97 protein-coding genes, 1 other RNA gene and 17 pseudogenes (1 of these 115 cut by a window edge) are annotated in these 115,343 nt (G+C 37.0%); 36 read left to right on the top strand and 79 right to left on the bottom strand.

Going from position 1 to position 115,343, the window contains the following annotated elements:
* Nucleotides 1-84: 84 nt before the first annotated feature.
* The 6 genes and pseudogenes from H3Z85_19945 to H3Z85_19970 all read right to left on the bottom strand — a co-directional run bounded on the left by H3Z85_19945 (nucleotide 85) and on the right by H3Z85_19970 (nucleotide 6,295).
* Nucleotides 85-1,338 (bottom strand): aminotransferase class I/II-fold pyridoxal phosphate-dependent enzyme, encoded by a 1,254-nt coding sequence (locus H3Z85_19945; protein ID QPQ51511.1) that lies wholly within the window; start codon nucleotides 1,336-1,338, stop codon nucleotides 85-87.
* Nucleotides 1,339-1,575: 237 nt separating this feature from the next.
* The gene (locus H3Z85_19950; GenBank protein ID QPQ51512.1) at nucleotides 1,576-3,291 is read right to left on the bottom strand and encodes a phospho-sugar mutase; all 1,716 of its coding nucleotides are present in this window, start codon (nucleotides 3,289-3,291) and stop codon (nucleotides 1,576-1,578) included.
* Between the two features lie 59 nt (nucleotides 3,292-3,350).
* Nucleotides 3,351-4,052 (bottom strand): DUF2807 domain-containing protein, encoded by a 702-nt coding sequence (locus H3Z85_19955; protein ID QPQ51513.1) that lies wholly within the window; start codon nucleotides 4,050-4,052, stop codon nucleotides 3,351-3,353.
* Between the two features lie 281 nt (nucleotides 4,053-4,333).
* The gene (locus tag H3Z85_19960; GenBank protein QPQ51514.1) at nucleotides 4,334-4,726 is read right to left on the bottom strand and encodes a hypothetical protein; all 393 of its coding nucleotides are present in this window, start codon (nucleotides 4,724-4,726) and stop codon (nucleotides 4,334-4,336) included.
* Nucleotides 4,726-5,676 (bottom strand): glycosyltransferase family 2 protein, encoded by a 951-nt coding sequence (locus H3Z85_19965; protein QPQ51515.1) that lies wholly within the window; start codon nucleotides 5,674-5,676, stop codon nucleotides 4,726-4,728. Before H3Z85_19965 ends, H3Z85_19960 begins: the two co-directional genes overlap by 1 nt.
* Nucleotides 5,677-5,693: 17 nt before the next feature.
* Nucleotides 5,694-6,295 (bottom strand): annotated as a pseudogene (locus H3Z85_19970) (DUF4199 domain-containing protein).
* A 131-nt stretch (nucleotides 6,296-6,426) separates the two neighbouring features.
* On the opposite strand from H3Z85_19970, the gene ffs reads away from it, so the two are divergent.
* Nucleotides 6,427-6,524: signal recognition particle sRNA small type (gene ffs / locus H3Z85_19975), an RNA gene on the top strand.
* A gap of 116 nt (nucleotides 6,525-6,640) precedes the next feature.
* Here the strand turns inward: ffs and H3Z85_19980 are convergent.
* The 6 genes and pseudogenes from H3Z85_19980 to gyrA form a co-directional block, all read right to left on the bottom strand.
* Complete coding sequence (locus H3Z85_19980) at nucleotides 6,641-7,327, bottom strand: metal-dependent hydrolase (GenBank protein QPQ51516.1); 687 nt, start codon at nucleotides 7,325-7,327, stop codon at nucleotides 6,641-6,643.
* A 138-nt stretch (nucleotides 7,328-7,465) separates the two neighbouring features.
* Entirely contained in the window at nucleotides 7,466-7,912 is a 447-nt protein-coding gene (locus tag H3Z85_19985) for an SRPBCC family protein (protein QPQ51517.1), read from the bottom strand.
* 18 nt (nucleotides 7,913-7,930) lie between these two features.
* Nucleotides 7,931-8,860 (bottom strand): 1,4-dihydroxy-2-naphthoate octaprenyltransferase, encoded by a 930-nt coding sequence (menA, locus tag H3Z85_19990; GenBank protein QPQ51518.1) that lies wholly within the window; start codon nucleotides 8,858-8,860, stop codon nucleotides 7,931-7,933.
* Nucleotides 8,861-8,932: 72 nt separating this feature from the next.
* A pseudogene (locus tag H3Z85_19995) lies at nucleotides 8,933-9,768 on the bottom strand (1,4-dihydroxy-2-naphthoyl-CoA synthase).
* 136 nt (nucleotides 9,769-9,904) lie between these two features.
* Entirely contained in the window at nucleotides 9,905-10,930 is a 1,026-nt protein-coding gene (locus H3Z85_20000) for a hypothetical protein (GenBank protein ID QPQ51519.1), read from the bottom strand.
* 29 nt (nucleotides 10,931-10,959) lie between these two features.
* Nucleotides 10,960-13,560 (bottom strand): DNA gyrase subunit A, encoded by a 2,601-nt coding sequence (gyrA, locus tag H3Z85_20005; GenBank protein QPQ51520.1) that lies wholly within the window; start codon nucleotides 13,558-13,560, stop codon nucleotides 10,960-10,962.
* Nucleotides 13,561-13,708: 148 nt separating this feature from the next.
* Here gyrA and H3Z85_20010 point away from each other — a divergent pair, with 148 nt between their 5' ends.
* The gene (locus H3Z85_20010) at nucleotides 13,709-14,023 is read left to right on the top strand and encodes a DUF4286 family protein (GenBank protein ID QPQ51521.1); all 315 of its coding nucleotides are present in this window, start codon (nucleotides 13,709-13,711) and stop codon (nucleotides 14,021-14,023) included.
* Between the two features lie 39 nt (nucleotides 14,024-14,062).
* Here H3Z85_20010 and H3Z85_20015 read toward each other — a convergent pair whose 3' ends face one another.
* The 4 genes and pseudogenes from H3Z85_20015 to H3Z85_20030 form a co-directional block, all read right to left on the bottom strand.
* Complete coding sequence (locus tag H3Z85_20015) at nucleotides 14,063-14,278, bottom strand: hypothetical protein (protein QPQ51522.1); 216 nt, start codon at nucleotides 14,276-14,278, stop codon at nucleotides 14,063-14,065.
* A gap of 80 nt (nucleotides 14,279-14,358) precedes the next feature.
* Nucleotides 14,359-14,554 (bottom strand): annotated as a pseudogene (locus H3Z85_20020) (quinol oxidase subunit 4).
* A gap of 113 nt (nucleotides 14,555-14,667) precedes the next feature.
* Entirely contained in the window at nucleotides 14,668-15,159 is a 492-nt protein-coding gene (locus tag H3Z85_20025; protein QPQ51523.1) for an N-acetyltransferase family protein, read from the bottom strand.
* Between the two features lie 5 nt (nucleotides 15,160-15,164).
* On the bottom strand, nucleotides 15,165-15,677 hold the full coding sequence (locus H3Z85_20030) for a DUF421 domain-containing protein (GenBank protein ID QPQ51524.1): 513 nt from the start codon (nucleotides 15,675-15,677) through the stop codon (nucleotides 15,165-15,167).
* A gap of 189 nt (nucleotides 15,678-15,866) precedes the next feature.
* On the opposite strand from H3Z85_20030, the gene H3Z85_20035 reads away from it, so the two are divergent.
* Nucleotides 15,867-16,415 (top strand): DUF3828 domain-containing protein, encoded by a 549-nt coding sequence (locus H3Z85_20035; GenBank protein QPQ51525.1) that lies wholly within the window; start codon nucleotides 15,867-15,869, stop codon nucleotides 16,413-16,415.
* A gap of 344 nt (nucleotides 16,416-16,759) precedes the next feature.
* Here H3Z85_20035 and H3Z85_20040 read toward each other — a convergent pair whose 3' ends face one another.
* From H3Z85_20040 to H3Z85_20070, 7 genes and pseudogenes are all read right to left on the bottom strand, one after another.
* Nucleotides 16,760-17,164 (bottom strand): hypothetical protein, encoded by a 405-nt coding sequence (locus H3Z85_20040; protein QPQ51526.1) that lies wholly within the window; start codon nucleotides 17,162-17,164, stop codon nucleotides 16,760-16,762.
* A 235-nt stretch (nucleotides 17,165-17,399) separates the two neighbouring features.
* A pseudogene (uvrA, locus tag H3Z85_20045) lies at nucleotides 17,400-20,230 on the bottom strand (excinuclease ABC subunit UvrA).
* Nucleotides 20,231-20,461: 231 nt separating this feature from the next.
* The gene (locus H3Z85_20050; protein ID QPQ51527.1) at nucleotides 20,462-20,986 is read right to left on the bottom strand and encodes a DUF3829 domain-containing protein; all 525 of its coding nucleotides are present in this window, start codon (nucleotides 20,984-20,986) and stop codon (nucleotides 20,462-20,464) included.
* A gap of 17 nt (nucleotides 20,987-21,003) precedes the next feature.
* The gene (locus H3Z85_20055; GenBank protein QPQ51528.1) at nucleotides 21,004-21,390 is read right to left on the bottom strand and encodes a hypothetical protein; all 387 of its coding nucleotides are present in this window, start codon (nucleotides 21,388-21,390) and stop codon (nucleotides 21,004-21,006) included.
* 23 nt (nucleotides 21,391-21,413) lie between these two features.
* On the bottom strand, nucleotides 21,414-23,297 hold the full coding sequence (locus H3Z85_20060) for a type VI secretion system baseplate subunit TssF (GenBank protein QPQ51529.1): 1,884 nt from the start codon (nucleotides 23,295-23,297) through the stop codon (nucleotides 21,414-21,416).
* Nucleotides 23,298-23,319: 22 nt separating this feature from the next.
* On the bottom strand, nucleotides 23,320-23,760 hold the full coding sequence (locus tag H3Z85_20065) for a GPW/gp25 family protein (GenBank protein QPQ51530.1): 441 nt from the start codon (nucleotides 23,758-23,760) through the stop codon (nucleotides 23,320-23,322).
* Nucleotides 23,761-23,920: 160 nt separating this feature from the next.
* Nucleotides 23,921-25,338: pseudogene (locus tag H3Z85_20070) on the bottom strand (amino acid permease).
* A gap of 142 nt (nucleotides 25,339-25,480) precedes the next feature.
* Between H3Z85_20070 and H3Z85_20075 the strand changes: the two are divergent.
* Nucleotides 25,481-25,980: pseudogene (locus H3Z85_20075) on the top strand (DUF4920 domain-containing protein).
* Between the two features lie 235 nt (nucleotides 25,981-26,215).
* Here the strand turns inward: H3Z85_20075 and H3Z85_20080 are convergent.
* Nucleotides 26,216-27,325 (bottom strand): peptidase M14, encoded by a 1,110-nt coding sequence (locus tag H3Z85_20080; protein QPQ51531.1) that lies wholly within the window; start codon nucleotides 27,323-27,325, stop codon nucleotides 26,216-26,218.
* Nucleotides 27,326-28,284: 959 nt separating this feature from the next.
* Here H3Z85_20080 and H3Z85_20085 point away from each other — a divergent pair.
* Nucleotides 28,285-28,821, top strand: coding sequence for a helix-turn-helix transcriptional regulator (locus tag H3Z85_20085; GenBank protein QPQ51532.1), 537 nt, complete (start codon nucleotides 28,285-28,287; stop codon nucleotides 28,819-28,821).
* A 533-nt stretch (nucleotides 28,822-29,354) separates the two neighbouring features.
* On the opposite strand, the gene H3Z85_20090 is transcribed toward H3Z85_20085, so the two are convergent.
* The 29 genes and pseudogenes from H3Z85_20090 to H3Z85_20230 form a co-directional block, all read right to left on the bottom strand.
* On the bottom strand, nucleotides 29,355-30,524 hold the full coding sequence (locus H3Z85_20090; GenBank protein QPQ51533.1) for a proline dehydrogenase family protein: 1,170 nt from the start codon (nucleotides 30,522-30,524) through the stop codon (nucleotides 29,355-29,357).
* A 63-nt stretch (nucleotides 30,525-30,587) separates the two neighbouring features.
* On the bottom strand, nucleotides 30,588-31,517 hold the full coding sequence (locus H3Z85_20095) for a UbiA family prenyltransferase (GenBank protein QPQ51534.1): 930 nt from the start codon (nucleotides 31,515-31,517) through the stop codon (nucleotides 30,588-30,590).
* Between the two features lie 11 nt (nucleotides 31,518-31,528).
* Nucleotides 31,529-32,454, bottom strand: a pseudogene (locus H3Z85_20100) (mevalonate kinase).
* Between the two features lie 298 nt (nucleotides 32,455-32,752).
* Nucleotides 32,753-34,244 (bottom strand): annotated as a pseudogene (locus tag H3Z85_20105) (MFS transporter).
* A 106-nt stretch (nucleotides 34,245-34,350) separates the two neighbouring features.
* A complete protein-coding gene (locus tag H3Z85_20110; GenBank protein QPQ51535.1) occupies nucleotides 34,351-35,529 on the bottom strand; it encodes an acetyl-CoA C-acyltransferase in 1,179 nt (392 codons plus the stop codon).
* A gap of 62 nt (nucleotides 35,530-35,591) precedes the next feature.
* Nucleotides 35,592-36,002 carry a hypothetical protein gene (locus tag H3Z85_20115; protein ID QPQ51536.1) on the bottom strand — a complete coding sequence of 137 codons (411 nt, stop codon included), beginning with the start codon at nucleotides 36,000-36,002 and terminating at the stop codon, nucleotides 35,592-35,594.
* Between the two features lie 2 nt (nucleotides 36,003-36,004).
* Complete coding sequence (locus H3Z85_20120; protein QPQ51537.1) at nucleotides 36,005-36,409, bottom strand: hypothetical protein; 405 nt, start codon at nucleotides 36,407-36,409, stop codon at nucleotides 36,005-36,007.
* Between the two features lie 293 nt (nucleotides 36,410-36,702).
* The gene (locus H3Z85_20125; GenBank protein ID QPQ51538.1) at nucleotides 36,703-38,085 is read right to left on the bottom strand and encodes a nucleoside permease; all 1,383 of its coding nucleotides are present in this window, start codon (nucleotides 38,083-38,085) and stop codon (nucleotides 36,703-36,705) included.
* A gap of 22 nt (nucleotides 38,086-38,107) precedes the next feature.
* On the bottom strand, nucleotides 38,108-38,707 hold the full coding sequence (locus H3Z85_20130; GenBank protein QPQ51539.1) for a bifunctional nuclease family protein: 600 nt from the start codon (nucleotides 38,705-38,707) through the stop codon (nucleotides 38,108-38,110).
* A 180-nt stretch (nucleotides 38,708-38,887) separates the two neighbouring features.
* A complete protein-coding gene (locus H3Z85_20135) occupies nucleotides 38,888-39,835 on the bottom strand; it encodes an electron transfer flavoprotein subunit alpha/FixB family protein (protein QPQ51540.1) in 948 nt (315 codons plus the stop codon).
* A 42-nt stretch (nucleotides 39,836-39,877) separates the two neighbouring features.
* Nucleotides 39,878-40,624, bottom strand: coding sequence for an electron transfer flavoprotein subunit beta/FixA family protein (locus H3Z85_20140; protein ID QPQ51541.1), 747 nt, complete (start codon nucleotides 40,622-40,624; stop codon nucleotides 39,878-39,880).
* Nucleotides 40,625-40,821: 197 nt separating this feature from the next.
* Nucleotides 40,822-41,529 carry an SDR family oxidoreductase gene (locus H3Z85_20145; GenBank protein ID QPQ51542.1) on the bottom strand — a complete coding sequence of 236 codons (708 nt, stop codon included), beginning with the start codon at nucleotides 41,527-41,529 and terminating at the stop codon, nucleotides 40,822-40,824.
* A gap of 359 nt (nucleotides 41,530-41,888) precedes the next feature.
* Complete coding sequence (locus tag H3Z85_20150; protein QPQ51543.1) at nucleotides 41,889-42,806, bottom strand: T9SS type A sorting domain-containing protein; 918 nt, start codon at nucleotides 42,804-42,806, stop codon at nucleotides 41,889-41,891.
* A gap of 296 nt (nucleotides 42,807-43,102) precedes the next feature.
* Nucleotides 43,103-44,482, bottom strand: coding sequence for a dipeptidase (locus H3Z85_20155; protein QPQ51544.1), 1,380 nt, complete (start codon nucleotides 44,480-44,482; stop codon nucleotides 43,103-43,105).
* Nucleotides 44,483-44,650: 168 nt separating this feature from the next.
* Nucleotides 44,651-44,931 (bottom strand): annotated as a pseudogene (locus H3Z85_20160) (hypothetical protein).
* A 129-nt stretch (nucleotides 44,932-45,060) separates the two neighbouring features.
* Nucleotides 45,061-46,217, bottom strand: a pseudogene (locus H3Z85_20165) (RsmD family RNA methyltransferase).
* A gap of 337 nt (nucleotides 46,218-46,554) precedes the next feature.
* Complete coding sequence (locus H3Z85_20170; GenBank protein QPQ51545.1) at nucleotides 46,555-46,995, bottom strand: damage-inducible protein DinB; 441 nt, start codon at nucleotides 46,993-46,995, stop codon at nucleotides 46,555-46,557.
* Complete coding sequence (locus H3Z85_20175) at nucleotides 46,995-48,155, bottom strand: methylmalonyl-CoA mutase (protein ID QPQ51546.1); 1,161 nt, start codon at nucleotides 48,153-48,155, stop codon at nucleotides 46,995-46,997. The genes H3Z85_20170 and H3Z85_20175 overlap by 1 nt, the downstream gene beginning before the upstream one ends.
* 100 nt (nucleotides 48,156-48,255) lie before the next feature.
* The gene (locus tag H3Z85_20180; GenBank protein QPQ51547.1) at nucleotides 48,256-48,612 is read right to left on the bottom strand and encodes a septum formation initiator family protein; all 357 of its coding nucleotides are present in this window, start codon (nucleotides 48,610-48,612) and stop codon (nucleotides 48,256-48,258) included.
* Between the two features lie 3 nt (nucleotides 48,613-48,615).
* Complete coding sequence (udk, locus tag H3Z85_20185; GenBank protein QPQ51548.1) at nucleotides 48,616-49,230, bottom strand: uridine kinase; 615 nt, start codon at nucleotides 49,228-49,230, stop codon at nucleotides 48,616-48,618.
* 494 nt (nucleotides 49,231-49,724) lie between these two features.
* Entirely contained in the window at nucleotides 49,725-50,030 is a 306-nt protein-coding gene (locus H3Z85_20190) for an ATP-dependent Clp protease adaptor ClpS (protein ID QPQ51549.1), read from the bottom strand.
* A 12-nt stretch (nucleotides 50,031-50,042) separates the two neighbouring features.
* On the bottom strand, nucleotides 50,043-51,401 hold the full coding sequence (locus H3Z85_20195; GenBank protein ID QPQ51550.1) for an HlyC/CorC family transporter: 1,359 nt from the start codon (nucleotides 51,399-51,401) through the stop codon (nucleotides 50,043-50,045).
* Between the two features lie 270 nt (nucleotides 51,402-51,671).
* Nucleotides 51,672-52,535, bottom strand: coding sequence for an ATP synthase F1 subunit gamma (gene atpG, locus H3Z85_20200; protein QPQ51551.1), 864 nt, complete (start codon nucleotides 52,533-52,535; stop codon nucleotides 51,672-51,674).
* A gap of 77 nt (nucleotides 52,536-52,612) precedes the next feature.
* Nucleotides 52,613-54,190, bottom strand: a complete 1,578-nt coding sequence (locus tag H3Z85_20205) for a F0F1 ATP synthase subunit alpha (protein QPQ51552.1) — start codon at nucleotides 54,188-54,190, stop codon at nucleotides 52,613-52,615.
* 16 nt (nucleotides 54,191-54,206) lie between these two features.
* Nucleotides 54,207-54,746 (bottom strand): ATP synthase F1 subunit delta, encoded by a 540-nt coding sequence (atpH, locus tag H3Z85_20210; protein QPQ51553.1) that lies wholly within the window; start codon nucleotides 54,744-54,746, stop codon nucleotides 54,207-54,209.
* A gap of 2 nt (nucleotides 54,747-54,748) precedes the next feature.
* A complete protein-coding gene (locus H3Z85_20215; protein ID QPQ51554.1) occupies nucleotides 54,749-55,246 on the bottom strand; it encodes a F0F1 ATP synthase subunit B in 498 nt (165 codons plus the stop codon).
* A gap of 83 nt (nucleotides 55,247-55,329) precedes the next feature.
* Nucleotides 55,330-55,524, bottom strand: a complete 195-nt coding sequence (atpE, locus tag H3Z85_20220) for an ATP synthase F0 subunit C (GenBank protein ID QPQ51555.1) — start codon at nucleotides 55,522-55,524, stop codon at nucleotides 55,330-55,332.
* 49 nt (nucleotides 55,525-55,573) lie between these two features.
* A complete protein-coding gene (gene atpB / locus H3Z85_20225) occupies nucleotides 55,574-56,671 on the bottom strand; it encodes a F0F1 ATP synthase subunit A (protein ID QPQ51556.1) in 1,098 nt (365 codons plus the stop codon).
* 59 nt (nucleotides 56,672-56,730) lie between these two features.
* Nucleotides 56,731-57,102: a hypothetical protein gene (locus tag H3Z85_20230; GenBank protein ID QPQ51557.1), complete on the bottom strand. Its 372-nt coding sequence runs from the start codon at nucleotides 57,100-57,102 to the stop codon at nucleotides 56,731-56,733.
* A 262-nt stretch (nucleotides 57,103-57,364) separates the two neighbouring features.
* Here H3Z85_20230 and H3Z85_20235 point away from each other — a divergent pair, with 262 nt between their 5' ends.
* Complete coding sequence (locus tag H3Z85_20235; GenBank protein QPQ51558.1) at nucleotides 57,365-58,108, top strand: hypothetical protein; 744 nt, start codon at nucleotides 57,365-57,367, stop codon at nucleotides 58,106-58,108.
* Nucleotides 58,109-58,191: 83 nt separating this feature from the next.
* Complete coding sequence (gene ffh / locus H3Z85_20240) at nucleotides 58,192-59,553, top strand: signal recognition particle protein (protein QPQ51559.1); 1,362 nt, start codon at nucleotides 58,192-58,194, stop codon at nucleotides 59,551-59,553.
* A gap of 83 nt (nucleotides 59,554-59,636) precedes the next feature.
* On the opposite strand, the gene H3Z85_20245 is transcribed toward ffh, so the two are convergent.
* The 5 genes from H3Z85_20245 to H3Z85_20265 form a co-directional block, all read right to left on the bottom strand.
* On the bottom strand, nucleotides 59,637-60,281 hold the full coding sequence (locus H3Z85_20245) for an outer membrane beta-barrel protein (GenBank protein QPQ51560.1): 645 nt from the start codon (nucleotides 60,279-60,281) through the stop codon (nucleotides 59,637-59,639).
* Nucleotides 60,282-60,357: 76 nt separating this feature from the next.
* Nucleotides 60,358-61,014 (bottom strand): outer membrane beta-barrel protein, encoded by a 657-nt coding sequence (locus H3Z85_20250; GenBank protein QPQ51561.1) that lies wholly within the window; start codon nucleotides 61,012-61,014, stop codon nucleotides 60,358-60,360.
* Nucleotides 61,015-61,769: 755 nt separating this feature from the next.
* Complete coding sequence (locus H3Z85_20255) at nucleotides 61,770-62,267, bottom strand: hypothetical protein (protein QPQ51562.1); 498 nt, start codon at nucleotides 62,265-62,267, stop codon at nucleotides 61,770-61,772.
* 138 nt (nucleotides 62,268-62,405) lie between these two features.
* Nucleotides 62,406-63,068 carry a PorT family protein gene (locus H3Z85_20260; GenBank protein QPQ51563.1) on the bottom strand — a complete coding sequence of 221 codons (663 nt, stop codon included), beginning with the start codon at nucleotides 63,066-63,068 and terminating at the stop codon, nucleotides 62,406-62,408.
* A 113-nt stretch (nucleotides 63,069-63,181) separates the two neighbouring features.
* The gene (locus tag H3Z85_20265) at nucleotides 63,182-64,144 is read right to left on the bottom strand and encodes a PhoH family protein (protein ID QPQ51564.1); all 963 of its coding nucleotides are present in this window, start codon (nucleotides 64,142-64,144) and stop codon (nucleotides 63,182-63,184) included.
* A 134-nt stretch (nucleotides 64,145-64,278) separates the two neighbouring features.
* Here H3Z85_20265 and H3Z85_20270 point away from each other — a divergent pair, with 134 nt between their 5' ends.
* From H3Z85_20270 to H3Z85_20290, 5 genes and pseudogenes are all read left to right on the top strand, one after another.
* Nucleotides 64,279-65,106 (top strand): SAM-dependent chlorinase/fluorinase, encoded by an 828-nt coding sequence (locus H3Z85_20270; GenBank protein ID QPQ51565.1) that lies wholly within the window; start codon nucleotides 64,279-64,281, stop codon nucleotides 65,104-65,106.
* A 63-nt stretch (nucleotides 65,107-65,169) separates the two neighbouring features.
* Nucleotides 65,170-66,476: pseudogene (locus H3Z85_20275) on the top strand (2-oxo acid dehydrogenase subunit E2).
* Between the two features lie 55 nt (nucleotides 66,477-66,531).
* Entirely contained in the window at nucleotides 66,532-66,723 is a 192-nt protein-coding gene (locus H3Z85_20280; GenBank protein QPQ51566.1) for a hypothetical protein, read from the top strand.
* Complete coding sequence (locus tag H3Z85_20285; protein ID QPQ51567.1) at nucleotides 66,720-67,067, top strand: hypothetical protein; 348 nt, start codon at nucleotides 66,720-66,722, stop codon at nucleotides 67,065-67,067. The genes H3Z85_20280 and H3Z85_20285 overlap by 4 nt, the downstream gene beginning before the upstream one ends.
* Before the next feature lie 103 nt (nucleotides 67,068-67,170).
* Complete coding sequence (locus tag H3Z85_20290; protein QPQ51568.1) at nucleotides 67,171-68,523, top strand: chloride channel protein; 1,353 nt, start codon at nucleotides 67,171-67,173, stop codon at nucleotides 68,521-68,523.
* A 4-nt stretch (nucleotides 68,524-68,527) separates the two neighbouring features.
* Here the strand turns inward: H3Z85_20290 and H3Z85_20295 are convergent, their stop codons facing one another.
* On the bottom strand, nucleotides 68,528-69,127 hold the full coding sequence (locus tag H3Z85_20295) for a hypothetical protein (protein QPQ51569.1): 600 nt from the start codon (nucleotides 69,125-69,127) through the stop codon (nucleotides 68,528-68,530).
* A gap of 310 nt (nucleotides 69,128-69,437) precedes the next feature.
* Here H3Z85_20295 and H3Z85_20300 point away from each other — a divergent pair, with 310 nt between their 5' ends.
* From H3Z85_20300 to H3Z85_20310, 3 genes and pseudogenes are all read left to right on the top strand, one after another.
* Nucleotides 69,438-69,779 carry a 30S ribosomal protein S6 gene (locus H3Z85_20300; protein ID QPQ51570.1) on the top strand — a complete coding sequence of 114 codons (342 nt, stop codon included), beginning with the start codon at nucleotides 69,438-69,440 and terminating at the stop codon, nucleotides 69,777-69,779.
* A gap of 33 nt (nucleotides 69,780-69,812) precedes the next feature.
* Nucleotides 69,813-70,115 (top strand): 30S ribosomal protein S18, encoded by a 303-nt coding sequence (locus H3Z85_20305; GenBank protein QPQ51571.1) that lies wholly within the window; start codon nucleotides 69,813-69,815, stop codon nucleotides 70,113-70,115.
* 193 nt (nucleotides 70,116-70,308) lie between these two features.
* Nucleotides 70,309-70,794 (top strand): annotated as a pseudogene (locus tag H3Z85_20310) (50S ribosomal protein L9).
* 200 nt (nucleotides 70,795-70,994) lie between these two features.
* On the opposite strand, the pseudogene H3Z85_20315 reads toward H3Z85_20310, so the two are convergent.
* A pseudogene (locus H3Z85_20315) lies at nucleotides 70,995-71,797 on the bottom strand (helix-turn-helix transcriptional regulator).
* A gap of 214 nt (nucleotides 71,798-72,011) precedes the next feature.
* Between H3Z85_20315 and H3Z85_20320 the strand changes: the two are divergent.
* From H3Z85_20320 to H3Z85_20335, 4 genes and pseudogenes are all read left to right on the top strand, one after another.
* Nucleotides 72,012-73,268: a TolC family protein gene (locus H3Z85_20320; GenBank protein QPQ51572.1), complete on the top strand. Its 1,257-nt coding sequence runs from the start codon at nucleotides 72,012-72,014 to the stop codon at nucleotides 73,266-73,268.
* Between the two features lie 5 nt (nucleotides 73,269-73,273).
* Nucleotides 73,274-74,321, top strand: a pseudogene (locus H3Z85_20325) (HlyD family secretion protein).
* 374 nt (nucleotides 74,322-74,695) lie between these two features.
* Nucleotides 74,696-76,258: a hypothetical protein gene (locus H3Z85_20330; protein QPQ51573.1), complete on the top strand. Its 1,563-nt coding sequence runs from the start codon at nucleotides 74,696-74,698 to the stop codon at nucleotides 76,256-76,258.
* A gap of 197 nt (nucleotides 76,259-76,455) precedes the next feature.
* A complete protein-coding gene (locus tag H3Z85_20335) occupies nucleotides 76,456-77,823 on the top strand; it encodes an aldehyde dehydrogenase (protein ID QPQ51574.1) in 1,368 nt (455 codons plus the stop codon).
* A 43-nt stretch (nucleotides 77,824-77,866) separates the two neighbouring features.
* On the opposite strand, the gene H3Z85_20340 is transcribed toward H3Z85_20335, so the two are convergent.
* Complete coding sequence (locus H3Z85_20340; protein QPQ51575.1) at nucleotides 77,867-78,436, bottom strand: thioredoxin family protein; 570 nt, start codon at nucleotides 78,434-78,436, stop codon at nucleotides 77,867-77,869.
* 80 nt (nucleotides 78,437-78,516) lie between these two features.
* Between H3Z85_20340 and H3Z85_20345 the strand changes: the two genes are divergently transcribed.
* The 3 genes and pseudogenes from H3Z85_20345 to H3Z85_20355 all read left to right on the top strand — a co-directional run bounded on the left by H3Z85_20345 (nucleotide 78,517) and on the right by H3Z85_20355 (nucleotide 81,024).
* Entirely contained in the window at nucleotides 78,517-79,401 is an 885-nt protein-coding gene (locus H3Z85_20345) for a lysophospholipid acyltransferase family protein (GenBank protein ID QPQ51576.1), read from the top strand.
* Nucleotides 79,402-79,410: 9 nt separating this feature from the next.
* Nucleotides 79,411-80,387, top strand: a pseudogene (locus H3Z85_20350) (glycosyltransferase family 2 protein).
* 82 nt (nucleotides 80,388-80,469) lie between these two features.
* A complete protein-coding gene (locus H3Z85_20355; protein ID QPQ51577.1) occupies nucleotides 80,470-81,024 on the top strand; it encodes a 3'-5' exonuclease in 555 nt (184 codons plus the stop codon).
* A gap of 58 nt (nucleotides 81,025-81,082) precedes the next feature.
* On the opposite strand, the gene apaG is transcribed toward H3Z85_20355, so the two are convergent.
* The 8 genes and pseudogenes from apaG to glgB form a co-directional block, all read right to left on the bottom strand.
* Nucleotides 81,083-81,472 carry a Co2+/Mg2+ efflux protein ApaG gene (gene apaG / locus H3Z85_20360; protein ID QPQ51578.1) on the bottom strand — a complete coding sequence of 130 codons (390 nt, stop codon included), beginning with the start codon at nucleotides 81,470-81,472 and terminating at the stop codon, nucleotides 81,083-81,085.
* 80 nt (nucleotides 81,473-81,552) lie between these two features.
* Nucleotides 81,553-82,809 (bottom strand): 2-oxoglutarate dehydrogenase complex dihydrolipoyllysine-residue succinyltransferase, encoded by a 1,257-nt coding sequence (gene odhB / locus H3Z85_20365; protein QPQ51579.1) that lies wholly within the window; start codon nucleotides 82,807-82,809, stop codon nucleotides 81,553-81,555.
* Nucleotides 82,810-82,848: 39 nt separating this feature from the next.
* Nucleotides 82,849-85,662 (bottom strand): 2-oxoglutarate dehydrogenase E1 component, encoded by a 2,814-nt coding sequence (locus H3Z85_20370; GenBank protein ID QPQ51580.1) that lies wholly within the window; start codon nucleotides 85,660-85,662, stop codon nucleotides 82,849-82,851.
* A 125-nt stretch (nucleotides 85,663-85,787) separates the two neighbouring features.
* Nucleotides 85,788-86,827 (bottom strand): annotated as a pseudogene (locus H3Z85_20375) (SRPBCC family protein).
* A 245-nt stretch (nucleotides 86,828-87,072) separates the two neighbouring features.
* On the bottom strand, nucleotides 87,073-88,341 hold the full coding sequence (locus H3Z85_20380; protein ID QPQ51581.1) for a glucose-1-phosphate adenylyltransferase: 1,269 nt from the start codon (nucleotides 88,339-88,341) through the stop codon (nucleotides 87,073-87,075).
* 15 nt (nucleotides 88,342-88,356) lie between these two features.
* Nucleotides 88,357-88,965 carry a hypothetical protein gene (locus H3Z85_20385; protein QPQ51582.1) on the bottom strand — a complete coding sequence of 203 codons (609 nt, stop codon included), beginning with the start codon at nucleotides 88,963-88,965 and terminating at the stop codon, nucleotides 88,357-88,359.
* A complete protein-coding gene (locus H3Z85_20390) occupies nucleotides 88,916-90,322 on the bottom strand; it encodes a glycogen synthase (protein ID QPQ51583.1) in 1,407 nt (468 codons plus the stop codon). Before H3Z85_20390 ends, H3Z85_20385 begins: the two co-directional genes overlap by 50 nt.
* Nucleotides 90,323-90,325: 3 nt before the next feature.
* Nucleotides 90,326-92,272, bottom strand: a complete 1,947-nt coding sequence (gene glgB, locus H3Z85_20395) for a 1,4-alpha-glucan branching protein GlgB (GenBank protein ID QPQ51584.1) — start codon at nucleotides 92,270-92,272, stop codon at nucleotides 90,326-90,328.
* Between the two features lie 210 nt (nucleotides 92,273-92,482).
* Between glgB and H3Z85_20400 the strand changes: the two genes are divergently transcribed.
* The 9 genes and pseudogenes from H3Z85_20400 to H3Z85_20440 all read left to right on the top strand — a co-directional run bounded on the left by H3Z85_20400 (nucleotide 92,483) and on the right by H3Z85_20440 (nucleotide 102,061).
* On the top strand, nucleotides 92,483-93,604 hold the full coding sequence (locus H3Z85_20400; GenBank protein QPQ51585.1) for an alpha/beta hydrolase: 1,122 nt from the start codon (nucleotides 92,483-92,485) through the stop codon (nucleotides 93,602-93,604).
* Nucleotides 93,605-93,647: 43 nt separating this feature from the next.
* A pseudogene (locus H3Z85_20405) lies at nucleotides 93,648-95,064 on the top strand (leucyl aminopeptidase family protein).
* Nucleotides 95,065-95,206: 142 nt separating this feature from the next.
* Nucleotides 95,207-96,421, top strand: coding sequence for an ATP-grasp domain-containing protein (locus H3Z85_20410; protein QPQ51586.1), 1,215 nt, complete (start codon nucleotides 95,207-95,209; stop codon nucleotides 96,419-96,421).
* A gap of 29 nt (nucleotides 96,422-96,450) precedes the next feature.
* Complete coding sequence (locus H3Z85_20415) at nucleotides 96,451-97,164, top strand: esterase (GenBank protein QPQ51587.1); 714 nt, start codon at nucleotides 96,451-96,453, stop codon at nucleotides 97,162-97,164.
* A gap of 49 nt (nucleotides 97,165-97,213) precedes the next feature.
* The gene (locus H3Z85_20420) at nucleotides 97,214-98,167 is read left to right on the top strand and encodes a hypothetical protein (protein QPQ51588.1); all 954 of its coding nucleotides are present in this window, start codon (nucleotides 97,214-97,216) and stop codon (nucleotides 98,165-98,167) included.
* Nucleotides 98,168-98,201: 34 nt separating this feature from the next.
* Nucleotides 98,202-99,323: a carboxylate-amine ligase gene (locus tag H3Z85_20425; protein ID QPQ51589.1), complete on the top strand. Its 1,122-nt coding sequence runs from the start codon at nucleotides 98,202-98,204 to the stop codon at nucleotides 99,321-99,323.
* Between the two features lie 33 nt (nucleotides 99,324-99,356).
* Nucleotides 99,357-100,166, top strand: coding sequence for a GMP synthase (locus H3Z85_20430; GenBank protein QPQ51590.1), 810 nt, complete (start codon nucleotides 99,357-99,359; stop codon nucleotides 100,164-100,166).
* Between the two features lie 197 nt (nucleotides 100,167-100,363).
* Nucleotides 100,364-101,548: a hypothetical protein gene (locus H3Z85_20435; GenBank protein QPQ51591.1), complete on the top strand. Its 1,185-nt coding sequence runs from the start codon at nucleotides 100,364-100,366 to the stop codon at nucleotides 101,546-101,548.
* 54 nt (nucleotides 101,549-101,602) lie between these two features.
* Nucleotides 101,603-102,061: a hypothetical protein gene (locus H3Z85_20440; GenBank protein ID QPQ51592.1), complete on the top strand. Its 459-nt coding sequence runs from the start codon at nucleotides 101,603-101,605 to the stop codon at nucleotides 102,059-102,061.
* Nucleotides 102,062-102,099: 38 nt separating this feature from the next.
* On the opposite strand, the gene cphA is transcribed toward H3Z85_20440, so the two are convergent.
* On the bottom strand, nucleotides 102,100-104,730 hold the full coding sequence (gene cphA, locus H3Z85_20445; GenBank protein ID QPQ51593.1) for a cyanophycin synthetase: 2,631 nt from the start codon (nucleotides 104,728-104,730) through the stop codon (nucleotides 102,100-102,102).
* A gap of 197 nt (nucleotides 104,731-104,927) precedes the next feature.
* On the opposite strand from cphA, the gene H3Z85_20450 reads away from it, so the two are divergent.
* The 3 genes from H3Z85_20450 (at nucleotide 104,928) to H3Z85_20460 (ending at nucleotide 107,167) form a co-directional block, all read left to right on the top strand.
* Nucleotides 104,928-105,818: a cyanophycinase gene (locus tag H3Z85_20450; protein QPQ51594.1), complete on the top strand. Its 891-nt coding sequence runs from the start codon at nucleotides 104,928-104,930 to the stop codon at nucleotides 105,816-105,818.
* A gap of 171 nt (nucleotides 105,819-105,989) precedes the next feature.
* Nucleotides 105,990-106,832 carry an isoaspartyl peptidase/L-asparaginase gene (locus H3Z85_20455; protein QPQ51595.1) on the top strand — a complete coding sequence of 281 codons (843 nt, stop codon included), beginning with the start codon at nucleotides 105,990-105,992 and terminating at the stop codon, nucleotides 106,830-106,832.
* 98 nt (nucleotides 106,833-106,930) lie between these two features.
* Entirely contained in the window at nucleotides 106,931-107,167 is a 237-nt protein-coding gene (locus H3Z85_20460) for a YtxH domain-containing protein (protein ID QPQ51596.1), read from the top strand.
* Nucleotides 107,168-107,254: 87 nt separating this feature from the next.
* Here the strand turns inward: H3Z85_20460 and H3Z85_20465 are convergent, their stop codons facing one another.
* The 9 genes from H3Z85_20465 to H3Z85_20505 form a co-directional block, all read right to left on the bottom strand.
* Nucleotides 107,255-108,046 carry a class I SAM-dependent methyltransferase gene (locus tag H3Z85_20465; GenBank protein QPQ51597.1) on the bottom strand — a complete coding sequence of 264 codons (792 nt, stop codon included), beginning with the start codon at nucleotides 108,044-108,046 and terminating at the stop codon, nucleotides 107,255-107,257.
* Between the two features lie 38 nt (nucleotides 108,047-108,084).
* The gene (locus H3Z85_20470; protein ID QPQ51598.1) at nucleotides 108,085-108,729 is read right to left on the bottom strand and encodes a GNAT family N-acetyltransferase; all 645 of its coding nucleotides are present in this window, start codon (nucleotides 108,727-108,729) and stop codon (nucleotides 108,085-108,087) included.
* Between the two features lie 19 nt (nucleotides 108,730-108,748).
* Nucleotides 108,749-109,576 (bottom strand): PH domain-containing protein, encoded by an 828-nt coding sequence (locus tag H3Z85_20475; protein ID QPQ51599.1) that lies wholly within the window; start codon nucleotides 109,574-109,576, stop codon nucleotides 108,749-108,751.
* A 2-nt stretch (nucleotides 109,577-109,578) separates the two neighbouring features.
* On the bottom strand, nucleotides 109,579-110,448 hold the full coding sequence (locus H3Z85_20480; protein QPQ51600.1) for a PH domain-containing protein: 870 nt from the start codon (nucleotides 110,446-110,448) through the stop codon (nucleotides 109,579-109,581).
* Between the two features lie 271 nt (nucleotides 110,449-110,719).
* Entirely contained in the window at nucleotides 110,720-112,069 is a 1,350-nt protein-coding gene (locus H3Z85_20485; GenBank protein ID QPQ51601.1) for a histidine--tRNA ligase, read from the bottom strand.
* 111 nt (nucleotides 112,070-112,180) lie between these two features.
* Nucleotides 112,181-112,633: an HRDC domain-containing protein gene (locus tag H3Z85_20490; GenBank protein QPQ53963.1), complete on the bottom strand. Its 453-nt coding sequence runs from the start codon at nucleotides 112,631-112,633 to the stop codon at nucleotides 112,181-112,183.
* Nucleotides 112,634-112,652: 19 nt separating this feature from the next.
* Nucleotides 112,653-112,985, bottom strand: coding sequence for a single-stranded DNA-binding protein (ssb, locus tag H3Z85_20495; GenBank protein QPQ51602.1), 333 nt, complete (start codon nucleotides 112,983-112,985; stop codon nucleotides 112,653-112,655).
* Between the two features lie 204 nt (nucleotides 112,986-113,189).
* Entirely contained in the window at nucleotides 113,190-113,741 is a 552-nt protein-coding gene (locus H3Z85_20500; GenBank protein ID QPQ51603.1) for a hypothetical protein, read from the bottom strand.
* Entirely contained in the window at nucleotides 113,719-114,213 is a 495-nt protein-coding gene (locus H3Z85_20505) for a hypothetical protein (GenBank protein QPQ51604.1), read from the bottom strand. The genes H3Z85_20500 and H3Z85_20505 overlap by 23 nt, the downstream gene beginning before the upstream one ends.
* 195 nt (nucleotides 114,214-114,408) lie before the next feature.
* Between H3Z85_20505 and H3Z85_20510 the strand changes: the two genes are divergently transcribed.
* Entirely contained in the window at nucleotides 114,409-115,314 is a 906-nt protein-coding gene (locus tag H3Z85_20510) for an arginase family protein (GenBank protein ID QPQ51605.1), read from the top strand.
* Nucleotides 115,315-115,343, top strand: partial view of an HPP family protein gene (locus tag H3Z85_20515; protein QPQ51606.1) — the 5' portion only. It continues 580 nt past the right edge of the window; 29 of the gene's 609 nt are visible here — the first part of the coding sequence; its start codon is at nucleotides 115,315-115,317; its stop codon lies off the right edge, out of view.

Raw genomic sequence — 115,343 nt, forward strand, 5'->3', positions numbered from 1 at the left:
CTCCGTTCAGCCTGACGATGCTAATCCTATGGTTTTAACGGTGTCATGCTGAGCAAAGCCAAAGCATTTATTTTTGTTTTGAATTTACTTTAAATTGTTCAAAGCATTTTCCAGTTTCGGAAGCATTACTTTGATTTCATCTACAGCCAGTCCTCCTACTGAAGCGCGGAACCAAGGCTCTGATTTATCTTCTCCAAAGGCAGAGAATGGTACTAAAGCAACACCCGCTTCATTGATCAGATAGAATACAAGGTCGGAGGAGTTTTCAATGACAGCTCCGTCAGGTTTTGTTTTTCCGATATAGTCAAGTTTGATCGTAAGGTATAATGCTCCCATAGGCTCAATGCTGTCTACTGCCAAACCTTTTCCTTTTAAATCCTGAACTCCGCCGTGAAGAACTTTTAAGCTTTCTTCCAGTTTCGCTTTGAAATCTTCTACGAATACGTTTACGTTTTCAGGATTTTCATAAAACTTTGCAGTCGCTTCCTGTTCAGGTTTTGGTGCCCATGCTCCTACGTGTGTAAGCAGAGCTTTCATTTTATCAATGATATGAGCCGGTCCGAATCCCCATCCTACACGTACTCCGGTTGCGGCAAGACATTTTGAAATCCCGTCGATATAGATGGTATAGTCTTTCAATTCAGGGAAAAGAGAAACCGGATCTACGTGTTCTGCACCAAAAGTAAGGTTAGAATAGATCTGGTCATACATAAGGTATAACGGTTTTTCATCTGCTCCTCTTTTTTTGTTTTCGGCAATGACCAATTCACAGATATCAGAAAGTTGCTCTCTGGTAAACATCGTTCCTGTCGGGTTCAATGGTGAACAAAGTGCCAATAGAACAGCCCCGTCCAGATGTGGTCTCAGGTCATCTGTTGTCGGAAGGAAATTGGTTTCAGGTTTTGTTTTTACTTCTACAGCATTGGCAGAAGTAAGGTACGCATAGTGATTGTTGTTCCATGATGGTGTAGGATATACTACTTTATCTCCTTCATCAACGATTGTTTTGTACACAGCATAGATCAATGGTCTTGATCCTGCGGTAATCAAAATATCATTAGGGGAATAGTCCAGGTTCCATCTGTTTTTTAAGTCTTTGGAAACTTCTTTTCTTAAAGATAAAAGTCCGTTGGCAGGAGGATAATTTGTCAGGTTATTCTGATAGGCTTTCTGAATCTCTTCCTTCAGCAATGCCGGAATAGGATAGATATTAGAATTCAGGTCACCAATAGTAAGATTGGCAATTTCTGCTCCTTTTGCTTTTAGATCATTTACTTCGTTACCAATTTTTACAATTTCAGAACCGATCAGGTTCGCTGCTAATTTTGAAACTTTCACTTTATTCTTATTTAAAATTTACTAATATTTTTTTACATTGATTTCATTATCTATCTTATTTTCAGAAACATGAACATCAAATCGGCTATTAGTTCTTTAGTTTTTATAGTTATAGGATTCACTAATTCCCGGAAGATAGTGTTGGAGTTTTCACCTCACAAACCGCAGTTTCCTTTTTACAGGAAACTATAGTAATGAACAGTATCAACTGTTGTTTTCAGGGTCTGCCAGTGAAGATTAATCCAGTTGTAAATCTGTTTTAACTGCACCTATTTTAGCTTCCAATGATTTTAATTTGTCTCTGAAATCAGCCTCAGAACTGATTGCATCTTTTACTGAAACATAGAACTTGATTTTCGGTTCTGTTCCTGAAGGCCTTACACATACTTTTGTTCCGTCCTGAGTGTAGTAAATCAATACATTCGAGGAAGGGATGTCATTCATTACTTTTTTCTCGTTTGTTGAAACGGTAAAGCTTGTTTGTTCTTTAAAATCCTTAATTTCTTCTACCGGAGAACCTGCCAGTTCTTTTGGTGGATTTTCACGGAAGTTTTTCATCATATTCTGAATTTCTTCAGCTCCTTCTCTTCCTTTTCTTACAATATTGATCAATCCTTCATAATACATTCCTAAGTCTTCGTAGATCTCAATCATGTATTGGTACATTGTTCTTCCATTGGCTTTGCACCATGCCGCAATTTCGCAAGCTAAAAGAATACTTCCGCAAGAATCTTTATCACGAACAAAATCTCCGGTCATAAATCCGAAACTTTCTTCTCCGCCACACACAAATTTTTGTGTTCCTTCGGCTTCACGGATCATTTTTCCGATCCACTTGAATCCTGTAAGACCTACTTTACATTCAACTCCGAACTTCTGTGCGATATCATAGAAAATGTCGGAAGTTACAATCGTAGAACCGATGAATTCTTTTCCGGTAATTCTTTCCTGTTTTCTCCATTCGTTCAGGATATAATACGTAAGGATTGTGTTGGTCTGGTTACCGTTCAGCAATTGCATTTCACCATCAAGATTTCTTACGGCAATTCCCAACCTGTCTCCGTCAGGATCTGTTCCTATTACGATATCTGCATTGGTGATTCTTGCGAGATCCATAGCCATTTCCAATGCTGCAGGTTCTTCCGGGTTTGGAGAATCTACTGTCGGGAAATTTCCGCTTGGAATCATTTGCTCTTTTACAAGATCTATTTTTTTAAATCCTGCCTTTTCAAGAGCTTTTGGAATGGTAGTATATGTTGTTCCGTGAATGGAAGTGAAAACAATGTTTAAGTTTTCTTTTCCTACATTCTGATAGGTAGAGTTTTCGATGCAGGCATCGATGTACACTTCATCCTGCTCCTCTCCGATCCATTCGATCAGTTCGTCATTTCCGTCGAATTTAATTTCATCAAATTTTACAGAATAAACTTCTTTGATGATCGCTTCGTCATTGGGCGGAACAATTTGAGCTCCGTCATTCCAATATACTTTATACCCGTTGTATTCGGGTGGATTGTGAGAGGCTGTCAATACAATTCCTCCGTTACATTTTTTATCACGAACCGTAAAAGACAATTCAGGCGTAGGTCTGTGATCTTTGAAAAGTAGCACTTTAATTCCATTTGCTGTTAAAACATCAGCTACTAATTTTCCAAATTCTTTTGAATTGTGACGAACGTCGTAAGCGATTGCCACCTTAATCTCTTCTCCTTTGAACTGCTCCAGCATGTAGTTGGCCAATCCCTGAGTTGCCTGTCCCAGAGTATATTTATTTAAGCGGTTGGTTCCTACACCCATAATTCCACGCATACCTCCCGTCCCGAATTCCAATTCTCTGTAAAAAGAATCTTCAAGATCAGGGGAATTGCTGTCGATTAAAGCTTGTACTGCATTTCTCGTTTCTGCATCGAAAGTATCACTCAACCAAAGTTTCGCTTTTTCTAATGTGTTCATATTTGTACGTTGTTCTTTTATAATTTGTAAAGTTCCTAGTTTAATGTATGCTGTTTTTTTTAATCCAGCTTTTTATTTTCAACCCTGGTGGTTTTTTCCACTTTAAATGCTCTGATCGGATCGTTGTAATAGATAAATTTTGCAGTGTTTTGAATATGACCTTTTAAAGAATCTTTGACGTTTACTTCAGCATAATTCCCATTTTTAGAGTCAATATTCAGATTGGTGATTTTCCAGTAAGGAGCGATCAGACTGGCTGTATCGGATATTTTAATTACTGCATCTTTTGTTAATCCCAAAAAGTTGGCTCTACTCCTGTTCTGCATTTCCACCTCTGCTCTTCTGGTATTCACAGAACCCATGAAAGTAGCGTAATTTTTTAAATTCAGTTTAAAATTATCTGTTTTTATTTCACTTGAAATATTCATTTCCACAGAATCTGAAACGGCCACTTTTTCAAGATTATATTTTGAATAAATGGTTACATTGTAAAAATCAACCCCTTTTGTACCTCTTTTTTCTTTGATAGAAAGGGTTTTATCTTCCACATCCACATCAAGGTTTCCTGCCACATTCGGGTAGGTTTCTATTTCTACAAAATTCTTTGGTCCTCTGGCATAAAATACACGGAATTTACCCTGTAGGTCCAGATTAACAAATTCGGGGACATCCACATCTTTCTTTTCAATATTCCCTTTCGGCGTAACTTTTCCACAGGAAACTACAGCAACCAGCATCAATGTGCATATTATTTTCTTCATATTTACTTTACAATATTCTGTTACTTCATGATTATTAAGCATGAACATTCTTATTGGGAGTTTTCAAAGTCATTTGAATGGCTCATTTCAGAAAACTCACAACATATTCTTTAACAAAAATAGGATTAAAATTTTTAAAAAACTTTGTCTTTTGGCAATAAAATACCTGATAATTGACAATTTTTTGCTTTTCAGTTTTTTTATTATTAGGTTCTATTAACAAAAACACCCCGGGAAAATTTCCTGAGGTGTTTTTTATTTTTATTGATATTATTTATTGCTTATACCGTTTCAGCTGAAGCCGAACAGATAGCCAATGTTACAAGAATTGCCACCAGAATAAATCCGATAATTAAAGGTTTCCAGATGGGTTTCTTTGGATATTGCCATTCATTGGGAAAATATTTCGGAACAAAATAATCGGATAATAAAGCTCCCCCTGCGAATCCGCAAACATATGCAATGGCACTGATAGGTTTTTCCGGAATATTAATAACAATAGCCGTGAGTATCGTAATGACAACGGAAATTCCCAGTGTGGTATAAGCTTCTTTCTTCCTGTTGACGCTCATCAGGTTTTGAAACAACAGAACGCCTCCAAACAGGGTGGAAAGAAAGATAGAAAATCCTAAAATTGCTTTTTTTGAATAGATTTCGGGCAGCTTCTCTTCCATTATATCACTTCGTCAATATTGTAATTCTTATGCTCACGGTTAGTTCGGATGATCATCTCTCCTAAGAATCCGGCAACGAATAACAATGTTCCTAAAATCATCATGGTTAAGGCAATAAAGAACCACGGATTATTGGTAATTAAATGACCGTAAATTCCTCTGGCTACGTCAATAAGCTTTGAAATTCCCAGCCAAAGTGCCGAAAGAAAACCGAAGATAAACATCAGCGTTCCTACAGCTCCGAAGAAGTGCATCGGTCTTCCTCCGAAACGACTCACAAACCAAAGGGTTACCAAATCAAGAAAACCTCTGATAAATCTTTCAGTTCCAAATTTTGAAGTACCATACGGTCTTGCCTGGTGCTGTACTTCTTTCTCAGTAATTCTTCTGAATCCTGCATTAGCAGCCAATACCGGAATATAACGGTGCATATCACCATATACATCGATGGATTTTACAACCTGCTTTTTATACGCTTTCAGCCCGCAGTTAAAATCATGAAGATAAACTCCTGAAACTTTTCTTGCTGCTGCATTGAATAATTTTGACGGAACATTTTTGGTCATCACATTATCAAAACGTTTCTTTTTCCATCCTGAAACGATGTCATAATTATCGTTGGTCACCATTTTATACAGCTCAGGAATTTCTTCCGGAAAATCCTGTAGATCAGCATCCATGGTAATCACTACCTCTCCGTTTGTTCTTTCAAAAGCAGCATGAAGGGCTTGTGATTTCCCATAATTTCTGGAAAATTTAATCGCGTGGATCTGAGGATACTGTACTTTCAAATTCTCGATAATGCTCCACGACAAATCCGTACTTCCATCGTCTACAAACCAGATTTCATAGGATAAGCTGTTGGATCTGCAGACGTTATCAATTCTTGAAAAAAGCTCTTCCAGAGAGTCTTCTTCGTTCAGTAACGGAATAACTATAGATAAATTCATTTAATTTTTAATAAAAATTAGGCTTGATTTGTTTCCTCGGGTTGATGAATTGTTCTTGTTCTGAAAAATGCTCCGAAAAACACCGACAAAACTACGTAAAATATAAGAATTGCTGCAAAATATCCTGAAAAATGACTTGCGGTAAGCATATCTTTTCCTTTAACGGCTTCCGGTGTGAAGCTCTGTAACCTTTCTTTGTATTTCTGATCAAGCTCATCAATATCTTTCTGATGCTTCATAATCTTTCTTGCAGAAGTATATTCTGTATCCAATTCTGATTTTTGTCTTTGAACGTACTGATAGTTTAAGAGTTTTTTTGCATCGGTGTCGGCAAAGTTTAAAAAGGCATAAATACTGAAAATGGAAAGAATTCCTCCGATAAACATCGGGACAAAAGCTCTTTTGAAAGCTTCTTTAAAGCTTACTACTCTATGGGTGTTCCAGTATGATTTTACAGACCAGAAAGCAGCTCCGGCATATAAAACAGGTAACACAAAAGCATTGGCCTTCAGTGAGATATCGAAATAATTAATTCCTGAGAAAAGGTATATACTACAAAGAAAACGATCATTGTAGCGATAAAAAGTATAATTCCTAGTGTTGATGGACTTTTAGTCATATTTAAATTTTTAGAAAAAAGTTGAAAAATTATTCCCCTTAATGTCAGCTGTTTAGCTCTACGACTGCATTTTTTCGACTAATTTTCTTTGATAAAGTTTTGAAGTTTATAAATATTTCCTACCTTTGCAACGGCAAGTCCTAAACAACCAGCTCCTGAGAATCCTCCAGGGTGGGAACGCAGCAAAGGTAATCGGTCGTAGCGGTGTGATTTAGGTAGCTTGCCATTTTTTTTTGTTTTAAAGTAAGAAGAGAGGTAATTTGATAATTATCTTTTTTTGTTTTTAATACCTTACGCATCATTTTCATTTTTTCTAATTTTCAGTTTACCTCTGTCAATAATTGATTAAAATTCGAATGTCTCTCCCAATTTTGGTAAAACAAGTTCTACATTTTTGTCTGCAAAATGCTTCAATGCACTTTCATGATTGATTTCAATCGCAGGGAATGTATCAAAATGACATCCGATTACTTTGGGAGTCTTTAATAATTCTGCCGCAGCAAAAGAAGCTTTTCTAGGACACATTGTATAGTGACTACCGATCGGAAGGATAGAAAGGTCTAAATTCCCGTATAATCTTGGGAACAGCTCCATATCTGCCATCACTCCGGTATCTCCCGCCAAATAGATATTCTTACCTTCAGGAAGTCTGAAGATATACCCTACAGGAACGCCTCCATAGCTTCCATCCGGGAAAGAACTTGTATGGTGAGCCGGAACCATGGAAATTTTAAGATCGTCGATTTTTGCCGATCCTCCTAAGTTCACATCATCAATATTTTTAGCCTGTTTGAAGTAACCACATACTTCCGGTACTCCGATCACGGTAGCTTCCGGATAATGCTGCAACACTTCCGCTACATCTGCAATATGATCTCCATGGGCATGGGTCAACAGAATATAGTCGATTTTTTGTGCGGCAATATCAAAACCTGACTCCGCTTTTTTGTAATTGTAAAAAGGGTCGCTTAAAATGGTCTTGTCCTTGTAGGTGAACAAGAAGCAATTTTGCCCTAAAAATTGTATTTTCATTGTACGTTTAATTTTAAATTATTATTATTAAACACAAATGACTCAAATGATTTCACCAATAACACCATAAGGATCGTGACATTCGTGAAAGCGTTTCTGTCATCTGTGTTTCTTTAAAACGCAAAGCGTTTAATTGAGCTATTTTGAAGGAAATTTATCTTCTATGAGCCTCAGGTTGATTCCATGTTCCAGATACGCCTTACAACCGTCCAAAACCGTCGTAAAACCACCTGTATTGTCATTAATCTGCTTAAGGAGTTCTTCGCCTGTCTGACGAAAGCCGGAGCTCTTAATTACCACAAGACTTCCGTTTTCCATCTTCTTAAATTCATAGTCTACGTTTACTGACGGCTCGCCCCATTGTGTTTTGATGAGTTGGTTGGGAATAATCCGGAGAACGTTTACTACGTTTTTTACGTTGTACATTTCCCACTCCCAGGTTATGGTCTTACCTTCTTCTAATTTTCCGGTAGATTTTGTAAACCAGAAATTAGTGGTCACTTCAGGGTTGATGAATGCTTCAAAAACATCTTCAACAGGTTTTCTGATAAGCATTTGTGCTTCAACATAGACATTGGAACTCATGATAATAATATTTTAGATTTAGTTAAACAGATTAAGACCTGCTGCTGTAAGGATAGCCATTACAAACGTCATAATTCCTACCTGCTTCAAATATTGATCAAGCTCCTTCGGCTCCTTTACAGACATGATATTTCTTCTCAGTTTTGCTAATGGAAACAACAGGATCATGACGATGAATACATAGTAATTTTGCGCCTGAATAAAGCCATTTACTCCTAAAAAGATCAGAATCAATACCAAAGGAAGCTGTAGCAGGATCATTTCATAGATCATTGCATTTTTGAAACCGATTCTCAATGCAAAACTGTTTTTTCCTGATAATTTATCGCTTTCAATATCTCGCATATTGTTGAGATTCAAAACGGCCATGCTCATCATTCCCACAGCTGTTCCGGGTAACAACATATCCCAGCTGAATGTTTTTGTAAACAGGAAATAACTTCCACATACGGAAACAAGTCCGAAAAAGATAAAAACAAAAACATCACCCAGCCCCATATATCCGTAAGGTTTCTTCCCTACCGTATATCCGATCGCGGCTAAAATACATGCTACTCCCAACCCTATAAAAATGTAGAATTCATTCATATATTCAGGAATAAAAGCAACATATAATAAAGCAATAGTTGCAATAAAAGACAGTACCGAGAAAAGAATGACCGCATTTTTCATTTGTTTTGCCGTAATTTTCCCTGATGCTACTGCTCTTGCTTCTGCTTCATTGATTCTTTTTGCATCGGTTCCTTTTACTCCATCACCGTAATCATTAGCATAATTTGATAGTATCTGATATAAAAGCGTTACCAAAAGTGCCAGAGCAAAAATTCTCCAGTCCCAGATTCCGCCTTCCTGATAAAGTCTCCATTTTGCAATGAAAGCTCCCATAATGATTCCGCTAAGTGATAACGGTAAAGTTCTGAGCCTCGCGGCTTTTATCCAATCTGTCATAATTTATAAGTAATGGGTAATGGGTAATAAGTAATGGTATTATGACGCATTATTTATTACGCATCACCAGTGTTATGATATCCATTGATCTTCTCCGAAGTTTGGTTTTCTTTTTTCCAGGAATGCGTTTCTTCCTTCTTTAGCTTCTTCTGTCATATAAGCCAGACGGGTTGCTTCTCCTGCAAAAACCTGCTGTCCCACCATTCCATCGTCAGTAAGGTTCATTGCAAATTTCAGCATCCTGATTGACATCGGAGATTTTGCTAATATTTCCTGTGCCCATTCATAGGCTGTATCTTCTAATTCTGCATGGGGAACTACTTTGTTTACCATTCCCATTTCGAAGGCTTCCTGAGCTGAGTAGTTTCTTCCTAAAAGAATATTTCACGGGCTTTCTTCTGTCCTACCATTTTTGCCAGATAAGCAGAGCCATACCCTCCGTCAAAGCTTGTTACATCGGCATCTGTTTGTTTGAAAATAGCATGTTCTTCACTTGCCAGCGTCAAATCACATACTACATGAAGTGAATGACCACCACCAACTGCCCATCCCGGTACCACGGCGATCACTACTTTTGGCATAAAACGGATAAGACGTTGAACTTCCAGAATATTCAGACGGTGTCTCCCGTCTTCACCTACATACCCCTGATCTCCCCTTGCCTTCTGATCGCCTCCGCTACAGAAAGCCCAACCGCCATCTTTAGGACTCGGCCCTTCTCCTGAAAGCAAAACAACTCCTATTGAAGGATCTTCAGAAGCGTCATAAAATGCATCATACAATTCTGAAGTTGTTTTGGGTCTGAAAGCGTTACGCACTTCCGGTCTGTTAAAAGCAATCCTTGCTACTCCATTACATTTTTTATAGGTAATATCTTCGTATTCTTTAGCGGTTTTCCACTCAATCATTTTGTAAAAATTTTTCTCAAAGATACGGAATTACAGAGAATTTTCGGGGTGAAATTTAGCATTCCGGGGTGTTCATTTTTATAAAAAAACCGGAACATTTCTGTTCCGGTTTTTAATTGTGTAGTAAATACGAAGATTATTTGGCTGCAGCGCTTAATTCAGCTTCTTTCGCTTTCATTTCTTTTACTTTATCTATATTCTTTGTTACTACATAAATTTCTTTCAATGTAGTTACAGCATCAATGCTTTTTGGAGCTACTTTGTACCATCCTTCTGCGAATGGAAGAGCTTTAGTAAATCTTTCTCTTCTTGCATCAATGAGCTTAGAAGCTTCATCCGGCTTATCTTTTCTTAAAGCGTTGATATCTGCTACAACTTTACCATCGTCTCCGATAGTTGTGTACACAAGATTCTGGTAAGCTTCAGCAAAATCAGGCTTAAGCTCTATGGCTTTTTTGAATGATTCCAGTGCATCGTTCGTTGTGGCAGGAGTTTTAGCCTGCATCACCCCAAGGTTGTACCAGTTGGTTGCATCGTTAGGGTTTTTAGCTAACTGCTCCTTCAGACCGGTAACAAATTTATCTGTATTTCCTGACTGAAGATATGCTGTCGTCTGAGCTTCTTTAAGTTTAGCATTGTTTGGGAATTTTGCCAATCCTTTTTCAATGATAACAAGAGCTTCATTTGATTTTTTAGCATTAAGAAGCAATGAACTTAGTGTTTCATATAATTCATGTTCTATACTTGGAGTCTGTTCTGTTTTGAAATCAGAGTATTCTGAATTCTTTTTCATAAGATCCCAGGTAGCTTTGTCTAAATTCACAACCTGTCCTGACTTCTTTTCCTTTGCAGTATAGGTAGTTTCTACCCCTGTAAATCCGGAGTTAATCAGATCAGTATATATCTTGATAGATGCATCACTGTTGTTGGCTAATGCATGGCTAAGCCCTGCATAATACATATAAATTTTATTATCCTGACCATTTGCTTTCAATAAGTCGTAGATTTCTACAAACTTAGGGGCAGCAACGGCATAATTTTTAGCATTATATGCATCCATAGCAGCTTTGTTAGCAGCCTGGAGCTGAGCATTTATATCACCTTTCTGCCCGAAAGCAAAAGCTGAAGCTACGATAGCCATTCCTAAAATTAGTTTCTTCATAATAACTATTTTATATTTAATTGTACAATTTATTCTTCAGAATCAGAATTTCCGTTTTCTTCTGCAGAGGTTTCATTATCATCTTCAAGGTTATCAAATAATGAGCCTACTCCCTCTTCGATTTCCCCTTCCAGTCTTTCTGCTCCTTCTTCAATCTCTTCAGAATCATCTTCTACCTCCTTATCCATTTCTACTTTGGCAATGGCAGCGATTTCGTCATTTTTCTTAAGATTGATCAGTCGTACTCCCTGAGTATTTCTTCCCATTACTCTCATTTCATCCATTCCCATTCTGATGGCAACTCCTGATTTATTGATAATCATCAATCCATCTTCGTCTGTTACATTTTGAATAGCAATCAGATTTCCTGTTTTTTCGGTAATGTTTAGGGTAATAACTCCTTTTCCTCCTCTGTTCGTAATTCTGTAGTCTTCTACTGCAGTTCTTTTTCCATATCCTTTTTCAGATACTACAAGTACAGTTTCGTTCTCTACATCATTCACAACAATCATACCAATAGCTTCATCACCGTCTTCAAGCAAGATTCCTCTTACCCCGATCGATCCTCTACCTACTTCTCTTACTTTTTCTTCAGGGAAACGGATACACTTACCGTTTTTAGTAGCAATCATAATCTGAGAAGATCCATTGGTAAGGTAAGCTCCTAATAACTGGTCATTATCTCTGATCTCAATGGCATTCACCCCGTTTACCCTTGGTCTTGAATAAGCTTCCAATGATGTTTTCTTAATAGTACCGTTTTTGGTTACCATTACAACACTCATCTGGTTTACGTATTCAGCATCCTTAAGGTTGTTGGTTCTGATGTATGCTTTAATTTTATCATCCGGTTCAATATTGATCAGGTTTTGCACTGCTCTTCCTTTTGCTGTTTTTGAACCTTCAGGAATTTCAAATACTCTTAGCCAGTAACATCTTCCTTTTTCAGTAAAGAACAACATATACTGGTGGTTGGTTGCGGAAACAATGTACTCCAGGAAGTCAGAATCCCTTGTTGTAGCCGCTTTGTTTCCTACACCTCCTCTACTTTGGATTTTATATTCTGAAAGAGAAGTTCTCTTCACATATCCGGCATGTGAAATCGTAAGAACTACGGATTCGTTCGGAATAATATCTTCAATAGACATTTCTCCTCCTGAATAGTCGATTTCCGTTCTTCTTTCGTCGCCGTATTTTTCTTTGATTTCAATCAATTCATCCTTGATAATCTGGAATCTTCTTGGCTCATTGGCTAAGATATCTTCTAAATTCTCAATCTCTTTCATGATGGCATCATATTCGTCACGGATCTTATCAAGCTCCATTCCGGTCAGACGAGCCAATCTTAGATCAAGAATTGCCTGGGCCTGGATTTCAGATAATTCAAAGGCTTCAATCAAGCCTTCTTTTGCAGCCTGAGGGTTTGCACTGTGACGGATAATAGAAATCGCTCTGTCAAGAGCATCTTGGGTCCCGATCACTTTCATGAATCCTTCCAGGATATGGGCTCTTTCTTTCGCTTTCTTAAGCTCAAACTGGGTTCTTCTTACAATAACCTCGTGTCTGTGATCTACAAAGTGATGGATAATATCCTTCAGGTTCAGCTGCTCAGGTCTTCCGTGTACCAATGCAATATTGTTGACACTGAAGGAAGTCTGAAGAGCGGTATATTTATATAAAAGGTTCAGAACAACATTCGGGATCGCATCATTTTTCAATTCATATACAACACGAAGTCCTGTTCTGTCTGATTCATCTCTGATCTCGTGGATTCCCGGAATTTTATCGTCTTTCACAAGCTCGGCAGTTCTGGCAATCATATCTGCCTTGTTGACCTGATAAGGAACTTCGGTAACGATAATAGCGTTTCTGTTTCCGATTTCTTCAAAATTAACTTTAGCTCTTAGCACCACTCTACCTCTACCGGTATGGAAAGCATCCCTCACTCCGTCATATCCGTAGATAATCCCACCTGTAGGGAAATCCGGAGCAATGATGTGCTGCATCAGTTCGTCGATGGTGATTTCTTTATTGTCGATATAAGCACAGATAGCATCTACAGACTCGGATAAGTTGTGCGGTGCCATATTGGTTGCCATACCTACAGCAATCCCTGATGTTCCGTTTACCAAAAGGTTGGGAACTTTTGTTGGCATTACCGTTGGCTCCTGCAAGCTATCATCGAAGTTATTCTGGAAGTCAACCGTTTCTTTATCAAGGTCTGAAAGAACCTCATCAGAGATCTTTTTTAATCTTGCCTCCGTGTAACGCATTGCTGCAGGCGGGTCACCATCCATTGAACCGAAGTTACCCTGTCCGTCTACCTGAGGATAACGTAGGCTCCAGTCCTGCGCCATTCTTACCATTGCATCATATACAGAGGAATCTCCGTGTGGGTGATATTTACCCAAAACATCCCCAACAATTCTAGCAGATTTTAAATATTTTCTATTAGAAAAAACCCCTAATCCATACATACCATAAAGCACTCTTCTATGAACGGGTTTCAAGCCATCTCTTACATCAGGTAACGCTCTTGAAACGATAACTGACATCGAATAATCGATATAAGATGACTTCATTTCATCAACAATGTTGATAGGAATCAGTCTTTCTCCTTCTTTTTGCATAAACAAATTTTATTATAATGATAGTCAGGCTTTTAGCTGTAAGCCTGAAAATTATTTATTTCCAATTTTTATTAACGGGCTAATTTACGAAAAAAATGCCGATTTTTGCCCTAGAATTTATCCACAAAATCTTAAAAATTCTTAAAATATGAGCGTATTAAGTATAACTTTCCACTGCACGAAAGATAATCTAGAAGAATGGGAAAATTATATTGATGAAACCCTGGTTTTGATGACCGAAAATCTTATGGATGTCAACAAATATATTTTATCTGAAGTTCATAGTGATTATATTGATGAAGGAAAAAATTATAATTTGCTGTTGGTCTTTGATAATGATGAACTGAGAAATGATTTTCTTGAAAGTGAATTGAAAAATATAGCGGAGCGAATTGAAGCTCAATTCGGACAGGAAGTACTGATCTTCGACACGCTCCTGAATCCGAAGAAATCTAAGCTGTAACGCTACAAACAAAAAGCACTGAAATTTCAGTGCTTTTTGTTATCTGTGATGTCTATGGCCACGACCTTTGTGGTGATGCCCGCGATCGTCATAAATATATACCCGGTCTGCATGACCAGGAGCATAATACCTGGCACTTCCTCCATATACTCTTTTTGCATGCCCGGGAGGCATTCCTCTTCTGTCATGAACCACACATGATGATAACATGACCACCATCACTACGCCCGATGCAATTTTCAACATACTTTTCATTATTTCACTTTTTCAAACTTAGTAGCAAAATATATCAATGTTGATGCCAAATCGACTTATTAATTTTTCCGGTTTTTTCTTTAATATCCTCTTCTCTTTTTAACCTGTCCGGGAGCATAATCTTTAGCGCTTCCTCCATAGATTTTTTTGGCTTGTCCGGGAGGAATTTTATTTCCATTATGATAGCCATTATATCCCCCTATTGTCGTATGCCACACATGATGTTAACATCAATGTCACAATAAGGACTCCTGTAATTTTACCTATATTTTTCATTATTTTCACTTTTCCAGTCTTAACGGTGAAATATATCAATGTTGATGCCAAGATATTTTTAACGTAAGAATTGTAAATAAATAGTTGATAAAATCAAACCAGGATGATGATATTTATAGCATTTCACTTCTTTTTTCAAACATGATAACGTCTTTCCATACACCGTTGAGTTTTCCTAATCTTTTGCGAACTCCCACTATTCTGAAGCCGTTTTTCTGGTGAAATTTAACTGAAGCGTCATTGTCAGAGAAGATGTTGGTCTGTAATGTCCAGAATCCGTGGTCCTCGCTATCTAAAATCATCTTTTTAAGCAATACCGAACCCAATCCCTTTCCCTGATATTCATTATCGAAATAGATACTTACTTCCGCCACTCCTTTGAAACATTCTCTTTTGCTTACCGGCTTTAGGGCACACCATCCCACGACTTTATTATCTTCGTTTTCGAGTACCCAGCGGCAATCATTAAAATATTCCATATCCCAGGCCTCAGCGGTTGGAATTTCTGTTTCGAAAGTGGCCATTCCGCTATCCACACCTTGTTTAAAGATTTCCAGCACACGGCTTTCGTCGCTGGGAAGCATTTCTCTTAATTCGTAATTCATTGCGTTTAGTGATATTTTCTTTTTATTTTTCTTTTAATCCTTGCATAATGGGTCTGTTTACTTTTTCCGTCTTCAGAAACCACACTGATATTCCCGTCTACTTCCAGAACAGATAATTTTACATGTTTTATATCTTCAATACCATGTTCACGAATGGCTTCCTCCAGTTCGTCCTGTGTAATTTTTACACGGTTTAAAGCCGTCTGATCCGCAATTCCGTCCCTAATCAATATGACAGGTTCATCTTCCATAAAGGTTTCGAAAGAACGGCTTGAGAACATTAACCGTTTCAAAATGAAATTAGCTAAAAACAGGACGAGCGCAGCCACAATGCCACCTTGTAATGATGTGTCGGGTCCTACCATTGCGTTTTGAACTGCATTGGAAATCAAAAGCAACAAAACAACATCCCCGGCATTAAGCTGAGAAAGCTGATTTTTTCCAAACAGACGAATTCCGATTACCATAAACAGGTAAACACAAAGGGAACGGACTGCAACATTGAGAATAGGATCCACTATTTTTTTATCTACTCAAATGTATTGATTTTTTACGATTGATGCGAAAAGTATTTATTGCATTTACGGAATAAAATATACAAAAGCATTCAGGATAAAATCCTCCTGTAAGAGACTTTGCCCGTTACTTAAATATATTACAGCTTTGGTATATATTTTGAACCCAAAGTGTGAGTAAATACACAAATCATGATGAAACAATTTCTGGTATATCTTGGTATTTTATTTTTCGCTATCTCCTGCAATAAAAAGGGAGAGTCAGCTGCATCAGTCAGTGACAGCATTAGCATTACAGCAAAGATCAATGCACTGTACAGCCAGTATGGGAAGTCTAATGAAATGGTTTACAAGCAACCAATTCCGGGCGATTTATTTTCCGAAAGCCTGAAAAAAGAACTGGAAAAAGCCATAGAAACTTCAAAAGCAGATATGGAAAAAGTGAAAAAGAGCGCCCATCCGGATGAGAAACCCCTGATATTTGAAGGAGCCATTTTTTCAAGTTTATATGAGGGCTTTACCAGGTATAAGATTCAATCCACAGATATTCATGATACAACAGCTGATGTGACGGTTCAGTTTGAATATAATCAGGCTACTCCTCATGTAGTATGGACGGATAAGGTACATTGTATCAAGGAAAATAACCAATGGAAAATAGACAATATCAGTTTTGATCCGATAGGGAATTCAGGAAACCTGAAGATAAGACTTTCTGATTTTATTCAAAATACGCCTTAATAGAAAAACCGCTTTTGGAAGCGGTTTTATATTTTTTTACGGACATTGAACGATTGGAACGTCACTGCAAAAAACTTTATTTGCCCATTCGCAATACGTGCAGTATTGTTTAGGTTCTCCTCCGTACACTGATTTCAAATCTGACTTCGTCAGTTTCTTTACATTTTTCATATGGTTTTAATTTTATGGTATTTCAAAAATATATCTATTTTATGCCTAAAATATTATAGGTTTACCATAAAATTTTACAAGATTATCACCCATATTATAAAATGAAAACATTTTTGAAATACGCAACTCATACAATTCAAAGGAGATAGGATTTTTGACCGTTTTTTTCTTTGCTATCTGTTATTAATCTCGACAGTTACCGGCATCACGTAAGTATAGGCAACCATATTGTCACTTAGTTTTCTGCGGTCTACTCTATAATCCAGTTCACTGAGAACGGTTTCAATTTCTTTGCTTACAGTTTTGCAGTCTCCTGTTGAATGTACATTGACAATTTTTCCGTTATCCGCAATATCAAATTTTACTACGGAATTCACTGTTCCCTGTTTATAGTCTGTATTGGTAAGATCAAAATTTTCAACCAGCTTATTTCTAATATCGTTAAAGGTTTCATTTTTATTCAGTTGGATTTCCTCTATGGTATTGTGGTCTGTAGCCTGAGCCTTAACCGTATTGGATACTGTTGCGAATCCACAAACAAAAAGTGCTGCCATTATTATTTGAATTCTATTTTTCATAACTATTTGGTTTTAAATATTATACTAAACTTATTCTGAACCTCTTACCAAAGTTATTAAAATTATTCATACTAAATTCATATTGAGTTAACATTCAGTTAACATTAAAACATAAATAACTGATTTTCAATTAAATAAATTTTAAATAATTGAAAAATTTAATATTGGAACCTCTTGAAAACAAAAAAAGAATCTGCTTTTGCAAATTCTTTTTTATACATATGTTACTATTATCTTATTCCAGTTCCCTCTTCAAAAACTTCCCAGTCAGGCTTTTCTTTGATTTCACAATTTCTTCAGGAGTTCCCTGTGCTACAATCTGCCCGCCGTGTTTTCCTCCTTCCGGTCCTACGTCGATGATATGATCTGCCAGTTTGATGACATCCATATTATGTTCGATGATGATGAATGAATTTCCTAGTTCTACCAGTTGATTAATAGCATCCATCAAAATTTTCACATCTTCAAAATGAAGTCCTGTAGTAGGTTCATCAAGGATATAAAGGGTGTTTCCGGTTTGTCTTTTTGCTAATTCGGTTGCCAGCTTGATACGTTGGGCTTCTCCTCCTGAAAGGGTTGTTGATTGCTGTCCTAAGGTAATATATCCTAATCCGACATCCTGTAAGGTTTTAACTTTGGCAAAAATCTTAGGAATCGGCTGGAAAAATTCTACGGCTTCATCAATCGTCATGTCCAGTACATCAGAAATGGATTTTCCTTTGTAACGAACTTCAAGGGTTTCCCTGTTAAAACGTTTTCCATTACAGGTTTCACAATGAACGTAAACATCGGGAAGGAAGTTCATTTCAATCACCTTTAATCCTCCGCCCTGGCAGGTCTCACACCTTCCACCTTTTACGTTGAAAGAGAATCTTCCAGGTTTGTAGCCGCGGATTTTACTTTCCGGCAATTCTGCGAAAAGGTTTCTGATGTCGGTAAACATTCCTGTATACGTAGCAGGATTGGAGCGCGGTGTCCTTCCGATCGGAGTCTGGTCTACATCTACAATTTTGTCGATATTTTCCAGGCCCTCAATTTTTTTGTACGGTAGAGGTTCCTGAACGGCTCTGTAGAAATGCTTATTCAGGATCGGATATAAAGTTCCGTTGATCAGGGAAGATTTTCCGCTTCCTGAAATTCCTGTAACGACAACTAATTTTCCAAGGGGAATATCAAGGGTTACATTTTTAAGGTTATTTCCTGTCGCTCCTTTCAGTACAATATTTTTGCCACTTCCGGCTCGTCTTTCTGCCGGAATTTCGATCTTTCTTTTTCCGTTGATATATTGTGCAGTAATGGTATCTGCCTTTAATAAATCTTTCGGTTTTCCCTGCCAAAGTATTTCACCTCCAAATTTTCCGGCTTTCGGGCCGATATCCAATACCTCATCGGCTTCGAGAATCATATCTTTATCGTGTTCTACCACCAATACTGAATTTCCGATATCCCTCAGGTTTTTCAGTGAGTGAATCAGTCTTTCATTGTCTCTCTGGTGAAGCCCGATACTTGGCTCATCAAGAATATACAGGACATTCACGAGCTGAGATCCGATCTGAGTGGCCAGACGAATTCTTTGCGATTCTCCTCCTGAAAGGGTTTTTGAACTTCTGCTCAGGCTTAAATAATCTAATCCGACATCTAAAAGGAACTGAAGTCTTGTTTCAATTTCCTTTAAGATTTCGTGAGCAATAATTTTATTTTTCTCCGAAAATTTATCTTTAACATCAGCCAGCCATTCTTTTAAATCAGCAAGACTTAAAGCATTGACCTCAGCAATATTTTTTCCGTCAATTTTAAAGCTTAAGCTTGAAGGCTGAAGACGGGTTCCGTGACATTCCGGACAGGTTTCTTCTGTGGTAAAATGTCTTTCCAGTAAAATAGCTTCGTACGATTCCCTCTCATCAATAATCTCTTCCATGAAAGCAATCAAACCATCGAAACTGATCTTTATTTTCTTGGTGATTCCTGCATACTTAAGGTCTTTATTGAATTCTTTGTGACAACCATTATAAATATAGTCTAATGCTTCATCAGGAATATCCTGTAAAGGAGTTGTCATTCCAAGACCAAAGATCTCGAGGATATTTTTGATCTGTGACAGAATCCATTTGTTGGATTTGATATCTTCCAATGGCAAAAGCCCACCCTGGTTGATGGATAATTTAGGATTGTCTACGAAGTAATCTGTATTGATCTTTTTAATCATTCCCAGCCCCTTACAATTGGGGCAGCTTCCTTTCGGAGAGTTGAACGAGAATGTATTCGGTTCCGGCAATGCTAATGAATGTCCGGTTTCAGCATCCATAAGGTTTTTGGAGAAATACTCAATTTCTGAACTTCCGAGTTTCTGGATTCCTATAATTCCTTCTCCCATTTCCATTGCTGTCCGCAATGATTTTTCCATTCTGCTTTCGGAAGCTTTTTCTCCAATGATCCAGCGATCGATTACAATATCGATATCATGGGTTTTATAACGGTCAAGTTTCAGATCGTATTCGATATCCTGAACTTCGCCGTCTATTCTGGCCTGCCCGTATCCTTTTTGGCCATCTGTACAAAAAGTTCATGATAATGTCCTTTCCTGGATCGTACTACAGGAGCCAGCAACATGATCTTTTCTGTTTTGTAATTCTGCTTGATGGTTTCAAGAATCTGCTCTTCGGTATAGCTGACCAGTTTCTGACCTGTTGTTAATGAATATGCATCAGATACTCTTGCATACAAAAGACGCAGGAAATCATAGAGTTCGGTAACCGTTCCTACAGTAGAACGGGGATTTTTATTGGTTGTTTTCTGCTCAATAGCGATCACAGGAGAAAGTCCTTCGATTTTGTCTACATCAGGACGCTCCAGACCTCCTAAAAACTGACGTGCATAGGCAGAGAATGTTTCTATATACCGACGCTGGCCTTCTGCAAAGATGGTATCAAAAGCCAGTGAAGATTTTCCACTCCCGGAAAGACCGGTGATTACGACCAGTTCATTACGCGGGATTTTTACATTAATATTTTTTAGATTGTGTTCACGAGCTCCGTAAACTTCTATATATTCTGTTGATTTGCTCATAATTCGGGATGATTTTGCCTGAAAATCACAACGTGCAAAATTACGGAAATTTTGTGGAATTTTTTTAACTATCTCATGGATAAAAGTTATACCTGCCCGATCGTTTTTGCCACTCAAATTATGAAATGAAGCTGAAAGTGGCCGAGACCATGTTCTGAGACTGTTTGTTTTTGGTGAATAGAAATAAAAAAAGACTGATATTATTTGTATCAGTCTTTTTTTTGAATATTTTTATTTCACAAACGTATTGTAAGCACTCAAGACGCTTTCATAAGAGGAATCCATCTGTTGAATATTGCTATCCGGGATCTTACCGGCTTCTTTGGAATCTCTGATGAGCTTTCTATAATTATCTACAAAACCTGAGGCAGTTTTGTTAAAGCTTTCAAACTGAGATTTTTTATAAGAATACTGCTGGTCTTTTACATTGAAATCCATTTTGGAATTGGCTTCTACCAGTCTTGCAAATTCATCATATTTTTTCTGGGCTTCAGCTTCATTAAATTTTCCTTCATATTGTTTCCCTAAAAGATCAATCACTGAATCTAAAGAATTCATCACATTTTTGGATGAGATGATATATTCTTTCATGGGATGGTCTTTTAAAATCACCTCTTCTGCGGCATCTGTAGCAGGTTTTATCTTTGCCATCACATTTTCCCCTGCTGTGAATAAAGCATCTGCATCAGCTTCAATTTCTTTTTTGATGGCTTCTGCCTTTGCCCCTTTATCATCTTTATAATCCTCAGAATTCATATAGGACTTAAGTTCCTCTACTTTTTTTCTATATTTTCTTTTTTGGCTTTATAGGTATTAAAATCGGCTTCAATAGCAGCTTTATCTTTTCCAAATCCGGAAGGAACTTCTTTAATCTTTGAAATCGTATAATCCATGGAGCTGGTGATAATAGGCATAATCATCACTCTTCCTCCTTTGGACTTTACTACTGCTTCTTCTGTATATTTTAAGATTCTCTCAATATGTTTGGAAGTATTTTTGTAGGAATCAACAAAATTATTATTAAAATCAATAATAGAATTGGCTTCCGTCTCTCCTCCCAGGTTTAAGACAGCATTACCAATTTTTTCTGCACCTTTTTTACAACTTACGGCAGTAGCTGTCAGAGACAGGGCCATTGCCAACACGATAATCTTTCTCATATTTTATTCGTTTTGCTTTTCATTTATATATCCTGAAAATCAATATCTTCATTACTTATCTTTACTATATATTCAATCCCATCTATTGCTTTTGCAATGATCTGGTTTCTGATAATATTAGCCATATTTTCCCAATAGGCTCTTCCGTAAAAGGAATAATTCTGTGGAATAATCTCTACTTCAACGGTTCTTACAAAGCCTTCTTTAGGTTTATTGCTGATCATGGTACCTCTTCTGACTCTCACTTCTCTGAGTTCATCTTTCAGTATCATGCGGCAATAATTTTTAACATCTTCAAGAGAAATAATCTTATCTCTTGTTGTCAGCGCATATTTATACGCCTGAATGCTATCTGTCCCTTTCTGTTCTTCCGAGCCGCCTAAGGTTTCTGTAAGCAAGACAACCGTCTGCGATTTCAGCTGATTGGAAAGTTCGGTGCCCGGACGCATATGATTGGCAAGTGTACAGTGGGTAACCCAAAACGCCGCATAGGTATGGTCTGTTTTTTCTACAGGCTCCATAATGACGTAGTTCAGCTCCTGTCTGATATTTCTTTTGGCATTGTTAACTTTCTGCACCATTGATTTCATCTTATCAGACATCTCACTGAGCACGCCTTTTACATTATCCCTGTTTAGTAAGGAAAATGCTGCAATCTCGTCTCTTGTCAATTCAAGAACATTCGCGATCATGTCTACGGCATTTCGATTGGTGAAACGTTCCATTCCTCCTTTTCGTACGGTGTATAAACCTTTTTTCAGATCATCGGCAGGTGTGAAAGGGATTTCTGAGTACTTTCTTCCATCACCGTCCTGAACTTCATCTACATACAGGAAATGTTCTCCTTCATCCGTTACCAGAGGGATGTTATTTCCCATGATATCGAGACTGTATTCTGTTTTTTTCCAACCTCTGTTGTAGATCGGGAAAGCATTGAGTACAAATGAAAAGTTATCCAGTATTTCTGCGGAAAACTGCGGTGGAAACTCAAAAGTAAGCCATAAGTACGGTTTATTGTCCAGATATCTTGTAATCTCCTCTTTTTCGGCAAGGAAATCAAGATTTTGAGGAAGTTGGCCGGGTGCTGAAAACAGGCTTTGAGAAATTCCTGTCACTTCAATAAATTTATGGCGATAGATACTCTTGATATCTTCAATTATTTTATTACGGATCGACTGTTCTTTAAACATTTGTTCGTACCCGTCAGAATGGCTTTCGGTAAGATAACTCAGTCCTTCTCGTACAAACAAAGGGTTTCCGTTGCTGGAAACGGTAATATACGGTAACAGTTTATACACAAAATCCAGGTGTTCAAAAGCCGGATTTGAGCAGAAAATACTTAAATATTTAGGGAAGTTTTCACTGATATATTTGCTTGTATCAATTCCTATGGTAATTTTTCTGTAATCTTCAGTTCTTCCCTGAAACCTTGCAATAGGAATCTTATTGAACCTGTCGTCAATACTGTAGCAGGTATTTCCCACAAACATTACAGAGGTATGAACTTTATTGATCCGCACATTGCCTACGGGTGTAAAGGGAATGTTCAACTGCTTATCTGATTCTGATTTTACCGTGGAAGTCATTTGTTTACGGAAGAAAAATTCTGTGTGCTCCAGTAAAACTTCTGAGGAATCGTAAGGCTGCGTAAACGCAACTGCGTGGGCCGGAATAGGATGAGTATATATAGATGGGGTCAGCAGTTTTGCCAGTTTTTCTAAAATTCGGGCATTCACTGTCTGTATTTCATTATTCGCTTTAAAGACTTCTGTGCTGAATGCGTCTATGAGCAATTTTACAAAAGGATCCAATGACTGCGGGCTTTTCAATCCCCAGACTTTAGTTGCATTCTGAAGCATTCTTGCTTTTACAGATTCTTTAGAATAAATATTCTGATCTAAATTCATGATTTCTTAGCTGTTAAAAATATTAATCAATAGACATCGGGCTCAGGAATAATTCTGTTGAAAAACTGAAACGTTCTCCTGTTTCCTCCATTTTGGCATTGATGGCAATTCTTACTTTCTTTTTAATTTCTGTGTGTTCTTTGGTGTCGTAGCTGTGTTCTACGAATTGGATATGAGCATCAATCTGCGGGTGTACAATTCTTGGTTCGTATTCCTGAATTTGTCTGCGAAGGCTTTTGATAAAAACATTTTCCCAGACGGCACTTGTAACTCCGTTGTCGAATTCCAGGTTCCAAACGTCGTTTCCGTAGTTTTCATCATATCTGTTTTCTCCCTTTTTGGTGGTGATCAGCAGCATAATATTGTGAGCTATGCTTTCTCCCATATCGCAGGTATCGATACTTCCGCCTTCGGTCATTAAAGTAGACGGCACGAAAGGCATTCTGTAATTTGGTGTATCCATAACTTTTTGTTTTTACTTCATGGTTGTGTTTACTTAAAAACGAAAGACCAAAATACAAATTTTCACTAAATAATTATTACAATACCTTAAAATATTATTCAAAAACAGGGCTTTCAAAACAAATTGAAAGCCCTGCATTGGTTATTTTTAGTATGTCATTCTATGGGTTTTGATCTTTATTCTTCCGGTTAATAAAATAATATACCGGCAGTCCCAGTAAAACCATGACAAAGCCCGGCCAGGTGTATTGTTGTTTGTAAATCAATAACAAAATACAAAATCCTGTTCCTATTACAAGATATATAATCGGTGTTACCGGATACAGCCATGTTTTATAAGGTCTTTCAAGGGCAGGTTGCTTTACCCTTAGATAAATAACTCCGAAAACAGTAATCATATAGAATAAAACGATTACAAAAGAAATCATATCAAGAAGGTTTCCGTACTGCCCGCTCAAACAAAGGAGCGAGGCCCAGATTCCCTGCATCCAGAGAGCATTTTCCGGGACTTCATTTTTATTATTTTTAACAGCTGACTTAAAGAACATGCCGTCTTTTGCCATGGTCTGAAAAACCCTGGCTCCGGCTAAAATCAATCCGTTATCACAACCAAAAGTTGAAATCATCACCAGTAAGGCGATAATAATAGTTCCTGCACTTCCAAAAATATTCTGTGAAGCTCCTACTGCTACCCTGTCTGTCACAGCAAAGGCAATTCCATCCCTGTCCAGCGCATTTAAATAGACAAAATTGACGGCGATATAGAGAATCATCACAGCAGAAGTACCAAAAATCATTGATTTTACGACATTCTTTTTAGGATTATCAATTTCTCCGGAAACAAATGTTACGCTTTCCCAGGCTACCGAACTGAACACAGATCCTACCATGGCAGCTGCAATACCTCCCAATAAAGTCATTCCTCCGATAGATTCCCAACCTTCTTTAAGAAAATTCCCCTGTATATCTTTCTTAAGATTACTGAATGCGCTGGAACCGAAACTGAAATTTTCTGCCAGATGAGAAGCATTTACAAGGATAAAGCCTAGGGTGATCAGTCCTAATAAAGCTATAATTTTAGAGCCTGTAAATATATTCTGAAGAAATTTTCCACTTTCTACACCTCTGGTATTGATGTAGGTAAGAAGAAGTATCACGGCTATGGCCAGAATTTGCATCCAAGTGATTTTAAACTCTCCACTTTGAAACAAAGGGGCAGCATCGTTAAGTGCGGGAATAAGGTACGCGGTATATTTACCAAAAGCCATGGCTACTGCAGCGATTGTTCCCGTCTGTATCACGGTAAACAGTCCCCAGCCATACAGGAAACCCATTTTTTTCCGAAAATTTCCTTCAGGTATGTATATTGTCCTCCGGCTTTAGGAAACAGTGCGGAGAGTTCACCATAACTGATAGCAGCTGCTACCGTCATGACTCCGGTGATAACCCATACTACAATAAGCCAGAATCCGGAGCCCAAATTACGCATCATATCAGCGCTTACAATAAAAATTCCGCTTCCGATCATGGATCCCATTACGAGCATAATGGCGTCCCATAGTTTCAGTTTTTTTTGCATAGTCAAGTATAGGCGTCAAATATAAACAAATCTGCCTTTTATTTTGAAATTTGTTTAAAATTTACCAAAACACATTATTTTTATCATTTATTATTCTGTTATGATTCGGTTTTAATTAGTATTTTTGGAAAAATTATTAAAAATGAAATTCAAAGCTTTATTATTGGCAGCGGCAGTAAGTGTTTCTTCATGGGCTTTTGCCCAGGAGGTGGGGCCGCCGGCAGGGAATGCACTGGTAGGTGATACTTATGGAGGTGAGGTTTCTTCATCTGTTGAATCTAAAGCCATTACGGTAGATAAACTGAGTAAGCAACTTAAAAAAGACAACAAAAAGGTTGAAAATGTTGTCATTAAAGGAAAGGTAACGGATGTTTGTGATAAAAGGGATGTTGGCTTACCATTCAGACGGAAGACAATTCAAAGTTTTTTGTTAAAATGAAAGACTATGCTTTCTTTGTACCGACGGCTTTAAAAGGTAAAAATGTAGTATTGGAAGGAAGCGCTGAAAGAAAAGTAACTTCTGTGAATGAACAGAAGCATTATGCGGAAGATGCTAAAAAACCTCAGGCTGAAATTGATGCTATCACGCAGCCTAAAGAAGAAATCAGATTTGTAGCTAACGGAATTAAAGTGGTTAATTAGGCTACTATATCCAGAAAAGCACATTGAGCAAATTCAATAATAAAACAGAAGCTCCGGAATCTATCCCGGAGCTTCTGTTTTTATAAGATTTGGATAAAATCTTATTTCAATTTCGTGTTGAGATCTTTTATCAACTTAGAGAAATATTGTTATCTTAACAACAAAATTATGATCTTAAGAAGCTTTAAAAAAGCTTTGTTAAAAGTTTCGGCAATCCTTCGGATTGCCGAAACTTTTACTCTTCAATTGTAAAATCTACGGCTGCATCCAATTTAGGATACTTATTGGCAGAAATAAATTTTTTCCCGGTACAGTCTATTTCCAGCCATCCTTTTCTTCTTCGTACTTCACCGGCTTCCATTACAAAAGGAACAAAAGAGATTTCATCTTTTCCATCTTCTTTTATTTCTCTGTACTGAACCGCGATATCCAGGATACACTCATGCTCTGTATTAAGTTTTACGTTCCTATAGATAATATCGTAGTGCGTTTCTTTATTTTCAGGAATTTCAAGATAGCTCTCCCATCCTGTTGTATCAGAATTAAGTTCACACATTGCCTTCAATGCATAATAAAGAGCAATAGTATAATATTTTCGGGTTTCTTTTCTGGTATAGTCATCTATAAAGTGACCGCCTTCGAATAAAATGGTAGGCATTCCTCCTTTAATGAAATTATCTCCCGTAGAAGTTGGATAAAATTCATCAGAATATCTTCCGATATGGTCCGGGATCATTTCTTTCAGGTGGTTAAAGACACTTCCGATCACTGCCATACATTTCTTCCTGTTTTCGGTTACCGTACGCTCCACATTTTCAGAAGGTGCTAAAAAAGAAAGTGTAGCAGGATGAGTACCGTCTGTAGTAAAGATTGTTCTCTGCTCGTGTAAATTTAATGCATAATCATATTTCTTTGCAGCCACGGCATTTTTAAGATATTTAATCTCCTTGCTGGCTTCGTTATGAAAATCTCTGTTAAGATCAATATCTGCTGCATTCAGTCGGGTCCATCGTTCAGAACCGTCCGGGTTCAGCATAAAAATAAAATCCAGTTTGATTTTACTGAAAAGATCATCTTTTAGCTCAGGAGCATTATCAAGGCTTACCAAAAGATCGAGCATCGCATGGGTGGCATTGGATTCGTTTCCGTGCATCTGTGACCAGGCGAGAACCTGAATGTTACCGGTACCGACACTTAGCTGGTAAATAGGCTTACCCAAATAGGATGTTCCTATCTGTTGAATATAATCGCTGAGATTGGTCTGTAGGTAAGAAAATAATTTTTCAGGGGAAATATAGCGATTTGAGAAATCAGGGGTTGGAGTATAGATCTGTTCAAAATTCATTGTTGGAATAGTTTACAAAAATCAAATTTAACCATTTTCAAGGATAAAAAGAGGATTAACATTAGTAAACTAAGGCAAAAATCAATAATTTACAAATGTGTCGGCTTATAAATTCGATTTACATAGGTTAAATATTATTTGATTTTACAATAAGCAAAAGATTAACAATCGTAACATTGTTAAACACTTGGGTATGACAAATTGTCTGTGGATAAAAATGTGGATTGCGAATATTTTAAACACATACATTTAATATTATAATTATCAATTAGTTACACTGATTATTTAAATAATTTTTATAAGATTACTTGAAGTAATAAAATAGCTGTTTTAGGCTGAATAGGTATAATTTTTTTAAACATCCGGATGACGAAAAATCTAAAAATTCAGCCATTTATATAAATGTAAAACGATAAAAAATCAGAAATTTAAGATCCATTATCTTTCTTGATTTTAATTTGCTCCTACTTTTCCATTTCGTAAATCAAAGACCATATTTTTGTATCATACTACGGGTTACAATTTATTATTTGGGTGTTTACATAAGTAATTTACAAGATAATTTACCATTGTATATCAATATAAACTATTATATAACAGAATATTATACCTTATTATTCGTTTTTTAACCGATATGTAGTGCAAAGTATTATTTACCGTTGTAAATATGTATAAAAAGGATATTTATCAGTCAAATACCCCTCTTATTTGATGGAAATTCACAATATTAAATCCCTTTATAGGATCATTATGGTTAAACTCAACTTTCCTTCAGAACCTTTTGTGCTTAGTGATAAATGTAATAATACAAATATAATTAATACATAAATAACTGTTTTTTAAATACATACATATTATTTACAAATGTATATTATTAAAATAATTCGTAGTTTACATTTGTGGTTTGCTTTTGTAAATTTATTGTTTTACATTTGTAACATAATAGAAAGTTTATTTTTATGAGTCTGAACGAAAGAATTTCCAAAGTGATAGAGTATTCCCGACTTACTCCTTCTGAATTTGCTGATGAGATCGATGTACAGCGTTCATCCATTTCGCATATTACCTCAGGAAGGAACAAACCTTCTCTGGAGTTTATCGTAAAAATAAAGTCCCGTTTCCCGGAACTTCTTTGGGATTGGTTGGTTACCGGTGAAGGAGAAATGTTACAACCGGAATTACCGGAAACGAAAGAAGCACCTGCAGCGGAGGACGATGAGAAAATAAAAACAACTCCTCTACCCGATCTTTTTACCATGATCAATACCGATGATGATTTTGGAGCGGATGAGACCGAAGCTGAGCCTCTAAAAGCAAGTCCCGGAGAATCGTTTATACCGTCCGGGAATAAAGCTCCTGAAAAAATAAACGATTCTCAGCGATTAGAAAATTCAAGTGAACAAATATTAAGTCAAATGTTTGGTAATCAAGAGAATAAGATAAAACGTATTGTTTTGTTTTATGATAACGGAAAATTTGAAAGTTTTGAGCCATAAAAAACCTGATCAAAGAAAATGATCAGGCTAAAAAATATTTGAAGAAGAAAACTAAAGCTATTTGCTTTACTTTATTGTTAAAATCTTAGTGCCATGCTAAGAAGCTGCTTTTTACCTCTCCAACTTCCGGCTTAAGTCATTAGCATCTAAAAATTTTTGGATATGATGAGTAAGTGATTATTACTTTTCCTGACACGGAGATCATTCCGTCACGGGAAAGATAAACAACAATCATTGAAGATATTTTTCATGCATTAGTTTTTTATGATTATACCAAATATAATAATATTAAATTAAATTATCAACAAAAATTAATTTATTTTAATAAATAATTAACCTTTAAGTAATTTAAGCTTATTATTGTTAATCGGAATCTATAAAACCTGATATGGTAACCAGAGCTTTGTATGAATGTTTTAAACGGAAACACAGATATTATTTTCTTCCGGATCGCGTTCATAGAGCTTTTCCTTATTCTAATCCATAAAAAAACCCGCGAGATTGCGGGTCTGTATTATATTTTACAACAATTTTTATTGCTTTTTTCTTCTTTCCAGTTCTTTCTGAATCAATCCAAGCTCTCTTCCGGTTTGTCCGGCTACAGAAGTATTTTCTCTTGCTCTTCTTGTAAGATATGGCACCACATCCTTAACAGGGCCATATGGAAGGTATTTAGCCACGTTATAGCCTTTATTGGACAGATAGAAGGTGATATTATCACTCATTCCGTAAAGCTGTCCGAAATAAACGTGTGGATTACCGTTTTCCATCGATTTAGCCTTCATCTTATCCATGATCAATTCTGACGAAATTTCATTATGGGTTCCGAAGAATGCCGATACTTTATCCAGATGATCCATCACAAAGTCAATTCCTGCATTGTAGTTTTTATCAGATGCTTCTTTGGTTGGCTGAATCGGATCAGGATATCCTTTTTCTGCGGCTCTGGCTCTTTCTTTTTCCATGTAAGCACCACGAACAATCTTATAACCGATAAAATAATTCTTTTCTCTGGCTCTTTTAAGATTTTCCTCCATATACTCCAGTCTTCCTGTTCTGTACATTTGGATCGTGTTCCAAACGATAGGCTTTTGCTGGTTATATTTTTCCATCATTTCCTCACAAAGGTGATCTGCTGCATCCTGCATCCAGGTTTCTTCCGCATCAACCATTACTTTTTTATCATTTTCATGACAAAGGGCACATACCTCATCGAATCTTTTTACGACTCTCGCCCATTCTTCTTTCTGGCTTGTCGTAAGTTCTGCTCCTTTTCCAACCGCTTCGTAGATATCAATTCTACCAAAAGCTGTAGGTTTAAATACAATAAAAGGAATTGCCGGATTTCCTACCGAGAACCTTACAATATCCTTAATTTCTTTACATACTGCATCAAAAGTTTCTTCATCTTCCTTACCTTCAATAGAATAATCGAAGATACTTCCCACTCCTCTTTTGAACAATTGTTTAACCACTTTCATGCTCTCTTCACGGGTTTCTCCTCCGCAGAATTGCTCAAATAAAGTGTTTTTCACAATTCCTGTAACGAAAGGAAAATTATGATGTACTGTGAAATTAAGGACAGAAGTTCCAAGGCTTGTAAGAGCAGGCTGTTCAATCATTTTAAACATCCAGTACGCCTTTCTTAATTGTGCATCAGATTTATCTGCAAATGCAACTTTAGTATCGTTAAAAATGGGCATTCCTATTTATTAAATTTAGTTATGCAAAGGTAATAATAACCTTAGTTTATTTAAAGATTTTTTTTACAATTTATGCTCTATTCCGTTTAAAAGCATTGCAATAATGCCTACAAAAACCCAAAATCGCAAAATATTCAAAGTCAGGAAGTTGCTTCTCCTTGAAGAATTTAAGAAGAGATAAATGCAAAAAATCATCACAAATAATCCTGCGGCAAAGTAATAGGCCATGAAGCCTGATACCCCTGTTCTGGTAATTATTTTCATCGAAACAGCCATAGTTACCACCAATAAAGTGATCAGAATTGCTTTCGTGTTCCTGCTTTTAAAGTAATTGGGAATGGTTGTGTAGCCGAATGTCTTATCTACGGTCCTGGTGAGCGTGTCTTTTACAATGTCAATACACAAAAGAATAAGGAAAAGAAATACGGCCATCAGGAATACCTTTTTAGAGAAAGTTTCATAATACACCATCATTCCAAAAAAAGGATATAGGGTAAGGCTTACAAAAGTAAGATTGTTTATAATCAAGATACGGCTCAGTTTATGGCTGTAGAACCACATAAAAAACTGATAGACCACAAAAAACAGGAAAACATTATGGGAAATCATCCATGCCACACCCAGCGAGATAGCGCTCAGCCCCAGGTAAGCATACAGAAAATATTTCTGCTTGATAAAACTCTGAACCCTTGTTCTGAAAGGTTTTACGATGTGATCTTTTTCCAGATCATAAAACTGATTAATAATTCCTCCCGCCAAAATGGTAAGAACCGTGCAAAAGATAATGCCGTGAACTTTAAAATCGAATACAAAATTCCGGAAACTTTCCTCCTGGTTGAAGAGGAAAAAGGTAGAAACATACAGGGCAAAGGTAAGCAGAGCGGCTACAAAGAACCTTGCTCCGAGCAAAAAGCCCACGAATTGTGAAAATCTGTAAAATAGAGATTTTGAGACATAATTTTTAGATTGGAAAGTTTCTTTTTCAGAATTCATTTCCAACCTGTTTAAAATCTATAAATCACCTCTTTTTGGAAGCCATCAAGCATTTTTTCTGCTTTTTCATAGTCTTTGGTAAATCCAAGGATGTAGCCTCCGCCGCCACTTCCGCAGAGTTTAAGATAATAGGCATTGGAATCCAGTCCTTTTTTCCAGATGTTAAAAATACTTTCCGGAATCATCGGACGGAAATGTTCGTAAGCCCAATAGGAGAGTTTTTTGAGGTTTCTGAAGAAAGGATTCATATCTTTTTCAGGAACGAATCAATACATGCGTTGTTATAACGGATAAATTCTTCTTTAAGTGTCTTGCGGAAACCTTCTGTTTTCATTTTTTCAAAGAAAATCTGAATCATCGGTCCTGTTTCTCCCGTAATTCCTGAATCAATAAGGAAGATTGCTCCTTTTCCTTCTTCTCCTTCGGGGATAGATACCCGGTCTAAATTTTCTTTATTTTCGATCAGAATCGGCAGGTTCATATAACAGATCAAAGGATCCATTCCTGAACTTTTACCATGGAAATAGCTCTCCATTTCCCCGAAAACAGCTTTTAATTTTTTGAGATTATCTTTTGATATATTTTCAGGATTTGATTTACTGACCGAATATTTTTCAAAAATAGCGGCTACCAAAGCTCCTGAACTTCCCACACCATATCCCTGAGGAATATTGGAATCAAAGAAAAGCCCATTGGCAATATCATTTTTGAAGGCTTCAATATTCAATTTGAAATCATCAGAAAGATCAAGGGTTGTAAGATAATCTGAATATTTTTGCAGATGTCTGTTGGAGCTAAGTTCAAATTCAGAACTTAGATCTGAGAATTTTAAAGTTCCTTTATAGAAGCTGTATGGTACAACGAGCCCCTGGGAATCTTCAATCATTCCATATTCTCCGAACAGAATTATTTTTGCATAAAATAAAGGGTTGGTCATATTGACAATAAATCTTTTTGCAAAGTTAAAAATTATTCCGCTGAATATAAACAAAATTCAGGCCGAATTGTTGCCTGTTTTGATTTAATGTATTTCTAAATGATAAAAAATCCTGACAGCCCCAGGTTTTATGAAGTTAATCCCTGTAAAATTATCGTTGTATCAACTTTTTCTTTATAGTTTGAATCGATGAAAGATTAATTTCCTGCTTAATCCTTTTCAAGATGAAGACGACATAATAATTGAAATTTAATTTAATAAAATAAAAAAAGACGTTAAAATTAACGCCTTTACTTTTTTATAATGTTTCTCTCTCTTTTCTCATTTTCACCTTAAGGAAGCGAATCAATATTAGTCCTGCCCCGAAAAATATGGTCATTGACAAAGCAGCAATACGCATATTATTAAAATGTTCAATCAATGTGGCAAAAATAAATGTTCCGATGATAATTGCAATTTTTTCCAATACATCGTAAAAGCTGAAATAAGTTGTATTTTCCATAGAATCTTCCGGAAGTAATTTAGAATATGTAGATCTCGACATAGCCTGCAGGCCACCCATCACTAATCCTACTACTGCAGCTACTCCGTAGAACTGGTATTCTACCGTCGGATTTTCCTTATTCAGGAAATAAGCCCAGAGACAGGCCACAATCCATAATATAATGGCTATTGAAATTACGTTTTTGTTTCCGATTCTTTTTGACAGTCTGGAGAAAATAACGGCACCGATGATTGCTTCGATCTGAATGACCAGAAGTGTACCAATCAGTTTATCCTGCGCCAGGTTAATTTCACTTTTTCCAAACAAGGTAGCCATCAGGAAAATAGTCTGCATACCGACACTGTAGAAAAAGAAACTCGATAAGAAAAATTTCAGATTCCGGTCCTTGAAAAGCTCCCCGCCCACTTTAAACAGTTCATGGAAACTCTCTTTGGCAATATCGATATAAAAGCTCATATTATCCTTCAATACTTCAAAAAAGCCTCCCTGCTCCTCATGTTTTTTAAAGATGTTTTTATAGTTCAGCAATACTAAATCTTTGGGCAGTTTTTCTTTTACGTTTCCAAACTGTGGAAGATGTTTGAATGTGTATTGGGAAAAGCCAAACCACCACGCTCCGGTTAATAAAAAGCTGATTCTTGTAAATAATAACTGTTGTGCCGCACCTTTGGCAAAAACCTGAATTAAAATCAAACATAAAACGACTAAAACGACAGAGCCAATGTATCCATATACATATCCTCTTGCAGAAAGGGCATCCTGTCTATCCGGTGTGGCAATATCGGGCAAGAATGAGTTGTAAAATACAAGACTCCCCCAGAATCCGACACTGGCCGTAATGCTAAAGAGAAGCCCCAGAAATACATTATGCATTCCGGTAAACATTGCAAGCCCCATACAGGAGGTAGCACCCAGATAGCAGAAAAACTGCAGGAAAGATTTTTTATTCCCGATGGTATCTGCCAAAGAAGATAAAAACGGAGAAAGTAGTACCACAATAAAGAATGATATCGTTAAAGAGTATCCGTATACGGCATCGGGCTGATATTCTTTTCCAAAGATTTTAATCATGTGTCTTACCGGGACATCAATCCATTTTTTTTGTTTCCACTATATACTCTTTTTTCTCGTATGCAGTGGTAAGGATGGAGTAATAAATAGGGAAAATGGTAGAGGTAATAACCAAAGAGTACACAGAATTTGCCCAGTCATATACAGCCCAGGCTTTCATAATCTTCGGATTATTTTTTATGTTTTTAGGCTGTCGATTCTCAGTTTCAGACATTTCAGATAAATATTAGTAGCACAAAAATAAAAAAACCATTAAGAAATGGATAAGTTTTTAGAAAAATTATCTATTCCTTAATGGTAATATATTATTAAACAGAATATTACATATTTTCGATAACGATAGCAGAAGCACCTCCACCACCGTTGCAGATCGCTGCTGCCCCGTATTTAGCATTATTCTGCTTCAATACATTGATCAATGTAACAATAATTCTTGAACCTGAACTTCCCAGCGGGTGTCCTAAAGCTACAGCTCCTCCGTTTACGTTTACTTTTGAAGCATCTAATCCCAAAATTTTGTTATTCGCTAATCCTACTACAGAGAAAGCTTCATTAAATTCAAAGAAATCGATATCTGAAAGCTCCAGTCCTGCTTTTTTAAGAGCGATCGGCAATGCTTTAGCCGGTGCTGTTGTAAAGTTTTCAGGTTCTTGTGCAGCATCTGCATAAGAAACGATTTTAGCCAGGGGTTTAAGGCCTAATTCTTCCATTTTTTCCTTAGAAACAAGAATTAAAGCAGAAGCTCCGTCATTCAAAGTAGAAGCATTGGCTGCAGTTACTGTACCTTCTTCTTTTTTGAAAACCGTAGGAAGAGTTCTGATTCTGTCGAAGTTGACAGCTTTATACTCTTCATCTTCAGCAAAGATCACAGGATCTCCTTTTCTCTGCGGAATGGAAACCGGTACGATTTCGTCATTGAATTTACCTTCACTCCAGGCTTTTGCTGATCTGTTGTAAGATTCAATGGCAAAATTATCCTGATCTTCTCTGGTAATGGTATAATCTACCGCACATTTCTCTGCACATACTCCCATATGTACCTTATTGTAAACATCGGTAAGACCATCCAGAACCATACCGTCCTGCATTTTGATATCGCCTAATTTTGTAGCAACTCTTGCGTTATAATAGTGAGGAACCAAAGACATGTTTTCCATACCTCCGGCAACAATTACGTCTGCATCACCAGCTTTGATCGCTTGTGCAGCCATAGTTACAGCCTTCATTCCTGAAGCACATACCTTATTTACTGTAGTAGAGGGTGTATTGACTGAAAGGCCTGCTCCTAAAGCTACCTGACGTGCAGGTGCCTGTCCTTCTCCTGCCTGCAATACGTTCCCCATATAGATTTCCTGAACCTTGTTTGGGTCAAGACCAATTTTGTCTAATGCTCCTTTTACGGCAGTAGCTCCCAGTTTTGTAGCGGGAACTGTCGATAAGCTTCCCATAAAACTCCCCATAGGTGTTCTTACTGCGGAAACGATGAATACTTCTTTCATGTAGATAATTTTTATTTTTAGCTAAAAAGGAACGAGTGTTCCACTTCGATAGATAGATTAATTTATTTTTCTTTTATATAAACTACATCAAACTGAGAGCCCTCAATTTTCATGTTAATTTTAATCAGGTTATCCTGAGTAGCAACAATGGTGTTGCTGAAGACATCTCCGATCTGCGCAGGATCGTCTTTATCAGATTTCTCTGCAACAGTTGCTTTATAATGGCAATCGTCCTGAAACACGAGTGTTGATTTTATAAAATCTTTTCCGTTATTAAAATATTCAGTCTGGACGTTATCCTCAATGGTCATATACCAGACAGATTCCGGATAGTTAACGCGCAGAAATTTACCTTCTTTAATCTGGGTACATCTCGGCGGGTTGTCGGGCTTTTTTTGATCGGTCGCCTGGGCCTGAGCCTGCAAAGCCAGCAATCCTAACATTCCTGTTGAAAATATTTTAAAAAAACTCATATTTATACCTTTCTGGTGTTATTTACTTTTTTACTATTTCCTGCAGCAACCATCAAAAAGGCTCCTAGAAATTCTATGATCCATCCCCACTTTAGCTTCACTATTCCTGCAAATGTTTCTCTCCAGGATTTAAAAGGTAAAAAGCTGAAATATTGCAGAGACTGCATTTTCACAGCAACCAGTGTTAAAGCAAATAAAAGAAGAAGAAGAACTCCAAAAAACCTTACTGTTTTTGCATTGTTATTTACGATTCCAAAAGCTGCACATGCTGCAAAAACCCAGCAGGCAATGGCCAGATAATGGTCAAGTTTCCAGTAATTCCAGTTTCCGATCACAGGAACGTGCACCAGAGGAAGAAAACTTCCCACAACCACCAATAATAATCCTAATAATTGAATATTTTTCATATTTACTAAAGTGCCAAAATACGAAAAAAAACACATTTTCAAACCATCTGTTATCAATCTAAAAATTACATCTCCTAACACTCATTAGCTTCAATAAAAAACATATAAAAGTATATATTTATCAACAATACCAACCATACGTTGATTTAATTGAAATTAAACATCTTACCGGATGTGCTTTTTATATTACTTTTTTCTATCCGGAAACCGGCATTAATGATTTGAATATTTTATATAAAAAAATTGCACTTCCTGTACGAAAGTGCAATTCTGTATTTTACAATTATATCTGATTAATGACTTACTGAAGATACGTCTTCAGGCTTGTGTTTATGCCTGAACAGTATCGCAAAAAATATGGCAAGAACCAACGCATAGATGGCAAAGGAAAGCCATATCTGCTGCCAGTCTTTTACCATTACGACAGTAGAAAGGCTGCCATCGGTATTTACTACGGTATTGAAACTATTTTTCAAAATCTCAATAAAAGTAGGGTTATCTGAAGTTGTATCCAGATAAGCAGACAGATCTGAAGCGGTAGTAAATTTACGGGTAAAGAACTTATCGATAGCCCAGCCTGCAATATAACTTCCAAATACAGCTCCAAAACCATTGGTCATCATCATAAACAATCCTTGTGCTGACGAACGGATCTTCTTATCTGTGGTGGTTTCTACGAAAAGGGAACCTGAGATATTAAAGAAGTCAAAAGCCATCCCGTACACAATGCAGGAAAGAATGATAAGAGATAATCCGAAACCTTCCGGAACTCCGTAGGCAAAGAATCCAAATCTCAACACCCATGCCAGCATAGACATCAGCATTACTTTTTTGATCCCGAATTTCTTCAGGAAGAAAGGAATTGCCAAGATAAACAAGGTTTCTGAAACCTGAGAAATTGACATGATAATGGTTGATCTCTGTACGACAAAAGAGTCGGCATATTTAGGAAAATGGGCAAATTCACTTAAAAAGACATCTCCATAGGCGTTCGTTAGCTGAAGTGCTGCTCCCAAAAGCATGGAAAATAAAAAGAATAATGCCATTTTATAGCTTCCAAAAAGCTTAAATGCATTTAATCCTAACTGTTCGGATAACGGAGAGTTTTTATCGATTAATTTTTGCGGAGGACATTTCGGTAAGGTAAGCGCATAGATTCCTAAAAATATAGCTACCGCACCTCCAATGTAAAACTGACCTTCTGTTGCTTTGTTTCCACTAAGATTGGTGATCCACATCGCTACAATAAAACCAATGGTTCCCCACACACGAATCGGCGGAAAATCTTTTACTACATCAAAATTATTATTTTTAAGAATGGTGTAGGAAATTGAGTTGGCCAAAGCAATGGTTGGCATATAAAAACACATTGCGACAAGCATTACCGAAAAAAATGAATTCGGGTCTGCAGAGTGCGGCAAAATGAAAAGAATAATCCCATACAGGATATGTAATACTGAAAAAATACGCTCGGCGTTTACCCACCGGTCAGCAATAATTCCAGTAATGGTAGGCATGAAAATAGAAGCAATTCCCATGGTTCCGAAGACAGCACCAAACTGTGTTCCTTCCCAGTGTTTTGTGCCAAACCAGAAGTTTGCCATCGTAATCAGCCATGCTCCCCAAACGAAAAACTGGAGAAAACTGAGGATGGTCAGTCGTAATTTTAAATTCATAGTTTATATAAAATATCTCTTTTTAGTCAATTTTCTTTTTCCTCCTCTTGATTTCTTCCTGAATTTCAAGGGCCGTATCATAATCTTCTTCTTTAACAGCATCATCGAGTAATTTCTGAAGCTCTTCCATAGAAAGGGACTTCAGATTATCTTCAGTCTGTACTGTTTCTGAGAAGCCCTGTTCTTCTTTTGAAACATCTTCCAGTTCCAGTAAAATTCCGGCTTCATTTAAAACCTGCTGTGTGGTAAAAATAGGCGCGTCAAATCGTACGGCCATTGCAACAGCATCAGAAGTTCTGGCATCAAGAATGAGTTCTTCTTCGGTAACTTTATTTTTGAAGTTAATATTTGAAAAGAAAACACCATCTACAATTTGGTAAATGATAACAGAAACCAATTCGTAATTGGCAGAAACTATAAATTTTGTGAATAAGTCATGGGTAAGTGGACGCGGTGGATGGATGTCTTTTTCCAGTCCGAGAGAGATAGACTGAGCTTCGAAATTTCCTATAACAACAGGTAATTTTATGTGTGTTTCTTCATGCTCCAGTAACAATGCGTACGCCCCCGATTGGGTTTGGCTGTACGATATTCCGCGAATAATTAGCTGCTTATAATCCATAATTGCAAATATAGATTAATTTTTTATTGTGATTTTACTTTTTACACAAAAATAAAAGCCCGGAAAGCCGAGCTTTTATTGTATTATATCCGATTCAATGGTGATTATGAATTTTCTTTCTCCCATCCTTTGAATAAACAATCGATTGGCGGGTCGGATTCAGTATTACCATTTATCTTTTTATCCTTTTAACGCCTTGATTTTCTCTGTTAATGCAGGAATGATCTGGAAGGCATCTCCTACTACCCCGTAATCGGCAGATTTGAAGAATGGTGCTTCTGCGTCGTTGTTGATTACTACGATAGTTTTTGAAGAGTTTACTCCGGCAAGATGCTGGATAGCTCCTGAAATACCAATAGCAATATAAAGGTTTGGAGCGATAGCTTTACCCGTTTGTCCCACGTGCTCAGTGTGAGGTCTCCATCCGATATCAGAAACCGGCTTAGAACATGCTGTAGCAGCTCCTAAAACGTTTGCCAGATCTTCAACCATTCCCCAGTTTTCAGGACCTTTCATCCCTCTTCCTGCAGAAACAACGATCTCAGCTTCTTTAAGGTCTAATTTACCTGAGCTCTGCTCATGAGAGATCACTTTAGTGTCTTCATTAGCTACAGAAAGGTTTTTAACTTCTTCTGAACCTGATACAGCGTTTTCTTTAACACCGAAAGCATTCTGAGAAACGGTAACGATTACTCCGTTTCCTTCAGCTTTTGCATGCATGAACCCTTTTCCTGAGAATGCTCTTCTTTTTACCTGGAAAGGCGAAAGGCTTTCAGGAGCTTCCAAAGCATTGGTAATTAAAGAATAATTCTTCATTACTGCCAGCATTGGAGCGATTGAAGAAGCGTCTGTCGTGTGAGGGAAAACGATAATGTTTCCGTCTGCCACTTCGCTTACTGCCTGAGCATATGCTTTAGCAGAGAAGCTTTTAAGACCTTCGTCTTTGATATTGATTACATTGGATGCTCCATATTTGTATAATAAATCTGAAGAATCCGTAGGGTTTACAGAGATTGCCGTAACGGTATCTCCTGCTTTATCTGCAACAGCTTTAGCATAAGAAACTGCTTCAAAAGCTGCTTTTTTGTAAACTCCGTTTATATTTTCTGCGTATACGAATACTGCCATTTTCTTAAATTTAAAGATTAAAAAATTAAAGGATTAAAAAGATTAGATCACTTTAGCTTCCTCGTGAAGCAGTCTTACCAATTCATCTAAATTATCCGGAGAAACCATTTTCACAGCTGCTCTTGCAGGCACGCTGTCATAAGATACTCCCTGAACTTTTACTTCAGAAGAAGTAGGCTCTACCACCTGCAAAGGTTTTGTTCTTGCAGACATAATTCCTCTCATATTAGGAATGATAAGGTCTTTCTCGTCTACTAATCCTTTCTGGCCTGCAATAATTGCCGGTAATTTTACAGAGATAGTTTCTTTACCTCCTTCAATTTCTCTTACTGCAGTAGCTTCACTTCCGTTCACATCCAGTCCTACAGATGCATTTACGAAAGGCTGGTTTAATAATTGGGCCACCATTCCCGGAACAGAGCCTCCGTTATAATCGATAGATTCTTTACCACAAAGAATCAGGTCATATCCTCCGTTTTGAGCTACTGCAGCGATTTCTTTCGCTGTAGAATAGCTGTCTTTAGGATCAAGATTTACTCTTACAGCATCATTAGCTCCGATCGCTAAAGCTTTTCTGATGACAGGTTCTGTAGCGGCATCTCCAACATTAATTACTGTTACGGTAGCCCCCTGAGATTCCTGAAGTTTAATTGCCTTTGTCAACGCAAATTCGTCTAGCGGGTTGATTACCCACTGAATTCCGTTTTTGTCGAAAGCAGATTTATCTGCTGTAAAGTTAATTTTGGAAGTAGTATCCGGAACACTACTAATACAAACTAATATTTTCATATGTTGTTCTTAATTTTTTTATTTGGTAGATGTAACCTTTCGGTTGCATGTGTACTATTTTATTTTCCCTCTCCAGGCACAAAATATTGAAAGTTTATGCAGAGATTTTGTTCGAATTAATTTTTGCTAATATAAATAAAAAATATATTATGCATGCATAATACTTATTAATTTATTATTCAATACATTAAATGTACTTATTTAGCAGGTTGTGTTGCTCTAAACTCTATTTTGCTGGGCAAAACCCTCGGATTCATCTTTACAATATCCAGTATCAGATCTCCCATATCCTGTGGCTGAATCTTCCAGCTGTCTTTTTCCGAAGGAGTATTTCCGTTGAAATGAGTGGCAACGGAACCCGGCATGATCACAGTTGATTTGATGTTATATTTTCTAAGGTCAATCATAGCAGCCTGTGTAAAACCTACTACACCGAATTTTGACGCATTATATCCTGTTCCGTTTTCAAAGAAATTGGCGCCTGCCAGGCTTGAAATCGTGATATAATAGCCTTCGGTCTTTTTAAGCTGTTCCACAGATGCTTTTAAAGTATAAAAAACACCTGTCAGGTTTGTGTCTATCATATCATTCCATTCTTCAGCTGTAAGCTCGTCTACAGGCTTAAATATCCCCAGCCCTGCGTTGGCAATCACATAATCAAGTCTTCCGAATTTTTCAAGCACGTACCGTACTGCTTCCTGCTCGCTTTCAAGACTTCTCACGTCGGAAACAATCCCCAGTACATTTTCCGAATACTGTCTGAGTTCTTCCTCAGCTTTCAAGACATCTTCTCTCTTTCTTCCTGAAAACGCTACGGAAATACCATTTTCAAGCAAAACTTTAGCAATCCCGAACCCTATTCCTTTGGTTCCTCCCGTTATATAAGCTGTTTTAATTTCTGACATACGTAAAATTTAATGCTCTAAAATAACAAAAACGCTCCAATTGGAGCGCTACAATGAGACTAAGATTTATCAGTTATTTTTTATAAACTTTATACCGGTTTTACCTTCATCTGTTTCCATAGTAATGAGATAACTTCCGGCCATCACATTTTTAAATTTGTCTATGAAAGGTAGAAACTCTCCTATTGTATTCCAAACTAAAAATGCAAATAGTATGAAAACAAGCCAGAATGAGCAATAAAAAGGTATTTAACTTGTTTAATTTTAAAAAAAAATCAGTTTTGATGAATATTTTACAGTTTCGGAAATTAAAAAACAAATCACCATTTCCATTTTTTACAATACAATATAAACTTTACTTATTTTTTTATAAACTTCTCTGTAAAAATTTTGGCATCTGTTTCTATAGTAAGAATATATTCTCCCGCAGGTAAGTCCTCTACTTTTATCTGATTTTCATGGAGCCTGACATCAACGCTTTTCCCCGTCAGTTCGATGGCTTTTACCTGTCTGATCTTATGTAGGGTCCTTATTTTCACCACATCTGATGAGGGATTCGGATAAAGCTGTATCTCCTTTTCAGCCGGCTTAGAATCTTTGACAGCCATCATCAGTTCGGTATTGATCTTAATATTATCCACATACGCTGTCCCTACAGCATTGTCGTGTACAAAACGGAGCTGATCAATATTAACGGGATTTACAACCGTTCCTGTGAAAACCTGTACGTCATTAAGATAGTATTTTACCTCCGCAGGCGTCCCGACTACCTTGAATCTGTACCAGGTATCAGGAGACCAGTTTCCTGAAGCCGGAACAAGTGTCTGAATTCCTGACAGTGTATGTAAAACTTTGATCCCACCTGTATTGTCAAAATCCATCCTGACAATATATTGCTCTCCGAGGGCATCCATCGCCTGAAATCCAAACACGGAACCATCAAGCTGGGACATATTAATATCAAATGAAACGGAGAAGTTCGAAAAATCAAGAGGCGTCTGCAGGTTGTAAAATCCTCCGATAATGGGTTCCGTCTGAGTTCCAAAAACCGGTTCTTTAACGATCTTTAGAGAATAGTTACCAGCACTGGCCATATCCTGACTGATCATCTGATGGGTTACATTGGCGGGTATATCTCCTGTTGGAGTACTGATCCACAATCCCTGCCCGTTAATATCACCTGTTGTAAAGCCTTCATAATCTTCAAAAGAGACTGATTGTTGTGCTATAGAAAGCGCAGAAAGCAAAGAAAATGCAATTGAGTAAAATGTTTTCATAAAATTCAAGTTTTGTATTAAAATTATAAACTTTCCTTGGATAGTGAAATAACTTACTAATAAATAAAAATAAATCATTTATTATCAATGAATTTAATTTTTATTAACTAATAATTCAAACTTATAACATTATTAAGTATAAAATAAAAATATCTGCCTTCTTTTCTGTAAATAAATCTCTTGCCAGCGAAACATGGAATCTAGTGAGACAGAAACCAGTTTTTCCTGCATACTTCCCTAAACTAAAACAAGCCGTCTCATTTCTGAAACAGCTTGTTTTTATAGGAAGCAAAATGCTATTTTGAATAGTTTTCAAAGAATAGCGGAATACTTTCAATCCCTTTATAGAAATTAAATAATCCGTAATGTTCATTTGGTGAGTGGATGGCATCAGAATCTAATCCGAATCCCATCAACACAGATTTAGCATTTAAAACTTTCTCAAACATGGCTGTGATCGGAATACTTCCTCCACTTCTGTAAGGTAATACTTCTTTACCGAAAGCGGTTTCCATAGCTTTTTTAGCTGCTAAAAACTCTTTAGTATCACTCTGTAATACGTAAGGCATTCCTCCATGATGAGGAGTTATTTTAACTTTTACGGTATCCGGAGCAATTTTTTCAAAATATTTTGTGAATTTCTCTGTAATTTCTTCCGGTGTCTGATAAGGAACCAGACGCATTGAGATTTTAGCAAAAGCTTTTGAAGGAATTACTGTTTTGGCGCCTTCTCCTGTATATCCTCCCCAAATACCATTACAGTCAAGGGTAGGACGAATCGAAGCTCTTTCAAGGGTGGTATACCCTTTTTCTCCTTCAATATTGCTTAATCCGATTGATTTTTTATATTCTTCAGGATTATCCTTCAGTTTGTTCATTTCTGCTCTGTCAGCGTCTGAGACAACTTCCACATTATCGTAGAAGCCATCAATGGTAATATGTCCGTCTTCGTCAATAAGGTTGGCAATCATTCTTGAAAGCACATGAATAGGATTTGGCACTGCCCCTCCGTAAAGTCCTGAATGTAAGTCCCTGTTTGGTCCTTCCACCTCTACTTCAACGTAGCTTAGTCCCCTTAAACCAGTGGTTACAGTGGGCTGTTCATTGCTGTAGATATGAGTATCTGAGATCAGAATACAGTCACAAGATAATTTTTCCTTATTCTCGTTAACGAAATCCCCAAGACTTACCGATCCTACTTCTTCTTCTCCTTCAAGGATGAATTTAACGTTACAAGGAAGCGTATTGGTTTTCATCATGGCTTCAAAAGCCTTTAAATGCATAAAAAACTGACCTTTATCATCGGCTGATCCCCTTGCAAAAATAGCGCCTTCAGGATGTAGCTCAGTTTTCTCGATATAAGGTTCGAAAGGTGGTTTTCTCCATAATTCCAACGGATCTGCAGGCTGCACATCATAATGTCCGTATACCAGTACCGTAGGAAGGTTTTTATCAATGATTTTCTCTCCAAAAACGATAGGATACCCTTTGGTTTCGCAGATTTCAACATTGTCGGCACCTGCATTTCTAAGATGCTCTGCGCATACATCCGCACATTTCAATACATCGTTTTTATAGGCAGGATCTGCGGAAATAGAAGGGATTCTCAATAACTCAAATAATTCATCTACGAAACGCTGTTTGTTTTCGTTGATGTAATTTAATGTCTCTTGCATTGTAAAAATTTGTTTGGTTAAAATTAAAAAAAATGCCTTGCAGGAACAAGCAAAACAAAGGATTTTTCTAATAAATCACTTCAATCGCAGTCATGACCCGGTTAATCATTTTTTGTAATAAAAAAATGCCCTGTAGCAAACAGGGCATTGTATATTGTATACTAATAATTAGTGTTCAGCTTTTGGAGCTTTTTCTGCTTCAGCAGGTTTTGCAGCAGCACTGTCTTTTTAGGTGCTTCAGCTTCAGGCTTTACAGCAGCAGCCTCCTCTTTGTGATCTGCAGCAGCTTCATGACCGTTTCCGTGAGCTTCTGCACCTCCCTGAGGATCATCTGAGTATCTTTCTACTCCATCTTCCAGCTTTATAACTGCTTTATTTCCTCCTTCCGGCACTTTTTTACAGCTTACAGCTACAGTTGCAATCGCTAAACATATAACTAATTTTTTCATATGTAAATTTATTTTTTAAAAGTTCATATGGAATCGCACTTTATTCTGATTACCTAAACAGCGGGCGATTTCATGCTTAAAATTTTGATTGCCCAAAAGTAAGAAATCCTGCTTTTTTCGGCAACATTTTTAGACTGATTTTAATATAATTTTTCCTTTTTTGGATTGTGTAAAAATAAGGTAGTCCTTTCCACCGTCTTTTAAGCCATATTTCTTTTGATTTCTTCGGGTTTTAAAGGATAGTTTTTTGAAATAATATTAAACTGCTCTTTCTTTTTAATTTCTTTAGAATCAATCATTTTCATTTCAAAAACCCGTCCCGGAAAATTTTTCACCTTTTCCGAAGACGTATAAAAATGACTGTTGGGATGTAGTTTTTTTAATCCGAATTTCTGAGAAATTAAATTAAATACACCAGCCTTTAAAATGGAGTTATTGGGAATATAAATGAATTTTTCAGGATCAGTGTATTCCGACTGGGCGTTTTCTTCTTCCCCAAATTCATATGTAAAGACAGATTCTCCGCTTTCAAGATTCACACAATGGCAGATAATATCCTTCGAAACCTCTTTTGATAAAAAAGCAACGACTTCCTTCACATCATTTTTTAACGCAATGATATCAATCCTGAAGATATCCGGTACAACAGAGATAAGATACTTGAGATCAATTAACGGAGATAGTTTGATCACTACCTCAGAGGAAATGGACAATAATTTTTCCTGAATTTCAAGGATGTTCGGAGAAAGGTCTTCTAAAAGGAAAACTTTATTTTTATTCTGGTCTCTTCTTGCAGGATCGAGATAAATCACGTCGAATACCTCATGATTTTCTTCTAAAAAATCTTCCAGTTTTCTGTTGATAAATCTTGCCTTCCTACCTAGGACACTCCAATTATGCTCTACAGTCTCCAAAAGCTCAGCATTTTGCTCTATTAAAGTGATGTCTTCAAAATTCTGAGATAAATACCAGGCATCAATTCCAAACCCACTTGTAAGATCGATAAATTTCTTCCCCCGCAGGATCTCAGATTTGTAGAGAGCTGTTTTTTCGGATGAAGATTGCTCCAGATTGAGTTGTGGAGGAAAAATGATACCTTCTTTCAGTAAAAACGGAAATTTCTTTTCCGCCACCTGCTTTCCTTTAATCTGTTGCACAATTTCATGCATGGAAACCTCAGGAAACGGAGATTTTTTTAACAGTAATGAGTGCAGATCAGTTTTTAGATTTGCACTGATATAGGTTTGAATGTCTTTATTTAGTAATGTATTTCCCACAAATAGCATGGATTTTCAAAGATGATTATGCTTAAATCAGTTAAATGAAAAGATTGTTCTTTACATTTTTCAAGATTATTTTATATTCCCTTTTAATCTAAATCACCATTTATTTCTTAAAGATGTTTTCATCAATAGGATCAGTGTTAAAATGCTCCAGTTTAAATCTGTAAGCCTCAAAATACCTGATTCGATAAAAATACATCTGAATTCAATGTCATTGGAGGTTGAGTCTCGGTTTTAAGCCGTTATTTTCAAGTTTATAAGCTAAAAATTTTGATAAAATTTCTCCTATAGTTTCCGGCCCTGGCTCAAAATCTTGTTAGAAAATGACGATGTAATCAAATTACCTCTTATAGAAAATATAGTCCGTTAATATCGGTGTCAAGCCATTCTGCTTAAGCAAAGAATTAATTTGCCCCCTGTGATAAGTAGAATGGTTCACTGCATGAAAAAGCATTTCAAAAATACTATTTTCAAATTTTGTTCCTCTTGAATTCTGATATTCTATTCTTTTATCCAAATCAAGGTTACTGATAATGTCTATACTTTTAAGAAAATTCTTATGATCAATCTCCTGCAGGGACTCTAGAGGATTGATCTGCCAGACCTCAAAGGTAGATTCTCCCAGTATCCTGGCATTCCAGATCTGTTGTGCGTTAAGGGTATGATTAATCAGACTGATTGTTTTATCATCTATCAGTTTTATGTTCTCAGAAATAACTTTAATCATTTCAGCATTGAAATGATGAGTGTACTCAAATAAATCTATCAGTTTTTCTTTCATTATTCAAACATTTCTGCCCAACGAACGGCTTTTATTTCTTTTTCGTTGTATAGATCTGCGATCGACTTTTTGACGTCTAATTTGGGGTATAAATTCACTCCGATCAGCTTTATTTTACCTTCTTCAATCCACTGCTGTTCTTTAACTGCATGATCGTAGATTTTTTTCTGGATAATTCCTTGACGTAACAACTCAAGATATCCACCGGTTTCTTCTATTTCTACAAATAAAGCCCAGGATTTTTCAGCGATCTGTCTGGTGATGTCTTCCACATAATAACTTCCGTTGGAAGCGTCTTCAAACACATTGATGATACTTTCGTATGCTAAAACAATCTGCTGTTTAAAAGATATCTCCTCTGAATTACCGGTACTTCTGTCTACAAGGTAATTGTTTGAGAATACCGCATCTGCCCCACCAATCATAGCCGAAGCAAGTTCAAGGGTGGAACGGATCAGGTTGTTCTCGTTATCGGAGACCGCTTTGTTTCTTAAAGAGGTTTCTGCAAAAATGTAAGGAACTTCGTCCAGCCCATATTCTTTGGAAAGCTGGTTAAAAACTATTTTAAAAGCTCTTAATTTTGCCATTTCAAAGAAATAATTTCCTCCTACAGCGATTCTGAAAACTAGTTGATTGATAATATCAGTGCCATATTTCTCAACCAGTTCTTTAGTTTTGGCAAGTGCGATACCAAGCTGTTGATAGATAGCTGCTCCTGCATTCTGATGCAAGGACACATCTACGCAAATGCTTCTTTTGAATTCTTTTGCCAACAGTTCTTTCGCCAATTGATCATCAATACTTCCCTCATGCTCATTAAATACATCGATCAAAGAAAAGTACTGGTCTTCTTCTTTGGGACTGATGTGTCCTGCAAGATCTTTGTTGTTAACAAAAATGGTCTTTTCTTCCAGGTTTTCAACGTTCTGATCTAAAATAAATGCAAATACTTCTTCTTCCAGACTTTCATGGTAGCTGGCTACGAGATGGGTGCTTTCTTCAACTCTCGGTAGGTTCACCAAAGGTTTCTTAACTTCTGTATAAAAGGGTTTTACTTCTATTCCTTCAAGGTTTTCTTTTTCTAAAATAGGGTAAATATCCTCCGTTTTAAGCTGTTTTTTTACTAAGCTTTCCCAGTTTGGAAGTGTATTATCTGACATTAGTTTTATGTATTTGTGAATGGTCAATGGTGAATGGTCTGAAATGGAGAGGCAAAAGCCTACTGACCAGTCACCATTGATCTGATTTATTCAACTTTTATTATTTTTTGGCGACTTTTGTACTGTCTACTACCAAAATGAAGATCTCTTCATTCGGCTTTTTCATAAAATAATTTTCTCTTGCGTATTTTTCTTTTTCTGATTTGTTGTTCATCAGTTTTTTATAAAAAGCATCGTTCTTCTCGTATTCTTTTTTGTAATACTGCAGCTGCTCTTCATATTTATGAATCTCACCATTCAGTTCATTGATCACAAGAAATGAGGTTTTGTCAAAGAAAATCATCCATACCAAAAACAGACAGATCGTAATGGTATATTTATTCAGAACATATTTTTGGATAAGTTTGAATGTTTCAGATTTCGGCTGAATGTCTTTGATAAGTTTGTTTTCTTCCATTTTTTAATGTTTTTTCAACGAGTTTTTAATAACGGTAGTTAAAAAATCAATGGCTACGGAATTCTGTTTCATATTGGGGATAATAAGATCGGCATCATTTTTAGATGGCTCGATGAATTCCTGGTGCATTGGTTTCAAAGTGGTCTGGTAGCGATGGAGGACTTCACTCAGATCTCTTCCTCTTTCCTGGGTATCTCTTCTGATCCTTCTTATCAGCCTTTCATCAGAATCTGCATGAACGAAAACTTTCAGATCAAATTCTTTCAGTAATTCTTTATTGGTCAATACAAGAATTCCTTCTACTACCAATACATTTTTAGGTTCTACAGTGACATGATCTCCTGTTCTGGAATGTGTTACAAAGCTATAAATCGGCTGTTCGATAGACTCGTTATTTTTTAAAGCTTTCACATGTTTTATCAGCAATTCAAAATCTATGGACTTCGGGTGATCATAATTGAGCGCTTCCCTTTCTGTCAGAGTAAGATTTGGATTATCATGATAATAATTATCCTGAGAAAGGATATTCATTCCTTCAATATCAAGCTGCTGAAGTATCTTGTCAACAACTGTAGTTTTGCCGGATCCTGTACCACCGGCAATTCCTATTACAAGCATTATTTTTTGTTTCTTTATAGTTGGTACAAATATACTATTTTCGATAAAATGTGACAATGCAGAGAGCGAAATTGAGTAATCAGGAAATTCTTATATTCTGAAGGTAAAGAAATTAGTCGCAAAAATTATGACAATCTCAAAAGTTGGGTGGGTTTACATGAAAAAACTGCTTTTTTAGCTTTATTTTTTTTCTTTAAACGCCAGGAATACGCTAGGATTTATAAAATTGTATGAATATTTTTCTTTCGCAAGGGTATTTCAGCAATGGACCTGACTAAGTGCTTATGCTGTGCGAACGGAGCTTTTACTCTTTTAATTAATAACTTTAAGGACTCTGTATTAAAATAATTTATGAGAACAATAAGAACCGAAGGTCAATTTAGAATACTCATATCATAAGATTCTTCCTTCATCGGAATGACAATAGCATATCTTGGAGTATCCATAAAAGTTTTCACAAAAAAACCCGGTCAAAATATGGGCCGGGAATTTTTTTATACGATTTCACTTGTTAATTCGCGTGAAAGTAATTTTTCGTGCATGGGCTTCAAAATATCTAATGAGCCAGTTTTTACGGTACATTTGCCCTTATAGTGGACAAGAATTGTACATTGTTCTGCCTGTTCCAGGGTATGCTTACATATTTCAATCAGGCTATCGATTACATAATCGAAGGTATGAACATCATCATTATGCAGCACCAGTTTATAAACGTCATCCGTATCATCCAGTACAAGAACTTCTTCTTCGTACTGACGTTTCGGGTTTTCGTAATCTTTTATTGTATTGTAAAAATTCATTTCAGCTGTTTTTTAAACTTCACCAATTTTGTCTGCCAGGCTATCGATGGCATTGGGTTCCTGATATACAAGCTCTACAAGTTCAACGCTTTTATTGTTCATTTTCAAAATTTTGAAATGATAGTTGTCAAGATCAAATTCCTGGTTCTCTTCAGGAATTTCTTCCAGCTCATACAGAATAAATCCTGCCAATGAGTTGTATTCGCTTTCTTCGGAAAGAGGCAGTTTTTTAGGCAAGAATTCGTTGATTTCATCCAATGGCTGTGTAGCCTGTACCCAATAGGTATTCTCGGCTATTTTATCAACAATCTTCTCTTCATCATCTTCTTCATCCTGTATTTCACCTACCAGTTCTTCTAGGATGTCTTCTAAGGTAATGATACCTTCTGTACCTCCAAATTCGTCGATAACAATAGCAATGTGCTGCTTTTTAAGCTGGAAAGTTTTCAATAAGTCTGAAACTTTTTTGCTTTCCACCACGAAAAAGGCGTCACGCATCAGGTCTTTAAGGTCTTCATGATCCAGATCTCCCTTTCTTTTCACGAATTCTCTTATAATTTCCTTAGTGTAGAAAATTCCGATCACATTATCAATAGAATCAAGGTATACCGGGATACGTGAATATCCGCTATCCATAATTTTGTTGATAATATCATTTACATCCTCTTCAAAGTCTATGGACGTAATATTTTGTCTTGGAACCATGATCTGTTTGGCAGAGTGATCTGTAAAATCAAATGCATTTTTAATGATCTCATAGTTCTCTTCTTCAATTTCCCCACTGTCTGCACTCTGTTTTACCAAAAGCTGAAGCTCTTCCGTAGAGTGAATTTCCTGCTCAGAAGCCGGATGTATTTTGATCAGTCTTAAGAAACCATTTGACATTGAGTTCATCAACCAGATAAACGGTTTGAAAATCGTGTAAAAAATTCTCAACGGGACAGCGGTTGCCATCGTGGTAGCTTCCGATTTTCTGATCGCAATTGATTTGGGAATAAGCTCACCAAATACAATATGCATGATGGTAATCAGTACAAAACTGATGATCAGTGAAACCGAAGTAATGGTTGCCTGGCTCATCTCAAAATTGAGAGAATGGAAAATATTTTCAACAATATGATGCAAAGCACTTTCTCCTACCCAACCCAGGGCAAGGGAAGCCAATGTAATTCCTAACTGAGTAGCAGAAAGATATTCATCAAGGTGTTTGATAATATGCTCTGCCTGTTTTGCCATAGAGTCTCCCTCAGCGGCTTTTAATTGAATTTGAGAGTAACGAACTTTAACAATTGAAAATTCTGCGGCTACGAAGAAGCCATTGAGTAAAACAAGAAATAAGGCCAGCAAAAGCCTGACTATGTCCGAGTCCATTTAGAAGTTGTATAAATTTTATTAAGTACAAAGATATGTAAAATATAAATAACCTGAATCTGCTATATCTTTTTTCAATGAGGGATTTTTGAAAGATAAAAATGAAGCTTTATAATATATGTATTTTGAATAAAAAAAATATTCTAATATCTTTCCTTCAAAACATGCATTACAGACGATTTTACAGTATCAAATATCGTTTTTAAACTTTTTTCACATAAAAAAAGCACCGATAGTATCGATGCTTTTTTATTATATCAGAATAATTCTTTACGAATTTTTCAAAGCTTCTGCTCCGGAAACAATTTCCAAAATTTCATTGGTAATTGCAGCCTGTCTTGCTTTGTTGTAGAAGATCACAAGATCATTCTTTAAAGCCTGAGCGTTGTCTGTTGCTTTGTGCATTGCCGTCATTCTCGCTCCGTGCTCTGATGCTATTGAATCTAAGATTGCTTTGAAGATCTGAGTTTTGATAGACTTTGGAATCAAATTATCAAGAATCTCAGCTCTGTTCGGTTCAAAGATATAGTCTGTTTCAACCTCTGATTCTGTGTTTTCAGGCATTGAGATCGGAAGAACCTGTTCTGTAGTTACTTCCTGAGTTGCAGCATTAACGAATTTATTGTAAATAACATATACTTCGTCAAATTTCCCTTCTGTGAAACTTGTCATTACTCCTTCAACAATGTGAGCAACTGTATCAAAGTTCATGTTATCATACACAGAGCTTCCATTGGCATATACCGTACGACTTTTTCTTACTGCATCATATACCTTTTTTCCAACAGGAAGAACTTCAATCTCATATTGAGAATTGTTCTGAAACTGAAGGTTAAGCTCTTTTACGATTGAAGAGTTAAAAGCTCCCGCAAGACCTCTGTTTGAAGTAACAGCGATGAAAAGTATTCTTTTAACCTCTCTTTTCTGAGCATATACAGAAATCTGATCAGGATCTGAGCTAGAATTTACATTCTGGATAAGCTCCTGTAATTTTTCAGAATATGGTCTTAGCATTACGATTGCATCCTGTGCTTTTTTAAGTTTCGCAGCGGAAACCATTTTCATAGCACGTGTAATCTGCATCGTAGATGAAATTGACGTAATTCTGCCTCGTATTTCTTTTAAGTTTGCCATTAATGTGGGTTCAAAGTTTAAGGTCTAAAGTTTAAGGCTTAAAACATTATATTTTAAACCTTAAACATTGAATTTTTTTAGTTGTATTTAGAAGCTAAATCGTTAGCTGCCTGCTTAAGAACGCTTGTAATATCATTATCGATTTTCCCAGCCTTAATTGCAGCCATTGTATCAGGGTGCTTGGATCTTAGGAATTCGATATATTCAGTTTGGAATTCTTTTACTTTTCTGATAGGAACGTTTCTCAACAAGTTCTCAGTACCTGCGTAGATCATAGCTACCTGGCTGTCTACAGGAAGTGGAGAGTTAACCGGCTGCTTAAGAAGCTCTACGTTTCTTTCTCCTTTAGAAATTACTGCCAAAGTAGAAGCATCAAGGTCAGAACCGAATTTAGCAAACGCTTCCAGCTCCTTGTACTGAGCCTGGTCAAGCTTCAATGTACCGGAAACTTTTTTCATTGATTTGATCTGAGCGTTACCTCCTACTCTCGATACAGAGATACCTACGTTGATCGCAGGACGAACCCCTGAGTTGAATAGATCAGACTCCAGGAAGATCTGTCCGTCTGTAATAGAGATTACGTTTGTAGGGATATATGCAGAAACGTCACCAGCCTGAGTTTCGATAATCGGAAGTGCCGTTAATGAACCACCACCTTTTACAATTGGTTTCAGAGACTCTGGTAAGTCATTCATCTGGCTTGCAATATTATCATCAGCGATTACTTTTGCAGCTCTTTCCAATAGTCTTGAGTGAAGATAGAAAACGTCTCCAGGGTAAGCTTCACGGCCCGGTGGTCTTCTTAAAAGTAGAGAAAGCTCACGGTAAGCAACAGCTTGTTTAGATAAATCATCATAAACGATAAGCGCCGGTCTACCTGTATCTCTGAAGAATTCACCGATAGCAGCACCTGCCATCGCAGAATATACCTGCATTGGAACAGGATCTGATGCGTTAGCCGCAACGATTACAGTATATGCTAAAGCTCCTTTATCAGAAAGAGTTTTAACGATTTGTGCTACAGTAGAAGCTTTCTGACCGATAGCAACATATATACAATATACTGGCTGACCAGCATCAAAGAATTCTTTTTGGTTGATGATCGTATCGATCGCAACAGTAGTTTTACCTGTTTGTCTGTCACCGATGATAAGCTCTCTTTGTCCTCTTCCTACAGGGATCATAGAGTCGATTGCCACGATACCTGACTGTAAAGGCTCAGTTACCGGCTGTCTGAAGATAACTCCAGGAGCCTTTCTTTCCAATGGCATTTCGTATAATTCTCCAGTAATAGGACCTTTACCATCGATAGGGTTACCAAGAGTATCCACTACTCTTCCTAACATTCCTTCTCCTACTTTGATAGAAGAGATTCTGTTTGTTCTTCTTACTGTATCCCCTTCTTTTACTAATTTACTTTCACCAAGTAGAGCAACACCTACGTTGTCTTCTTCAAGGTTAAGTACAATACCTTCTACATCACTAGAAAATTTCACCAACTCTCCGTATTGTACGTTTTCTAACCCGTATACACGAGCAATACCATCACCGATGGTTAAAACTGTACCTACTTCCTCAACGTTTGATTGAGTATCGAAGTTGGCCAATTGCTGTTTTAAGATCGCAGATACTTCTGCCGGATTTATTTCTGCCATTGTATGGTTGTTTTTCTTAATTTAATTGAAAATCTTTTTTAACTTGGTTAAGTTTAGTCTTCACAGATGCATCTACCTGCTGGTCACCTACTCTTAGAACATATCCTCCAAGAATTTCCGGTTTTACAGTCACTGTAAGATCAAAGTTTGAATCAGCATTTACAAGATTGGTGGATCTTAAAATCTGATCAAGGTTTTCTTTTGAAAGCGGAGTTGCTGTGGTAAGCGTTACTCTCTGTACACCGCTAAGATCTTCAACTTTATTGATGAATTCCTGTGCAATGTTTTTCAATTGGTTCTCACGACCGTGTTTGATCACTAATCTGATCAGGTTTTGAGAAGAAACAGATAAACCTTTGAATATTTCGTTTGCTACTTCTATTTTCTTCTTCGAATCGATGTAAGGAGTAAGGAAAAATTTGTTTAAATCTTTAGATTCAGACATTACCTTTACTACATCTTTCATTTCTGAAAATACAGTAGCCGTTTGACCTGCTTCATTGGTGAAGTCAAGTAAACCTTGTGCGTATCTTTTAGCTACTTTAGATGTAAGCATTCTTAGTTAAGGTTTGATTTGTTTAAATAATTTTGAACTAATTCGTTTTGAGCTTCGCTGTTGTCTAATTTTTGTTTCAAGATAGACTCAGCAATGTTCACAGATAAAGTACCGATTTGAGTTTTGATGTCTGCCATGGCAGCATTTTTCTCAGCCTGGATAGTCTGCTTGGCAGCTTCGATCAATTTGTCTCCTTCAGATTTAGCAGCATCTTTAGCTTCTCCTACGATTCTGTCCTTAATCTCTCTAGCTTCTTTAAGGATAGCATCTCTTTCGATTTTAGCTTCACGAATAATTCTTTCGTTATCTTCTTTTAAAGTTTCCATTTCTTTTCTAGCCAATTTAGCTTGATTAAGAGCATCAACAATAGAAGTTTCTCTGTCGTTGATAGACTTTAAAATAGGTTTCCAAGCGAATTTACCTAACAGAAATAATAACGCTAGAAAAATAACAGACTGGATAATAAATAATCCTGATGAAAACTGATGAATTAATTCCATTATATAAATGTATAAATAATTATTACTTTTTTTAAAGAATCATTACCTGCAACCAACCGTTGCAGATAATGATTTGAGTTTAATTAGTTTACTGCGAATAGAGCAGCAAACGCAACACCTTCTACAAGTGCAGCTGCGATAAGCATAGCTGTTTGGATTTTTCCAGATTGTTCAGGTTGTCTAGCGATAGCTTCAAGAGCAGCAGCTCCGATTTTACCAAGACCGATACCTACACCTAGTACTACGATACCAGCACCTACAATTTTAGGGATTTCCATAATATATAATTTTAAAAAATTTGTTTAAATACTATTAATTTCAATTTGATTAGTGAGCTGCGTGGTGTTCATGCTCATGCTCTTCCACTGCCATTCCGATAAACAAAGCGGATAACATCGTAAAGATATATGCCTGAAGGAATGCTACCAATACTTCCAATAAATAAATTACTAATGTTAAGAACGGGAATGCTACACCAGCAATAAAGTTCTTGAATACATAGATCAAACCGATCAAACTCATTACCACAATGTGACCTGCCGTCATGTTGGCAAAAAGTCGGATCATCAATGCAAATGGCTTAGTGATTGTTCCTAATAATTCGATAGGAAGCATGATCAGCTTCATTGGCACTGGTACTCCCGGCATCCAGAAGATGTGTTTCCAGTAATCTTTATTGGCAGAGAATGTAGTAATAAGATATGTAAGGATAGCAAGGAAGAATGTCATTGTAATATTACCTGTAACATTGATTCCAAAAGGCATCAATCCTAAAACGTTAAGGAAAAGAATAAAGAAGAATACCGTCAATAAATAACCCATAAATCTCTTATACTTATGTCCGATGTTTGGGATAGCCACCTCGTCTCTCACAAAAATAATCAGTGGCTCCAAGAATCTTGCTGCTCCTGTAGGGATAGCAGACTTCTTGTAAGATTTAGCCATTCCTGTGAACAACGCCAACATAAAGATTGACACTAATAAAATAATCAGTACACTTTTTGTAATTGAAAGATCTAATGGTTTTTCATTAGTCGGATGACCGTGATCATCAAGAGTTATAGTTCCTGCTGCATCCGTCTTATAAATCTTTTCGTGGTGCAACACATAAAAAGATCCGTCTACTTCAGTCGGCTCACCGTGCATAAAGCCTTCTTTATTACTCATGAAAGCGTGGAAACCGTTATCATAAATAATAACCGGAAGAGGGAAACCGATATGGTGACCATCTTTGTCAACCATCAATGTGAAATCATGAGCATCCAATAAGTGATGATCGATGAATTCTTTGTTTTCTTTACTTACTTTGTCTTTCTCTGAAAGCTCTTGAGCAGGAGCCGCCCCAGCAGTAGCCTCGCCGTGCTGTGCAGACACCAAGTTTAATACAAAAATACTGTAGAATAAAACTGCGAATTTCTTAAACATTGATAGGTTTTTTTCGTTGTGCAAAAATATAATATTTTTTCTAGTTTCAATAAATAATTTTACTGTTTTTTATCATGATTAATGAGCTTGATTGCATAGTACGTAAGCAGTGCTGTCAGGACGAAATATGGCATGATAAAATGAAATTTATAGCCCGGGATCGTCTCAAAGTTCAATTTTTTCCTGATTAAGTACATTAAACCGAATTTTAAAAGGATCAAACCGATAACCGATAATCCTAAAAATTCAGGGGCTACTCTATTGATCAGAATAATCAGGGTAATCATCATCATAAACATGACACTCAGGAAAAGATAAAATTTAATGATGATTATTTCATCAAGATGAAAAACAAATTTCCATAGAGAAAAATGAATAAGGAATGTTAAGAACAGTAAGACGACTACAAGAATATTAGGATTAGATTTCATTCTCTATTTATTTTCGTCCATGATATAAACCATGGCCAATTTTATTTGATCGCAAAAATAGACTTTTTCTATCGTATTATCCTATGATTTGATAATTATCATTTTTATCTATATATAATATGGTACATACCAATCAAATAATCTGTTTGACAAAAATAGATTTTATCATAACGGAAAGGGATCTTATGATGATGTGATAAAAGGCATCAATGTTTTACTTAATAATAAATCTTACAAAGAACGTACTGGATTATTATCAGTAATGAATATCGATTCCGATCCTATTGAGTCCTATGAGCATATTAAAAGTCTGGATTTAAAAGGCGGTGATTATTTATTTCCTTACGGTACATACGACAATCCGCCATTAGGAAAAACGGAAGGCACTGAAAATACATATTATGCAGACTGGCTGATCAAAATTTTCGATACATGGTACAACGAAAAGGAAGAAACAAGACCCTCTCTCCGGTTATTTGGAGATATTACCACTTCCATATTAGGTAATGATCTTATGGCAGATTATCTCGGAAACAAAAACAATGAAGTACTAGTTATTGAAACCGATGGTTCTATGGAAGCTGTAGATGGACTGAAATCCTGTGGAGACGGCTTTACAAAAACAGGTGCCAATGTAAGTTCCTTTTCTATTAATCAGGCTTTAGACACGCCTCTAGCCAAGCTTTATCATCATAGTCATAAACATTTATGCAAGCAATGCAGATTATGTCCTATTAATGAAACATGTGGCGGCGGTGATTTAGCCAACAGATACTCTTCCGAGAATGGCTTTGATAATCCTCCCATTTATTGTTCAGATCTAGAAAAGCTGATTTCCCATATTCAAAACAGAATAATAGACAGATTACCGGAGCAACTTGTAGAAGAAGCCGGAATAGAAAGATTAACTCCTGAAAAAATTCAAAAAATAAGAAATCAAAATATTATTGAAGATACCGCAGTTTACACAGACGAACTATTAAGTCATTTTTACGCAAAAGCTTAGCATTTATAAACATATATCGTCTGCATAAATAAGAATTTTAAAATTAATTCCTTATTTTTGCAAACCTATAATTTACAATACATATGTTTAATAGTTTACAGGATAAATTAGACAAGGCATTACATAATATTTCCGGACGTGGAAAAATTACCGAAATCAATGTAGCGGAAACCGTAAAGGAGATCCGTAGAGCATTAGTGGATGCCGATGTTAACTATAAAGTTGCAAAAGACCTTACGAAAAGGGTTCAGGATAAAGCCTTAGGAGAAAACGTTCTTACTTCCCTTACTCCTGGACAGTTGATGACTAAGATTGTTCATGATGAGTTGGTTGATCTGATGGGAGGTTCTCAGGAAGGGATCAATCTTTCAGGGAAGCCGACCGTGATTCTTATTGCAGGTCTTCAAGGTTCCGGTAAGACAACTTTCTCAGGAAAACTTGCCAATTATCTACAAACAAAAAGAAATAAAAAACCTTTGCTGGTAGCATGTGACGTATACCGTCCTGCGGCGATTGACCAGCTAAAAGTATTGGGAGGACAGATTAATGTTCCCGTATATACTGAAGAAGGCGCTACAAATCCTTCTACCATTGCTGAAAATGCCATCAACTTTGCGAAAGCCAATAATCATGACGTAGTTATCGTGGATACAGCGGGGCGTTTGGCGATTGATGAGCAGATGATGAACGAGATAAAATCTGTGCATTATTTCATCAAACCACAGGAGACGCTTTTCGTAGTAGACTCTATGACAGGTCAGGATGCTGTGAATACTGCAAAAGCATTTAACGATGCTTTGAATTTCGATGGGGTTGTTTTAACCAAATTAGACGGTGATACAAGAGGGGGTGCTGCCCTGACGATCCGTTCCGTGGTTGAAAAACCAATCAAATTTATCTCTACAGGTGAAAAAATGGAAGCTTTAGATCTTTTCTATCCGGAAAGAATGGCAGACAGAATCCTGGGAATGGGAGACGTTGTTTCCCTAGTAGAGAGAGCCCAGGAGCAGTTTGATGAAGAAGAAGCCAAAAAACTTCACAAAAAGATTGCTAAAAACGAATTTGGTTTTGACGACTTCCTGAAGCAGATCAACCAGATCAAGAAAATGGGTAACATGAAGGACTTAATGGGAATGATCCCCGGAGTTGGAAAAGCAATTAAAGATGTTGAGATCAGTGATGATGCTTTTAAGCACATTGAAGCAATTATCCACTCCATGACTCCTGAAGAAAGAAGAAGACCCTCTATCATCAACACTCAAAGAAAGAACAGAATTGCCAAAGGTGCTGGAAGAAAAATTGAGGATGTAAACCAATTGATGAAGCAATTTGACCAGATGGGTAAAATGATGAAGATGATGCAGGGACCTCAGGGAAAGCAGATGATGCAGATGATGAGCAAAATGCCGAATATGCCGGGAATGGGCGGAATGTTTGGAAAATAATCCAAAAAACGAACCTATTAAAATACAAAATCCGACTCAAAAGCGAGTCGGATTTTTTTATTTTGGTCTTACAATAAATAAAATTATTTATCTGATTTTTGTGCTTTACCTCTGATGAAATAAGACATTCCAATGTTAACTCCGAAAGTTTTAACGTTGGTTTTAACCTCTTTATTCAATACTGTCTCTTTATTGGAGAACTGATCATAAGAAAGCCCTAAATTTAGTCCTAAAGATGGGGTTGCCATATAAGTTACTCCTCCTTTCACTTTCCATGCCAGCCCGTCTGTTGTTGTCTCATTTTGCAATAACGGATCGCCAATATACCCGCCATCACTCTTAAACTTTGTCGTATTCGAAGAATATCCTATGCCTGCTCCTAGGAACGGTACAAATTTCGTAGAATTGGTGAAATAATAGGTAGCTGTAGGCATTACAGAAAAAGTAGAGCTTGTAGATTTATTGCCTTCAAACTTAGTGGTAGTAGTCAGATAGCTCAGTTCCGCACCCACAGCCAACTTATCAATGACAAAATATCCTACAGAAGGAGAAATGGAAAAAGTATTTGTTTTAGGACCATCAATAGACTGACCAGCTACCTTTATTGTAGAGGTGGTATTATTGAATCCCATTCCTGTGTTTCCACTGATTACCCAATCCCCTTTAGTCATCTGAGCGTTTGAAAGTCCGAAAAGTGCTACAGCACCTGCTAATAAAAGTTTATTCATGATTATTAAAAATTTGAGCAAATATAAAAAAACCCCAAGAAAATCTCAGGGTTTTATGTGCTATATGTTTTGTTTATTATTTTGCAAATACATACTTAACTCCGAAAGTTACAGCTTTTAAGTTTAAACCGAAGTCATAGTTGTTTACTCTCTTAGCTCCGTCAACATCCACTTTAGAAGTGTTGTATCCGAATTCACCGATAGTAGCTTCGATAGTCCAGTTTTTGTTTAAGAAATAATCTAAACCTGGCTTAATGTTAACACCGATAGAAGTTTTGTTGTATTTATCAGAAGATGAAACAACAGATGTACCAGCTCCTGTAGTAGTTGTAGCAGTTTCTTCGTATTTAGTTTGACCAAATGCCATTGGAACTTCTAATTGACCGAAAATATATAATTTATCAGATAAAGTCCAATATTTTCTTACGAATGGAGCTACAACGAATGCAGATTCAGTATCTTTAGTTTTTAATACTGTGTTACCTGCTTTATCTTCAGTTGTTTTAGTGTTAGCGTTTTGGTAACCAAGTCCTAAACCTACTGCTAAGTTAGTGTTTACGAAATATCCAACAGTTGGAAGAATTTTGAAATTTTCATCTCTTTGATCCTTAGCATTATTATACTCTTTTTGAGAATAATTTACTTGTCCTGATAAATATGTAGTTCCTTTAGCAATCTGAGCGTTTGATAAACCGAAAAGTGCAACAGCACCCGCTAATAATATTTTTTTCATTTTAAAAAATTTTTAATACTTTCTGGGGGCAAATTTACAGTGGCCTCCACGAATATTAAAATTTGTTAATGTGATTAATATCACTAGTATTTTTAAGCATTTTATAAAAATAAATCATATAAAATAACCCGCTTTGAGTTTTTCACAATATTATGAATAAAAAAATCATAATTTATCAACCGGATCCCGATATGTTTACTCTTTTGTATTTGTTAATTTTCCCTAAAAACATCCCAATTTCATCCAAAAGTTAACGGTAGAGAGTTAAAATATTAACTTATAGGCCATTACCTTTAGGATTTTAAACACCTGTTTATAATTAAAAAGGGAAGTTTAATGAGTGATCAGTATCTAAAGTTGGAGACTGGGTAAGTGGTTTGGTTACTCTGAATTTAAACTGTTGTCCTTTATCACCTTTAAGGTACATTCTAAAGCTTTACAAAACGCAAAGGCAAGATTCTATTCCTCAGTGATGAAAGGATTAAGAAACCATAAAATCACTGATGAGCCTTTATGGACAATACTTGTGCTTAGAAAGAATCCATAAAGTTGATTTCAATTCTTTGTTTCCCTAAAATTACTCGTAAACTTTGTGTTGCACTGGAATTATATAGATATAAATATTCCAGCTTTCCGGTTTTTGAGATTGTTACCTTACTATTGCAATTCAAAACTAAAAATTAGACTAAGCGTGTAAAAAAGCGGAAGCTCCGGCCGCAAGGCCGGAGCTTCCCTCAATATGATCAATAATCTCCTTATTTTAAGAAGAAATTATATCCAAGGTTGACAGCTCCTACATTCCAGCTATCTCTGTACCATCCGTGATCACGTCTGTTGCTCACAGACTGGTATCCTAAATACAACTCGCCGGTCTTCATTTGATATCCGAATTTTGGCTGAGCATAGAATCCACCATCTACCCCATCCTTCGTAGAAATACCATATCCAAGGTCTAATCCTACAAAAATAGGTGCTCCGGCAAATTTATACTTCCCGGAAACCGCTACAGGAATAAACCCGAAATCATCGAAGTGATCTTTTCCAAAGAAATGAGAATATCCTGTGGTAACTCCAAGATCAAGTCCTTTAGTGATATTCCACATATAAGCAGCATCTACGCCTAATGTAAAGGAAGATACGTCAGATGCATCAGATACAGGAACACCAATATGCCCACCGATTTTAAAACCTTCCTGTGCCTGAGCTGCACCTCCTAAAAGTGCAAAAGCACCTAGTACTAATAGCTTTTTCATTTTTTTAGTAGCTTTTAAATTAAGGCCACAAAATTACTAATTATTTTCATCAAAACAGCACATTCAACGTTTGATATACCATACAATAAAAAACAGGACAAATTTTGTCCTGTTTTTTATCAATTATTGGTTACATTCTTAGTTCCCTCCGAACTTGAAACCTACACCTACCTGAATAAAGCTATTTGTCAGTTTGTACCCTCCTTCAGCATGTTTTGCTAAGTTTGATACACCCAGGTTATATCTTGCATCAAAGAAGAGTCCGTTCTCCAACATATATTCAGCACCTAAGAAAGGTGCCAGGTTTAAAGTATTCAGCTGATCTTTAATATCAGTCTCATCACTTCCCTCAAGCTCAACCAATGGTCCCAGTCCCAAATCAGCAGAGTATTTTTCTTTTGCGGAAAGGATCAAACCAACATTAGCCCCTGCAGAAACAGATAACCCTTCAGTAATGAAGTATTTCGCTGAAATAGGAATCAATAAGGTATGGTAAGTTTGTTTTGCTTTAACGTTTAAAAATGTAGTTGGATTATTTGGATCAGCCGTTTCTATTTCCATTTTTCCACCAAGTGGAGAATATAAAAGTTCTCCCTGAAGCGCAAATTTATCACTCAGCTTATATTCTACCAATCCACCGATATAATAAGTATGCAGGGGATCAGAAGTTTCAGAGTGACCATCACCTTTCGCCTTTAATGTAGAATAGGAATATCCGGCTTTAGCACCAAATCTTACTTCCTGAGCGTTTACATTTGCTCCTAGAACAGCGACTGCTGCAATAAGTAAAAGTTTTTTCATTGTTAACTAGTTTTTAATTAAGGATTGCAAAACTAATTAATTTTTTCAAATTAACAAATTTTAATAAAATAATTAAACGTTAATAGAAATTTTATGAAAACTTTTACATTTACTTAGGAGTCGTTTCTCAATCTCTTATCCTCATCGTTATAAGCCAAAATAATTTTTCTTACCACAGGGTGTCTTACCACATCTTCCTCCGTAAGATGTACAAAACCGATTTCTTTCACTCCGTGAAGGATCCTCATCGCTTCTTTTAACCCTGATTGCTGGTTTTTCGGAAGGTCAATCTGGCTTGGATCTCCTGTAATAATAAACTTCGCATTCATCCCCATTCTTGTCAGAAACATTTTCATCTGTGCATGGGTTGTGTTCTGAGCTTCATCAAGAATTACAAAGGCATCATCAAGCGTACGCCCTCTCATAAAAGCCAATGGAGCTACCTCAATTACCTTTTTCTCCATAAAACCTTCCAGCTTTTCATGAGGAATCATATCACGAAGCGCATCATAAAGGGGCTGTAAATACGGATCCAGCTTTTCTTTAAGGTCTCCGGGTAAAAATCCAAGGCTCTCCCCCGCTTCTACAGCAGGTCTGGTTAAAATAATTCTTTTTACTTCCTTATCTCTTAATGCTCTGGCAGCTAAGGCAACACTCGTATAGGTTTTTCCTGTCCCGGCCGGCCCAATTGCAAACACCATATCCTTTTTCTCTGTCTCTTTAACAAGCTTTTTAAGATTGGTGGTTTTGGCTTTAATAATTTTTCCATTGACTCCCTTTACAATAATATCCTGATCAAAAACCAATTGTTTTTCGTTTTCATCTTTAATATTAAGGATATTTTCAACGTCTTTCAGACCTATTGAATTGTTTTTAGAGATAAAGTTTACAATGTCATCCAGTTTTTGTTTCAGTATATCTAAAGCCTCCTGATTCCCCATAGCAAAGATAAAATGATCTCTTCCTGTAATTTTAATGGTCGGAAAGCTTGATTTTATTAAGTTGAAATATTGGTTATTAACTCCATAAAAGATTTTTGGATCGATATCTTCCAAATCAAATGTTAATTCAAACATGCAGTATTTTTATTTTTAGATTTTAAAATTAAAGCTTTTTTTTTAAATTTATATGAAATTCTTTTCAACAATCTTTCGGGCTTTCTTTTTATTTTAAATAACTTTGCAAGACTACACTATTCTATAAATTGCTCATGTCAATTATTACCCTTACTTCGGATTTCGGAAATTTGGATTACAGAGTTGCTGCTGTGAAAGGCAGTATTTTGTCTCTAAATCCTGAGGTTAATATTATTGATATAACCCACGATATCCAGGCTTTCAACCTTATACAGACTTCGTACATTGTACGGAACGCCTATAAATATTTTCCTAAAGGATCTATCCACATCCTAGCCGTAGACAGTTTTTATCACAAATCAAGAAAAAATATTCTTTACAAAGCAGACGGTTCTTACTTTCTGGCAGCAGACAACGGCCTGTTGAGCCTTATATTTTTCGATATTAAACCTGAAGCCATATACGAGCTCACGCTGAATAATCGGTTTGATGATGTCATCGACTTTATTTCTACGGATATTTTTGTTCCTGCTGCGGTACATCTCGCTAATGGCGGACTTCCTGAAGTTATCGGAAGAAAAATAGATACCGTAAAGCAACTGATGTTCCCGAGAGCGGTTTACAATGAGTCTGAAGCCATGATTATCGGAGAAGTGACTTATATTGATAATTTCGGAAATATAATATCAAATATCCATAAAGATTTTTTCGAAAATATCAGCAAAGGATACAATAGTTTCACCATAAAATTCAGGAATCTTAGCCTTTCCAGGGTCTTTTCCAGTCATACGGAGGTTGTTTCCGACTGGGAAAGGGAGACCGAATTCCATGGGCAATCGGCGGCCATTTTCAATGACAGTCAGTTATTGGAGCTGACAATTTACAAAGGAAGTAAGAAAAACGGGGCTAAAAGCCTGTTTGGATTGAATGTAGGTGAAAATATTTACATTGAATTCACCTAAGATTATATATTTCATAAAAAAACCGATTTTTTTTATATATTTGTCAAAATCTAAAAATCAAAAATGGCAGAATACAAATTATTGCTTCCTTCCATGGGAGAAGGTGTTATGGAAGCGACAATTATCACTTGGTTATTCAATGAAGGTGATAGCGTAAAAGAAGATGACTCTGTAGTAGAAATTGCTACAGATAAAGTAGATTCAGACGTTCCGACACCTGTTTCGGGAAAAATTGTTAAAATTTTAAAGCAAAAAGATGAAGTTGCCAAAGTAGGTGAGGCCATTGCTATTTTAGAAATTGAAGGAGAAGGTACCGCTTCAGAAGAAGTAAAAACTGAAACTCCTGCTGCTACCCCCGATACAGAGACATTAAAAACGATTGAAGAGCCTTTACAGACTGTGGCTGCTTCTAACGTAGAATTCTCAGGAGACCTTTATTTATCTCCATTAGTAAAATCAATTGCACAACAGGAAAAAATTTCTGAAACTGAACTGAAAACCATCAAAGGAAGCGGTTTGGAAGGAAGAATTACCAAAGAAGATATATTAGCGTACGTTGCCAACAAAGGAAACCAGCCTGCTCAGCCTGCAGCTGCAACCCCTGTAGCATCTACTCCTCAGCCGGCAGTTTCTGCTCCTGCAGCAACGATTACCGCTGGTGCAGGTGATGAAATCATTCCAATGGACAGAATGAGAAAGATCATCGCTGAAAACATGGTAAAAGCAAAACAAATCGCTCCGCATGTTACTTCTTTCATCGAAACTGACGTTACCAACGTTGTAAAATGGAGAAACAAAAACAAAGCGGCATTCGAAAAACGTGAAGGTGAAAAACTGACTTTCATGCCTATTTTTGTTAAAGCTGTTGTTAAAGCGATCCAGGATTTCCCAATGATCAATGTTTCTGTAAGTGGTGAGAACATCATCAAAAGAAAAACATCAACATCGGTATGGCTACTGCCCTTCCGGACGGAAACCTTATCGTACCTGTTATCAAAAATGCTGACCAGCTTTCACTTTCAGGGCTTGCCAAAGCTATCAATGATCTGGCATACAGAGCGAGAAATAAGAAATTAAGACCTGAAGACACTCAGGGAGCTACCTATACTATTTCTAACGTAGGAAGCTTTGGAAATCTTATGGGGACCCCGATTATTCCTCAGCCTCAGGTTGCTATTTTAGCCATCGGAGCTATCGTTAAGAAACCGGCTGTTCTAGAAACTGCGGATGGTGATGTGATTGCTATCAGAAACTTAATGTTTATGTCTCACTCTTACGACCACAGAGTGGTAGACGGTTCTCTGGGGGGAATGATGCTGAAACATGTTCACGACTACCTTGAAAACTGGGATTTAAACACAGAAATATAGTATATCCCTTCAGATCAGTTAAAACTTTACATTAATAACCAAAAACAGACAGATTATGAAAAACGCGACGATCATTGCTATACTATCACTATGTGCCATTATCCTTATTGATATTATTCAGCTTGCATCCAGCTTTTTTGACTTCTATTCGATGAATCTGTTTCGTGTTTTTGGAGTGTTAAATCTCCTTGGTTATATCGGGATCCTGCAATTTTTTGTTACACTCTACAACAAACAGAAAGAATGAGCCCCGAACTAAGAGAGCTTTTTGAAATAAAACAGGGCAACGAAAAGAAAGCGGAACCTGGTGGACAAAATGTAACACGACACATTTTGATCCGTCTGGCAGTGCTGATCTTCGGAACTGTTGTTTTTGCCATTGCAATGAGTCAGGCAAAAGGATGGGACGGACTGGCCTATCTGATCTTTATGATGATCTTCCATGGTTTGTGGTTTCTGTTCATCATTATTGAGGCTACGGTTCTCCAAAGCAAGGATAAATTAGCGCTCAGGAATGTTAATCTGATCTTTGCCGGTAGTATATTACTGATCTACGGTATAGCAGCCGCCCTCTTTTTTGGCGGATCTTAAAAATAAACAACTACAGAATCTCACTCTTTACGGGTGAGATTTTTTTGGATTGAAATAATATTTCTCAAAATTTTACCGTAATTTCATCCAACAAAACCGACAAATGCTGAAAATCCTTATTCTGATACGAAAATCCATCAAAAACTCCTTTGACAATATCCGCAATGAGCAGTTGAAATACAACCTGCTTCAGGCTATTCCGTTTTGGATAGGATCAGTTATTACAGGTTTCTTTGCGGTATTGTATGCGCAAATATTCGCATGGGGAGAAAATCTGATGAATATTATCTTTGAATGGCATGCCTGGATGATTTTCATAATCGCTCCTTTTGGCTTTGTACTTTCCTGGTGGCTGGTAAAAGAATTTGCTCCCAATGCTAAAGGAAGCGGTATTCCTCAGGTAATGGCTGCTGTGGAACTTGCGAATCCGAAAGAACACAGAAAGATCAGAAGCCTTTTAAGCCTTAAAATCATTATTTTTAAAATTCTTTCTTCCGTTATTCTCGTGATTGGCGGTGGTGCGGTAGGACGTGAAGGCCCGACGATTCAGATTGCAGGCTCCGTTTTCAGAAAAGTGAATGAATATCTTCCGGAATGGTGGCCGAAGATCTCCAAGAAAAATATGATTATGACAGGCGCTGCAGCAGGTCTCGCAGCGGCGTTCAATACCCCGTTGGGCGGAATTGTATTTGCTGTGGAAGAGCTTTCGAAAACCCATATTAATTACTTTAAAACAGCTTTATTTACCGCCGTCATTATTGCCGGATTGACAGCCCAGACATTGGCCGGATCCTATTTATATCTGGGATATCCAAAAACCAATGATGTTTCTTTAATGGTGATGTTCCCTATTATCCTGGTCGCAGCTACGGCAGGTATTCTGGCGAGTCAGCTTTCTGTGATTATGCTTAAAATAAACGGCTGGAAAAAGAGAAAGTTAACGACAGATAAAGCCAATGTGATATTCCTTGTGGGCTGCGCCCTGATCATTGCATCAATTGCTTATTTTATCAACCATGAAATTCTGGGGTCCGGAAAAGAAATTATGGAAAGGGTTCTTTTTACGAAAGACAAACATGAAGACTGGTATGTTCCCATTTTAAGAATGCTGGGCCCTGCCCTTTCCTTTACCTCGGGAGGCGCGGGAGGCATTTTTGCCCCGGCTCTTACCGCAGGAGCAAGTATCGGATCTGTTATTTCCGGAGCGATTCATCTGACTCCCAATGAAACCAACGTAGTCATCCTGGGCGGAATGGTTGCATTTCTTACCGGAATCACCAGAGCTCCGTTTACATCCGCAATTATTGTCCTGGAAATGACCGACAGGCATTCATTGATATTTCACCTGATGCTTGCCGGCATGGTTTCCTCTATTGCATCTATTCTGGTCAGCAGACATTCGTTGTATGATGTTCTGAAAGTAAATTTCCTTACAGAAATCAGACAACGTGATTAATATATCAGTCTTTTTTCAACATGATTTTCAGATCTTTCATAGCTTCTAAAACATTTTCGGCTGCCTCATAATCTGTTAGTTTAATAACCAGCTTACTTAATGCTCTTTTGGATGTTGTGATTTTATAGGTAACTATATTTAAATAGGCAATATTATCCTTTCTTTTAGAAATGTTATGAAAAGCCACTACTTTGCTTAGGTCCCAAAAATCACCTTCATGAACAATGCGTCCCTTGGCATTAAGGGAATTGATTTTAATATTGTCACCATCAAACTCAGCACGAAGTGATAAATCGTTTCTATCACGGTCAATTCCATAGTCATTAATTTTGGAGACAATAAGATTTTTGGCTTCATCAACAGTTTTATATTTCCCTAAAACCTCTGTTTTTCCATTACTGTATGTTATTTGATAGATTTCAGATTTATCTAAAGAATGAGTGGGTCCTCCGGGATTGTCCAGCTCTTTATACGTAATTTCGGAAGAACCGACATCTATTAATTTAGCGTCAAAACTACTTCCGTTTTTCTTTGAAATTTTGTCTTGGGAGTATAGAAGATTCCCGGCTACCAGTAATGGTAAAATGTAATAATTAATTTTCATTGTATAATAAAATTTGTTTTTCCTGATTAGAAGTGAAGATCTGAATGCAAAAATCGGTCCCGAACAGTAAAATCCTGTGTATAATCTAACGTTCCTGGTAAACATCGTCAATCAGTTCAAGAAAAATTCTCTTTTATAAAAATTTAATACCATTCTCTTTAGTGCTTTTTAATTTTCCCACCTTAGCGAGAGTTCGCCAACATTGCTCCGGCAACTTTAAACTTTCAATTATTCCAACAATAATATTGCATATTACAAATATATTCTCTACTTTTGCACCTCGAAATAATTAACAAATTTATTTAACATTATGAACAATTACGAAACTGTTTTCATTTTAACTCCCGTTCTATCTGAGTCACAGGTAGAGGAAGCAGTGAACAAGTATGTAGATCTTATCAAAGAAAAGAACTGCGAAATCGTTGCTAAAGAAAATTGGGGATTGAAAAAATTAGCTTACCCTATCCAATTGAAAAAGAACGGGTTCTATACTCTAATCGAATTCAAAGGAGAAGGTACTATAGTAGCTGATTTAGAGCTAGCATTTAAGCGTGACGAAAGAGTAATCCGTTACCTTACTACAAAACTTGACAAGCATGCTGTTGAGTACGCTGTAACTAGAAGAGCTAAAGTAAAAGCAGCTAAAGCTTAATTAATTAACCCTATTTTTTAAAAAAGACAAGACATGGCAATAGATGAAATGGCTAAACAAGCCTCAGCTGGAGGAGAATCAGAAGTAAAATTCCTTACTCCGCTTGATATCAATACAAAATCTGAAAAGAAATATTGTAGATTCAAAAAATACGGAATTAAGCACGTTGATTACAAAGACGCTGATTTCTTATTACAATTCGTGAACGAGCAAGGTAAAATTTTACCAAGAAGATACACTGGAACTTCTTTAAAATATCAAAGAAAAGTTTCTGCTGCTATCAAAAGAGCAAGACACCTTGCATTACTACCATACGTAGCTGACTTATTAAAGTAAGATATAAAGAAACAAGAAGAAAGAGAAAAGACTTCGGTCATTTTCTCTTTTTTTAAGTTGCTGAATAAATAATTAATTCTAACGATTTTTAGATTAAAGAAAAGAAATAATTTCTAAGACATCAGTCTTTTTTCTTTTTCTTTGTTCTTTTCTCTAAAACTAAAAAACGGACAACAACAATGGAAATTATCCTAAAAAAGACGTAGAAAACTTAGGACTTGAGTTTGATACAGTAAACGTAAAGCCAGGTTATGCTAGAAACTTCCTAATTCCTCAAGGAATTGCTCTTTTAGCTACCCCTAAAAACAAAGCTGCTTTAGAAGCTACATTAGAAGCTAGAAAAGAAGAAGAAGCTAAATTAATCGCTACTGCTAACGCTGTAGTTGACCAATTGAAGAAAACATCTATCACGATTCCTGCAAAAGTAGGTACTGGTGATAAATTATTCGGATCTATCAACAACGCTGATCTTTCTGCTGCTTTAGAAAAAGCAGGAGTTTCTGTAGAGAAAAAATATATCAAAATTCCTGGTAACACGATCAAGAGAACTGGTAAATTTGCTGCTCTTATCAGACTTCACAGAAATGTTGAGTACAACTACGAATTCGATATCGTTTCTGATGCTCCGGTTGAAGCTGCTCCTGCTAAAAAGGAAGAAGCTAAATCTGAAGAAGCTTAATCAAACGACTGAGAATTTCTTACCATACAAGACCACTTCAATTTTTGAAGTGGTTTTTTTGTATCACTATACTATTACTACTCCCATCTTTTTACGGAGAAAAAAACAACACTTCAGAGAAGGGGAATATAGGAGGTTTTAAGATATACCCGTCATTTTTATAGAGTTACTTTTATCCCAAAGACTCTCCCACCCTCAACCTATCTATCTCCTCTCAATTTCAGCTGATACTCCGTAGGAGCCACCCCGATTACCTTTTTAAAAATATTGCTAAAGGAAGACAGGCTGTTGTAGCCCACCATCATTGCAATTTCGTACATATTGTACTTTCCTTCCAACATTAATTCAAGAGATCGGGTAATTCTCAGGGCACGCAGAAAACGGACGTAATTCATCCCTAAAGTCTCTTTAAACTTCCTGGACAGGGTTCTAGTACTCATTCCGAATTCCTTTGCGGTAGACTCTATGGTAAGAGGTTTTTCGAGGTTGGTATGAATATACTTGGCAATTTTAAGCAGGGTTTCATCTTTTGGGAAGGGATGCTGCACGGGAAATGCCAGCTTTTTATCTCTTTTTTCAGGCAAAACACCTTTTAATGCTTTGAGAAAATAATATTTAGAACTATCGTTTTTTGTGATTTTGCCATTCCATTCTTTTGTATGTAAAATCATCTCTCTGAGGAGATCATTAACCGAATAGATATTAATTTCATCAAAAAAGCCATTTTCACCTTCTTCCTTTTTACAATAAAAATTATATAAATTGACCTTAGGACTCGTTGAAAAAGATAATGAGGTGTGCCGGCAGGAATCCACATAAAGCATCTGGCCGGAAGATACCAGTGTTTCAGATCAGTAAAAACATGTACGATCCCGCCTTCTGCATACACCAGTTGTGCTGAACTGTGATAATGGATATCTGTGGTAATATTTCCCGTAAGCACATGATACACGTAAAATTCTGCATCTTCGTCTTCCACATCCTTAAAATGGCTGTCATTCATGAAATAAAGGTAAGAATATTTTTTAAATTGGCGTAAATGAGCAAATCTTTTTCTTGTTTCACAAATCATGTCCGGCCGTTACCGTCGTAAATTTGCCCTATCAAAATCAATTTAGCAAAAATCCTTTAATTAATTTATGAATATGATATGTAACGCATGCAGGTATCTGTGCATTGCGTTGTGCTTATTATTGAGCAACCATTTTTACACACAGATGATCGATTACCAGTATCTCAGCCTGAAGCAGGCTGTAGAAATTGGGCTCCAAAACAACAAAAACATCAAGATAAGTCATCTTAAGCAGGAAATGTCCGTTACCAGAGAGAAAGATCTCAAAATGGAAAAACTACCGGACATTGAGTTTCATACGAGCTATATGCAGGTGACAAATCTTTATCAACACCAGGACGGTGTTTTTAATAAAGCCACGACATACAACGCCATCAATGCCATGTATGATTTTACCTTATCCGCTTCTATTCCGGTGTATATGGGCGGAAAAATCAAAAACACAGAGAAAAAAGCCGCTATTGATACGGAAATCTCTTCTTTAAAGACCCATCTTGATGAAAGACAGCTTACAATGGAAATCATTACCGCTTTCCTTCAAATCCATCATTTAAAAGAACAACAGCACCTTATCAGTGATAAAATGAAAGAAGATTCTGTCAATATCAAACAGGTAAAAGCTCTGAAAGCTAATGGTGTGGTAACAGTGAATGAAGTGCTGAGAACGTCATTACAACTCTCCAATCACAAAATGAGCTGGACAGAACTGGATAATGATATTCAGATTGCGGAACACAAACTGAAAACCATTCTGGCCCTTCCGGAAAACCAGGAAATGCACGTCAACACCGAAGATCTTATTTCTGATAAAACGACCATCCCTTTCATTGAGAAATTGACGGAAATCGCCTTAAACAAAAATGAATCGGTTGGAATTACGCACAAAAACCTCTCTCTCAAAGAACTGGATCGGAAGATCACAAAAGCCAACTATCTTCCTAAAATTACAGCCGGCGGAGAATATTTTTTAAAGTATCCGAATATGATGTTCTTTCCCCCTGAACCTTATGCTTATCGCCTGGGTATGATTGGAGTGAATCTCACCTATCCTATCGAAAACCTGTATAAAAACAAGTTTAAAATGCAGGAAGCCAGAGAAAATATTGATTTGGCAAAACTTCAGATCGAGGAGAATGAGGAAAAGATCAGACATCAGGTGTACGAAGCGTATAAAAAGTTTGAAGAAACTGATCAGAAGGTAGCTATAGCGGAAGAAGCCATCAGCCAGGCAAAGGAAAATTACCGTATTGTAAGAACAAAATACGCTAATAAATTAAGCCTTATCACTGAACTTATAGATGCAGACAACGCTTATCTGGAAGCAGAATCCAACCTTATTTCCGTAAAAATCAACAGACAACTAAAATACTATCAACTCCAATATACGATTGGAAACTTATAAAAACTATGGCACAGAAACAACTGACACAAAAGGAAAAAAGAATCAATAAGACGATTAGTTTACTCGCCTGGATCCTGATCATCAGCGGCGTCACGGGAATGATAAGTTTTTATCTTTTTTCAAGAAAGAATGTGACCACCAACGATGCACAGATCGAACAGTATATTACACCTGTTTCCAGTAAGGTTTCAGGGTTTATTAAAACAATAAAATTCAACGAAAATCAGTTCGTTCACAAAGGTGATACCCTGGTTGTGATAGACAACAGGGAATTTATCAATCAGGTGCATATGGCAGAAGCCAGCCTGAGCGCCAATACTGAAAATATTACTACGATACAAAGCAGTGTCAATACAAAAGAAAGTGACACCAAAATTATCGATGCCAGGATTGCCTCTGCAAAAATTGATATCTGGAGAACAGAGCAGGATTTTAAAAGATATAAAAACCTGTTGGCAGAAGATGCTGCCACTGAGCAGGAATTTGAAAATGTAAAAGCTTCTTACGAACAGTCAAAAGCCAACCTGATGGCATTAGAGCAACAAAAAAATGCAGTAAGAGCAGGTGCCAGTGAGCAGCAAACAAAAGTAGCGCCAGCCAAAAGCCAGATTCAGCAAAGCTCTGCCAGCCTGAACAATGCCAGGCTATTTCTTTCTTATACGGTTATCACAGCTCCTTATGACGGATGGGTAGGCAAAAAAACAATCCAGGAAGGCCAGCTGATCAAAGAAGGTCAGGCTTTGGTGCAGATGGTAAGCAAAGAAAAAATGGATTATTGCCAATTATAAAGAAACCCAACTTGGACAGATTGATCAGAAACAGGAAGTTATCATTACCGCAGATGCCTATCCGGGTATCGAATTCAAAGGAAAAATTATTTCCGTATCACCTGCTTCCGGATCACAGTTTTCTTTGGTTAAACCGGATAATGCGACAGGAAACTTCGTGAAAATAGAGCAGAGATTTCCTGTAAAAATTATTCTTGATCATAATAAAGAGAACGAAAAATTACTCTCCGGAATGAATGTTCTGGTGAGCGCAAAGAAAATATAATTTGAGGAGGAAAGGATGAATACAAATTATTTTATTCTTAATGCCTGTTTAAATTATTGAAAAATTTATTTGAACTATTAATCTCAGCTCAAACTTAAGATTCTGAAAATCGTAAAAAACTTAAAGGTGAATTTACTCGTCATCAAAAATGGCAAATCAATTCATTTTCAAATCTTCAGATATAATAATTTTTTCGCGAAAGGACAAGACTGCAAAATAGCGAATCTGCTAATTTTTTCTTACGCATATTTGCCATTTTACCTTTTACTTTTACTCTTTGCTTTTTTGTCTTTTCGCATTTTTTTAAAGCAAAATTAACAACAACAATTTGCTTTCCCGGCTTCCTTAGCCTCATTAGCTATTTACACAAATCTATGCAACACAATACAGTTTATCATAAATGGTTACCGCAATGGCTGAAACTGCCACTTCTTATTCTGGCGTTATTTCCGCACATCATGCTGTTGTCATTGCTGCATTCCAATAGTGCCTTCACGTCTTCTTTTATGGATGTGGATTCAGACGATATCCAATATCTGATGATGCTGATGTATGGAACATTCGTAGTTACCCTTTTGGTTTTACAGCGTTTTATGTCCTATTTCAGCGTGAAGTATTATGTTCTGCTGATGTCTTCCGTTTCCGTCATTCTCCTGTACATCTTATCGGTCACCCATGACTATCATGTCATCTTGGTCATCCGGTTTCTGGAAGGATTTTTTGGTTTGCTGGAAGGCGCTATCTTTTTGCCTTTGATAATCGCAGAATTAAAAACACGCCACGCCAAAGTGATTGCCTACCTTTTTATGTATTCTCTCATGCTTACCGGAGGCACGGTGACTACCACTCTGCTCAAATCGAGCATTCAGGATTATGACTATCAGCATATGATTCTGATGATGGCATATTTCCATGTTTTTGTTCTGATTCTTGGATTTGTTATTTTCAACAAAAATCGCTTTTTCCCGAAAAAGCCCTTATATCAGATGGATGTTCCAAGTTGGTTTTTGTTGTGGGCCTGCCTGCAATCCGGGGCTTATGCTATCGTATATGGAAAGAGGCTGATGTGGCTGGAGTCCGACACTATTATAATCTGCGTGTTTATATTTCTGATTTCAGGAGGTTTATTTATGTTGAAACAAAGGAATTCAAAACGGCCTTTATTCCATTATGAAGTTTTCAGCTCCAAAAATGTGATTGTAGGAATGATTCTGTTTTTTATTTTCTATCTCATCCGTTCGGGGTTAAATAATGTGTACAGCATTATGGCAACCGTTTGGAAATGGCCGTGGGATTATATTGTGAACATCCAGTACTGGAATGTTGCGGGAACATTGCTCGGCGTCCTTTTATCAGCATTTTGTCTGGTACGTGGAATTTCTTCCAGAATTGTTTTCTTTACCGGATTCCTTTTGCTGGCTATAGATTGTGCATGGTTTACGTATACTTTTTATCCTGATACGACACTCAGTACGATATGTCCGCCGCTATTTTTGCAGGGAATTGCGCAGGGATTATTATTTACGCCCTTGGTATTCTTCCTGATTTCCGGTATGCCTGAGGAATATGTAGCTAATGCCAGCGCAATGGGTACCACTACCCGCTTCTGGGCAACAGCGATTGGGTATGCCCTCATGCAAAACCTAATGTTATTTTTAACGTTAAAACATTCTGATGTTTTGAGCTTCAATCTTACCGATACCAATCCCGTTTTTTATAGTCAGTGGAATCAGCTTTTCGGTACCCAGATTTCAAAATTACCGGTGAATGAATCCTTATCGATGACCGCGGGAGCTTTTAAAGCAAAAATAACCGCTCAATCTATCCTGCTCTCAAATATGGAAATTTTTACAGGATTATTCTGGCTGGCATTCATAACTGCTCTTCTGCTGCTGCTTTATCATCCGGTAAAAATAGCCGTAAGGAATATTATGTAAAAGAATGAAGCCGGACGCCGGAAGTAATCAAGCGTACAATTATTTTCTTACAATAACCGACAATATACCAACATCAAAAAAAACGTCCAGCCTCGCGCTCCCATCTTGCAGCACTATGCACTTTGGCCGATTTCTTGTTGCTTCTCTCAATCAATACTATCACATCAGGATTTACGTTAAAAAACAAAAGCTTACGTATGGAAATTGAAAAAATTTTACAGAGTCAGAGAGAATTTTTCAAGACTCAGCAAACCAAGAGTCTGGTCTTTCGCAAAATGTATCTTGAAAAACTCAAAAATCTTATCATTTCAAATGAAGATCTACTGTGTGAAGCTATTCATAAAGATTTTGGCAAGTCTAAATTTGATACATTTACTACAGAAATTTCTTTTATCCTAAATGATATTGATTATTACCTGAAAAATTTAAAATCTCTTGCAAAACCTAAGAAAGTAAGCACCAATATTGTCAATCAACTCGGAAACAGTAAAATCTATGCGGACCCTTTGGGCTGTATTCTGGTAATCGGAGCATGGAACTATCCTTATCAGCTTTCGCTTTCTCCCATCATTGCGGCCATTGCTGCAGGAAACTGCTGTATTCTTAAACCCAGTGAAGTTGCTGAAAATACAATGAAAGCGCTTTCAAAAATCATCAATGAAAATTTCCCGTCTGAATATCTGTATGTATATGAAGGAGGCATTGATGAGACCACTGCCCTTTTAACATTGAAATTTGACAAAATATTCTTTACCGGAAGTACCAAGGTCGGAAAAATTGTATACAAAGCTGCTGCAGAACATTTAACTCCTGTAGTACTTGAATTAGGCGGAAAATCCCCGGCTATTGTTTCCAAAGAAGCTCATCTTGAAACGGCTGCCAAAAGAATTGTGTGGGGAAAATTTCTCAATGCCGGACAAACCTGCGTTGCTCCCGACTATCTTCTAGTTGAGGAAAGCATCCAGGAACAGTTTCTGGAAATGCTCAGGAAATACATCAAAGAATTCAATTACAGTCCCGATTCAGCGCAGTATACCAGAATTATAAACAAGAAAAACTTTCACCGGCTGACTGATCTCATCGATAGGGAAAAGGTATATTTTGGAGGTAGTTATGATGAAGAAAAGCTTTATATTGAACCTACCATCCTGAATCATATCCATTGGGAAGATCCTGTAATGGAGGAGGAAATCTTTGGTCCTATCCTGCCGGTTATCAGCTTTAAAAACTTTACTATTGCAATCAATACCGTTTCCGAACAGGAAAAACCGCTTGCTGCCTATTTATTCACCAAAAATTCGGAAGAAAAAGAAATATTCACCCGAAAACTTTCTTTTGGAGGAGGCTGTATCAATGATTGTGTCATGCATTTAAGCAATGACAATTTACCTTTTGGAGGCGTTGGAAATTCAGGAATAGGAAGTTATCACGGGAAATATGGTTTTGAAACTTTTTCACATCAAAAATCTGTTCTGGAAAAAGCAACATGGGGCGAACCCAATATCAAATATCCGCCGTATTCTGAGAAAAAATTAAGCTGGATCAGAAAGCTTTTGCGGTTCTAATAATAAAAAAGGTTGCTTCCAGTAGAAACAACCTTTGTAATTTTTATGCTTTAGGTATCCATTCATTAAAGAATGCTTTAACCTTTTCTAAACTGTATCCTTTTCCGTCCTCAAAAACATCACTCTGCTGAACTTTAATCATTTTTCCGTTTTTATCCAACACGATAAAGACAGGATATCCAAATTTATCTCCAGGATTGCCATACTGTGCAAAAACTTTTTCATTTTTGTTATCCGGCGAGAAATTCAGGTGATAGTATAAGTAATTTTTGTCTACCAATTCCTTCAATTCAGGAGTTGTCTGCACAAAATTATTAAAACGAAGGCACCAGATACACCAGTTTCCTCCTGCCTGAATCATAATATTTTTCCCTTCTTTCTTTGCCTTGGCTACTAATTTATTGATATCTGCCTGGGCATCTGCTTTAGGATTGTAAGGCTTAGGAAGCTTGGCTTTTTCTTCACCTGCTTTCTTTTTCGCCTCTAATTCAGTTTGTTCTGTCGGTACAATAAGAGCATTCTTTTGCTTCCCATTGTCCGGTGTATTCTTTACATCCTGTGAAAAAGCGAAAAAACTTAAACCCAGGAACGCTAATATTGTCATTTTTTTCATAACATAAAAATAAAAAAATAATATTTATCCCTCTGCAAAAATAGAACCATAATTTTATTATCACTAAATTTGCCTGTTTTATGAAATTCCTAATCAAAATATTATTTTTCAACTCCAAACTTCCGCTAAAGATATTGTACATTTTTTCGGATGTTATCTTCTTCCTCAACTATTATCTGGTAGGGTACAGAAAAAAGGTGATCACCCAGAATCTAAGAAATTCTTTTCCAGACAAATCAGAAGAAGAAATCAGAAAAATCCGCAAAAAGTTTTATCTGAATTTTTCAGATTATCTGGTAGAAACTATAAAATCTTTCAGTATTTCTGAGACCGAGGCCCGGGTAAGAATGCAGCATATCAATCAGGATCTGTTTCATGAGGCTAAGCAGGAAGGTAAAAATATTATTTTACTGGCCGGCCATGTTTTTAACTGGGAATGGATTAATGCACTGGCAACCATCATTCCCCAGGCACACTGTCATCCTGTTTACAGAAAAGTGAACAGTGATTTTTGGGAAAATCAGATGAAGAAGGTCCGAAATAAATTCGGGAATGAAGCTCTGGAAGCTAACGAAGTTATCAGACATATTTTCAGGTCTCAGAACAATGGAGATGCTGCTTATATGTTTGTAGCAGATCAGACCCCACATTTCTCCCACGTCACCTATGGTTTAGAGTTTTTAAATCAAAGAACTCCTGCTTTCATCGGTTATGATAAACTGGCTACAAGGATGGATCTGGCCTTCATTTATTGTGAGATGAAGAAAGTAAAACGTGGTTATTACCAGGTTAATTATCACAGAATATATCCGGATAACGAAAAGTTTACAGAAAATGAAGTGGTAAAGAAATTTCATAAATTATTAGAAAACACTTTACATAAATATCCCGACAATTATCTGTGGTCACACAGAAAATGGAAATATCAGGATTCTATTAAAACCTACGATTCTGATAAAAAATAGTTGATGTACATGCAGAAAAAACTGGCAATTGCCATCTTAAACTGGAACGGTAAAAACTGGCTTGAAAAATTTCTTCCAAGTGTAGTTCAATATTCTCAGAATGCAGATATTTATGTGATTGATAACCTTTCAACGGATGATTCGGTAGCATTTCTTACAACGAAATTTCCTATGGTAAAAGTTATTAAAAATGATAAAAACTACGGTTTTGCCGGTGGTTATAATGAAGGATTGAGATCTATAAAAAATGAATTCTATTGTCTTCTGAATTCTGATGTGGAAGTGACAGAAAACTGGATTGAACCTGTTGTAGAATTATTTGAAAAAGATGCCTCTATTTCAGCTATTCAGCCTAAAATTTTATCTTATTCTGATAAAAAATATTTCGAATTTGCAGGTGCTGCCGGAGGATTGATTGACAATCTGGGCTATCCGTATTGCAGAGGAAGAGTCTTTGAAGAGGTGGAGGAAGATAAAGGGCAGTATAACGATGAGACAGAAATTTTCTGGGCATCGGGATGTAGTTTCTTTATCAGATCCAAAGACTTTTGGGAACAAAATGGTTTTGATGAACGATTTTTTGCCCATCAGGAAGAAATTGACCTGTGCTGGCGGCTGATTAATTCAGGAAAAAAGATTTTTTATACCGGAAAATCTACAATATATCATGTAGGAGGAGGAACATTAAACAAACAGAGCGCCCAAAAGACTTATCTCAATATCAGAAATAATCTTTCAATGATGCTTAAAAACCTTCCTTTTCCTAAATTAGTAGGGTTGATTTTTTCAGGCTTTGCCTGGACGGAGTAGCGGGAATTTATTTTGGATTAAAGAATGGCTTTCCGCATCTCTGGGCCGTTGTAAGAGCTCATTTCGGCTTTTATGCACAACTTCCCGGAACCTGGAAGCTCCGTCAGAAAAACCAAAAAGAAAAATTCTATCAATCAAAATGGTTGATTTTTAAACATTTTTTAGGCGGTAAATAATTGACTTCAAAAAATGATGCAACTCATAACCATTGTGAACATTAACATTGAACTGGAGAACCCGTAAAAAAAACTTACAAAAATGGATTTCTGCGCAATAGATTTTGAAACAGCTACTCACGAGAAAAATTCTGCGTGCGAAATGGGTATTTGTATTGTTCAGGATTCTAAAATTGTTGAGACCAGAACATGGCTTATCAAACCGCCTAGCTTTCCTTATTTCAATAAGTTTAATATTGCTGTTCATGGCATACAGCCGGAAGACGTGAAGGATGCGCCAACCTTTGATGAAATATGGTATGAAGCTCAGGATATGATGTATGGCAGTTTAATGATCGCGCATAATGCCGGATTTGATGCTTCTGTTTTAAGGGGTTGTCTTGAGCATTATGGAATGTTTACTCCCAGTTTAAATTACCTGTGCAGCATTCAATTAGCAAAGAAATCATGGAATTACCTTCCAAAATACGGACTGAAACCATTAGCAGAATATCATAAGATTGATTTCAACCACCACAGGGCCGGAGCTGATGCAGAAGTATGTGCCAAAATATCGCTATTGGCTTTTGAGAGACTCTTCCTCACCAGTAATGATGAAGTGAATGAGTATATGAAAGCGAAAATCAAAAAGCTTTAAATAATAGAGGTAACGGACCCGGGTTCCATTATGTACCAATCATTGATTAATAAAGCTATTAATTACTTAAAACTTCAGACAACAGATTGAATTTCGGGATATCAATCTCAAAAGTTTCCTGCGTCTCCATATTTTTAACCAGGTATTTTCCACTCATGTTTCCTACTCCCGAGCGAAGCATTACATTAGAAAAATAAGCAAAATTTTCGCTGGTTCCTATTTCAGGAGTAAGGCCGATAACGCCATCTCCTATAATCTCTGTATATCCAAATCCTACGTCAAAGATTAACCATTTTCTTTTTAATACTTTTATTGGAAAGCCTCCGTCGTTTTCTATAGTTATGTTATATTTGAAAACATAGCGGTTTTCGGATGGATAACTGTTTTTACTATCATATTCAGGTATTACTGAAACTTTGATATTAGAAGTCATTTTTGAGAACATCATAATTGTATTTCCTTAACAGATACAAAAATCTCGCCCTTTTTAAGGCGAGATTGTATATTTATATTATAATTTTATTAAAACTATAATCCAAGGCCTTTTCTTTCATCGCCTCCCAATAGTATTTCAACCGGGTTATCGATACCTTCTTTTACCGCAACAAGGAATCCTACAGACTCTTTACCGTCGATAATTCTGTGGTCATAAGACATGGCCACGTACATCATTGGTCTGATGACTACCTGCCCGTCAACAGCAACCGGTCTCTGGATGATGTTGTGCATTCCAAGGATTGCAGATTGAGGAGGGTTGATGATTGGTGTAGACATCATAGAACCGAAAGTACCACCGTTTGTAATCGTGAAAGTACCACCAGTCATTTCATCAACAGTAATTTTACCGTCTCTTACTTTTACAGCAAGGTCTTTAATGTTTGCTTCTACAGCGCTGAAAGACATGTTTTCTGCATTTCTCAATACAGGAACCATTAATCCTTTAGGACCAGAAACAGCGATTGAAATATCGCAGAAGTCATAGTTTACTTTGAAGTCTCCGTCAATAGATGCGTTTACGTCCGGATACATTTGTAATGCTCTTGTCACTGCTTTTGTAAAGAAAGACATAAAGCCAAGTCCTACTCCGTGTTTCTGAGCAAATTCTTCTTTATATTGCTTTCTTAATCTGAAGATTTCAGACATGTCAACTTCGTTAAACGTTGTTAACATCGCTGTTTCATTCTTCACAGAAACTAATCTCTGAGCGATTTTTCTTCTTAAAACTGAAAGTTTAGTCGTTGTAGTAGATCTTGAACCTGTAGCGGTAAGAGGGCTTCCTCCTAAAGCAGGAACTGCTGCCAATTCAGCATCAGTCTTAGTGATTCTTCCGTCTCTTCCTGTTCCTGAAACCTGTCCTGCATCAACTCCTTTTTCGTCAAGGATTTTCTTAGCAGCAGGAGATGGAGCTCCAGTAGCGTAAGTTTGTGTAGCAACAGCAACCGGAGCAGCTGGCTTCGGAGCTTCTTGTTTAGCAGGCTCAGCAGCTTTCGGAGCTTCTTCCTGTTTTGGAGCTTCGGCAGCCGGTGCACTACCTGCTGGTTTTGCAGCATCCATATCAATTAAACAAACTACCTGACCTACTTGTACTACATCACCTTCTTCTGCTTTTAAAGTGATAACACCACTTTGTTCTGCAGGCAATTCAAGAGTTGCTTTATCTGAATCCACTTCGGCGATAGGTTGATCTTTTTCTACATAATCACCATCTTTTACAAGCCAAGTTGCAATTTCAACTTCTGTAATTGATTCGCCCGGTGAAGGAACTTTCATTTCTAAAACTGACATATCGAGTATTTTTTATTTTTTAACTGATTATTATTTAAATTAAGCTGTAACGGGTCTTTTTGCAGGAGCATCATCTCTGTCGAAAACTCTGTTGATCACTGCATTCTGGTTTTTCTCAAACATTTTGTGGCTACCCGGAGCAGGAGCACCGCTTGGTACCGGAGAGATTACCTGGATTCCTGTATCTCTGAAGTTTCTTAAGATATAAGACCAAGCTCCCATGTTTTCAGGTTCTTCCTGAGCCCATACCAATTCTTTTCTGTTTTCATATTTATTGAAGATCGCTTCGATAGCATCGGTTTGAAGCGGATATAACTGCTCAAATCTTACTAAGGCAATGTTTTCACAGTTTAATTCTTCTTTCTTCGCTAATAATTCGAAGTATAGTTTACCTGAACAAAGAACTAATTTTTCTACTTTTTTAGGGTCTGCAGTAGGATCGTCTAAGATAGGCTGGAATGAACCGTTTGCAAAATCTTCAAGTGGAGAAACTACTTTAGGATGTCTCAATAAAGATTTAGGGCTCATTACTACCAACGGCTTTCTGAATGCCCATTTCAACTGTCTTCTCAATAAGTGGAAATAGTTGGCAGGAGAAGTGATATTAGCGACTACCATGTTCTCGTTAGCACAAAGGGTAAGGAATCTCTCTAATCTTGCTGAAGAGTGTTCAGCTCCCTGTCCTTCCGAACCGTGAGGTAACAACATCACCAATCCGTCCTGGATTTTCCATTTTTCTTCAGCTGCCGCTAAGTACTGGTCAACGATAATCTGAGCACCGTTCACAAAATCTCCGAACTGAGCTTCCCAGATGGTTAATGTATTCGGAGAAGCCATTGCATATCCGTAATCGAAACCTAAAACGCCGTATTCTGAAAGGTGAGAATTGAATACATCAAATCTGCTTTCTGAAACATGTCTTAACGGGATATATTCTTCTTCTGTATCTTCTGTTTTTACAACGGCATGTCTGTGAGAGAATGTACCTCTTTCCACATCTTCTCCGGAGATTCTTACGTTGTGACCTTCCACAAGAAGCGTAGCATAAGCTAACCACTCTCCTAATGCCCAGTCTAATGAATTTCCTTCAATAGCTTTGATACGGTTTTCAAACAGTCTTGTAATTTTGTTCAGGAATTTTTTATCAGCAGGAAGCGTAGACATTTTAAGTGCTAATTCTTTCAATTTAGCTAAGTCATATTTAGTGTCTACCGGTAGTTGAACTGCTCCTCTTTTTCCGATCGGATAATTTACCCAATCATCTGCCATAAACAGGTCCATTACGTTTTTCTCGATCTCTTTAGAAGCGTCAAAGTCTTTATCTAAAAGCGCTTTAAATTCCGTTTCCATTTTAGCGATCACATCGTTGGAAGTAATGCTGTCTTTAAGTAATTTATCTTTATAAATTTCTCTTGGATTCGGGTGTTTTGAGATGGTCTTATATAAGTTCGGCTGAGTAAATCTAGGCTCATCCCCTTCATTGTGACCGTATTTTCTATATCCTAAAAGATCGATGTAAACATCTTTACCGAATTTTGCTCTGAAATCAGCTGCAAAATGGATCGCATGAACAACAGCTTCAGCATCATCAGCATTTACGTGCATTACAGGAGATTCTGTAACTTTTGCAATGTCTGTACAATATGTTGAAGATCTCGCATCCATGTAGTTGGTGGTAAATGAAACCTGGTTATTTACAACGATATGAACGGTACCTCCTGTTCTGTATCCTTCCAGAGTCATCATCTGAGCCACTTCATAAGCAATACCCTGACCGGCAATAGCACCATCACCGTGGATGATGATTGGCAATACTTTAGAGTAATCTTTATATTTATCGTCTACTTTTGCACGGCAGATTCCTTCTACAAGAGCTGCTACCGTTTCAAGGTGAGACGGGTTTGGTGTAAGGTTAATGCAAACTTCTTCTCCTGAAGCCGTTTTGATCTTTTTAGAAGATCCCAAGTGATATTTAACGTCACCGGAGAATACATCTTCTTCGAATTCTTTACCTTCAAATTCTGAGAAAATCTGTTTGTAAGACTTACCGAAAATATTGGTAAGCACATTCAATCTTCCTCTGTGAGCCATACCTAATACGACTTCATCCACTCCAAGTTGAGAAGATCTTGAGATCAGCTGATCTAAAGCCGGGATTAATGTTTCACCTCCTTCTAATGAGAATCTTTTTTGTCCTACAAATTTTGTGTGAAGATAATTTTCAAAGGCTACAGCCTGATTTAATTTTAATAAAATTTCTGTTTTTTCATTTGCAGAAAGATTGGGATGGTTTTCGTTTACCTGAAGCCATCTCTTGATAAAATCTTTTTCTTCAACATTGTTGATGTATGTATATTCCACTCCGATAGAATCGCAGTAAATATTTTCCAAGTGCTTAATCAGATCTGCCAGTGTAGCAGGCTCTTTCATTCCTGTTTCTACCGCACAGTTGAATTTTGTATTTAAATCCTCTTTAGAAAGACCGAAATTCTCGATATCTAAAGTTGGGGTATAGTGTCTTCTTTCTCTAACCGGGTTTGTTTTTGTAAACAGGTGCCCTCTCGTTCTGTAAGCCTCAATAAGGTTTACTACCTTAAATTCTTTTTTGATGTGTTCAGGAACCTCTCCGTTTGATACTGCCTGAGAGATTTGCTGTACTGCCGGAGCAGTGTTGGCCGAAGCCTGAATAAATTGAATGTTATCGTCATCTCCGTAGTTCTCCAAAGCAAAATCGAAGCCTTGAAAGAAGGCTTTCCATGATGGTTCTAAGGAGTCCGGGAATTTTAAGTACTGTTGGTATAAATCCTCAATTAACTGAGAATGAGCTGCGTTTAGGAATGAAAATCTGTCCATTATTACAGTTTATCTATTTATTAAAATTTATTTGTAGAATTAATCTTCAAATTTAATAAAAAAAACCGAGTTAGAACAGTCTAAAACCGTTAAAAAAAGTTAGGAAAAATTTAATTTACAAAAAACTATTTAAACACTGATAATGAAAGCTTTACGTTTACAGACTCACCTTCCATAGGACGCTCAATAAACGTTTGCCGGATATCTCCGAAGCGCATTTCGTCTTTTTTGGCTTTCTGAATGAGTTGCTGGATTGCCTTAATTCGTCCCTCGTAGCCTCCTTTGTAGTACATCACGTAATTTTCTGTCGGATTTATGGTCCTAAAATTAAAATTATTGTCCGTGACTCCGATTTTCTTGGAAAGTGGAATTCCAAGGAAATAAGACACCTCTTTATCTTTATAATTATCGGCATCTGTAATCAACACAGGATATCCGAATTCATCATCTTTTTTCCAAGATCCATCGAAACGAAATTATAGATTTTATTATAATTCATCACGATATTTTTGTACAGGGCATCTTTCTTATTGGAGGTACTTACATTAATCCCCAAAATAAGCATATCTTCATCTTTTTCCACCATCAGGCTATCATATTTGATGGCTGCCATCAGATTGTCTTTCTCAACCTTGTTACCCAGAACATTCTTCAGATTAACCATGCTTTTGGTAATATTTTCTGCAAAACGATCTTCTGTCCAGAAATTTTCAACTCTTCTCCAGACCGAAAGCTTGGGAGTATGTACATACCACGTTATTCTGGTCTTTTCTGCTGAGATTGGTTTAAATTTGACATCTACCAGGGTGGGATTGGCATTTTCATCTTCAAAAAGCTGATATTTTAAAGTTTTATTGGGATTTTCATACCTGATGAACATTTCTCCATCGGTATCATTTTTAGGATCTACATAACTGATGGCACTTCCCTGCCCTTCATAGGGCGTATAATAATCGATATCGATAGACTGTGAGCTTGAAAAGAAATTATTCCATCTAGTAAAATTCTGCAGATTATTGAACTGCGCAAAGACTTTTTCAACCGGATAATCGACTTCTTTTTCGATCGTAAAGTTTTTGCTTTCATCTACAAAATAATACATGGAAGCAGCATAAGCACCTCCAAGCAAAATAATAATTACCGTTAATATTTTAAAAATACGCATCGCACAAAAATAATACAAATAAAAAAAAGTGACCAATATGCTGATCACTCTTGTTGTATGTTTAACAATAATTAACCTGCTTAAAGGCTGAAAGACGGATGAGGGAAGCTGTAAGTGCTGTTATTCCTATAATTTATCTAATAGTTTGGGTTAAGATTATTCCTATGCTATCAGATTCGCTAAGATTCAGCAAATAAAAACTTGTAGTTATATTACTTTTCAGCAACTTCCGGCTTCCCCACCTATTATCCTATATGCGTCCCTGCAGGCAGTATTGCACCTTTCTTCACCACCACAATACCATCCTGTACAGAATGAGTTCCATAATCGCCGTCCGGAATATGTTTGCCGCCGATGATTTTGACATTGTCGCCGATGTAGCAGTTTTTATCAAGGATTGCCTTTTCTATATAGCAGTATTTTCCGATTCCCATATTGGGGCGGCCAGCTCTGTCGTTGAGGACAATTTCGGTTGTATTCTGATAGAAATCCGCACCCATTACATAAGAATTTACGATGGTACTTCCTTTATCGATACGGGTTCTGTTTCCTATAACTGAATTTTCTATTTTATCAGCCATGATGATACATCCGTCTCCGAAAACTGCTTTACTTACATAAGAACCATTAATTTTCGATGGCGGAAGCATTCTTGCTCTTGTATAGATTGGAGAAGACGAAAACAGGTTAAATTGGGGAAGATCAAGACAAAGATCAAGATTGGCTTCGTAGAATGATTCTATCGTTCCGATATCCGTCCAATACCCTTCGTATTGATAGCTTAATGTTTTATATTTTCCGATTGAGCTTGGAATGATATCTTTTCCGAAATCATCACCGGCCCCTTCTTCAAACATCTTTTTCAGGATATTTCTGGTAAAAATATAGATTCCCATAGAGGCGAGAAACTCCTTTCCTTTATGCTTATTCGCGTCGGATACTTCAGATTTCAGACCTTCCAGCATATCATAATCCGGTTTCTCGTAGAAAGAAGTAATATTTCCTTCGTCGTCGGATTTCAAAATTCCAAAACCGGTTGCATCTTTTGCATTCACAGGAATCGTGGCGATGGTAAGATCACCCCCATGTTCAATATGAAAGTCCAGCATTTCTCTAAAATCCATCTGATAGAGCTGATCTCCGGAAAGGATCAAGATATAATCATAATCATACTTTTCAAGATGCTTCATCGACTGGCGAACGGCATCAGCTGTTCCCTGATACCAGCTTTCGTTTTCCACATTTTGTTCTGCAGCAAGAATATCTACAAATCCCTTGCTGAAAATGTCGAAGTGGTAGGAATTTTTAATATGTGAATTTAATGAGGCTGAGTTAAATTGGGTCAGAACCAGAATTTTATTCAATCCCGAATTCAGGCAATTTGAAATAGGGATATCCACTAATCGGTATTTTCCGGCAATCGGTACTGCCGGTTTTGATCTCGAATAGGTTAACGGGAATAATCTTGTCCCTCTGCCTCCTCCCAGTACAATGGAGATTACGTTTCGTTTCATAAATATCTTGCGTGTTTATTTTATTAAATATACAGTTTTATTTTTGGTGTTTACGTGAAAAGTACAGCAATTTATTTTTTCATTTTTTTCATCAGAGCCATAGATTTTCACTTGATAGACTCCGGATTCCTTCAATGGCCATACTTCTTTATCTACGCCGTCAATTTCTATATGGTGTTTTTCAATTTCTGCCCTGAAAGTTTTATTGGTAATCAGAATATCCATAATGTCAGCTTGTGCAATTCCTGCATCAATTATGTCTTTTTCATATTTTATCTTCCAGTCGTCACCGTACTTCTTCTCTATTTTCGCGTAGGTTTTTCTATTTTTATCTTCTATTTTTCGTTCTGTTTTTCCATCGATAGCGCAGCCTGCCGCTTCCTTATATTTTATTTTCCATTTTTCAGAAATACTCTCTGCAAGTATCAGGCGTTCTGTATTTGGATATCCATAATACAAAATGGTAAAGTAAGAGCCATCTCCGGGAATATTATTTTCCTCAGTCAATTCCTTTGTTGTTGTACAAGAAATCATACTTAATATAAGGACTAAAAGAAGAATCCCGCGTATCATATTAACTATTGTATAAAGCCATATATTTTTCAGCAGATTTTTCCCAGGCAAAATCAAAGCTCATATTGGCCTGAATCAGGTCTTCCATCACTCCTTTCTGGTGATAGATTGCCAATGCCCTGTTCATTGCATGTACAACATCATCTACTCCGGGATAGGAAAAATTCAGACCCGCACCGCCGGTTGAAATATCTTCTACCGTGTCTCTCAGGCCTCCCGTATATCTTACTACAGGCACAGTACCATATCTCATGGAGTACATCTGATTCAGCCCGCAAGGCTCTACTCTTGAAGGCATCAAAAGAAAGTCTGCTGAGGCATAGATTTTATGGGAAAGATGTTCTTTATAGCCCAGATCTACTGCAAAATTGCTGTAGATATAATCATATTCTTTCAGTTTATTCTCAATATACGTATTACCTGACCCGAGGATCATAATATTTAAAGCGCCATAGCTCTGTTTGATACTTCTCCAGACAACATCGGGCAACAGGTCTGCTCCTTTTTCTGTCGCAAATCTTCCGATAAAAGCAAATAAAGGAAGTTCAGGTTTCAGCCCATATTCTTTACAAAGCTTTTCCTTATTTTTTTTCTTTTGGAGAACGGCATTTTTACTGTTAAAATTAAAATCCAGCATCGGATCTGTTTCAGGATTCCATACTTCAGTATCTATACCATTAATAATTCCATAGGCTTTTCCGAATTCCTGGCGCACCAGACTTTCCAAACCACGGAAACTTACAAAAAGTTCTTCCAAATATCCCTCTGATACTGTGGTAAAGGCATCAGCACATTTAATCATACTTGCCAAAGGATTGATCAATCCGTTCCAATCCAGCAGTCCCCATTTGTAATGATCAAATGAAGGCAAATAATTTGCCATATTCCAGCTCATCATTCCCTGATATTCTCCATTATGGATTGTTCCGATGGTTTTTACTCCTTTCAGGAATTCAAATTCAGGGCAATTTCCGACCATGAAAGGCACCAATCCGGTATGGTAATCATGGCAGTGTAAAACATCAGGACGAATTTTCATGGCCGTCAGCCAATGCAATACTCCATGTTGAAAGGCAATGAACTGGAAGCTTTCATCTTGATAGCCGTAGGGATTATCCCGGTCCAGTAATCCCGGAATTTTCACCATATATAATTCAAATCCCAAAACATTTGTTTTTTCTTTCATGACCTGAACCTGCAGCATATTGGGTCCCTGATGAATAAACCCGTCAAAAACCACTTCAAATTCATGATCATAGACAAACGGTTTATTATACCAGGGCATTACTACCTTGGCCTCTATGTTTTTTATCTTATTCTGATATTTCGGCAATGCCCCAACAACGTCTGCAAGGCCTCCTACTTTTGCTACGGGATAACATTCTGTACTTAAATGATAAATAACCATGCTTTATCTTCTATGTTTAATTCTGTGTAATTTATATTTTTTGTCTTTATGCTTTCTTAAAATAATTCCGGCGAGCGGAGGTAATTGTATGGTCATCGTTTTCCGGTGACCACGCCATTCTTCATATTTTTCTTCAAGGATTTCTGGCATTACCCCACTACCACTGTAGTGTTCAGCATCAGAGTTGAAAATAACCTTCCAGTGTGTCCCCTGTGAAATACCTATTTTATAATCCAATACCTTTGGAGCCAGATTCAGAATGATCATCAGTTGGTCATCGCGTCTTTTTCCCTTCCTTACATATACATAGACTGAATTTTCAAGATCATCGGCTTCCACCCATTCAAATCCGTGTTTATCAAATTGGTTTTCATAAAAGGCCGGTTCTGTGGTATACAAGCGATTCAGCTCCTTTACCAGATCCTGCAATCCTTTATGTACAGGATATTGCAGCAAATGCCAGTCTAAACTCTTCGTAAAATTCCATTCACCCGTTTGTCCAAATTCATCTCCCATGAATAGAAGTTTCGCTCCGGGATGGGTATACATATATACGTACAAGGTACGAAGATTGGCAAACTTCTGCCATTCATCACCTTTCATTTTATAAATTAAGCTTGCTTTTCCGTGTACGACTTCGTCATGGGACAAAGGCATTATGTAATTTTCATTATACATATACATAGAAGCAAATGTAAGTTTATGATGATGGAATTTCCTATTGCCAAAATCTTCTTTAAAATAATCCAGGGTGTCGTGCATCCATCCCATCATCCATTTCATGCCAAAACCGACTCCACCATCGTGAACCGGTTTTGTGAGTAAAGGAAAATCTGAACTTTCTTCAGCAATGGTTATAATATTGTTTCCAAATTCTTTGTATACTGCCGTATTGAATTCCTGTAGAAAAGCTTTGGCTTCCAGATTTACATTGTCGCCATATATATTGGGTTCCCATTCTCCTTCATTTCTTGAATAATCGAGATGAAGCATAGAGGTGACGGCATCTACCCGTAAACCATCTGCATGATAACGGTCCAGCCAAAACATCGCATTGGAAATCAGAAAAGATTTCACTTCATTCTTACCATAATTGAAAATATGTGATTTCCAGTCAGGATGAAATCCTCTTTTAGGATCTTCGTGCTCATATAAATGTGAACCGTCAAAGCGATACAATCCGTTAGCATCACCTGGAAAATGGGAAGGTACCCAATCCAGGATTACTCCAATATGGTTTTGATGAAGTTCCTCAATTAAAAACATTAAATCCTGAGGGGATCCAAAACGGGAGGTTGCTGCAAAAAAACCTGTAATCTGGTATCCCCAGCTCGGCTCATAAGGATACTCCATAACGGGCATCAATTCCACGTGGGTAAACCCCATTTCTTTCACATAGGGCACAAGTCTGCCTGCGATGTCCCGGTAATTCAGAAAACGTTCAGGATTATCTTCATCTCTTATCCAGGAACCAAGATGCAGTTCGTACACAGATATCGGTGCTTCAAGATTATTTTTCTTCCAGCGGTTCTCCATCCATTCCTGGTCATTCCATTCATACCAGGTCGTCGAAACCAGTGAAGCTGCCTGAATGTTCTGTTCCCAGCTCACCGCATAAGGGTCACTTTTTTCCAGGATCTCACCTCCTATCGTTTCAATGGCATATTTGTACAAAGTTCCCCACGTGAGGCCTTCAATAAACCCTTCCCAGATTCCTGATTCATCCCATCTGGGAAACAGAATATGGTCTTTATGATTCCAGTTATTAAAATTGCCAATAACAGAAACCTTCTTTGCATTGGGTGCCCAAACAGAAAAATAAACTCCCTTTTTTCCTTCTTTTTCCGCAGAATGAACTCCAAATTTGTCATACAGCTTATAATGTCTTCCTTCTTTAAAAAGATAAACATCTTCATCGGTGAAAAGCGTATAGGTTTTAACAGAATTCATCAAGATCGGATTGTATTAATATTTTCCCTGAAACTACGAAAAATACTAACAATAGCAGTTAATTATTCATCAAATAATTATCAAGTTAGTTTTCTTCTTCCTGGGTCTATCAAATATATCAATTTTTAAAATCATTTTTTTATGATCTTAAAGCAATCTTTTTATAAATTTAGCCATCTAATATTATTAAATACACATTAAACACTCAGGATGAAGTTCGAACTCTATACAGAAGAAAAGGATGAAAGACCGGTTTGGATCACCGGAAATTTCAACAAATGGGACCCGAAAGATGACAATTACCGGCTTACACAAATCGATTCCAGCAATTATTCCATAGAAATTGATGACTCCCTACTTCCTGACGATATTGAATATAAATTCACCAAAGGAGGTTGGGAAAATGTGGAACTCGACCGATATGGAAATATTACGCCAAACCGGAAAGTAAAAAAAGTGATCGGGAAAGTTTCGGACACGGTAGACCAATGGCGATTGAACTGGGGCCCTTTTAAAGAAGAGTTTTCCCCTATTGCAGAAGTGATTTCGGAAGAATTTTATATTCCTCAACTCGACCGGTATCGTAAAGTCTGGGCTTTGTTACCTCATGACTATTATATTTCTAATGAAGCGTATCCGGTTTTATATCTTCAGGATGCCCAAAACCTGTTTAATGAAGGAAGTGATTTCGGTAATTGGGAAATTGATAAAAAATTATCCATACTTTCAGAGTATGGTCGCGGTGATGTGATTATTATTGCTATTGAACATGGCAGCCAGAACAGGATTAAGGAATATATTTTTGATAATGACAATGTAGCCAGTGGCTCAGAGGGAAAAAAGTATATCCGGTTCATTACCGATACGTTAAAACCGTTTGTAGATGAGCATTACCGGACTAAAAAAGACCGTGAAAATACAGGAATCGGAGGAAGTTCATTGGGTGCTCTCATCAGTATTTACAGTGGTTTTCTTTATCCGGAAGTGTATTCAAAACTATTGATCTTCTCCCCTTCCCTTTGGGTGGAACCTAATAATAACTTCCCGATGATGAATTTCAGGGTTCCCTATAAAACAAAAATTTATTTATACGGCGGTGGCCAAGAAGGATCTAAAATGGTAAAAAGGATCCGTATTTTTGAAGACTATCTGAAAAAGTGGGAAAAAAAGAACCTGTTTGATTTTGAGTTCAGAACCAGCATTAATCCTGAAGGGACGCATAGTGAGTTTTACTGGTCTCAGGAATTTCCGAGAGCGATAGAATGGCTGTTCTATAATAATACTGAAAATCCGGTTGAAGTAAAACCACAACAACAAAGCATTAAAAACTAAGGTCCCTAATTATCCGTGACCTTAAAAAGAATAAAATCTATTTATGAAGTTAATCAACAAAAAAAATAAAAATTACACTCAGGTTTTTCATGTATTCACTGAGGAAGAATGGACAAAATCTAATAAAAATTTCAATAAAAATATAGCTACTTTTTTTACGGGGAAAAAACATGAGGTCTTCATTAATGCCCATGAAGAAGGAATCACTTATTTTATAGGCTTAGGGAAATCTGCTTTACAAAACTTCGAAATTCAGCAGGTAGCGGTGAAGTTTTCTCAAATACAGAAAGAAAAATTTCAGGCTGCTCCTACTTTACTTTTGGCAGATTTCATGAATGAAAAGCAGTTTGAAGAATTTGTGAAAGGGCTTCTGATTGGCACTTATAATTATCCTTTTGAGAAAAATCATCCCTTCTGGAATACAAAATTTGAGCTTCATTTTGAAAATTTAAGTCAGAAGAAGTTAGATTATATCGGCCGGAAAGCAGAAGCTTTAAGCAATGGCCAGATTACCTGCCAGGAATGGCTGAATAAACCTGCTAATCTTAAAAAGCCGGACGTTTTTAGTTTATATTTAAAAAATATGGCCAAAAAATATGAATTAAAATATACTGTTTTTAACAGAAAAAAATGTGAAGAACTAGGGCTGGGTGCCTACCTCGCTGTAAATCAAGGCAGTGCCTATGATGCAGCATTCACTATTTTGGAATATAAAACAACGGTTAAAAATGCGAAGACTTTCGGTCTGGTCGGAAAGTGTGTCCTTTTTGATACGGGTGGTATTTCATTGAAAAACCCGGCAAACTTACATTATATGAAATCTGATATGGGAGGCGCCACGGCAGTTCTTGGAACATTGATCTATGCTGCAGAAATGAAACTTCCGGTTAATATTGTTGCCGTTCTGCCCATTACAGATAATGCTATTTCTGAGAAAGCTTTACTTCCAAGTGATGTTATCACGGCATACAATGGAAAAACAATCGAAGTTCTGGATACTGATGCAGAAGGGAAGACTCATCCTTGCGGATGGACTTTCTTATCTTTCCAAAAACTATAAAACAGACTTTCTCATCGATCTGGCTACTTTAACGGGAAGCTCGGTAAGAATGTTTGGAGACACCTGCGGAGCTCTGTTTTCTAATAACGATGAATTAAAAAACATGTTCATAAAAACCGGAGATCAGACTAACCAAAGGCTATGGAATCTGCCTTTATGGGATATCTGGAAAAACGACATTCGGTCTGATGTCGCAGATTTGAAAAACCTTTCTATGAAACCTGTGGGAGACTGTATTATTGCGGCTAAATTTCTAGAGCAATTCATTGAAAATCATCCTAAATGGGCACATCTTGATATTGCCGGAGTGGCATTTGGAAGTGTAGGATATGCTAAAGAAAAAGCAGCAACCGGTTATGGAGTTCAATTACTCTCTGATTTAATTGAAAATTATCATTAAAAATTAGTTTATTACAAAAATTCTCTGTATACTTGATTAGCGATTTTTAAAAAAATACATCATATTCCCTTATTTGATATTAATCAAACAATAAAGATTTGCTTTTATTTTTGAAAAATCACTAAATCTTAAAAAACATTATATGGAGGAGAAAACTATTGTATGCATTTCTTGCTATTACAAGGGCTATGATTTCATGGATGAAATGAAAAAGCTTGGTAATAAAATAATCCTGGTAACATCGGAAAATCTTAAAGAAAAAAACTGGCCGTGGCATGCTATTGACGAGGTCTTTTATATGCCCGAACTTAAGCCTTCCGTTTGGAATCTGGATCATCTGATTCAGGGATTTTCACACTTAATGAAAACCAGGAAAGTTGATGCAGTAGTTGCCCTTGATGATTATGATGTGGAAAAGGCTGCCCTGATCAGGGAAACGTTTCGTATTCCGGGAATGGGGCAGACGACCCACCGATATTTCAGAGATAAACTGGCGATGAGACAAAAGGCTAAAGACTCGGGAATCAATGTACCTGAGTTTACAGCAGTTTTCAATGATGATGCCGTTAATGATTTTGCCGATAAAGTTTCTCCTCCATGGGTATTGAAGCCCCGATCAGAAGCTTCAGCATCCGGTATTAAGAAAATCACTTCCAGAGAACAACTTCATGAGGCATTGGATACTCTTGGAGAAGAGCGTCACCTGTTTTTATTAGAAAGTTTTAAACCTGGTGATGTATATCATGTAGACAGCCTTACCTTTAATAAAGAAATTGTTTTTACTTCTGCCTCCAAATATCTGGCCCCACCCATGCAGGTTTCTCATGAGGGAGGTGTATTCAGGTCAAAAACATTAGGAAGATATTCTGAAGAATTTAAGGCTCTGGAAGACAGTAACGCTAAAGTGCTTTCCAATTTTGGGCTCCTTAACGGTGCCACTCACACCGAGTTTATCCGGGGAAGAGAAGATGGAAAATGGTACTTCCTGGAAACATCTTCAAGAGTTGGAGGCGCCCATATTCCTGATCTTGTGGAAGCATCCAGCAATATTAATATCTGGAGAGAATGGGCAAAGATTGAAGACGCCCTTTTGAGGGGTACACCATATGCCATTTCCCCACCTACCGGATATTATGCAGGGTTAATTGTTGCTTTGATCAAAGATAAAGAACCGGACTACAGCAGTTTTGAATGCGAAGAAGTTGTAAAATTTCTCCCGATAGATTATCATGTAGGTATTGTGTATAAATCTGCTAATGCCTCTGTGATTCAGGATAAATTAGATAGTGCCGCTCAGAAGATCCATGCTGAAATGCTCAATATCCTGCCTCCGAAAAGTAACAAATTAAGCAGTTAACACATAACGATTAAAGAAAAAGTGAATCAATGCCGCATATAGAACATACAGATTATTATTCTAATATTTTGGGTATAAGCCTTAAAGTAGAAGTAACCGGACATTACGGTCATCCCGTTATTATGTTCCCGACTTCTCAGGGGCAATATACCCAGAACCATGACTTTCACCTTAACGGAAGTATCAATTGGTTTGTAGAACAGGGAAAAGTAAAGCTATATAATATCGAAACCATCGATAGCCGGAGCTTTTACGACAATACTATATCGCCTCAGCAGAGAATAAGAAATTACGAAAGATATGTTCAGTTTTTGATTAAAGAGTTTGTCCCATATATTCAAAAACTTCATAAAACCCATCGTGTGGCCGTTGCAGGAGCAAGCTTTGGAGGATATCATGCTGCCAACTTTGCTTTCAGGTTTCCGGATGTGGTTTCTCATTTATTTTGTCTTTCGGGCGCTTTCAGCATAAGAAGTTTTATGGATGGATTTTCAGACGACCTTGTTTATTTTAACTGTCCGAGAGAATTTATAAGAAATGATGAATCCTGGAAATATAAACATATGCACATCGTACTGAGCACTTCCGACCAGGATATCTGTAAAGAAAAGAATGTGGAAATGGCTGAAATTTTAAGAGCAAAAGGTATTGATTTCTGGTATGATGAAAGAAAGTGGATCGGCCACGACTGGCCCCTGTGGAGAATGGTATTTCCAACATTTATAGGAGCTTATTTCTCTTAAATATTACCTGTTATAAAAAATATATACACCAATTAAAAAACAAAAAATTATGACAAAAAAAGTAGGAATTCTTTTTGGTATGGAGGATACGTTTCCCTGGGCATTTATTGATAAAGTAAATGAGTTGGGTGGCGGAGATATTGTAGCTGAGCCGGTACATATCGACAAACTGGAACAAGGTGCAGATTATGGGTATGCCGTCATTATCGACAGAATTTCTCAGGATGTTCCTTTTTACAGAGCCTATCTGAAAAATGCAGCACTGAATGGCACCTATGTGATTAATAATCCGTTCTGGTGGAGTGCTGATGAAAAATTTTTCAATAACGCCCTGATGTCTAAACTGGGAATTCCTTTGCCTAAAACCGTTTTGCTTCCCTCTCATGAAAGACCATCCAATACTTCAGAGACATCATTCAGAAATCTTAAATTTCCACACGACTGGGAGTATATTTTTAATTATGTAGGATTCCCGGCTTATATGAAACCCCATGATGGAGGCGGATGGAGAAATGTTTACCGTGTAGACAATCCTGATGACCTCTGGAATAAACTGGGCGAAACGGAGCAATTGGTGATGATGGTTCAGGAAGAGATTATCTTTGATGATTACTACAGAGTATATTGTCTGGGAAGAAAATATGTTCACATCATGCCTTACGAACCTCGTAATGCACCTCATCTGAGATATGCAACTACCCATAAAACCGAGGGTGAAGAACTGAAAAAATTGCTAAAGACCATTCATGATTATACCATAAAAATGAATGAAGCTTTAGGATATGATTTTAATACGGTAGAATTTGCCGTTAGAGATGGTATTCCCTATGCAATCGACTTCTGTAATCCGGCTCCGGATGCAGATAAAAACTCTGTAGGAGAAGAAAATTTCGCATGGATTATAGAGCACGCTGCCAAACTGGCCATTGAAAAAGCAAAAGAATACATTCCGGGAAAACCCAATATTGCCTGGGGAACCTTTGTGAAAGATTCAATAAAGTAGAGATTCAATAAAAAAATAAAAAAACACAAGAAAAATGCATCATCAGTTTACTATTGGAATCGAAGAGGAGTATCAGATCATTGATGTTGAAAGCAGGGATCTTATTTCTCACGTTTCAAAAATCATTGAGGGCGGAAAATCGGTTTTAAGTGAAAATTTAAAACACGAAATGCATGAATCCATGATTGAAATGGAAACAGGCATCTGTCAGAATATTCAGGAAGCAAGAGCTGAATTAACCGGTTTAAGACGCCACTTAATCAATACTGCCCATGAACAGGGCTTAAGGGTATCCGGCGGCGGAACACATCCCTTTTCACACTGGTCTGACAATACTATTACACAAGGAGAACGATATATTAAAATTGTGGACGACATGGGAGACGTTGCCCGTGAGAATCTTATTTTCGGGCTTCATGTTCATATTGGGATCCCGAACCGTGAAGAAGGGGTAAGAATCCAGAATGTCATGCGGTATTTTTTGCCTCACGTCTATGCTCTTTCCACCAATTCCCCTTTTTGGATCGGCAGATATACGGGGTTTAAATCGTACAGACAGGAGATTTTTGTAAAATTCCCAAGAACCGGTATTCCCAGTTTTTTTAATTCCCTGGCTGAATTTGACAGCTATGTGGATCTTCTTATAAAAACGGGTACCATTGATAATGCCAAGAAAATCTGGTGGGACCTTCGTGTACATCCGTTCTACCCTACAATTGAATTCAGGATTTGTGATATGCCGCTAAGAATTGACGAAACTGTTTGTCTGGCTGCCATTATGCAAAGTCTGGTCGCCAAGATTTATAAGCTCCATCAGCAAAACCTTAGTTTCAGAAGCTACAGGAGATTACTGTTGAATGAGAACAAATGGCGTGCTTCCAAAAGTGGTATAGAAGCTCACCTTATCGATTTTGGTAAAGAAGAATCAGTGCCGTACCCTCATTTGTTAAAAGAGCTTTTAGAATTCATCGATGATGTAGTAGATGAACTTGGATGCAGAAATGAAGTGGAATATGCCTGGAAAATTCTTGAACACGGAACCGGAGCAGACCGGCAGCTTCAGATCTTCAAGGAAACCGGTGATCTCACAAAAGTCGTAGATTATATGATCTCTGAGACCGAATATGGTATTACACACGGTGAACCTGCTTCATAATATTTTTGATACCTTTACAAAAAATATGATGTAATGAAAGATATTCGAATTGCTCTGCTGGATATGAACAATAATCATGTCAATCAGGGCTTTAGAAATATTAAAGAAATTTCTGAAACGTTTCAGCAGAACTCAGAAGAAAATGTGATCATCAAGACATTTGATGTAAGATTTAAAGATGAAATGCCGGAAATCGGAGATTTTGATATTTTTATTTCCTCAGGCGGCCCGGGCACTCCACACAGAGAAGGTTTTGAATGGGAAAACAGGTTTGCCGGTTTTTTAAATACCCTCTTTGAACACAATACTTACCATGAAGATAAAAAGTATCTTTTCCTGATCTGCCACTCCTTTCAGCTAGCAAGCATCCATTGGAAATTGGGCAATATTTGTAAAAGAAAATCCTATTCTTTCGGAGTAATGCCGGTTCATAAAACCGCAGAAGGTAAAGAAGAATTCTTATTTAAGAATCTTCAGGACCCTTTCTATGCTGTAGATTCCAGAGCTTATCAGTTTATTGAACCTGATATGGATCGTTTTGAGGAATTGGGTATGAAAATTATGGCCATTGAAAAGTTCCGTCCTCACATTAATCTGGAAAGAGCTGTAATGGCTGTTCGTTTTTCAGATGAGATATTTGGAACGCAGTTTCACCCGGAAGCAAGTCCTGAGGCATTAATTGAGAACCTTAAGGATGATAAAAACAGAGAAGCCATGATCGAAAATTTCGGAATGGAAAAATATCTTGAAACGATGGACAGAATAGATGATGAAGATAAAATCATTCTTACCAGAAATCAGATCCTTCCGAGATTCCTTCAGTGGGCAAAAAAAACATTTTGAAAGGTGCTGAATCCTGGGCTTAAAAAGGCAGGAAGCTATCGCAGTGATAAATTTCTGGTCAACTTTTGATTTAATGAGGTATTAGTAAAACTGATTTTATCTAAAAGTTCCGGTTTCAAAAGCTCCCTTCTTCCGGATTTATAACTATATCAATCGGGTATCCACGCTCGATTTTTTTACCATTACAAAAGAAAAATATGATCCCAAAATACAGAAAACAGTTCAATCAGGAATTTTCTCAGGAGAAATATCAGGAGCTTAAATATACTTTGGCACAAAAAAGCGGTGTAGAACCCGGTTTCAGGGTTTCAGAAAGTCCCATTTTTCTTACCAAAGAATTTGAAAGAAAACTTTTGGATGCCAGCGAAAGCATTATCAGCCGGATCAAAGAACTTCCGCAGGAAACCCTTCAAAAAGCTGTCCCAGACAATTGTAAAGTTCCTAATGATACCGATAAACCTCATTTTTTTACGATAGACTTTGGTGTTTGTAAGAGTAAAAACGGAGAAATAGAACCCCAGCTTATTGAATTACAGGCTTTTCCTTCGCTATATGCTTTTCAGAAAACTTTTGAAAACACATTTTGCGAAGTCTATCCGTTTCTTTCCGGGATCCGTAATCCTATGCCACAGGAAACATTTAAAAATTATCTGAAAGAACTGATCGTTGGAGATGAGAATCCGGAACATGTGATCCTTCTTGAAATTTTCCCCGAAAAACAGAAAACAGCCATTGATTTTGCTTTAACGGAACAACTGCTTGGAATCAAAACTATCTGCCTGACAAAAATAAAGAAAGAAGGCAGAAAACTGTATTATGAGGACAATGACAAAAGGATAGAAATTAAAAGGATTTACAACCGTGTGATTTTTGATGAGCTCGACAGGATCCCCGATTTAAAAACCGAATTTGATTTCCGTGAAGAAGTGGATGTCAAATGGATTACCCATCCCAACTGGTTTTTTAAAATTTCTAAATTCCTTCTTCCTCTGTTGGATCATCAGTTTGTTCCAAAAAGCTATTTTCTTAATGAATTCCCGGAAACCGAGAAGCTGGAAAATTTTGTATTAAAGCCCTTATTTTCATTTGCCGGAAGTGGTGTGAATCTGGAACCTACAAAAGAAATTACCGATGCCATTCAGGATAAAGAAAATTACATTCTTCAAAGAAAAGTAAACTATGAGCCCATTTTTGAAGATATTCACGGTGATTTTTCAAAAGCAGAGATCCGTTTGTTGTATATTTGGCGGGAAAATGATGAGCGACCCGTTCTATTGGAAAACCTTGGCAGAATGACAAAGGCCGCTATGGTAAATGTAGATTTTAATAAGAAAGATGCGATCTGGATTGGAAGTTCGAATGCATTTTTTGGAGAAGAATAACTGCAAAAGGAGCTTTCAACATAAAATTTATAACCTAAAAAAAACTAAATATACATGGAAGTGCCATCAAATTTTGAAGAGTTTGATAAAAAAAATAATTTTGCCCGAAGAAGAAGCTTACTTCCATGGTGGATCAAAATTTTCATATGGTTCTTTATCTTTGGAGGAGTTATTGCTGTTCTGATATTGGGTTTTGGATACTTTCTTAATGATACAAATTTGTCGATCTATGGCTTAGAAACTACTCAACCTTACAGCATAACCGGTTTCATTATACTTTTTCTACTAATTTTTAAAGGAATTGTCGCCTATGGGCTTTGGTTTGAAGAAAGATGGGCACCAAAAGCCGCTATTGCCGATGCGGTCTTAGGAATTATCATCTGCGGAATTGCCATGTTTATTTTACCTTTTGTAGCAGATTCAAAACATTTCACCATCAGATTCGAGCTGGTTCTGCTGATTCCTTATCTGACAAAAATCCAGAAAGTTCAAAAAACCTGGGAAAACATATAACAACAAAAAACCTTCGGAATTCCGAAGGTTTTTATTTCTTACAAATTTTTATCATCTTCCAGCAGTTCCCGAGCCTGGTATTCCTGTACAAGGTCGATGGCATTGGAAATTACATCACTTAAAGCGGTAATGAAAGTTCCTTCTTCAGCCATTCCTATGGCATGTTTTAAAGCTTCAATCTCTTTGGGAATGATCTCGTAGCTCACATCTTTTCCTGAAGACTGCATACCTTCAATAATCAATCCATTAATTTCTTCTTCGGTTCTGCCGCGAAGATGTTTTTCGTTGCGGATAATGATGTGGTCGAACATGCGCCCGGCAATCCTTCCGCATTCTCTGATATCATTATCTCTTCTGTCTCCCACACCGGAAATGATACCAATTTTCTTTGAAGATTCTACATTTTTCAGGTAATCTTCAATAGCCTCATAGCCTGAAGGGTTGTGAGCGAAGTCAATCAGTACTTTAAAGTTTTTAAATTTAAATACATTCAGTCTTCCGGGAGTGAGCTGAGCACTTGGAATAAATGTTCTCAAAGAATTGGAAATATCTTCAATGCCAAATCCGTGAAGGTAACTTGCCAAACTGGCCGCCAGCACGTTTTCTATCATAAATCTCGCCTTCCCTTCCATCGTAATCGGGAAATCTTTAGCTTTTCCGATCCTGATTTTCCAGTCTCCTTTTTTAATGGTCACGAAACCTTCTTCGAAGACACAGGTTATTTTTCCTTCTTTAGCAAATTTTACAATGTGAGGATTATTTTCATCCATACTGAAAATGGCAACATTACAATCAAGATCATTCACAATCTTCATGGAATATTCGTTATCAGCATTTAAAACACTCCAGCCATTTTTCTTTACACTGTCCAGTACAACGCGCTTCACTTTAGTAAGATCTTTGAGGCTGTGAATATCATTCATTCCCAGGTGATCTTCTTCAATATTGGTCAGAACCCCGATATCACATTGTGAAAAACCCAATCCGGAACGTAAAATCCCTCCTCTTGCCGTTTCCAGAACAGCAAATTCTACAGTGGGATCTTTAAGGATGAACTCAGCAGAAAGAGGCCCTGTTGTGTCTCCTTTAGACAGCATTGTATTTTGAATATAAATTCCGTCAGAAGTCGTAAAACCTACTCTGTAGCCGTTGCTTTTCACGATATGGGAGATCAGTCTTGTCGTTGTTGTTTTTCCGTTGGTTCCTGTAACGGCAATAATCGGGATGGTAAAGGGCCTTCCTTGCGGATAGAGCATGTCTACTACAGGAGCAGCGACATTTCTTGGCAATCCTTCACTCGGGGCAAGGTGCATTCTGAATCCGGGTGCCGCATTCACTTCTATAATGGCACCTCCGCTTTCTTTTAAGGGCTGGGTCAGGTTTTCAGCCATAATATCGATACCGCAAACATCTAAACCGATGATTTTAGAAATCCTTTCCGCCATCGTAATGTTTTCGGGATGTACCATATCCGTAACGTCTATCGAGGTTCCTCCTGTCGACAGATTGGCTGTTGATTTCAGGTAAACCACCTCTCCTCTTTGAGGAACGGTATCAAGAGTATATTGAAGTTTATCAAGAAGCTCCAGAGTATCTTTGTCTACTTCAATCTCAGTAAGTACATTTTCATGACCATATCCTCGTCGTGGATCTTTATTTTCTTTATCGATAAGTTGTTGAATATTGAGTTCTCCGTCACCAACAATATGGGCAGGAACTCGTCTAGAGGCAGCCACCATCTTATTATCGATGACCAGAACTCTGAAGTCATAGCCGGTAATATATTTTTCTACGATTACTTTTCTGGAATATTTCTGGGCATGTTCCAGCCCTGTCTTTGCCGCTTCCCAGTCATTGACATTAATGGAAGAACCTTTTCCGTGATTTCCGTCTAAAGGTTTCAACACGATAGGATAACCGATTTTTCTGATTACGCTCTCTAGTCCCTCTTCATCCACTACCATATCACCAATGGGAACAGGAATAGCTGCATCATGCAACATTTTCTTCGTCAATTCTTTATTACATGCGATATCAACTGCAATAGAACTTGTTTTCCCTGTAATCGTAGCCTGAAAGCGTTGTTGATTGACTCCATAGCCCAATTGCACCAATGAATTGGTTCCCAATCTTATCCATGGAATTTTCCTGGAAGCAGCTTCTTCTACTATGCTTCCTGTAGAAGGACCGAGACGAACGCGTTCCCTGATCTCTTTTAACCGATGAATACATGCACTCAGGTCATAATCTGTTCCTTCAATTAAAGCTTCTGCAATTTTTACAGCTTCTTCCGCAGCATATATTCCCGCATTTTCTTCTATATAATTAAATACGACATTATATACACCCGGAGTTTTGGTTTCTCGGGTTCTTCCAAAGCCTACATCCATACCGGCAAGCGTCTGGATCTCCAAAGCTATATGCTCAATAACATGCCCCATCCAGGTTCCCGTTTCCACTCTATGGAAAAAACCACCCTCTACACCTTCCGAACATCTGTGAGTGATCAGTGACGGTATTAATTTTTCTATCCTTTCTCTGAATCCTTCGATTTTATTAGTGGGATAATTCTCCATTTCCTCAAGGTCTAACCTCATCTGTATCAGTTTCTTTCTTCTGATACTCCAGATATTAGGACCACGTAGTGCCTGAATCTTTTCGATTTTCATAGTCTATTGGCATTTTAACAGTTAATAATAACTCCTTTTATAGTCAAAGATAATGTAAAACCCTAAACGAAACCATACCACATTTAAAGAATTATTAAAAAAAATTAATTTTAATTAACATTTCTAAATCATTAAAAATCAAGTAAAGATGGCATGAATTTCGCCAAATAATGTTAATTATTTTTTAATTTTGTACCATGACGAAACCTGTTGGAAAATTAATAGTTATTGGGGGTGCTGTAAACAAAGGAAGTTTTGCAGAAACCGATTATGATCAGAATATTGAAAAGAACCTTAATTTTTTTGAAAGAGGCATCTTACGAAAGATCATCAATGAATCAAAACATAAGGAAGATTCTGTAATTGAGATTGTAACTACCGCTTCCCAGATTCCGCAGATTGTAGGCTCCGAATATAAAAAAGCATTTGAATTTTTGGGCGCTAAAAATGTGAACGTCCTAGATATCCACAACCGTGAGGAGGCCAATTCTGACGCTATGGTTGCAAGAGCAAATGCTGCTGATGTAATGATGCTTACCGGAGGTGATCAATTGAGACTGACCTCTATTCTTGGAGGAACCCGTTTTCATGATACCATTTTACTGAAATATCAGGAACAGGATTTCATTTATTCCGGAACATCGGCAGGTGCTGCGGCAGCTTCCGAAAATATGATTTATCAGGGAAGCAGCTCTGAAGCTTTATTAAAAGGAGAAATTAAAACGACACAAGGACTGGGCCTGATCGATAATGTTATCATTGATACTCACTTTGTACAAAGAGGGAGAATCGGACGCCTTTTCCAGGCTGTAGTGAATAACCCGAGAACGCTGGGTATCGGGCTTGGTGAAGACACCGGACTGTTTATTCATAATGACGTGATGACCGCTGTAGGTTCCGGACTTGTTATCCTGGTAGACGGAAGGTTTATTAAAGATACCAACCTTACCAACATCAATCTTGGAGAGCCTATTTCTATTGACAACCTGACGGTTCATGTAATGTCTATGAATGATCATTATGATCTTACAACAAAAACACTTACGATAGAAAACTCACAATTTAATCCGATTCCACAGGATAAGTAGTTCGGGGATGTGAGATTTTATAAATAATAAGAATTTAATTTTCGAAAGGCAATACACCCGAAATCCCGGAACACAAGACACGTATTGATCCAGGATATTAATAAAATCCTTATCTTTTCTTCTTATTAATAACCGGGCATGAAGCCACGGAACACGAAACCCATACCTATTATGAAAATCATCATCCACGGCGGTTTTTTTTCGGAAAGTGACCAAAGCCATGAAGTAAAGACTGCAAAACAAAACTCTTTAAAAGAAATTGCCCATAAAGCTTTTGAGTATCTTCAAACACATTCTGCATTTGAGACAGTAGCCTATGCTGTATCTCTTCTTGAAGATGATCCGCTCTATAATGCCGGAATAGGCTCGCAGATTCAAAGTGACGGAGTGATTCGGATGAGTGCCGCGATCATGAATGGAGAAACACAGAAATTGAGCGGAGTAATCAATATACAGGACGTGAAAAACCCTATTTTCGTTGCAAAAAATCTCATTGGTGAAGACGACAGGGTTCTCGGAGGAGAAGGAGCAAAACGCTATGCATCAGAACATGGTTTTGAAAATTTCTCAACGGAAATCCCGCAAAGAAGGTCTGAATATGAAGCTAAAATGAATAGTGGCGGAAAAGGAACTGTAGGTTGCGTAGCAATCGATAAAGATGGAAAATTAGCCGTTGCGACTTCTACAGGAGGAAAAGGCTTTGAAATTCCGGGAAGGATTTCCGATTCGGCTACTGTGGCCGGAAATTATGCCAATGCTTTTTGTGCAGTAAGCTGTACGGGTGTGGGTGAAGATATCGTAAGCAATGCTACCGCTGCTAAAATTGTAACAAGGGTTACTGACGGGATGAGTCTGGAAACAGCGTTCAGCAAAACTTTTGACGAATTAAAAACCATCGATGGGTTTGCGGGGGCCATCGCTATTGATAAAGAAGGGAATGTATATCACAAAGATTCCTATCCGACCATGGTTTTCGCAAGTTTTGACGGAGAAATTTTTGAGGTCTTCTCTTAAATTTAACATTTATTTATAATTAGACTTAATTTTTTGGCACGTATTTTACATAAGTATTAATAACAAACTTTAATATTAATATTTTAAAAATAGAAATCATGGGAAACAAGACAAAAGGCTTATTAGCTTTACTAGGATTAGGTGCAATAGCTTATTGGAAGTATAAAAATTCATCTCCTGAAGACCAACAGGCTGTAAAAGACAAAATCAATACAGCAAAAGACAATCTGAATAAATGGGGAAATGACATTAAGACTAAAGCTAACGATGTGGCTTCCCAGGTTCAAAATAAAGTAGACGAAGCTAAAACAAAAGCTGAAGACTCTTTAAGCTAAAGCAGACAGTAGTTTTTTTAACATTCATATATGGAAAAAGTCATCACAGTAATAGTGATGACTTTTTTTACTTTAAAACACAAGATCTTATTTTTTCTGTGCAACAAAGGCGTATACCAATGGAATTTTGTTTCCAAACTGAGGGATTCTCCATTTTCCCTTTTCAAATTCTTCCACATGCCTGAAACACGGATAAGGTGACCAGTCATATTCCTGAAAAGTCTGCAAAGTCATTTCTTTTTTAATTACATTATCCAGCACCTCCGCCAAAGAATGATTCCACATTACATATTCCTGTACAATAGGCGCCGACTGATCAGCATACGTACCTTCATACGTTTCTACAATCGGCTTTTCATTAAAATAATTGTAGGCTACTTTTGTAAAATCATCATCAAACATCCATACTACAGGATGAAATTCTGCCATGATAAACTTACCTTCCGGCTTCAGAAAATGACGAATAACGCCGGCCCATTTTTCAAGATCAGGAAGCCACCCTATTGTACCATAGCTTGTATACACGATATCAAACTTTTGATGTAAAGTATTAGGCAGCTCATAGACATCCGAACATATAAATTCCGTATCTGTTCCGCATTTCCGGGCAAGTTCTCTTCCTGCTTCTATAGCTTTATCCGAAAGATCGATCCCGGTTACTTTGGCTCCCATTCTTGAAAGTGAAATAGAGTCTTGCCCAAAATGGCACTGCAGGTGCAGAATGCTTTTTCCTTTCACATCTCCCAGAAGCTCCAGCTCAATGGAATTAAGAGATGTTCTTCCATTCAGAAATTCATCCACAAAATAGAAATCTGACTTCAGATGAGGTTCTACTTTAGCATTCCATGATTTTTTATTTATTTCTAGGTAATTTTCCATTGTTTTGTTTTTTATTATTCATTTTCATTTCCCACTGTTTAACATTCTTTATTTGGAATCACGATGGAAGAATGTAAGCAGTATACCTTCCATCCTAAGGTTTCGTACAGGAGTCTTCCCTCTTCAGTTGCTACTAAAAGATTATTAAAAAATCCTTTTGACAAAGCTATTTTTTCAAGTTCCTTTAATAAAAATGAGGCCAGACCTTTTCTTTGATGTTTTACTTCAGTGACAATCCTGTCGTAGACAGCAACATCATCTGTCAGGGAGACACGGCCTATGGAAGCCTGTTCACCATTTTCAGCTACAGCCTTCACCACATACGTTGAATTGTATTCAGAGAATTCCAGATGATATCCATTGGCCAGACTGATAGTCCCAAAATTCATCGGGTGAAAACAGGTCATCAGATATCCCTGAGGCTGCAGTTCCCATTTTTCAGGAATACGTTGTATCCATTCCTCCGGAGGTGTATTCACTTTGAGATACACCCACGGTTCGTCAATTGAACGGGTAAGTTGAAAAAAATCTTCATCAGGTTCAGGGAAAACATAACGCTCTTTTTGCTTTTCGTCGCCTACGAAAACGTAAAACCCGGATTTATATTGGACGGGAAAAGATACTTCTCTTGACAAACACCATCCTTTGATCCATTTTTCAACAATTTCAGCTTTATCCTTCATGATTCAATGTTAAAAGATTTTATTTTAATTGGTCCAGTAATTTTCTTTTTTGTTCTGTAAACTCTGTATCGGTTAGAATACCGTTTTCTCTCAATTTTCCTAATTGTTCCAATTGTTCAAAAATAACCATGGATGGAATTTCTGTTACAGGATTTTGCATATTTTGTTGAGGAATTTTAGGATTGTTATAAAGATTTTTTATTTGGTCATAGAATTTCTCTGCATCCTCTTTATCCATATAACACTCAAACTCAACGGTTCTTTCATCCAGATGCAGGCGAATAACGGGTGACCGTGGATCTGCCACAAAACTTACTGACTCTATGGTTTCATTGGGATAATCATTGATCTTTGCTGCTCCAAACATAGATTTGGAAACGGATAATATTCTCATCGGTGTCGCAATCAATAGTCCCGCGTCCAATGTATTCACAAACTGAGCATCGGTGATGGCAAGTATTTGTTCATCCTCAGCAATAAGGAAAGGAAGCTCTTTAATTTCTCCTTTTGTAAATACGGAAAGATTGGCATTTAAACTTTCAAGTTCATACTTAATTTTTCTTTTTCTCTGTTTATATATCTCCTTTGGAATGTCATAGGTAATCTTAGGAGGAGCCGCCTCTGTTTTTTCTAAAGGATGAATTGGGTTTGCACTGACTTTTTTCAGCAAGTTTTTAATATCTTCAATACTGAAATTATGGAGATTGTACAGCAACTCCTGATTGATCGTACTTGCTTTATCCAGGCATTTATTACACAAAACGCCATTATCAGAAAGTTTATTCTCTCCTAACAAAGTATCCATGGGCGTTAATTCTGCGCCGCACAATGAACAATTATTACTCATTTTTACAATTTATCAAGAAGCTTTTTCTTTTGCTCTGCAAACTCCTGTTCAGTTAAAACTCCGATTTCCCTTAGCTTCCCAAGCTTTTCCAGTTGCTCAAAAACAGTAGCAGAATCTTCTTTATTGGTATTTGTGGTGTATACATTTTCCTGAACCAGCCCCGGAATATTGTGTTGAAATGTGGGTAAGGATTCAGTGTGTGGATTCTGATATCTTTCCGGATATTGAATATTTCCGTTGACAACATTGGAGAATGTTCTACCGTCACTTTTATTATGAAGTTTAAATTCTGCTGAAGCTCCTTTAATATTGACTTTTAAAATAGAATACATCAGGCTTTCAATATGATCTATAGAGATAATTTCCCGAATAGGAAATTCATTCCGAACGATACCGCCAAGGATTTTTTTATCAATAAAAACAACACGCCAAGGTGTTGCGAAGACAATTCCTTCACGATTATTCTGAAGATATATACATTCGGCAATTGCCAGAAGATTTTCATTTTTATCCAACACGGTATCCAGCACATTTACTTCTTCATTGGCAAGTACGCTGAGTCTGGCATTTAAAGCTACAATCTGATCTTTGATTTCGTCAAGTCTGCTGGGGGCATCATATTCATAAGAACTTCCACCTGAGTATGATGGTCCTGAAGTTTTTTGGCTGGCATCAATCTTACTTTTAAGAAACATTCCTGTGATCTCTGCAAAATAAAATTGATCTAAAGTATTGACAAGATCTCTATTGATGGTAATGGCTTTTGTGAAACATCCGGCACACAAGTAACCGCCATCTGCCAATTTGTTTTTTCCTACAAGCATATCTGTAGAGGTGAGTGGAGTTCCACATAGTGCACAAATAGTATCCATTTGGTTTTTATGTTTAAAAGTTTTTTATTAAAACAAAGACTGATATTCACTTTGCCTTTTATTTATCGAACCAAATTACAAATTCTCCACTAATTTTTCCAGCTTAAAGATTAAAATCTTATTTTATTGAATATCCGTACTATTCGGATAAATAAAAAAAGTGACAGCAAAAATCAAAGATATTTACGGCCACTTTTGTGTAATATTTAGTTTTTAAAAACCATTATATCCAAGACTTATAGAATAATCTTGAAAAACCATGGTTAATAAATTATCCCAGAAACTCTTCTACAGAAAGTGTTTTTTGTTCCCCGGCTTCCAGATTTTTGAAAGTCACAGTATTATTTTTAATTTCTTCCTCTCCAAGGAAAACAAGATTTTTAATACCTTTCTTTTCAGCATAAGTAAACTGTTTATTCAGCTTCGCACTCTCCGGATACAATTCCGCAGAAACTCCCTTAGCTCTTAACTGCATAATAAGTTTTAAAGCATCTGTTGTTTCTTCACCTCCAAAGTTAGCAAATAAGTACTCTATTTTAGAGGTTGCTTCTTCAGGGAAAAGGTTTAATTCCTCCATTACCAGATAAATTCTGTCGAGACCGAATGATATTCCGATTCCCGGTACGTTTTTAACTCCGAAAACTTCAGTAAGATTGTCATATCGGCCACCTCCACCGATAGATCCCATGGCAACTTCGTCGGCTTTCACTTCAAAAATAGCTCCGGTATAATATTCTAATCCTCTGGCCAGGGTAATGTTGAATACCAGATTTTGTGCATCAACACCAAGATTTAGAGATTGTGTAAGAACAAATTCAAGTTCTTCTACTCCCTGCAGGCCAATTTCATTGCCTGCAAATTTTTCTTTAAGCTGAAGAAGGTTTTCGAGTGCATCATCAGTCTGTTCAAATAAGAAATCTAGTTTATCAATAGATTCCTGGGCAATTTCTCTTTCCAGTAATTCTTTTACAACTCCTTCTTTTCCGATTTTATCAAGTTTGTCCAAGGCTACTGTAAAATCGATCAGCTTATCTGTAATCCCGGCATATTCTGCCAATCCGGAAAGTATTTTCCTATTGTTCATATGAATGGTCACAGGAACTTTCAAGTCTGAAAATGACTTTAAATATAATTGCACAAGGTCTACCTCCTGAAATAAGCTTTCACTGCCTACCACATCTGCATCACATTGATAGAATTCTCTGAATCTTCCTTTCTGGGGCCTGTCTGCCCTCCAAACCGGCTGAATCTGGTAACGTTTGAAAGGAAATGTCAATTTACCATGATTCATTGCCACAAATCTTGCAAAAGGTACAGTAAGGTCATAACGAAGGGCTTTGTCAGAAATTTGTGAGGTTAATTTTTGATGATTTTTATGATCCCAATCCTCCTGGTTTACTTTTGAGGTGTACTCTCCGGAGTTTAGGATTTTAAAGATCAACCGATCACCTTCTTCTCCGTACTTTCCTGTCAAAGTAGAAAGATTTTCAAAGCTTGGGGTTTCCAATGGCTGGAATCCGAACAATTCAAAATTATTCTGTAAGATAGTAATGATATATTTTCTTCTTGATACTTCCTGTGCCGTAAAATCTCTCGTTCCTTTTGCTAAACTTGGCTTCATTTCTTGTATGTCATTTTGATAAATGCAAAAATAAGGAATTGCAAGGACTTTACACAGGTAAAAAGCTGAAGAACGGAATATTCTCCAGCTTTTTCATCATTTATTCTACAATCAGACGCTTTCCAGAATTTCTAATATCTCCTGACCATAATTTTCGATCTTGTGTTTACCAAATCCTTTGATTTCCAGTAATTCTTCTTTCTTGGCGGGTTTGTATTTAGCCACAGACGTGAGTTCTTTATTACTGGCAATAAAGTATGTGGGAAGATTTTGTTCTCTTGCTTTCTCTGATCTCCAAAGTTTTAAGGCACTGAGGATTTGTTCTTCGTCAGCATTGAGAAGGTCATTTTCTACAGAATACTTGATTATTTTGGGTTCTTTCACTGTATTTCTTATTTGTTTTAGTTCTTCAAAATATAAGATAACAGACCAATAACACTCATCACCAACAAAAGCTGTTTCAACTTTTATAATGTCATGTACTTCCAGAAAATCATCGAGTGTTTTCTGATCCTGGTAAAGGAATTCTTCCGGAAGCCTTACTTTAAAAACTTTCACTTTCATCATTTGTAATTTTTTAGAATTATTTACTACCGAGCAATAGAATCTCATCTACCCGTATTTCTGTGATATACCGCTTTACCCCTTCCTTATCATCATATGATCTGTAGGTAAGCTTTCCTTCGATGGCAATTTCTTTTCCTTTGGGTACATATTTCTCAAGGATTTCCGCTACCCTTCCAAAAGCAATCAGATTATGCCATTGAGTTTCTTCTACTTTTTCTCCTTTAGCATTGGTGTAATGATCCGTGGTGGCTAAAGATACGCTTGCTTTTACATTTCCGTTTTCGAAGTTTACCATTTCAACTTCTTTACCTGTGTAACCAATTAATGTTACTTTGTTTCTTAGTGACATAACTTTTAGATTTTAAAGATTAATAACTTAGATAAGAGACGTTCACTGCTTTCTCAAATCTCTGTTGCAAAGATTGTCATCTCTTCCCGGCTCAGTCGGTTATAAACTATTTAAATTCATTTGTAGTCGTTTGTAGTCGGATATAAAATAAGGACATTCAACTTTTGAACATCCTATTTTATTAATGCTTGCAGCAATCTCACTTCAGATTTTCTCGCACTCAATAATACTGCTAAGATCTGTACCTATTTGAATAATACGATTAAATTGTAAACCAGCATCCTTTATAAGTGATTTAAAATCGTTTAATGTCCTTTCTTTTCCTGAGAGACAAGCCATCATCACGATATCCTGCAATTTGCCAATATGGGGTTGATTTTGAGAATCATCAGGAATAACTGCATCTATTATCAACAATCTGGATCCTTTATTCATAGCCCGAAAGCATACTTTTAAAATAGCTATACATTCTTCATCATTCCAGTCATGAAGAATCCATTTCATAGTATATAGATCAGCATTATCAGGGACTTTTTCAAAAAAACTACCTTCCGAAACGGTACACCGTTCCTTTAAATTTTCAGGAATAAGCTCAGTCGTTTTTCTGACAACATCACCGGCATCAAAAACTACTCCCGATGGGCCAGGCGTAGCATTTAATATTGAAAACATCATTGATCCGTTTCCACCACCTATATCTACGATCTTCTTATAGCTACTAAAGTCATAAACATTAATGATTTTTTTCGAGGACAACTCCTGACAATCCCGTCATTCCCCTACCAAAATTGGCTCCCAATTCAGGATATTTTTTATAATATTCCCACAGATTCATACCATGAACATATTCAAAAGGAACTTTTCCGGTTTGTACATTATAAGTCAGTTCTCTGAAAACAGTTAAGCTTTCCCTCATATTAGCGAGAACAAAATCTTTTAAAGTTCCGGGAACATCTGTTTGTAAAGCTGCTCCAAAATCATTTAATAAAAAGGTTCTGTTTTCAAGTTCTTCAAAAATACCTACGCTACTTAAGGCTCTCATAATTCGATATAGCTGCCCTTCTAATACATTTAGCTCTTGGGCCAATGAAGCTATTGTTTTTGGTCCACCTGCAAGATGATCTGCAATATTCAGTTCAGAAGCCGTGTGCATACATCCTGCGATCCATATACCTGCCAATAATTCATACATTTTTAAGGTATATTCCGGTTTAATTTCTCTCTTCATGACTTATATTTTTTAATTGTTTTTTTTCTTGTTCTTATTTAATTTTTAAAATAAAAAAATGTACAACCATACGTCAATCAGCAATATGTGAAAATAATTATTTTTTTCTTTCCTTTTTTCTTTTTGTATGGAAAACACATACTTCATTCTATCCATTTACAAACGGATAATTCCCTATCTTTGTTAAAATTCTTTATGAAAAGGGATATTAACATCTTTGAATTTCCTCTCAATCTTGGACTTACAAAAAAGGACCATGAAGTTGAACCCGGGGTCAGGAAACTTCCGGATTGGCTCAAGAAATTTGACTTTCACAAAAGAATATCTCCCCATCGTGTTTTCCGACTGGAAGCTCCCAAATATGCCATGAACTTTGATGAGGAATCCGGCGTCAGAAATGCAGATAAGATCATTGAATATGCGAAGCAACAAGCTGAGCTCCTTCTTCAAAACTATGATAGAAATGTTTTTAATATTATCCTGGGAGGTGACTGCAGTATTCTGATCGGGAACGCTGTTGCTTTGAGGAAAATAGGTAATTTCGGACTTTTCTACCTCGATGGACACACTGATTTTATTCCCCCACACTTATCCGAAACCGGTGGGGCTGCAGGCATGGATCTAGCCATTATGTCCGGGATCGGGCACAACAAACTAACCGACATTAACGGACTTAAACCTTATTTTCAGGAAGACAATATTTTCTGCTGTGGAAATGCAGAAACTGATGATGAAGAATATGTCAATCAGATTATTAATTCTCAAATACATTACTTCGATCTTGAAAATCTGAGAAAAAACGGCTTTAGAAAAACAGCTGAGGATTTCCTGAAAATAATTACAGAAAAACAGCTTGACGGATTCTTTATTCATCTGGATGCAGACATCCTCAAAGACGAGATCATGGCTGCTGTAGACAGCAGAACAGAAGATGGAATCGATTATCATAATCTCCACGAAATTCTTACACCTTTGGTGGAAAGCCCAAAATGCTTTGGCATCGAAATGACCATTCTGGATCCCGATTATGATAAAGAAGGTGTTTATACCCGTCCTTTCGCAGACAATTTAATTCAAATCATAAAAAATAAAGAAGATTAAATGAAGAAGAGTTTAAAAAGAACATTCAG

This window comes from Chryseobacterium indologenes (assembly GCA_016025055.1).
In the GTDB taxonomy this organism is placed as follows: domain Bacteria; phylum Bacteroidota; class Bacteroidia; order Flavobacteriales; family Weeksellaceae; genus Chryseobacterium; species Chryseobacterium indologenes.

Coding starts and splice junctions, on each gene's coding strand:
- H3Z85_20420 (QPQ51588.1), top strand. CDS start 97,214: ATGACAAAAAAAGTAGGAATTCTTTTTGGTATGGAGGATACGTTTCCC.
- H3Z85_20410 (QPQ51586.1), top strand. CDS start 95,207: ATGGAGGAGAAAACTATTGTATGCATTTCTTGCTATTACAAGGGCTAT.
- H3Z85_20125 (QPQ51538.1), bottom strand. CDS start 38,085: ATGAATTTAAAATTACGACTGACCATCCTCAGTTTTCTCCAGTTTTTC.
- H3Z85_20485 (QPQ51601.1), bottom strand. CDS start 112,069: ATGAAGCCAAGTTTAGCAAAAGGAACGAGAGATTTTACGGCACAGGAA.
- H3Z85_20280 (QPQ51566.1), top strand. CDS start 66,532: ATGAAAAACGCGACGATCATTGCTATACTATCACTATGTGCCATTATC.
- gyrA (QPQ51520.1), bottom strand. CDS start 13,560: ATGCAAAAAGAAGGAGAAAGACTGATTCCTATCAACATTGTTGATGAA.
- H3Z85_20415 (QPQ51587.1), top strand. CDS start 96,451: ATGCCGCATATAGAACATACAGATTATTATTCTAATATTTTGGGTATA.
- H3Z85_20195 (QPQ51550.1), bottom strand. CDS start 51,401: ATGGACTCGGACATAGTCAGGCTTTTGCTGGCCTTATTTCTTGTTTTA.
- ffh (QPQ51559.1), top strand. CDS start 58,192: ATGTTTAATAGTTTACAGGATAAATTAGACAAGGCATTACATAATATT.
- H3Z85_20150 (QPQ51543.1), bottom strand. CDS start 42,806: ATGAAAACATTTTACTCAATTGCATTTTCTTTGCTTTCTGCGCTTTCT.
- H3Z85_20300 (QPQ51570.1), top strand. CDS start 69,438: ATGAACAATTACGAAACTGTTTTCATTTTAACTCCCGTTCTATCTGAG.
- H3Z85_20470 (QPQ51598.1), bottom strand. CDS start 108,729: ATGAAGGATAAAGCTGAAATTGTTGAAAAATGGATCAAAGGATGGTGT.
- H3Z85_20265 (QPQ51564.1), bottom strand. CDS start 64,144: ATGTTTGAATTAACATTTGATTTGGAAGATATCGATCCAAAAATCTTT.
- H3Z85_20035 (QPQ51525.1), top strand. CDS start 15,867: ATGATGAAACAATTTCTGGTATATCTTGGTATTTTATTTTTCGCTATC.
- H3Z85_20065 (QPQ51530.1), bottom strand. CDS start 23,760: ATGGATACACCAAATTACAGAATGCCTTTCGTGCCGTCTACTTTAATG.
- H3Z85_20215 (QPQ51554.1), bottom strand. CDS start 55,246: ATGGAATTAATTCATCAGTTTTCATCAGGATTATTTATTATCCAGTCT.
- H3Z85_20050 (QPQ51527.1), bottom strand. CDS start 20,986: ATGAATTCTGAGGATTATAAAGATGATAAAGGGGCAAAGGCAGAAGCC.
- H3Z85_20465 (QPQ51597.1), bottom strand. CDS start 108,046: ATGGAAAATTACCTAGAAATAAATAAAAAATCATGGAATGCTAAAGTA.
- H3Z85_20270 (QPQ51565.1), top strand. CDS start 64,279: ATGTCAATTATTACCCTTACTTCGGATTTCGGAAATTTGGATTACAGA.
- H3Z85_20245 (QPQ51560.1), bottom strand. CDS start 60,281: ATGAATAAACTTTTATTAGCAGGTGCTGTAGCACTTTTCGGACTTTCA.
- apaG (QPQ51578.1), bottom strand. CDS start 81,472: ATGATGTTCTCAAAAATGACTTCTAATATCAAAGTTTCAGTAATACCT.
- H3Z85_20295 (QPQ51569.1), bottom strand. CDS start 69,127: ATGAAAATTAATTATTACATTTTACCATTACTGGTAGCCGGGAATCTT.
- H3Z85_19960 (QPQ51514.1), bottom strand. CDS start 4,726: ATGGAAGAGAAGCTGCCCGAAATCTATTCAAAAAAAGCAATTTTAGGA.
- H3Z85_20425 (QPQ51589.1), top strand. CDS start 98,202: ATGCATCATCAGTTTACTATTGGAATCGAAGAGGAGTATCAGATCATT.
- H3Z85_20340 (QPQ51575.1), bottom strand. CDS start 78,436: ATGAAAAAAATGACAATATTAGCGTTCCTGGGTTTAAGTTTTTTCGCT.
- H3Z85_20320 (QPQ51572.1), top strand. CDS start 72,012: ATGATCGATTACCAGTATCTCAGCCTGAAGCAGGCTGTAGAAATTGGG.
- H3Z85_20080 (QPQ51531.1), bottom strand. CDS start 27,325: ATGAATTTTGAACAGATCTATACTCCAACCCCTGATTTCTCAAATCGC.
- glgB (QPQ51584.1), bottom strand. CDS start 92,272: ATGAATTCTGTTAAAACCTATACGCTTTTCACCGATGAAGATGTTTAT.
- menA (QPQ51518.1), bottom strand. CDS start 8,860: ATGACAGATTGGATAAAAGCCGCGAGGCTCAGAACTTTACCGTTATCA.
- H3Z85_20430 (QPQ51590.1), top strand. CDS start 99,357: ATGAAAGATATTCGAATTGCTCTGCTGGATATGAACAATAATCATGTC.
- H3Z85_20040 (QPQ51526.1), bottom strand. CDS start 17,164: ATGAAAAATAGAATTCAAATAATAATGGCAGCACTTTTTGTTTGTGGA.
- H3Z85_20155 (QPQ51544.1), bottom strand. CDS start 44,482: ATGCAAGAGACATTAAATTACATCAACGAAAACAAACAGCGTTTCGTA.
- atpH (QPQ51553.1), bottom strand. CDS start 54,746: ATGCTTACATCTAAAGTAGCTAAAAGATACGCACAAGGTTTACTTGAC.
- H3Z85_20510 (QPQ51605.1), top strand. CDS start 114,409: ATGAAAAGGGATATTAACATCTTTGAATTTCCTCTCAATCTTGGACTT.
- H3Z85_20000 (QPQ51519.1), bottom strand. CDS start 10,930: ATGAAGAAACTAATTTTAGGAATGGCTATCGTAGCTTCAGCTTTTGCT.
- atpG (QPQ51551.1), bottom strand. CDS start 52,535: ATGGCAAACTTAAAAGAAATACGAGGCAGAATTACGTCAATTTCATCT.
- atpB (QPQ51556.1), bottom strand. CDS start 56,671: ATGTTTAAGAAATTCGCAGTTTTATTCTACAGTATTTTTGTATTAAAC.
- H3Z85_20370 (QPQ51580.1), bottom strand. CDS start 85,662: ATGGACAGATTTTCATTCCTAAACGCAGCTCATTCTCAGTTAATTGAG.
- H3Z85_20170 (QPQ51545.1), bottom strand. CDS start 46,995: ATGAAAGAAAAACTGATAGATTTATTTGAGTACACTCATCATTTCAAT.
- H3Z85_20460 (QPQ51596.1), top strand. CDS start 106,931: ATGGGAAACAAGACAAAAGGCTTATTAGCTTTACTAGGATTAGGTGCA.
- H3Z85_19955 (QPQ51513.1), bottom strand. CDS start 4,052: ATGAAGAAAATAATATGCACATTGATGCTGGTTGCTGTAGTTTCCTGT.
- H3Z85_20345 (QPQ51576.1), top strand. CDS start 78,517: ATGAAATTCCTAATCAAAATATTATTTTTCAACTCCAAACTTCCGCTA.
- odhB (QPQ51579.1), bottom strand. CDS start 82,809: ATGTCAGTTTTAGAAATGAAAGTTCCTTCACCGGGCGAATCAATTACA.
- H3Z85_20175 (QPQ51546.1), bottom strand. CDS start 48,155: ATGTCAGATAATACACTTCCAAACTGGGAAAGCTTAGTAAAAAAACAG.
- H3Z85_20190 (QPQ51549.1), bottom strand. CDS start 50,030: ATGAATTTTTACAATACAATAAAAGATTACGAAAACCCGAAACGTCAG.
- cphA (QPQ51593.1), bottom strand. CDS start 104,730: ATGAAAATCGAAAAGATTCAGGCACTACGTGGTCCTAATATCTGGAGT.
- H3Z85_20140 (QPQ51541.1), bottom strand. CDS start 40,624: ATGAAAATATTAGTTTGTATTAGTAGTGTTCCGGATACTACTTCCAAA.
- H3Z85_20285 (QPQ51567.1), top strand. CDS start 66,720: ATGAGCCCCGAACTAAGAGAGCTTTTTGAAATAAAACAGGGCAACGAA.
- H3Z85_20260 (QPQ51563.1), bottom strand. CDS start 63,068: ATGAAAAAACTTTTACTTATTGCAGCAGTCGCTGTTCTAGGAGCAAAT.
- H3Z85_19950 (QPQ51512.1), bottom strand. CDS start 3,291: ATGAACACATTAGAAAAAGCGAAACTTTGGTTGAGTGATACTTTCGAT.
- H3Z85_20380 (QPQ51581.1), bottom strand. CDS start 88,341: ATGAAACGAAACGTAATCTCCATTGTACTGGGAGGAGGCAGAGGGACA.
- H3Z85_19980 (QPQ51516.1), bottom strand. CDS start 7,327: ATGAAAATACAATTTTTAGGGCAAAATTGCTTCTTGTTCACCTACAAG.
- H3Z85_20505 (QPQ51604.1), bottom strand. CDS start 114,213: ATGAAGAGAGAAATTAAACCGGAATATACCTTAAAAATGTATGAATTA.
- H3Z85_19965 (QPQ51515.1), bottom strand. CDS start 5,676: ATGAATTTATCTATAGTTATTCCGTTACTGAACGAAGAAGACTCTCTG.
- H3Z85_20145 (QPQ51542.1), bottom strand. CDS start 41,529: ATGTCAGAAATTAAAACAGCTTATATAACGGGAGGAACCAAAGGAATA.
- H3Z85_20110 (QPQ51535.1), bottom strand. CDS start 35,529: ATGAAAGAAGTATTCATCGTTTCCGCAGTAAGAACACCTATGGGGAGT.
- H3Z85_20010 (QPQ51521.1), top strand. CDS start 13,709: ATGAGCGTATTAAGTATAACTTTCCACTGCACGAAAGATAATCTAGAA.
- H3Z85_20115 (QPQ51536.1), bottom strand. CDS start 36,002: ATGAGTTTTTTTAAAATATTTTCAACAGGAATGTTAGGATTGCTGGCT.
- udk (QPQ51548.1), bottom strand. CDS start 49,230: ATGCTTGTAATAGGAATTGCCGGTGGTACAGGATCCGGCAAAACTACA.
- H3Z85_20475 (QPQ51599.1), bottom strand. CDS start 109,576: ATGAGTAATAATTGTTCATTGTGCGGCGCAGAATTAACGCCCATGGAT.
- H3Z85_20440 (QPQ51592.1), top strand. CDS start 101,603: ATGGAAGTGCCATCAAATTTTGAAGAGTTTGATAAAAAAAATAATTTT.
- H3Z85_20435 (QPQ51591.1), top strand. CDS start 100,364: ATGATCCCAAAATACAGAAAACAGTTCAATCAGGAATTTTCTCAGGAG.
- H3Z85_20205 (QPQ51552.1), bottom strand. CDS start 54,190: ATGGCAGAAATAAATCCGGCAGAAGTATCTGCGATCTTAAAACAGCAA.
- H3Z85_20120 (QPQ51537.1), bottom strand. CDS start 36,409: ATGAAAAATATTCAATTATTAGGATTATTATTGGTGGTTGTGGGAAGT.
- H3Z85_20085 (QPQ51532.1), top strand. CDS start 28,285: ATGAGTCTGAACGAAAGAATTTCCAAAGTGATAGAGTATTCCCGACTT.
- H3Z85_19985 (QPQ51517.1), bottom strand. CDS start 7,912: ATGAGTTCCAATGTCTATGTTGAAGCACAAATGCTTATCAGAAAACCT.
- H3Z85_20025 (QPQ51523.1), bottom strand. CDS start 15,159: ATGAATTACGAATTAAGAGAAATGCTTCCCAGCGACGAAAGCCGTGTG.
- H3Z85_20090 (QPQ51533.1), bottom strand. CDS start 30,524: ATGCCCATTTTTAACGATACTAAAGTTGCATTTGCAGATAAATCTGAT.
- H3Z85_20335 (QPQ51574.1), top strand. CDS start 76,456: ATGGAAATTGAAAAAATTTTACAGAGTCAGAGAGAATTTTTCAAGACT.
- H3Z85_20480 (QPQ51600.1), bottom strand. CDS start 110,448: ATGGATACTATTTGTGCACTATGTGGAACTCCACTCACCTCTACAGAT.
- H3Z85_20250 (QPQ51561.1), bottom strand. CDS start 61,014: ATGAAAAAAATATTATTAGCGGGTGCTGTTGCACTTTTCGGTTTATCA.
- ssb (QPQ51602.1), bottom strand. CDS start 112,985: ATGTCACTAAGAAACAAAGTAACATTAATTGGTTACACAGGTAAAGAA.
- H3Z85_20255 (QPQ51562.1), bottom strand. CDS start 62,267: ATGAAAAAGCTATTAGTACTAGGTGCTTTTGCACTTTTAGGAGGTGCA.
- H3Z85_20450 (QPQ51594.1), top strand. CDS start 104,928: ATGACGAAACCTGTTGGAAAATTAATAGTTATTGGGGGTGCTGTAAAC.
- H3Z85_20130 (QPQ51539.1), bottom strand. CDS start 38,707: ATGGATTATAAGCAGCTAATTATTCGCGGAATATCGTACAGCCAAACC.
- H3Z85_20060 (QPQ51529.1), bottom strand. CDS start 23,297: ATGAATTTAGATCAGAATATTTATTCTAAAGAATCTGTAAAAGCAAGA.
- H3Z85_20135 (QPQ51540.1), bottom strand. CDS start 39,835: ATGGCAGTATTCGTATACGCAGAAAATATAAACGGAGTTTACAAAAAA.
- H3Z85_20015 (QPQ51522.1), bottom strand. CDS start 14,278: ATGAAAAGTATGTTGAAAATTGCATCGGGCGTAGTGATGGTGGTCATG.
- atpE (QPQ51555.1), bottom strand. CDS start 55,524: ATGGAAATCCCTAAAATTGTAGGTGCTGGTATCGTAGTACTAGGTGTA.
- H3Z85_20305 (QPQ51571.1), top strand. CDS start 69,813: ATGGCAATAGATGAAATGGCTAAACAAGCCTCAGCTGGAGGAGAATCA.
- H3Z85_20235 (QPQ51558.1), top strand. CDS start 57,365: ATGAATATCGATTCCGATCCTATTGAGTCCTATGAGCATATTAAAAGT.
- H3Z85_20455 (QPQ51595.1), top strand. CDS start 105,990: ATGAAAATCATCATCCACGGCGGTTTTTTTTCGGAAAGTGACCAAAGC.
- H3Z85_20355 (QPQ51577.1), top strand. CDS start 80,470: ATGGATTTCTGCGCAATAGATTTTGAAACAGCTACTCACGAGAAAAAT.
- H3Z85_20490 (QPQ53963.1), bottom strand. CDS start 112,633: ATGAAAGTGAAAGTTTTTAAAGTAAGGCTTCCGGAAGAATTCCTTTAC.
- H3Z85_20390 (QPQ51583.1), bottom strand. CDS start 90,322: ATGGTTATTTATCATTTAAGTACAGAATGTTATCCCGTAGCAAAAGTA.
- H3Z85_20330 (QPQ51573.1), top strand. CDS start 74,696: ATGCAACACAATACAGTTTATCATAAATGGTTACCGCAATGGCTGAAA.
- H3Z85_20180 (QPQ51547.1), bottom strand. CDS start 48,612: ATGGAAGAAAACAAACTTATCAAAGACATTCAGCCGAAATCTGAAACA.
- H3Z85_20400 (QPQ51585.1), top strand. CDS start 92,483: ATGAAGTTCGAACTCTATACAGAAGAAAAGGATGAAAGACCGGTTTGG.
- H3Z85_20055 (QPQ51528.1), bottom strand. CDS start 21,390: ATGAGAAAGATTATCGTGTTGGCAATGGCCCTGTCTCTGACAGCTACT.
- H3Z85_20290 (QPQ51568.1), top strand. CDS start 67,171: ATGCTGAAAATCCTTATTCTGATACGAAAATCCATCAAAAACTCCTTT.
- H3Z85_20230 (QPQ51557.1), bottom strand. CDS start 57,102: ATGAAATCTAATCCTAATATTCTTGTAGTCGTCTTACTGTTCTTAACA.
- H3Z85_20095 (QPQ51534.1), bottom strand. CDS start 31,517: ATGAATTCTGAAAAAGAAACTTTCCAATCTAAAAATTATGTCTCAAAA.